The sequence below is a fragment of the Bradyrhizobium sp. MI1.10 genome (genome assembly GCF_055811035.1).
On sequence record NZ_JBVVPN010000006.1, the window covers coordinates 142,436 to 229,634 of the forward strand.

At 63.8% G+C, this 87,199-nt stretch carries 98 protein-coding genes (1 of these 98 only partly in view); 47 read left to right on the top strand and 51 right to left on the bottom strand.

What is annotated here, in order from left to right:
• Positions 1–674, bottom strand: partial view of a GlxA family transcriptional regulator gene (locus tag AC0L3K_RS08840; protein ID WP_473365772.1) — the 5' portion only. 268 nt of this gene lie to the left of the window's left edge; the window shows 674 of its 942 coding nt (coding positions 1–674); its start codon is at positions 672–674; its stop codon lies beyond the left edge, outside the window.
• A 91-nt stretch (positions 675–765) separates the two neighbouring features.
• On the opposite strand from AC0L3K_RS08840, the gene AC0L3K_RS08845 reads away from it, so the two are divergent.
• Positions 766–1,452, top strand: a complete 687-nt coding sequence (locus tag AC0L3K_RS08845; protein ID WP_219682589.1) for a DJ-1/PfpI family protein — start codon at positions 766–768, stop codon at positions 1,450–1,452.
• 493 nt (positions 1,453–1,945) lie between these two features.
• Here the strand turns inward: AC0L3K_RS08845 and AC0L3K_RS08850 are convergent, their stop codons facing one another.
• Positions 1,946–2,353, bottom strand: coding sequence for an NADH:ubiquinone oxidoreductase subunit NDUFA12 (locus AC0L3K_RS08850; protein ID WP_007591635.1), 408 nt, complete (start codon positions 2,351–2,353; stop codon positions 1,946–1,948).
• A gap of 247 nt (positions 2,354–2,600) precedes the next feature.
• On the opposite strand from AC0L3K_RS08850, the gene AC0L3K_RS08855 reads away from it, so the two are divergent.
• From AC0L3K_RS08855 to AC0L3K_RS08865, 3 genes are all read left to right on the top strand, one after another.
• On the top strand, positions 2,601–3,278 hold the full coding sequence (locus AC0L3K_RS08855) for a BA14K family protein (RefSeq protein ID WP_219682588.1): 678 nt from the start codon (positions 2,601–2,603) through the stop codon (positions 3,276–3,278).
• Positions 3,279–3,517: 239 nt separating this feature from the next.
• On the top strand, positions 3,518–3,940 hold the full coding sequence (locus tag AC0L3K_RS08860) for a response regulator (RefSeq protein ID WP_007591637.1): 423 nt from the start codon (positions 3,518–3,520) through the stop codon (positions 3,938–3,940).
• Positions 3,937–6,189, top strand: a complete 2,253-nt coding sequence (locus AC0L3K_RS08865; RefSeq protein ID WP_473365773.1) for a CHASE3 domain-containing protein — start codon at positions 3,937–3,939, stop codon at positions 6,187–6,189. The genes AC0L3K_RS08860 and AC0L3K_RS08865 overlap by 4 nt, the downstream gene beginning before the upstream one ends.
• Here AC0L3K_RS08865 and AC0L3K_RS08870 read toward each other — a convergent pair.
• Complete coding sequence (locus tag AC0L3K_RS08870; RefSeq protein ID WP_219683932.1) at positions 6,186–7,121, bottom strand: arginase family protein; 936 nt, start codon at positions 7,119–7,121, stop codon at positions 6,186–6,188. The genes AC0L3K_RS08865 and AC0L3K_RS08870 overlap by 4 nt on opposite strands.
• A gap of 337 nt (positions 7,122–7,458) precedes the next feature.
• Here AC0L3K_RS08870 and AC0L3K_RS08875 point away from each other — a divergent pair, with 337 nt between their 5' ends.
• Both AC0L3K_RS08875 and AC0L3K_RS08880 read left to right on the top strand, forming a co-directional pair.
• Positions 7,459–7,686 (top strand): hypothetical protein, encoded by a 228-nt coding sequence (locus tag AC0L3K_RS08875; RefSeq protein WP_007591641.1) that lies wholly within the window; start codon positions 7,459–7,461, stop codon positions 7,684–7,686.
• A 429-nt stretch (positions 7,687–8,115) separates the two neighbouring features.
• Positions 8,116–8,310 carry a hypothetical protein gene (locus tag AC0L3K_RS08880; RefSeq protein WP_219683931.1) on the top strand — a complete coding sequence of 65 codons (195 nt, stop codon included), beginning with the start codon at positions 8,116–8,118 and terminating at the stop codon, positions 8,308–8,310.
• Positions 8,311–8,724: 414 nt separating this feature from the next.
• Here the strand turns inward: AC0L3K_RS08880 and AC0L3K_RS08885 are convergent, their stop codons facing one another.
• The gene (locus AC0L3K_RS08885; RefSeq protein WP_219683930.1) at positions 8,725–9,663 is read right to left on the bottom strand and encodes a LysR family transcriptional regulator; all 939 of its coding nucleotides are present in this window, start codon (positions 9,661–9,663) and stop codon (positions 8,725–8,727) included.
• Between the two features lie 291 nt (positions 9,664–9,954).
• On the opposite strand from AC0L3K_RS08885, the gene AC0L3K_RS08890 reads away from it, so the two are divergent.
• Together AC0L3K_RS08890 and AC0L3K_RS08895 are read left to right on the top strand one after the other, a co-directional pair.
• Positions 9,955–10,926, top strand: a complete 972-nt coding sequence (locus AC0L3K_RS08890) for a Bug family tripartite tricarboxylate transporter substrate binding protein (protein ID WP_007591650.1) — start codon at positions 9,955–9,957, stop codon at positions 10,924–10,926.
• A gap of 220 nt (positions 10,927–11,146) precedes the next feature.
• On the top strand, positions 11,147–11,629 hold the full coding sequence (locus AC0L3K_RS08895; protein WP_007591652.1) for a DoxX family protein: 483 nt from the start codon (positions 11,147–11,149) through the stop codon (positions 11,627–11,629).
• Positions 11,630–11,672: 43 nt separating this feature from the next.
• Here the strand turns inward: AC0L3K_RS08895 and AC0L3K_RS08900 are convergent, their stop codons facing one another.
• The 5 genes from AC0L3K_RS08900 to AC0L3K_RS08920 form a co-directional block, all read right to left on the bottom strand.
• Positions 11,673–14,858, bottom strand: a complete 3,186-nt coding sequence (locus AC0L3K_RS08900; protein ID WP_473365774.1) for an efflux RND transporter permease subunit — start codon at positions 14,856–14,858, stop codon at positions 11,673–11,675.
• Complete coding sequence (locus tag AC0L3K_RS08905; protein WP_473365775.1) at positions 14,855–16,270, bottom strand: efflux RND transporter periplasmic adaptor subunit; 1,416 nt, start codon at positions 16,268–16,270, stop codon at positions 14,855–14,857. Before AC0L3K_RS08905 ends, AC0L3K_RS08900 begins: the two co-directional genes overlap by 4 nt.
• A complete protein-coding gene (locus AC0L3K_RS08910; RefSeq protein WP_219683927.1) occupies positions 16,267–16,674 on the bottom strand; it encodes a FixH family protein in 408 nt (135 codons plus the stop codon). Before AC0L3K_RS08910 ends, AC0L3K_RS08905 begins: the two co-directional genes overlap by 4 nt.
• A 92-nt stretch (positions 16,675–16,766) precedes the next feature.
• Positions 16,767–17,120 carry a hypothetical protein gene (locus tag AC0L3K_RS08915; RefSeq protein WP_219683926.1) on the bottom strand — a complete coding sequence of 118 codons (354 nt, stop codon included), beginning with the start codon at positions 17,118–17,120 and terminating at the stop codon, positions 16,767–16,769.
• Between the two features lie 117 nt (positions 17,121–17,237).
• Positions 17,238–18,134 carry a DMT family transporter gene (locus AC0L3K_RS08920; RefSeq protein WP_219683925.1) on the bottom strand — a complete coding sequence of 299 codons (897 nt, stop codon included), beginning with the start codon at positions 18,132–18,134 and terminating at the stop codon, positions 17,238–17,240.
• Positions 18,135–18,644: 510 nt separating this feature from the next.
• Here AC0L3K_RS08920 and AC0L3K_RS08925 point away from each other — a divergent pair.
• The 5 genes from AC0L3K_RS08925 to AC0L3K_RS08945 all read left to right on the top strand — a co-directional run bounded on the left by AC0L3K_RS08925 (position 18,645) and on the right by AC0L3K_RS08945 (position 23,973).
• Complete coding sequence (locus AC0L3K_RS08925) at positions 18,645–18,833, top strand: hypothetical protein (protein WP_473365776.1); 189 nt, start codon at positions 18,645–18,647, stop codon at positions 18,831–18,833.
• 61 nt (positions 18,834–18,894) lie between these two features.
• Positions 18,895–22,659, top strand: a complete 3,765-nt coding sequence (locus tag AC0L3K_RS08930) for a vitamin B12-dependent ribonucleotide reductase (RefSeq protein WP_473365777.1) — start codon at positions 18,895–18,897, stop codon at positions 22,657–22,659.
• 31 nt (positions 22,660–22,690) lie between these two features.
• Complete coding sequence (locus AC0L3K_RS08935; protein WP_007591667.1) at positions 22,691–22,936, top strand: DUF4160 domain-containing protein; 246 nt, start codon at positions 22,691–22,693, stop codon at positions 22,934–22,936.
• Complete coding sequence (locus tag AC0L3K_RS08940; protein WP_007591670.1) at positions 22,917–23,165, top strand: DUF2442 domain-containing protein; 249 nt, start codon at positions 22,917–22,919, stop codon at positions 23,163–23,165. The genes AC0L3K_RS08935 and AC0L3K_RS08940 overlap by 20 nt, the downstream gene beginning before the upstream one ends.
• A gap of 292 nt (positions 23,166–23,457) precedes the next feature.
• Positions 23,458–23,973, top strand: a complete 516-nt coding sequence (locus AC0L3K_RS08945; protein WP_219683922.1) for a ParB N-terminal domain-containing protein — start codon at positions 23,458–23,460, stop codon at positions 23,971–23,973.
• Between the two features lie 135 nt (positions 23,974–24,108).
• Here the strand turns inward: AC0L3K_RS08945 and AC0L3K_RS08950 are convergent, their stop codons facing one another.
• Both AC0L3K_RS08950 and AC0L3K_RS08955 read right to left on the bottom strand, forming a co-directional pair.
• A complete protein-coding gene (locus AC0L3K_RS08950; RefSeq protein WP_007591674.1) occupies positions 24,109–24,615 on the bottom strand; it encodes a hypothetical protein in 507 nt (168 codons plus the stop codon).
• A gap of 380 nt (positions 24,616–24,995) precedes the next feature.
• Positions 24,996–25,286: a hypothetical protein gene (locus AC0L3K_RS08955; protein ID WP_219683921.1), complete on the bottom strand. Its 291-nt coding sequence runs from the start codon at positions 25,284–25,286 to the stop codon at positions 24,996–24,998.
• A gap of 345 nt (positions 25,287–25,631) precedes the next feature.
• Between AC0L3K_RS08955 and AC0L3K_RS08960 the strand changes: the two genes are divergently transcribed.
• Positions 25,632–26,678 (top strand): hypothetical protein, encoded by a 1,047-nt coding sequence (locus tag AC0L3K_RS08960; RefSeq protein WP_473365778.1) that lies wholly within the window; start codon positions 25,632–25,634, stop codon positions 26,676–26,678.
• 102 nt (positions 26,679–26,780) lie between these two features.
• On the opposite strand, the gene AC0L3K_RS08965 is transcribed toward AC0L3K_RS08960, so the two are convergent.
• Together AC0L3K_RS08965 and AC0L3K_RS08970 are read right to left on the bottom strand one after the other, a co-directional pair.
• On the bottom strand, positions 26,781–27,251 hold the full coding sequence (locus AC0L3K_RS08965; RefSeq protein ID WP_007591679.1) for an SMI1/KNR4 family protein: 471 nt from the start codon (positions 27,249–27,251) through the stop codon (positions 26,781–26,783).
• A gap of 187 nt (positions 27,252–27,438) precedes the next feature.
• Positions 27,439–28,446 carry an acyl-CoA desaturase gene (locus AC0L3K_RS08970; protein WP_219683919.1) on the bottom strand — a complete coding sequence of 336 codons (1,008 nt, stop codon included), beginning with the start codon at positions 28,444–28,446 and terminating at the stop codon, positions 27,439–27,441.
• A gap of 267 nt (positions 28,447–28,713) precedes the next feature.
• Here AC0L3K_RS08970 and AC0L3K_RS08975 point away from each other — a divergent pair, with 267 nt between their 5' ends.
• Positions 28,714–29,445 (top strand): transglycosylase SLT domain-containing protein, encoded by a 732-nt coding sequence (locus AC0L3K_RS08975; protein ID WP_376707513.1) that lies wholly within the window; start codon positions 28,714–28,716, stop codon positions 29,443–29,445.
• A gap of 107 nt (positions 29,446–29,552) precedes the next feature.
• Here AC0L3K_RS08975 and AC0L3K_RS08980 read toward each other — a convergent pair whose 3' ends face one another.
• The 3 genes from AC0L3K_RS08980 to AC0L3K_RS08990 form a co-directional block, all read right to left on the bottom strand.
• Positions 29,553–29,828, bottom strand: a complete 276-nt coding sequence (locus AC0L3K_RS08980) for a hypothetical protein (protein WP_083869795.1) — start codon at positions 29,826–29,828, stop codon at positions 29,553–29,555.
• A 240-nt stretch (positions 29,829–30,068) separates the two neighbouring features.
• A complete protein-coding gene (locus tag AC0L3K_RS08985; protein WP_473365779.1) occupies positions 30,069–30,716 on the bottom strand; it encodes a cell envelope biogenesis protein TolA in 648 nt (215 codons plus the stop codon).
• A 300-nt stretch (positions 30,717–31,016) separates the two neighbouring features.
• Complete coding sequence (locus AC0L3K_RS08990) at positions 31,017–31,553, bottom strand: helix-turn-helix domain-containing protein (RefSeq protein WP_219683916.1); 537 nt, start codon at positions 31,551–31,553, stop codon at positions 31,017–31,019.
• A 214-nt stretch (positions 31,554–31,767) separates the two neighbouring features.
• On the opposite strand from AC0L3K_RS08990, the gene AC0L3K_RS08995 reads away from it, so the two are divergent.
• Positions 31,768–32,118, top strand: coding sequence for a zinc ribbon domain-containing protein YjdM (locus AC0L3K_RS08995; protein ID WP_007591698.1), 351 nt, complete (start codon positions 31,768–31,770; stop codon positions 32,116–32,118).
• 127 nt (positions 32,119–32,245) lie between these two features.
• Here the strand turns inward: AC0L3K_RS08995 and AC0L3K_RS09000 are convergent, their stop codons facing one another.
• Both AC0L3K_RS09000 and AC0L3K_RS09005 read right to left on the bottom strand, forming a co-directional pair.
• Positions 32,246–33,163, bottom strand: coding sequence for a DMT family transporter (locus AC0L3K_RS09000; protein ID WP_473365780.1), 918 nt, complete (start codon positions 33,161–33,163; stop codon positions 32,246–32,248).
• A gap of 80 nt (positions 33,164–33,243) precedes the next feature.
• Positions 33,244–33,663 (bottom strand): nuclear transport factor 2 family protein, encoded by a 420-nt coding sequence (locus tag AC0L3K_RS09005; RefSeq protein WP_311985914.1) that lies wholly within the window; start codon positions 33,661–33,663, stop codon positions 33,244–33,246.
• A gap of 124 nt (positions 33,664–33,787) precedes the next feature.
• Between AC0L3K_RS09005 and AC0L3K_RS09010 the strand changes: the two genes are divergently transcribed.
• Positions 33,788–34,369, top strand: coding sequence for a bifunctional transcriptional activator/DNA repair enzyme AdaA (locus tag AC0L3K_RS09010; RefSeq protein ID WP_246649236.1), 582 nt, complete (start codon positions 33,788–33,790; stop codon positions 34,367–34,369).
• Between the two features lie 4 nt (positions 34,370–34,373).
• On the opposite strand, the gene AC0L3K_RS09015 is transcribed toward AC0L3K_RS09010, so the two are convergent.
• The 3 genes from AC0L3K_RS09015 to AC0L3K_RS09025 all read right to left on the bottom strand — a co-directional run bounded on the left by AC0L3K_RS09015 (position 34,374) and on the right by AC0L3K_RS09025 (position 35,378).
• Positions 34,374–34,520: a hypothetical protein gene (locus AC0L3K_RS09015; protein ID WP_167552239.1), complete on the bottom strand. Its 147-nt coding sequence runs from the start codon at positions 34,518–34,520 to the stop codon at positions 34,374–34,376.
• 248 nt (positions 34,521–34,768) lie between these two features.
• On the bottom strand, positions 34,769–35,023 hold the full coding sequence (locus AC0L3K_RS09020; RefSeq protein WP_219683913.1) for a hypothetical protein: 255 nt from the start codon (positions 35,021–35,023) through the stop codon (positions 34,769–34,771).
• Positions 35,024–35,174: 151 nt separating this feature from the next.
• Entirely contained in the window at positions 35,175–35,378 is a 204-nt protein-coding gene (locus AC0L3K_RS09025; RefSeq protein WP_219683912.1) for a hypothetical protein, read from the bottom strand.
• Positions 35,379–35,708: 330 nt separating this feature from the next.
• Here AC0L3K_RS09025 and AC0L3K_RS09030 point away from each other — a divergent pair, with 330 nt between their 5' ends.
• Complete coding sequence (locus tag AC0L3K_RS09030; RefSeq protein ID WP_219683911.1) at positions 35,709–37,019, top strand: M15 family metallopeptidase domain-containing protein; 1,311 nt, start codon at positions 35,709–35,711, stop codon at positions 37,017–37,019.
• A 10-nt stretch (positions 37,020–37,029) separates the two neighbouring features.
• Here the strand turns inward: AC0L3K_RS09030 and pdxY are convergent, their stop codons facing one another.
• The 3 genes from pdxY to AC0L3K_RS09045 all read right to left on the bottom strand — a co-directional run bounded on the left by pdxY (position 37,030) and on the right by AC0L3K_RS09045 (position 39,270).
• Entirely contained in the window at positions 37,030–37,842 is an 813-nt protein-coding gene (pdxY, locus tag AC0L3K_RS09035; protein WP_473365781.1) for a pyridoxal kinase, read from the bottom strand.
• A gap of 49 nt (positions 37,843–37,891) precedes the next feature.
• Entirely contained in the window at positions 37,892–38,533 is a 642-nt protein-coding gene (locus tag AC0L3K_RS09040) for an FMN-binding negative transcriptional regulator (protein WP_219683909.1), read from the bottom strand.
• Between the two features lie 92 nt (positions 38,534–38,625).
• Positions 38,626–39,270 carry a TetR/AcrR family transcriptional regulator gene (locus AC0L3K_RS09045; protein WP_219683934.1) on the bottom strand — a complete coding sequence of 215 codons (645 nt, stop codon included), beginning with the start codon at positions 39,268–39,270 and terminating at the stop codon, positions 38,626–38,628.
• A gap of 97 nt (positions 39,271–39,367) precedes the next feature.
• On the opposite strand from AC0L3K_RS09045, the gene AC0L3K_RS09050 reads away from it, so the two are divergent.
• Entirely contained in the window at positions 39,368–40,033 is a 666-nt protein-coding gene (locus AC0L3K_RS09050) for an O-methyltransferase (protein WP_219683908.1), read from the top strand.
• Between the two features lie 183 nt (positions 40,034–40,216).
• Complete coding sequence (locus AC0L3K_RS09055; RefSeq protein WP_007591712.1) at positions 40,217–40,561, top strand: DMT family transporter; 345 nt, start codon at positions 40,217–40,219, stop codon at positions 40,559–40,561.
• A 66-nt stretch (positions 40,562–40,627) separates the two neighbouring features.
• On the opposite strand, the gene AC0L3K_RS09060 is transcribed toward AC0L3K_RS09055, so the two are convergent.
• A complete protein-coding gene (locus AC0L3K_RS09060; RefSeq protein ID WP_035992793.1) occupies positions 40,628–40,942 on the bottom strand; it encodes a hypothetical protein in 315 nt (104 codons plus the stop codon).
• A gap of 70 nt (positions 40,943–41,012) precedes the next feature.
• Positions 41,013–41,192 (bottom strand): hypothetical protein, encoded by a 180-nt coding sequence (locus AC0L3K_RS09065; RefSeq protein WP_035992796.1) that lies wholly within the window; start codon positions 41,190–41,192, stop codon positions 41,013–41,015.
• A 139-nt stretch (positions 41,193–41,331) separates the two neighbouring features.
• On the opposite strand from AC0L3K_RS09065, the gene AC0L3K_RS09070 reads away from it, so the two are divergent.
• The gene (locus AC0L3K_RS09070) at positions 41,332–41,610 is read left to right on the top strand and encodes a DUF3551 domain-containing protein (protein ID WP_007591714.1); all 279 of its coding nucleotides are present in this window, start codon (positions 41,332–41,334) and stop codon (positions 41,608–41,610) included.
• A 19-nt stretch (positions 41,611–41,629) separates the two neighbouring features.
• Here the strand turns inward: AC0L3K_RS09070 and AC0L3K_RS09075 are convergent, their stop codons facing one another.
• From AC0L3K_RS09075 to AC0L3K_RS09085, 3 genes are all read right to left on the bottom strand, one after another.
• Positions 41,630–41,908, bottom strand: coding sequence for a hypothetical protein (locus AC0L3K_RS09075; protein ID WP_007591715.1), 279 nt, complete (start codon positions 41,906–41,908; stop codon positions 41,630–41,632).
• Positions 41,909–42,082: 174 nt separating this feature from the next.
• The gene (locus AC0L3K_RS09080; RefSeq protein ID WP_473365782.1) at positions 42,083–43,093 is read right to left on the bottom strand and encodes an SH3 domain-containing protein; all 1,011 of its coding nucleotides are present in this window, start codon (positions 43,091–43,093) and stop codon (positions 42,083–42,085) included.
• A 162-nt stretch (positions 43,094–43,255) separates the two neighbouring features.
• Positions 43,256–45,178 (bottom strand): FAD-binding monooxygenase, encoded by a 1,923-nt coding sequence (locus tag AC0L3K_RS09085; protein ID WP_473365783.1) that lies wholly within the window; start codon positions 45,176–45,178, stop codon positions 43,256–43,258.
• Positions 45,179–45,281: 103 nt separating this feature from the next.
• Between AC0L3K_RS09085 and AC0L3K_RS09090 the strand changes: the two genes are divergently transcribed.
• Positions 45,282–45,746, top strand: coding sequence for a MarR family winged helix-turn-helix transcriptional regulator (locus tag AC0L3K_RS09090; protein ID WP_007591720.1), 465 nt, complete (start codon positions 45,282–45,284; stop codon positions 45,744–45,746).
• A gap of 121 nt (positions 45,747–45,867) precedes the next feature.
• The gene (locus AC0L3K_RS09095) at positions 45,868–46,296 is read left to right on the top strand and encodes a COG4315 family predicted lipoprotein (RefSeq protein ID WP_007591722.1); all 429 of its coding nucleotides are present in this window, start codon (positions 45,868–45,870) and stop codon (positions 46,294–46,296) included.
• Between the two features lie 6 nt (positions 46,297–46,302).
• Here the strand turns inward: AC0L3K_RS09095 and AC0L3K_RS09100 are convergent, their stop codons facing one another.
• Positions 46,303–46,920, bottom strand: a complete 618-nt coding sequence (locus AC0L3K_RS09100) for a L,D-transpeptidase (protein WP_198288227.1) — start codon at positions 46,918–46,920, stop codon at positions 46,303–46,305.
• A gap of 355 nt (positions 46,921–47,275) precedes the next feature.
• Between AC0L3K_RS09100 and AC0L3K_RS09105 the strand changes: the two genes are divergently transcribed.
• From AC0L3K_RS09105 to AC0L3K_RS09120, 4 genes are all read left to right on the top strand, one after another.
• Positions 47,276–48,301 (top strand): hypothetical protein, encoded by a 1,026-nt coding sequence (locus AC0L3K_RS09105; protein WP_007591726.1) that lies wholly within the window; start codon positions 47,276–47,278, stop codon positions 48,299–48,301.
• 373 nt (positions 48,302–48,674) lie between these two features.
• Complete coding sequence (locus AC0L3K_RS09110; RefSeq protein WP_007591727.1) at positions 48,675–48,905, top strand: DUF6894 family protein; 231 nt, start codon at positions 48,675–48,677, stop codon at positions 48,903–48,905.
• 92 nt (positions 48,906–48,997) lie between these two features.
• A complete protein-coding gene (locus AC0L3K_RS09115; RefSeq protein WP_007591729.1) occupies positions 48,998–49,387 on the top strand; it encodes a hypothetical protein in 390 nt (129 codons plus the stop codon).
• A 110-nt stretch (positions 49,388–49,497) separates the two neighbouring features.
• Positions 49,498–49,749, top strand: a complete 252-nt coding sequence (locus AC0L3K_RS09120) for a hypothetical protein (RefSeq protein ID WP_007591737.1) — start codon at positions 49,498–49,500, stop codon at positions 49,747–49,749.
• A 28-nt stretch (positions 49,750–49,777) separates the two neighbouring features.
• Here AC0L3K_RS09120 and AC0L3K_RS09125 read toward each other — a convergent pair whose 3' ends face one another.
• The 5 genes from AC0L3K_RS09125 to AC0L3K_RS09145 all read right to left on the bottom strand — a co-directional run bounded on the left by AC0L3K_RS09125 (position 49,778) and on the right by AC0L3K_RS09145 (position 53,201).
• A complete protein-coding gene (locus tag AC0L3K_RS09125; RefSeq protein ID WP_219683905.1) occupies positions 49,778–49,963 on the bottom strand; it encodes a hypothetical protein in 186 nt (61 codons plus the stop codon).
• A gap of 174 nt (positions 49,964–50,137) precedes the next feature.
• On the bottom strand, positions 50,138–50,419 hold the full coding sequence (gene minE / locus AC0L3K_RS09130) for a cell division topological specificity factor MinE (RefSeq protein WP_007591739.1): 282 nt from the start codon (positions 50,417–50,419) through the stop codon (positions 50,138–50,140).
• Positions 50,416–51,231, bottom strand: a complete 816-nt coding sequence (gene minD, locus AC0L3K_RS09135; RefSeq protein ID WP_007591740.1) for a septum site-determining protein MinD — start codon at positions 51,229–51,231, stop codon at positions 50,416–50,418. Before minD ends, minE begins: the two co-directional genes overlap by 4 nt.
• 19 nt (positions 51,232–51,250) lie before the next feature.
• Entirely contained in the window at positions 51,251–51,949 is a 699-nt protein-coding gene (gene minC / locus AC0L3K_RS09140) for a septum site-determining protein MinC (RefSeq protein WP_007591741.1), read from the bottom strand.
• Between the two features lie 235 nt (positions 51,950–52,184).
• Positions 52,185–53,201, bottom strand: a complete 1,017-nt coding sequence (locus AC0L3K_RS09145) for an ABC transporter substrate-binding protein (protein ID WP_007591742.1) — start codon at positions 53,199–53,201, stop codon at positions 52,185–52,187.
• Positions 53,202–53,302: 101 nt separating this feature from the next.
• Between AC0L3K_RS09145 and AC0L3K_RS09150 the strand changes: the two genes are divergently transcribed.
• The 6 genes from AC0L3K_RS09150 to AC0L3K_RS09175 all read left to right on the top strand — a co-directional run bounded on the left by AC0L3K_RS09150 (position 53,303) and on the right by AC0L3K_RS09175 (position 58,514).
• Positions 53,303–53,950 (top strand): TetR/AcrR family transcriptional regulator, encoded by a 648-nt coding sequence (locus tag AC0L3K_RS09150; protein WP_007591743.1) that lies wholly within the window; start codon positions 53,303–53,305, stop codon positions 53,948–53,950.
• Positions 53,951–54,034: 84 nt separating this feature from the next.
• A complete protein-coding gene (locus AC0L3K_RS09155; RefSeq protein WP_035994923.1) occupies positions 54,035–54,805 on the top strand; it encodes an ABC transporter permease in 771 nt (256 codons plus the stop codon).
• Positions 54,806–54,836: 31 nt separating this feature from the next.
• Positions 54,837–55,874, top strand: a complete 1,038-nt coding sequence (locus AC0L3K_RS09160; RefSeq protein ID WP_473365784.1) for an NAD-dependent epimerase/dehydratase family protein — start codon at positions 54,837–54,839, stop codon at positions 55,872–55,874.
• On the top strand, positions 55,861–56,682 hold the full coding sequence (locus AC0L3K_RS09165; protein ID WP_007591748.1) for a GNAT family N-acetyltransferase: 822 nt from the start codon (positions 55,861–55,863) through the stop codon (positions 56,680–56,682). The genes AC0L3K_RS09160 and AC0L3K_RS09165 overlap by 14 nt, the downstream gene beginning before the upstream one ends.
• A gap of 6 nt (positions 56,683–56,688) precedes the next feature.
• Entirely contained in the window at positions 56,689–57,744 is a 1,056-nt protein-coding gene (locus AC0L3K_RS09170; RefSeq protein ID WP_219683904.1) for a dihydrodipicolinate synthase family protein, read from the top strand.
• The gene (locus tag AC0L3K_RS09175) at positions 57,732–58,514 is read left to right on the top strand and encodes an ABC transporter ATP-binding protein (RefSeq protein WP_219683903.1); all 783 of its coding nucleotides are present in this window, start codon (positions 57,732–57,734) and stop codon (positions 58,512–58,514) included. The genes AC0L3K_RS09170 and AC0L3K_RS09175 overlap by 13 nt, the downstream gene beginning before the upstream one ends.
• A gap of 122 nt (positions 58,515–58,636) precedes the next feature.
• Here the strand turns inward: AC0L3K_RS09175 and AC0L3K_RS09180 are convergent, their stop codons facing one another.
• The 3 genes from AC0L3K_RS09180 to AC0L3K_RS09190 all read right to left on the bottom strand — a co-directional run bounded on the left by AC0L3K_RS09180 (position 58,637) and on the right by AC0L3K_RS09190 (position 61,186).
• On the bottom strand, positions 58,637–59,728 hold the full coding sequence (locus AC0L3K_RS09180; protein WP_219683902.1) for a TRAP transporter substrate-binding protein: 1,092 nt from the start codon (positions 59,726–59,728) through the stop codon (positions 58,637–58,639).
• Between the two features lie 154 nt (positions 59,729–59,882).
• Positions 59,883–60,140 (bottom strand): hypothetical protein, encoded by a 258-nt coding sequence (locus tag AC0L3K_RS09185; protein ID WP_007609546.1) that lies wholly within the window; start codon positions 60,138–60,140, stop codon positions 59,883–59,885.
• Positions 60,141–60,235: 95 nt separating this feature from the next.
• The gene (locus AC0L3K_RS09190) at positions 60,236–61,186 is read right to left on the bottom strand and encodes a DUF2778 domain-containing protein (protein ID WP_219683901.1); all 951 of its coding nucleotides are present in this window, start codon (positions 61,184–61,186) and stop codon (positions 60,236–60,238) included.
• Positions 61,187–61,408: 222 nt separating this feature from the next.
• Between AC0L3K_RS09190 and AC0L3K_RS09195 the strand changes: the two genes are divergently transcribed.
• Both AC0L3K_RS09195 and AC0L3K_RS09200 read left to right on the top strand, forming a co-directional pair.
• Positions 61,409–61,849 (top strand): DUF1810 domain-containing protein, encoded by a 441-nt coding sequence (locus AC0L3K_RS09195; protein ID WP_473365785.1) that lies wholly within the window; start codon positions 61,409–61,411, stop codon positions 61,847–61,849.
• Between the two features lie 87 nt (positions 61,850–61,936).
• The gene (locus AC0L3K_RS09200) at positions 61,937–64,018 is read left to right on the top strand and encodes a methyl-accepting chemotaxis protein (RefSeq protein ID WP_473365786.1); all 2,082 of its coding nucleotides are present in this window, start codon (positions 61,937–61,939) and stop codon (positions 64,016–64,018) included.
• A gap of 103 nt (positions 64,019–64,121) precedes the next feature.
• On the opposite strand, the gene AC0L3K_RS09205 is transcribed toward AC0L3K_RS09200, so the two are convergent.
• Entirely contained in the window at positions 64,122–64,712 is a 591-nt protein-coding gene (locus tag AC0L3K_RS09205) for an NADPH-dependent FMN reductase (RefSeq protein ID WP_007591764.1), read from the bottom strand.
• Positions 64,713–64,762: 50 nt separating this feature from the next.
• A complete protein-coding gene (locus AC0L3K_RS09210) occupies positions 64,763–65,710 on the bottom strand; it encodes an AraC family transcriptional regulator (protein WP_219683899.1) in 948 nt (315 codons plus the stop codon).
• A gap of 302 nt (positions 65,711–66,012) precedes the next feature.
• Here AC0L3K_RS09210 and AC0L3K_RS09215 point away from each other — a divergent pair, with 302 nt between their 5' ends.
• Genes AC0L3K_RS09215 through AC0L3K_RS09225 form a run of 3 tightly spaced genes read left to right on the top strand, consistent with a single transcriptional unit; the run spans position 66,013 to position 68,606 of the window.
• Positions 66,013–67,119: a DUF2336 domain-containing protein gene (locus AC0L3K_RS09215; protein WP_007591766.1), complete on the top strand. Its 1,107-nt coding sequence runs from the start codon at positions 66,013–66,015 to the stop codon at positions 67,117–67,119.
• The gene (locus AC0L3K_RS09220) at positions 67,116–67,436 is read left to right on the top strand and encodes a PilZ domain-containing protein (protein WP_007591767.1); all 321 of its coding nucleotides are present in this window, start codon (positions 67,116–67,118) and stop codon (positions 67,434–67,436) included. The genes AC0L3K_RS09215 and AC0L3K_RS09220 overlap by 4 nt, the downstream gene beginning before the upstream one ends.
• Before the next feature lie 48 nt (positions 67,437–67,484).
• Positions 67,485–68,606: an HD-GYP domain-containing protein gene (locus AC0L3K_RS09225; protein ID WP_219683898.1), complete on the top strand. Its 1,122-nt coding sequence runs from the start codon at positions 67,485–67,487 to the stop codon at positions 68,604–68,606.
• Between the two features lie 26 nt (positions 68,607–68,632).
• On the opposite strand, the gene AC0L3K_RS09230 is transcribed toward AC0L3K_RS09225, so the two are convergent.
• Together AC0L3K_RS09230 and AC0L3K_RS09235 are read right to left on the bottom strand one after the other, a co-directional pair.
• The gene (locus AC0L3K_RS09230; protein WP_007591770.1) at positions 68,633–68,836 is read right to left on the bottom strand and encodes a hypothetical protein; all 204 of its coding nucleotides are present in this window, start codon (positions 68,834–68,836) and stop codon (positions 68,633–68,635) included.
• Positions 68,837–68,969: 133 nt separating this feature from the next.
• Complete coding sequence (locus AC0L3K_RS09235) at positions 68,970–69,647, bottom strand: nitroreductase (RefSeq protein WP_219683897.1); 678 nt, start codon at positions 69,645–69,647, stop codon at positions 68,970–68,972.
• Between the two features lie 133 nt (positions 69,648–69,780).
• Here AC0L3K_RS09235 and AC0L3K_RS09240 point away from each other — a divergent pair, with 133 nt between their 5' ends.
• Positions 69,781–70,743, top strand: a complete 963-nt coding sequence (locus AC0L3K_RS09240; protein ID WP_219683896.1) for an alpha/beta hydrolase — start codon at positions 69,781–69,783, stop codon at positions 70,741–70,743.
• A 46-nt stretch (positions 70,744–70,789) separates the two neighbouring features.
• Here AC0L3K_RS09240 and AC0L3K_RS09245 read toward each other — a convergent pair whose 3' ends face one another.
• Complete coding sequence (locus AC0L3K_RS09245; RefSeq protein WP_219683895.1) at positions 70,790–71,161, bottom strand: nuclear transport factor 2 family protein; 372 nt, start codon at positions 71,159–71,161, stop codon at positions 70,790–70,792.
• A 102-nt stretch (positions 71,162–71,263) separates the two neighbouring features.
• Here AC0L3K_RS09245 and AC0L3K_RS09250 point away from each other — a divergent pair, with 102 nt between their 5' ends.
• Positions 71,264–71,827: a TetR/AcrR family transcriptional regulator gene (locus AC0L3K_RS09250; RefSeq protein WP_007591783.1), complete on the top strand. Its 564-nt coding sequence runs from the start codon at positions 71,264–71,266 to the stop codon at positions 71,825–71,827.
• Positions 71,828–71,842: 15 nt separating this feature from the next.
• Here AC0L3K_RS09250 and AC0L3K_RS09255 read toward each other — a convergent pair whose 3' ends face one another.
• Positions 71,843–72,313 (bottom strand): cupin domain-containing protein, encoded by a 471-nt coding sequence (locus AC0L3K_RS09255; RefSeq protein ID WP_473365787.1) that lies wholly within the window; start codon positions 72,311–72,313, stop codon positions 71,843–71,845.
• A gap of 203 nt (positions 72,314–72,516) precedes the next feature.
• Between AC0L3K_RS09255 and AC0L3K_RS09260 the strand changes: the two genes are divergently transcribed.
• Together AC0L3K_RS09260 and AC0L3K_RS09265 are read left to right on the top strand one after the other, a co-directional pair.
• Positions 72,517–72,765 carry a hypothetical protein gene (locus tag AC0L3K_RS09260; RefSeq protein ID WP_007591786.1) on the top strand — a complete coding sequence of 83 codons (249 nt, stop codon included), beginning with the start codon at positions 72,517–72,519 and terminating at the stop codon, positions 72,763–72,765.
• 219 nt (positions 72,766–72,984) lie between these two features.
• Complete coding sequence (locus AC0L3K_RS09265; RefSeq protein ID WP_219683894.1) at positions 72,985–74,076, top strand: type II asparaginase; 1,092 nt, start codon at positions 72,985–72,987, stop codon at positions 74,074–74,076.
• A gap of 21 nt (positions 74,077–74,097) precedes the next feature.
• On the opposite strand, the gene AC0L3K_RS09270 is transcribed toward AC0L3K_RS09265, so the two are convergent.
• Complete coding sequence (locus AC0L3K_RS09270) at positions 74,098–74,973, bottom strand: MBL fold metallo-hydrolase (RefSeq protein ID WP_219683893.1); 876 nt, start codon at positions 74,971–74,973, stop codon at positions 74,098–74,100.
• Between the two features lie 132 nt (positions 74,974–75,105).
• Between AC0L3K_RS09270 and AC0L3K_RS09275 the strand changes: the two genes are divergently transcribed.
• Positions 75,106–75,639 (top strand): REP-associated tyrosine transposase, encoded by a 534-nt coding sequence (locus tag AC0L3K_RS09275; protein WP_219683892.1) that lies wholly within the window; start codon positions 75,106–75,108, stop codon positions 75,637–75,639.
• Positions 75,640–75,802: 163 nt separating this feature from the next.
• Here the strand turns inward: AC0L3K_RS09275 and AC0L3K_RS09280 are convergent, their stop codons facing one another.
• Positions 75,803–77,425: an ABC-F family ATP-binding cassette domain-containing protein gene (locus tag AC0L3K_RS09280; RefSeq protein ID WP_007591795.1), complete on the bottom strand. Its 1,623-nt coding sequence runs from the start codon at positions 77,423–77,425 to the stop codon at positions 75,803–75,805.
• Positions 77,426–77,547: 122 nt separating this feature from the next.
• Positions 77,548–79,155 carry a multicopper oxidase family protein gene (locus AC0L3K_RS09285; RefSeq protein WP_219685715.1) on the bottom strand — a complete coding sequence of 536 codons (1,608 nt, stop codon included), beginning with the start codon at positions 79,153–79,155 and terminating at the stop codon, positions 77,548–77,550.
• A 235-nt stretch (positions 79,156–79,390) separates the two neighbouring features.
• Between AC0L3K_RS09285 and AC0L3K_RS09290 the strand changes: the two genes are divergently transcribed.
• From AC0L3K_RS09290 to AC0L3K_RS09300, 3 genes are read left to right on the top strand one after another with little or no spacing between them, the layout of a single operon-like run.
• Positions 79,391–82,162, top strand: coding sequence for a xanthine dehydrogenase family protein molybdopterin-binding subunit (locus AC0L3K_RS09290; RefSeq protein WP_473365788.1), 2,772 nt, complete (start codon positions 79,391–79,393; stop codon positions 82,160–82,162).
• Positions 82,159–82,683, top strand: a complete 525-nt coding sequence (locus AC0L3K_RS09295) for a (2Fe-2S)-binding protein (protein ID WP_007591800.1) — start codon at positions 82,159–82,161, stop codon at positions 82,681–82,683. Before AC0L3K_RS09290 ends, AC0L3K_RS09295 begins: the two co-directional genes overlap by 4 nt.
• A gap of 8 nt (positions 82,684–82,691) precedes the next feature.
• Positions 82,692–83,309: an Isoquinoline 1-oxidoreductase subunit gene (locus AC0L3K_RS09300; RefSeq protein WP_219685699.1), complete on the top strand. Its 618-nt coding sequence runs from the start codon at positions 82,692–82,694 to the stop codon at positions 83,307–83,309.
• Positions 83,310–83,379: 70 nt separating this feature from the next.
• On the opposite strand, the gene AC0L3K_RS09305 is transcribed toward AC0L3K_RS09300, so the two are convergent.
• The 4 genes from AC0L3K_RS09305 to AC0L3K_RS09320 all read right to left on the bottom strand — a co-directional run bounded on the left by AC0L3K_RS09305 (position 83,380) and on the right by AC0L3K_RS09320 (position 86,181).
• Entirely contained in the window at positions 83,380–83,856 is a 477-nt protein-coding gene (locus tag AC0L3K_RS09305) for a GNAT family N-acetyltransferase (protein WP_219685700.1), read from the bottom strand.
• Between the two features lie 55 nt (positions 83,857–83,911).
• Positions 83,912–84,388 carry an NUDIX hydrolase gene (locus AC0L3K_RS09310; protein ID WP_219685701.1) on the bottom strand — a complete coding sequence of 159 codons (477 nt, stop codon included), beginning with the start codon at positions 84,386–84,388 and terminating at the stop codon, positions 83,912–83,914.
• A gap of 210 nt (positions 84,389–84,598) precedes the next feature.
• Complete coding sequence (locus tag AC0L3K_RS09315; RefSeq protein WP_473365789.1) at positions 84,599–85,582, bottom strand: alpha/beta hydrolase family protein; 984 nt, start codon at positions 85,580–85,582, stop codon at positions 84,599–84,601.
• 347 nt (positions 85,583–85,929) lie between these two features.
• A complete protein-coding gene (locus AC0L3K_RS09320) occupies positions 85,930–86,181 on the bottom strand; it encodes a hypothetical protein (RefSeq protein ID WP_219685703.1) in 252 nt (83 codons plus the stop codon).
• Positions 86,182–86,474: 293 nt separating this feature from the next.
• Here AC0L3K_RS09320 and AC0L3K_RS09325 point away from each other — a divergent pair, with 293 nt between their 5' ends.
• Positions 86,475–86,687 (top strand): hypothetical protein, encoded by a 213-nt coding sequence (locus AC0L3K_RS09325; RefSeq protein WP_219685704.1) that lies wholly within the window; start codon positions 86,475–86,477, stop codon positions 86,685–86,687.
• Positions 86,688–87,199 lie beyond the last annotated feature (512 nt).

Genomic DNA, 87,199 nt, shown 5'->3' on the forward strand with positions numbered 1-87,199 from the left:
AAGCGGGCGTCGAGGTTCTCGCGCGCCCAGGACAGCAGCGCACCGAAGCGGCCGTTCGGCGTCTTCAGTTCCAGAAGTGACGAGAACTGCGACTGGCCGCCGCTGCGGCGGTGGTAGAGCACGAGCTGCCGCGCGACCTGTTGCGCGATCTCTTCGCCATCGTCCTCGGTCACCATCGCGAGTGCGAGGTCGATGCCGGCGGTGATGCCTGCCGACGTCCACACATTGCCATCGCGCGTGAAAATCTGGTCCGGCTCGAACTTCACCTTGGGATAGCGCGCGACGAAATCCCGCGTGCGTCCCCAATGCGTGGTGGCGCGACGGCCGTCGAGCAGACCCGCTTCGGCCAGCACATAGGCGCCCGAGCAGACGCTGGCGACCCGCACGCCGCGCCGCGCCAGCCGCTGCACGAAGGCACGCGTGACCTCGCAGCGCGCGGCATCCGTCACCCCCGCGCCTCCCGCCACGACCAGCGTCGTGATCGCATTCGCCGACTTGAAATCGCGCGCCATCATCTCCACGCCGGACGAGCTGCGCACGGGCCCCGCGTTCACCGCCAGCACCCGGATTCCGGTCGTCGTCTTGCCCGTGCAGCGCGCCGCGATCTCGAACACCGAGATCGGGCCGGCCGCATCGAGCAACTGGAAGTCCGGGAAGATCAGGATGCCGATCATGGTCATGTCCGAAAGCGAGGGAAATACGCCATTTTGGATGGAAGGGCATCATGAGAGGCTGCTTCCGTCAAGCTCATAATTGGAGGCTCGCATGTCGTCCCCGCTCCAGATCGGTCTCTTGGTGTTTCCGCGCGTCACCCAGCTCGACTTCACCGGCCCGTTGCAGGTGTTCTCGTCTCTGCCGGGCGCGAAGCTGCATCTGATCTGGAAACGGATCGAGCCGGTGCCGAGCGATACCGTGCTGACGCTGACACCGACCATGACGTTCGCCGGTTGCCCGCAGCTCGATGTGATCTGCGTGCCCGGCGGCCGCGGCACCGACGATCTGCTCAATGACGAGGAGGTGCTCAATTTCCTGCGCAGGCAGGCCGAAGGCGCCAAGTATGTCACCTCAGTCTGCACGGGATCGCTGGCGCTCGGCGCTGCCGGCCTCCTGAAGGGCTACCGCGCCGCCACGCATTGGAGCGCGATGGAGATGCTGGGCCAGTTCGGCGCGACGCCGACCAAGACGCGCGTCTGCATCGACCGCAATCGCGTTACGGGCGGCGGTGTCACCGCCGGAATCGATTTCGCGCTGACGCTGGTGTCGATCCTGGTCGACCGCACGACGGCGGAAGCGATCCAACTCGGGATCGAATACAATCCGGCGCCTCCGTTCAATTCCGGTTCGCCGGATACTGCGTCAGCCGACGTGCTGGAGCAGGTCAAGCAACGGATCGCGCCGAACCAGGTCCGCCGTCTCGAAGCCGTCCAACGGGCGGCGGAACGGGTGATGTAGTTGCTCGCGTGTCCCGGACGCGGCGCGGCACGCAGTGACGCTCCGCAGAGCCGGGACCCAGGAAGCCACGCGGGTGCTGATGCATGGGCCCCGGCTCTGCAGCGCATCGCTGGAGAAGCGCTGCGCTGCGTCCGGGGCACGAGACATCCACAAGCCCCAACAGAAAAAGGCCGCCCGGTTTCCCGAGCGGCCTTTCCTGTCTTACGGCGGCTGCACATTTCATCGGGCGATTTCGGAGCTTCCAGACCGGGGGCCTATCTCCCGATCGAGTCCTGGTCGGCGGCCGCTGCATTTCGGGACAGTCGCGAACTGTTGCCCGAACCGAACGCGATGGTCTCCCATCTCCGTAAGATGCGATCATTGAGCCGCATCGCTCGCGTGGCTGCAATCAGCGCGCGGGACTCATCCCCGCTGTTCCCGTTGTCCACAGCAAAGCGAGGCGGATGCGGGCGCATCCACTTCCACGACAAGAATTGAGACCGGGATCAGACGCCTAGCTGGGCGTCCAGGGCTGATAGTCGCCGGTCGCCTTCGGCCGCTTGCCGCTGGCGAGCGTCGAGCCCGAGGGACGATAGGCGTTCGCCGTGCCGGTGAGGTTGGGCTGGTGCGGCTTTTCCCACTCGCGCGGCTGGTAATTGTCCTGTGTCGGCGGCACGTCGACGGTGTGATGCATCCAGCCGTGCCAGGACGGCGGGATACGGCTGGCCTCGGCATAGCCGTTATAGACCACCCAGCGCCGCTCGAAGCCGAGCGTCGGGTCGATCACCCCGCCACGGGTGCGATAATAGAGGTTGCCCTGCTCGTCCTGGCCGACCAGCTCGCCGTAGCGCTTGGTCCAGAGTTGGGTGCCAAACGTCTGGCCATTCCACCAGGTGAAAAACTTGAGGAAGAACTGTTTCATGCGGCAAGGGCCCTGCTTCGTCGGGTCCTGATGCCATCCGGACGGCGAAATGTCCAGTTCGGCGCGGGCGGCGGTGCCCCGCTGTAGATGCGGTCTACCGGCACGGAACGCTGCCGCAAATCGGACGCGATCCGTTCATGCCGGATACAGCGTCGCCATGAAAACTTTTCGTCGCACGCAAACCCCCGTGATCCCAGGAACTCCGGCCCTTTCATGGGGTTTGCTTCCGGGAAAAGGAGTTTTGATCATGAAAAGTCTGAAAGTCTTGAGCGCGGCTGCGGCAGTGGCGCTGGTTCTCCCGTTGGCGACGCCGAGCTTTGCCCAAAGTCGGGCCGCAGCGGTTGGAGGCGGAGCACACTTTGGCGGCGGCGGCGGAGGTGGCGGTGCCCACTTCGGCGGCGGCGGCGCTCACTTCGGTGGTGGCGGGGCTCACTTTGGTGGTGGCGGCGCCCGCATGGGCGGCGGCAATTTCGGCGGCGCGCGGATCGGCGGCGGCGGTGGCAATTTCGCCGCCGGCGCAGCGGTACGTCCCGGCGGTGGCAGCTTCGTAGGCGGCATGGCTAGCCGACAGGCCTTCTCGCCGTCCTACAGCGGGACACGCAGCGTCGCGACTGCGGGCAACTGGCAGGGCGGTAGCGGCAATTGGAGTGGTCGTCACTGGCATCACCGTCACGGCGGCGGCTTCTGGCCCGGCTTCGCAACGGGTGCTGCGATCGGCGGACTCGGCTCCTACGCCTATTACGGCGGCGGGTATTATGACGATCCCTACTACTATGGCGACAGCTACTATGACGAACCGTCAGTGGCAGTCGTGCCCGATAGCGGTGGCGATTCCGCGGGCTACTGCGCGCAGCGCTACAAGTCCTACGATCCGGCGTCGGGCACCTATCTCGGCTATGACGGCCAGCGTCATCCCTGCCCGTAACACGACCTGCAGCACTTGAAGAAGAAGGCGTCGCAGCGATGCGGCGCTTTTTTCATTCAGGCACGTCACCTGTGTCGCTCGCCTCGTATTCGTCATCGGCGATGCCGCGCACAATCGATGCGAGTGGACCTCTATTCACCGCACCGTGCATATCCACCCTTATCCAATCCCAAATTGACCCGACGCGCGATTCACCTGTATCAACTTGGCTGTGGGGACTTCGATGACTGGGAAGTGTCATGCCGCGCATTCTCGTGGTTGATGACGATCCGATGGTCGGCGCGACCATCGAGGTCCTCCTCCAACGTCAGGGCTTCGACGTCACGTTGACTGACGGCGGAGAAACGGGTTTGGCTGCGCTCGAAACTCAGAATTTCGACGTGATGCTGGTCGACATCTTCATGCCGCACATGCGCGGCTTCGAGTCCATTCGCATCTTTCACGAGCGCGCGCCGGCGGTTCCGCTGATCGCGATGTCCGGCTACGCCTTCGCGTCGTCCGCCTCGCCCTCTCCCGACTTCCTCCGGATGGCGCTGGAGCTCGGCGCGACCCGCTGCCTGCGCAAGCCGTTCACGCCGGACGCGCTGCTGACCACGATCCGGGAATGCATCGCCGAGCCGGGCGATGGCTCACAGCCGAAGGACAAGAAAGAGGCCCCTTGATCCCAACGCAGCGCGTCATTCTCGGTGCTGGACTTGCCATCCTCCTGATCATCACCGCAGCCTCGATCGGCCTCGACGTCAAGTCACGGTCCGATGCGGCCTGGGTCAATCATACAGTCGAGGTGCTGAAGAAGATCTCCGACCTGCGCGTGCTGATGCGCAGTGCCGAGAGCGCCGCACGCGGCTACGAGATCTATCGCAACTCGAGCTTCAGCGAAGAATTCCAGGCGGTGCACGCCCGGATCGCACCGGCACTCGCCGATCTCAAGCGCAGCGTGCGCGACACTCCCGAACATGTCGCGCTGCTCGAGGGCACCGAGCCGCTGGCGCTGCGCCGGATTGAGATCGCCGCCGAAGTGATGCGCCTGCGCGCCGGAAACGATCAGGCCGGGATTGCCGCGGTCCAGGGCAAGGGCGAGGGCCGTGGCCTCATGGACACGGTGATGGGCAATTTCGATCATTTGAGCGCAGAGGAAGAACGACTGCTCGCGGCGCGCTCCCAGGATTCGCGCCGCACCGGCATCGTGCTGCTCGGCATCGACGTCGCCGGCGCGCTGGTGATCCTGCTGCTGGTCGTGATGATGATGCGTGAGAGCCGGCGCACCGAGGGCGCACTCAAGAGCACGCTATTGGAGACTACGGCCGCCAAGCAGCAGCTCGAGGCCGCAGTGGCCGAGCGCACCGAGCATCTGGTCACCGCGCATGACGAGCTGCGCTTGTCGGTCAACGTACTCCAGAGCACGTTTCACAGCATGGCGGAGGCGGTGCTGGTCATCGATGCCGAAGGCAATGTCCTTCTGTCCAATCCCGCCGCGGAGCGCATGCTGCTGCACCGGACCGGCATGAACCTGCGCAATCTGCGCGCGCTGTCCAGCGTGTTTCACGGCGACGGCGTCACCCCGCTCAAGCCCGACGAGCTGCCGTCGGCACGCGTGCTGCGCGGCGAGCCGTTCGAGAATATGGAGATGATCGTCCGCCCGCACAGCGGCAATCCTTCCCGCCATCTCATGATCAGCGGCCGGCCGATGCTGGACGGGCAAGGCAACGTCTCCGGCGCGGTGCTGGTTTATCACGACGCGACCACGTCGCGCGAGACCGAGCGGCAATTGTACCAGTCACAGAAGCTGGATGCGATCGGCAAGCTCACCGGCGGCGTCGCGCACGACTTCAACAACATGCTGACCGTGATCTCCGGCAATACCGAGACGCTGGTGGCAAGCCTGAAGCAGCAGCCCGAGCTCCAGCGCGTGGCGCGCCTGATCGACGAGGCCGCCGAACGCTGCGCCGAGCTGATCCAGCATCTGCTCGCCTTTGCGCGCAGGCAGCCGCTGCAGCCGCGCAACGTCGAGATCAACGGCGCGGTCGCGGATATCGCGAAACTGCTGCGCCCCACTCTCGGCGAGCAGATCGAGATCGAGACCGTGCTCGAACAGGGGCAGATGACCGCGCACATCGATCCGTCCCGCCTCACCAATGCTCTGCTCAACATGGCAATCAACGCCCGCGACGCCATGCCGAACGGCGGCAAGCTGCTACTCGAGGCCCACCGCGTCGTGCTCGACCAGGCCTATGCGCAAAACAATCCCGACGTGCGGCCCGGCCCTTACGTGATGCTCGCCGTCAGCGACACCGGCACCGGCATGCCGGCCGAGGTGCAGCAGCAGGCGTTCGAGCCGTTCTTCACCACCAAGGAGGTCGGCAAGGGAAGCGGCCTCGGCCTCTCCATGGTCTACGGCTTCGTCAAGCAGTCCGGCGGCCACATCAAGATCTACAGCGAGGAAGGCCACGGCACCACGATCAAGCTCTATCTGCCGCCGGGCGAAGGCATGGCCGAGGTTGCCCCCACCACGACTCCGCAGGCGGAAGGCGGCGCCGAGACCATTTTCGTGGTCGAGGATGATCCGCTGGTGCGCAACTTCGTCACCGTGCAGCTCCAGAGCCTCGGCTACCGGACCGTCGCCGCGCCCGACAGCAAGGCCGCGCTGGAATTGATCCAGGCCGGCCAGCCGTTCGACCTGCTGTTCACCGACGTCGTCATCCCCGGCGGCATGAGCGGGCGCGCGCTCGCGGACAAGGTGGCGACGATCCGCCCCGGCGTGAAGGTGCTCTACACCTCCGGCTACACCGACAACGCCATCGTCCACCATGGCAAGCTCGACGACGGCGTCATGCTCCTGACAAAACCCTACCGCCGCAACCAGCTCGCCGAGATGATCCGGAAGGCGCTCGGAAACATGCCGGTCGGCTAGCGCTTCTGCTTGGCGACACATCCAATGGCGTTGCAGATGATCCGCGCTGCGCAGATCGCCCCAATATTCTGCAGATCACGCTCCGGCACCAATTCGACCAGATCGAGACCGACAATTCTGGCCTTCGAGGCGACGCCCGCGATCAGGTCTATGACGTCGAAATAGGACAGGCCGCCAGGCTGCGGCAGAAGCACACCCGGAATGACGGACGGATCCAGGCCGTCGCAGTCGATCGTGATCAGGCAATTCGCGTTTTCCTCGATGGCACTCAGGACGACATGAACGCCCCGGCTTTTGACCTCTCGTGCTGTAAAAATCCTGGAGCCCCAATTCCGCGCGCAACTGAGCTCCTGCGAGCCCGAGCCGCCGATACCCCGTAAACCAACCTGCACAATGCGTTCGACCCAAGGCAACTCGCTGGCGCGCCGCATCGTACTGGAAAAAGTATGTGCTGAGCCGTCGCGCCGGTCCTTCCAATCCAGATGCGCGTCGATCTGCAGGATGGTCAGCTTGCCCATGTCTTCGAACGCCCCGAAGAACGGTATGGGCACTGAATCATCTCCGCCCAGCAGCATGGGTACCGCGCCGGACCTCAGGATCTTTTTGGTGGCCGTCCTGATTGCATTCCGGTTTTGCTCGGGGGCATCGGGTGACGTGGCAAGATCGCCGCCATCAACGACCCGGATTTGCTCCGGGTCGAGCAGGATTCCGTCCTGGTCGAAATCCCACCTGGCAAGGTCGGTCTGGTAAACGCGCAACGCATTGCGAATGGCCGCTGGGCCGTTCGCGGCATGGCTCGTCCTGCCCTTCAAATGCGGCGTGGCATCCGCAGCTCCGAAGATGACAATGTCGGCTTCGCCAAGAGTCAGCGGAACAGGCAGAGCAAGGTCGCACGCCGCGACGCCGAGGAATGTATTGCGCTCGCTCGCCATAACCGTCTCGATAGGGGCACTCAGTCCGGGCGACAGAGCTAATCCGCAACGCTTGGACCAGTTCCTGACTTGCTCTTGGCCTGACGCCGAGCCGAACGGTCGAAGCCGCTCTCGCCTAGGACGTGACCTCGTAAACGTCGGGCTTACCAAGGCAAAGCGGAAGCTCCCACCTTGGGCGTGATCCGCGGCTTGTGACCACAGCGGACTCTCGCGCGTCGAGCTGCCCCTGAAGGCGTGGACGAGTCGGCGGGCCGCTTTCTTCTGGAACCAAATTAAATTGATTTAATTTAGTTATTGTGATTTAATTTTTGGGCTTACCTCTGGACGGAGAAAACGCATGCCGGATCAGGACGACCGTCGCGAGTTCTTAAAAACCTGCGGAAGGTTCGCGGCGGTGACGCCTCCAGCCATCACCCTACTCCTGTCGACATCCCTCACATCGGATGCAATCGCGAAGTCGGGCGCAGGCGCGGTCCACCACGACCATCACCATCACGGTAACAACGGCTGGGGCAACGGCGGCGGAGACGGCAGCCCCAACGGCAAGGACGATAGAGGCCGCTGAGACGACGACACACGGCCTCCGGAAGGAGACACAATGCAGCCCAGGCGCCGCGACGTAGATTGGCATTTCGCCAGCTTCGTTGTTTCGATGATCTGGCTGGCGGTCGTTGCTGCCGCTCTTCTTGCAGTGCTCTTCCGAGGGCACCCTTGAGGAGTTATGAAGTACATTTTCATCGCGGTCGGCTGCTGGCTGCTGCTGAACGTGCTCTTCGTTGTGCTAGTCACTCCGCCGCTTAGGCGCCGGCCGCGACAACTTGCTCGCACGATTGATGCAGTCAAGAAGTTCATTTTCAGCAGACGGCAGCCCCCTACCTGACGAGGGCAGTGACGCGCTGCAAAAAACGACAGTAAGGCTGGCTGTTTATTTCCAGCGACGCCGCACCGCAGTTCGCTGTATCGTTCCGTTTTTCCAACAGCGGATTTGATTGCCATGCACCACATCCAGAGTACGCATATTGCCGCGATATTGAAACTGACCGCCCAGCAGCTTGAAGCACTCCGCACCCGCCCAGAGATCCAAAAGGAATATTCCGAAATCCTCGTTTTGAGAGAGAAAATAAAACTGGCGACCGATCTGAAGAAGGCTCGCCGGCAGCTCCTTACTCGGCGCCTGCCAAGCGCCTGAAGCGAGATAACTCCACCCGTTCCTTGCGCTGTGAGGCTCGAGCAAGGAGCTGCTCGTTGGCATTCTCGCTTGTGGACCCTTGCGGTCATTCCGCTGTACAGGTCTGCGTCGGAGCGGTGAATAAATGCCGGGAATGTTCTATGGCCTGTTCAGCTTCCTGGTGCAGACTGGATCGCCTTTGGGCAGGGTTGGCAATCCCGTCCGAGGCGAAGCCGGTCGGCCGGCCCGCTGCACGACCCGACTGACCGGAAGAAGGCGGAAAGTCCACTGCGCCCGCCGGCAACATAGGAGATCTCCCCGCGAGTGGCCTTCTGGTATGATGCTTCTCTCTGAGCAACGGCTTCGGACAGCAGGAGTTAGCTAGAACTGGCCGTCGATCGATGCCGATCGGGTTCAGCCCCAGAGTTCAGGTCCTTACCAACCGCGGCGATGCACGGGGTTTTGCCCCGTGTTGGCATGAAGCACCGTGAGCTCATGAGAATCGAACTCGGCAAACGCCTCGCGCATGACGCGCAAGAATGCCGCCACGCGCGGAATGCCGGCGCTGCCACGCCGGTATAAAAGATGAATGCCGAAGCTTGGCGGGCATGACCATTCCGGCAGCAGTCGCGTGAGCCGACCCGACGTCAGGAAAGTCGGATCGAAGCAGGCCATGTAGATGACGCCGACGCCTGCACAGGCCGCCACGATCAGGCCTTCGCGATCCGGTGTGACGAACGAAGGTCGGATTTGGATCGTTTCGAGCATCCCATTGCGTTCGAATTTCCAATGGTCGACGGAACCAATCGACCAAGCTGGACGAAACAGCAGACAGCGATGATTGACGAAGTCGGCAGGCTGCTCCGGTGCGCCAAAACGACGGACATAGTCCGGCGAGGCATACGCGGCCGGCTTACCCTGACCGAGCCGCTGCGCCACCAGCCGGGACGGCGGAGGTTCGCCGACATGCAGCAGAACGTCGAGGTTTTCAGACTGCATGTCGCGGGGATCCTGGGTCAGCCGCGTCTCGACGAGCAACTCGGGGTATCGATCGTTCAGATTGGCCAGCCTCGGCATCAGGACATAGCGAGCGAGAGGCGCCTGCACGCCTACCCGCACAATTCCGCTGATCCGCCCATGCCTCTTCGTGTAGCCTTCTGTTAGCTCGGTAATGCGGGCAACAATGTCCACGGCCCTGCGATAGACGTCGATCCCTTCCTGGGTGAGCTTGAGCTGACGCGTCGTCCGGTTGAACAAGGGGACCTTAAGCTCGCGCTCCAGCTCGGCGATACCGCGACTGACCGCCGACGGTGTCAGCTCCATGATCCGTGCCGCCGCAGCAAAGCTGCCGCTGTCGGCGGCGCAGATCAGCATTTCGAGGCGACGGCCGCGATTCAAGACGAAACCTCACAAGCTTGGCGGTACCCGTATTCGTGATATTAACTCACGACTGAAGTTCGTCAAAGCTTCTCGACGCGACCGGCCCTGGTGCCTACGCTGCATCCCAGAATTTGCATTGTCGAGGAAGCGTGATGAGGAAGCCAGCTTTAACGACATGTCGCCGGGCTCCCGACGGGCTAGGCGTTTCGAAGTCGTCAGTCGACGGCTGCCTCGTTTTGTAACCAAAGCGGTCCGGCTCATATCCTGTGTCTTGAGGAGAATGTCATGCGTCGTCAGCGCTGGACTTTGTTGATGTTGCTGCTTTGCAGCCTGACGCCTGTGCTGCCAAAGGCAGCCATGGCCGAATGGCCCGAGCGGGCTGTGAAGATCGTGGTGACGTTTCCTCCAGGCAGCGCCAACGACGCGGCAGCACGTATTTTCGCGGATGCGTTGTCCAAACGGTGGGGCAAACCGGTGATCGTCGAAGATCGAACGGGTGCCGAAGGGACAATCGGCGTCGGCGCGTTCGTTTCAGCGCAGGACGATCACACCCTGCTCTATACTGTAATCGGTTCGGTGACGGTCGCGCCGCTGCTGATCGACAAGCTTCCTTATGATGTGGATCGCGATCTGCTGCCGATCGCCTCCACTACATCGATCGTTCTCACTCTCACGGTTAGCAACGGCATTGGCGTCGGTACCATCCCGGAATTAATCGACGTCCTCAAGGCGCAGCCCGGCAACTATGCCTGGGCTTCGGCTCCCACGCTGCCGAGATACGTGTTTGCGGGCTTTCTCAAGCGTCACTCGCTCTCGATGAACTATGTGAGCTATCGCGACGGAGCTCAGCCGCAAGCCGATCTGGGAGAGGGAAGAATCCAGGTGCTTGTCACCTCGCTGACGGCATCCCAATCTCCCGTGCAAACCGGCAAGGCGCACTTCTTGGCGGTGATCAATCCAAGCAGAGCTGCGCTATTGCCTGAGGTGAAAACCGTGCGCGAGCTTGGCTACCCCGAACTCGAGATCGATGGTCTCGCCGGAATCTATGGCGGCCGCAACATGCCGGAGATCGTAAAGGCGCGGATTGCGGCCGACGTTGCCGCCATCTGTGCAGACAGCGAGGTTCGTCGCAAGCTCGAAGCCGGCGGGCACAACGTGCTTGCCGGAACCGCAAGCGAATTGAGGGCCGGAATCGAGCGGCAGCGGAGTTGGCTCGCCGGAATACGTCAGTTGGTCGATATCCGTGACGCAAGATAACAGGCAGGAGATCCCGACGATGTCGTCACCGGCAGCGCTCACACTTCTCGACTGATCCAGTCGCATCGGATCTTGCGCAGCTCGGCCAGGCTAATCGCGCAGCTTTCCTGGCCGGCGATTTCTTCGCGTCCGTCCCAGGCATTTGCGAAAGCCTCGACTTGAGTTGCATCAAGGACGTCTGCCGCTTCGACGTTTAGGCTTGTTCGAAAGGAGAGCAGCCATGTTCATAGCGCCCGACGATTTCCGGATCAAAGCAGACAACTTCGACCTCATGCGAATGGACAACGTCATTCGCATCGCGTGCGGCGCCTTCTATCTTCCTCACGTCGCCGGAAAGTTCGTCGGCTTCGGCGTTCTCAACCCGGCCATCGTCAAGTTCTTCGCGTCTGCTGGCTTGTCGCCGCCCGAGGCCTGGGTCTACGTCGCCGCCGCGGCCGAATTGTCGGTCGCCATTGCGCTGACGCTTGGCATCTGCACGCGCTTCGCCGCGCTCGGTTCGGTCGGGCTGATGGCCGTGGCGGTCTATTCGCTCCAGACTGTGAAGGGCTTTGGCTGGACCTGGAACACGGGCGGATACGAATATCCGGTGTTCTGGGGCATCTGCTCCCTCGCTTTGGCCGCGCAGGCCTGGCAGGTCTGGCTGGGCCGGCGGCAGGACGTCGCCCCGGCTGGCAAGCTGGTGCGGATTGTCGCCGCGGAGTAATGGCCCCACCGCCTCGCCAGCACCACCGCCGCCAGCGTGAAGATCAGTGCTGCAATCTGCCCCGCTCTCCTGTTCGTTTGTCGGTCACCTTGGCCAGCCCAAAACATCCCTGTTCGTCACCTGGCAAGCCAATACCCTTTACAAGCCCGAATATGGCCGGGATGACGATCAGCGTGAGCAGGGTCGACGAAATCATCCCGCCGATCATTGGCACCGCAATGCGCTGCATAATCTCCGAGCCCGTCCCGGTGCTCCACATGATCGGTAGCAGGCCCGCCATGATCGCGACGACTGTCATCATCTTGGGGCGTACGCGCTCCACCGCGCCATCCATGATGGCGTCATAGAGGTCGCGGCGGGTCAGGGCCCGCCCCTCGGCGGCACGCCTGGCCGCGGTCTCAGCCAGCGCCTGATTGAGATAGATCAGCATGACGACGCCGGTCTCTGCGGCGACGCCAGCGAGCGCAATGAAGCCAACGGCGACCGCCACTGAAAGGTTGAAGCTCAACCACCACATCAGCCAAAGCCCGCCGACCAGCGCGAACGGCAGCGAGAGCATCACGATCATCGTCTCCGCGATCGAACGAAAGTTCAGGTACAGCAGCAGGAAGATGATCAGCAACGTCACGGGCACGACGATCTTCAGCCGCGCGGTTGCGCGCTCCAGATATTCGTATTGACCACTCCACATCACGTAGTAGCCCGGCGGAAACTTGATGCTGGCCTGCACAGAGGCTTTAGCGTCCGCGACGTAGCCCCCGAGGTCGCGATCGCGGATGTCGACGTAGATGTAGGTCGCGAGCTGGCCGTTCTCGGTCCGGATCGAGGTCGGCCCGCGCGCCGGCGCGACCTTCGCGACCTCGCCGAGCGGTACCGCGCCGCCGGCGGGCATCGGCACCAACACATCGTTGGCGATGGCCTGCGGATTGTCGCGCAGATCGCGCGGATAGCGCATGTTCACGGTAAAGCGCTGCCGCCCTTCCACGGTCGTGGTCACGGTCTGGCCGCCGAGTGCAGTCGCGATCGTGTCCTGAACGTCCTGGACCATGATGCCGTAACGCGCCAGCGCGGCACGGTCCGGGGTGACTTCCAGATAGTAGCCGCCGATACCGCGCTCGGCGTAGGCCGATGAGGTGCCCGGCACGGCCTTGAGGACCTGCTCGATCTGCTTGGCGAGCTTATCGATCTCGACCAGGTCGGTCCCGATCACCTTGACGCCGATCGGCGTTCGTATGCCCGTGGACAGCATGTCGATGCGGGCCTTGATCGGCATGGTCCAGGCGTTGGAGACCCCAGGAAACTGCAGTGCCTTGTCCATTTCGGCGATCAGTCCATCGATGGTCACACCGGGCCGCCACTCCTGCTTGGGCTTGAGGTTGACCACCGTCTCAAACATCTCGGACGGTGCCGGATCGGTCGCCGTCGCGGCGCGCCCTGCCTTGCCGTAGACTGAGGCCACTTCCGGAAACGAGCGGATGATCCGGTCCTGGGTCTGCATCAGTTCGCCGGCCTTCGTGACCGAGATGCCCGGCAGCGTCGTCGGCATGTAGAGCAGCGTGCCTTCGTTGAGGTTCGGCATGAACTCGGTACCGAGTTGTCGCGCCGGCCAGATGCTCACGGCCAGAATGGCGAGCGCGAGCACCACCACCAGCGTCTTGGCGCGCATGACGCCCTTGATCACCGGGCGGTAGATCCAGATCAGGACGCGGTTGATCGGATTCCTGTGCTCCGGAACGATCCGCCCGCGCACGAAGATCACCATCAGAGCCGGCACCAGCGTCACCGACAGGAGCGCAGCGGCCGCCATCGAGAACGTCTTCGTGAACGCCAGCGGGCTGAACAACCGCCCCTCCTGCGATTCCAGCGTGAAGATCGGCATGAAGGACACAGTGATGATCAGCAGGCTGAAGAAAAGTGCAGGCCCCACCTCCGAGGCGGCGGCGATCAGGACGTCGATCCTGGGCTTTCCCGGCTCGGCGCGTTCGAGGTGCTTGTGGGCGTTCTCGATCATGACGATGGCCGCGTCGACCATGGCGCCGATCGCGATCGCGATCCCGCCGAGGCTCATGATGTTGGAGCCTAAGCCCAGCAGCTTCATGGCGCCGAACGCCATCAAGACCCCGATGGGCAGCATCAGGATCGCGACAAGGGCGCTACGGACGTGCAGCAGGAACACGATGCAGACCAGCGCGACCACGACGCTTTCCTCGAACAGCGTGTGCTTGAGCGTGTCGATGGCCGCGTAGATCAGGTTGGAGCGATCGTAGACCGGCACGATCTCGACCGACTTCGGAAGGCTGGAGGCGATCTCCCGGAAGCGCTTCTTGACGTTCTCAATCACCTCCAGCGCATTGACGCCGAAGCGCTGTAGTACGATGCCGCTGGCGACCTCGCCCTCGCCGTTCAGCTCCGTGATGCCGCGCCGCTCGTCGGGGCCCAGTTCGACACGCGCGACGTCGCGCAGCAGCACCGGCGTCCCATTGTTCGTCTTCAGCACGATGTCGCCGAGGTCGTTGATCGACTTGATGTAGCCCTTGCCGCGGATGACGTACTCGAACTCGGACAGTTCGACGGTCCGGCCGCCGACGTCGGCATTGCTGGCGCGGATGGCATCGCGCATCTTCTGCATGGTGATGCCGCGGTCGCGCATGCGTTGCGGATCGAGGATCACGTTGTACTGCTTGACGAAGCCGCCGACGCTCGCAACCTCGGCGACACCCTCGGCCTTCGCCAGGGCGAACTTCAGATTCCAGTCCTGGATGGTGCGGGTGTCGGCGAGATTCAGCTCCTTCGACATCACGGCATACTGGTAGACCCAGCCGACGCCGGTCGCGTCGGGGCCGATCGTGGGGCTCACGCCGGCAGGCAGGCGCGCGCTGGCGCCGTTGAGGAATTCCAGCACGCGCGAGCGCGCCCAGTAGATGTCGGTGCCGTCCTCGAAGATGACGTAGACGAAGGAGACGCCGAAGAAAGAGAAGCCGCGCACGACCTTCGATTTCGGCACGGTCAGCATCGCCGTCGTCAACGGATAGGTGACCTGGTCCTCGATCACCTGCGGGGCTTGGCCCGGGTACTCCGTGTAGACGATGACCTGGGTGTCCGAGAGATCCGGGATGGCATCGAGCGGCAGATGCAGAAGCGCGTACAGCCCCGCCGCGGCGGCGAAGCCGGTCCCGAACAGGACCAGCAGCAGGTTGCGGGCGGACCAGGCGATGAGACGCGCGATCATTGCTGCGCCCCCTCGGTAAAGCCCTTCAGCGTGGCCTTCAGGTTGCTTTCGGCATCGATCAGAAAATTCGCCGAGACCACCACGGCCTCGCCCTCCGCGAGACCCTGACGGACCTCCACGAAGCCGCCGCCCCGGTGGCCGAGCCTGACCTCACGAGGCTCCAGCCGACCCTGGCCCTTATCGACGAAAACGGCTTGCCGGCTGCCGGTGTCCATCACCGCGCTCTCCGGCACTGCGAGGACGGCATCGCCGCTGCCGGTGTCGATGTCGGCGTCGACGTACATGTCGTGCAGCAGGATCAGGTCCGGATTCTGCAGTTCGATCCGCACGCGCGCCGTCCGGGTCTCCTTGTTGATCTCGGGGTAGATGACCTGGACCTTTCCCGTGAACTCCCGTCCCGGAAAGCTCCGCGCCTTGACCGTGACGGGCTGGCCCGTGGCGATCATGCCGACGTCGCGTTCGGCGACGTCGATCAGGGCCCACACCATCGAGTGGTCAGCGATCCGGAACAGGACGCCGCCCGGCTCGACGCGCATGCCCTCGATGGCGTTGCGCTCCAGCACGATGCCGTCGCGCGGCGAAGTCCATCCGATCGACGTCGGCACGGTCCGGCTCTTCTCGATCGCCGATATCGCAGCATCGGGCACGTCCAGATTCATCAGGCGCTGGCGCGATCCACGGCCATACTGAACGTCGCCGCTGGTCGTCTTCGAGGTGATGGTGGTGAGGTACTCGGCGGCAGCAGAGGAGACGGATGGGCTGTAGACCTCCATCAGCGGCTGCCCCTTGATCACGTGAGATCCGGTCGTGACGTCGGCGACCTTCAGGATGAAGCTTTCCGCCCGCATGGCGACGACGGAGATCCGCCGCTCGTCCAGCGCGATCGTGCCCGGCGCCCTGATGACGGTCCGGATCACGCGCATCGCTGCGGGCTCCGACTTGACGCCGGTCCGCTGGATCTTGCCGGGCGAGAGTTTGATCGACCCGTCGTCGCTGTCGTCGCCCTCGTAGACGGGGATGTAGTCCATTCCCATCGGATCCTTCTTCGGCGTCGGCGATGTGTCCGGCAGGCCCATGGGATTGCGGTAGTATTTGATCTTGCGCTCTCCGGAGGCGCCGGCCGGTGTCGCCGGCGGCGGGGCTGCCACCTGCTCGTCGTCGAAGCTGACGTCGGCGCCTGCGGGCACCGCGCGGAAATCCCGGCCATCCCGGGTCTTTCTCGGCACCAGCGAGTACGACGGTTTGCCGTCCGGATCCTGGTAGTAGATCGCGGCGCCGCTCTCCTCGGCCGCAGCGGGGCCGATCACGGCGGCGATTCGCGCCGTCGGCCGCGGCGGGCCGGCGACGACGAACGCGATGCCCGCCGCCGCGATCAACGCGGCGGCCAGGCTTGCTGAGATGGGGCGGGTCACTTCTGCGCCGTGATGACGAGCTTGTTCTCGACGGTGCCGGTCTCGCCCTGGACCTTGGCTCCGAGCGAAAGCTGCCACCGCCCCGCCATGCCGAAGGTCGCCTTGAAGCGGTACGTGCCCGGCTCCGTCCCCGGCATGGGCGCGACCTTGGTCGCCATCTCCTGCATGCCGTCCGGAGCCATGTCCAAACGGCTGGCGAAGATCACCGCATCCGGCACCGGTTTGCCGGTCTTGGTGTTCACGAGCCGGACGGTGACGACCTTGTCTGGCCCGGCCTGCACCGATTGGTCGACGAGCTCGAACTTATAGTCCTTCATGTCGGCCAATGCGGCCGAGCTTGCGCCGCCGATGGCCGCAGCGATCAACGCGGCCTGGACGGCGCGCGCGAAGGTAGACGTCTTCATGTTGTATCCTCGATGTCCTGAATTCGCCGCCGAGGCGGCGCGCGTCATCCGCGCGCGCGAGGCGCACGGACGCGATCGGCGTCAAGCGCCGCTCAGGCCAGGGTTCGAGGGGGTTGGTCGGGAGGTGGACGGACCAAACCGTCGCCGACCAAATCGTCCGCCACCGAGTGGGTGGTCCGGATCGCGTGTCGCAGCGGCAAAGCGACGGCCTCGGAGGGTCCCGCCTGGGTCGTCTTCAGAACGCACATCGCAACCAGCGGGCAGTCCAGGCAGTCATTGCTCTTCTGGTCGTTGGGGCAACAGGGCATGTCGGCCGACATCGACATGTCGCTCATGCCGTCAAGACGAGCTTGCGCAGCGGCCGACGGCGCCGCCAAGGGCGCCAACGTCAAACCGACGGTCACCAAGACCGCGAACGCAACTCTGAGCAATCGCCGCAGATTCATGGCCCGAACATCCCACGGGCGGCGGAACTTTGGAAGCTCGCCGCCTTCACATGTTCGAAATCGTCAGCCGCAGCAAGGCGGACATCGGGCGGCCAAACTTCATGAGTCCGCGCCCTATTACCGCGTCGCCAGCACCACCGCCGCCAGCGTGAAGATCAGCGCGGCGATCTGCCCTGCTCCCAACGGCTCGTGGAGCGCGATCGCGGACGCCACCACGCCGATGACAGGCACTGCCATGGTCCCGATCGCGGCGACCGAGGCCGGCAGGCGCGCAAGGGCAGCGAACCAGCTGACATAGGCGATGCAGAACTGCACCACGGTCGAATAGACCAGCAGCCACCATCCGACCGGCGTCACCAGCTCCAGATGCGTGGTCTCGACGGCGAGGCCGATGATCGTGATCGGCAGGCAGCCGATCCCGATCTGCCAGGCCGCGGCCGTGATCGGCGGCAGACGGATCGGGTACTTCTTCGAAAACACCGTGCCGAGTGCGAAGCCGAGTGCGCCGCACAGCGCCATGATGATGCCCGGCAGCTTGTCCGCGGTGGCGGCAAAGCCGTTGCCGCCCATGATCGAGGCGAGGCCGGCAAAAGCCATCACCAGCGCGATGGTGCGCAACAAGGTCGGCCGCTCGCCCAGCACCGGCCAGGCGATCAGCGAGGCCCAGACCGGCATGGTGTAGGCGATCAGCGCCGCTTCGCTCGCCGGCAGCCACAGCAGCGCCAGGCCCATCAGCACCATCCAGCCGGTGACGTTGAGGACCGCGGCGGTCACAAGGCGCGGCCAGATCTCGCGCGGGACCCTGAGGCTGTCAGCGCGCATCAGCGCCAGCGCCGCCAGCAGCACCGCGCCCAACACGCCGGTCACCCCGCGCAAGGTCAGCGGCGGCAGCTCGGACAACAGGAATTTCGTCACCGGCCAGTTGAAGCCCCAGCCCACCGAGGTGATGGCGAGGAACATCAGGCCGGCCGGGGCGATGCGCGCTCGCAGCACCGGCCGAGTCGAATCAAGCATGTGGGTAGTCCGGCAAAATCTGATCGAGCTTGGCGCGGATTCGCCCCTCCCACCACCACCCCGGCGGGAATGCCTGCCCTCACCTTCCGTAGCCCTACGTGAGTCCCCCGGAGGCAAGCCCGCCATTCAAAAATATACCTGCCCTGTGAACAGCGGGGTGAAGCCTCAGCGGCGCCCCAAGATGGAAATTTTTTTGGTTGGGAATCCCTGAGGACTCACTGATACTTGGCTCAACAACAGGCGCGGGCCTGCCCCCTGTTATCCCCCACAATCCACCATATTTAGTATTTGATTCAGGAACTCGCACTAGTTCTTGACGGGCGTAACGGAGAGTCCTAGTTTTCGATCCGTTCGGCGCGAGTGTGTTTGCGTCCCGCCGGCACTCCCCCAAAGGGTCTGCAAAACAGCACTCCGCCAAGCCAGACAAAGGCAGCGGGATACGGGCTTGTCTGCCCGGCGAGAGCGGACTTTTCGGGCGCCTGAACGGGCTGGAAACAGGCCCGGATGGCAATGGTTGAAGACGTGACGTTGTGGGGCGTTGAACGCATGTCGGGCTCATCCCTTTGGGGCGGATGGGTCTGGACGTGCCGGCGGATGATCGGTGCGCGCATCGAGGAATCGCGTCGGGAGAAAATGGGCCGGGTCTACCGGCTGAACTGCGATGCCAAGGGCCAGGCGGCCTCGAGCACCGCGAAATGAAATGATGACCCGGTACGCCTGAACGGAGGCGGTCCGGTCAAAGATAGGACGGGGCAAGACCATGCGGATTGAGCGGCGCCACACCACTTCGGGACAGTCACCTTACGCCGGCATCGAGTTCCGGCTCACCACGTCGGAGATCAGGAATCCCGACGGCTCGGTCGTGTTCAAGCTCGACAATGTCGAGGTCCCGACCGCGTGGTCGCAGGTCGCCTCCGACGTCCTCGCCCAGAAGTACTTCCGCAAGGCCGGCGTTGCCGCGCGCCTGAAGAAGGTCGAGGAAGAATCCGTTCCCTCCTTCCTGTGGCGCTCCGTGCCCGACACCGAGGCGCTCGCCCTCCTGCCCGAGAAAGAGCGCTTCGTCAGCGAGCTCTCGGCCAAGCAGGTGTTCGACCGTCTCGCCGGCTGCTGGACCTATTGGGGCTGGAAGGGCAACTACTTCTCCTCCGACGAGGACGCCCAGACCTTCTACGACGAGCTCCGCTACATGCTGACCATGCAGATGGTCGCGCCGAACTCGCCGCAATGGTTCAACACCGGGCTTCATTGGGCCTATGGCATCGACGGCCCCGGCCAGGGCCATTATTACGTCGACCCCTTCACCGGCAAGCTGACCCGGTCGAAATCCTCCTACGAGCATCCGCAGCCGCACGCCTGCTTCATCCAGGGCGTCGGTGACGACCTCGTCAACGAGGGCGGCATCATGGACCTCTGGGTCCGCGAAGCCCGCCTGTTCAAATACGGCTCCGGCACCGGCTCCAACTTCTCGCGCCTGCGCGGCGAAGGCGAACGCCTCTCTGGCGGCGGCCGCTCGTCCGGCCTGATGAGCTTCCTCAAGATCGGCGACCGCGCCGCGGGCGCGATCAAGTCCGGCGGCACCACGCGCCGCGCCGCCAAGATGGTCGTCGTCGACGTCGATCACCCCGACATCGAGACCTATATCGACTGGAAGGTGAAGGAGGAGCAGAAGGTCGCGGCTCTCGTCACCGGCTCCAAGATCAACCAGAAGCACCTCAAGGCGGTGCTCAAGGCCTGCGTCAATTGCGAAGGCTCGGGCGACGATTGCTTCGATCCCGAGAAGAACCCGGCGCTCCGCCGCGAGATCAAGCTCGCGCGCCGCAGCCTCGTGCCTGACAATTACATCAAGCGCGTCATCCAGTTCGCGAAGCAAGGCTACAAGGACATCCAGTTCGACGTCTACGACACCGACTGGGATTCGGAAGCCTACCTCACGGTATCAGGCCAGAACTCCAACAATTCGGTGTCGCTGAAGGACGACTTCCTGCGCGCGGTCGAGACCGACGGCGACTGGAATCTCGTCGGGCGCACCACCAAGAAGATCACCAAGACGCTGAAGGCGCGCGACCTCTGGGAAAAGATCGGCTACGCCGCCTGGGCGTCGGCCGACCCGGGCCTGCACTTCAACACCACCATGAACGACTGGCACACCTGCAAGGCGTCCGGCGACATCCGCGCCTCCAATCCGTGCTCGGAATACATGTTCCTGGACGACACGGCGTGCAACCTCGCCTCTGCCAATCTGCTGACGTTCTACGACGTCCCCTCCAAGCGCTTCGACGTCGAAGGCTACGAGCACCTCTGCCGGCTCTGGACCATCGTGCTCGAAATCTCGGTGATGATGGCGCAGTTCCCGTCGAAGTCGATCGCCGAGCTCTCCTACGAGTTCCGCACGCTCGGCCTCGGCTACGCCAATATCGGCGGCCTCCTGATGACCATGGGTCTGTCTTATGACAGCAAAGAAGGCCGCGCGATCGCCGGCGCGCTGACCGCGATCATGACCGGCATCACCTACAAGACTTCGGCCGAGATGGCGGCCGAGCTCGGCACCTTCCCCGGCTACAAAAAGAACGCCGCGCACATGCTGCGCGTGATCCGCAATCACCGCCGCGCCGCCCATGGCCAGTCCAACGGCTACGAGGCGCTGAGCGTCAACCCCGTGCCGATGGACCTGGTGTCCTGCCCGCAAGGAGACCTCGTCACGCATGCGCAAGCCGCCTGGGATGCGGCGCTCGAGCTCGGCGAGAAGCACGGCTATCGCAACGCCCAGACCACGGTGATCGCGCCGACCGGCACGATCGGCCTCGTGATGGATTGCGACACCACCGGCATCGAGCCTGATTTTGCGCTGGTGAAATTCAAGAAGCTCGCCGGCGGCGGCTACTTCAAAATCATCAACCGCGCGGTCCCGGCAGCGCTTCGCGCGCTCGGCTATCGCGAGAGCGAGATCGCGGAGATCGAGGCCTACGCCGTCGGCCACGGCTCGCTCTCCAACGCGCCGGGCATCAACGCCTCGACGCTGAAGGCCAAGGGCTTCACCGACGAAGCCATCGCCAAGGTCGAAAAGGCGCTGCCGACCGCGTTCGACATCAAGTTCGCCTTCAACAAATGGACTTTTGGCGAGGACTTCATCCGCGACCAGCTCGGCATCGGCGCAGAGGCGATCGCGGCCCCCGGCTTCGACCTGCTCCAAGCCGTCGGCTTCACCAAGCGCGAGATCGAGGCGGCCAACGTCCACATCTGCGGCGCGATGACGGTGGAAGGTGCCCCGCACCTCAAGGCCGAACATTATCCGGTGTTCGACTGCGCCAACCCCTGCGGCAAGGTCGGCAAGCGCTATCTCTCGGTCGAGAGCCACATCCGCATGATGTCGGCGGCGCAGCCCTTCATCTCGGGTGCGATCTCCAAGACCATCAACATGCCGAACGACGCAACTGTAGAGGACTGCAAGTCCGCCTACATGCTGTCGTGGAAGCTGGCGCTGAAGGCCAACGCGCTCTATCGCGACGGCTCCAAGCTCAGCCAGCCGCTCAACTCGCAGCTCATCAGCGATGATGAGGACGAGGACGATGCGGTCGATCATCTCTACGACAAGCCGATGGCGGCCCGCACCGCCCAGGTCTCGGAAAAGATCGTCGAGAAGCTGGTCGAGCGCATCATCGTGATGCGCGAGCGCGAGAAGATGCCGGATCGCCGCAAGGGCTACACCCAGAAGGCGGTCGTCGGCGGCCACAAGGTGTATCTGCGTACCGGCGAGTATGACGACGGCCGTATCGGCGAGATCTTCATCGACATGCACAAGGAAGGCGCCGCACTGCGCTCCTTCATCAACAACTTCGCCATCGCGGTGTCGCTGGGTCTCCAGTACGGCGTGCCGCTCGACGAATATGTCGACGCCTTCACCTTCACCCGCTTCGAGCCGGCGGGCCCGGTGCAGGGCAACGACAGCATCAAATATGCGACCTCGATCCTCGACTACGTCTTCCGCGAGCTGGCGGTGAGCTATCTCAGCCGCTTCGACCTCGCCCATGTCGATCCCAGTGAGACCGGGTTCGACGTGCTCGGCAAGGGCGTCGAGGAAGGCAAGGAGCCTGATGATCACGGCCAGCGCGCCTCCAAGCTGGTGTCGCGCGGCCTCACCCGCTCCCGCACCGACAACCTCGTGGTGATGCGCGGCGGCTCGACCGCGGTCGCGCAAGGCAACGACAGCGCACCGGCGGGCGGCAGCAAGGTCACCTCGCTCGCCTCCCACGGCGCGGGCCGTGCCGGCGACGTCCTGGAAGGCGCGGTCGCGCTGAAGCAGGAAGTGGCCCACGACCTCTCGCCCACCGAGAAGTTGGAAGCCCTGCAATGGAGCAAGGCCGGCAGCGCGCAAGTCGCAGTGCCCAGCAAGGCCGAGCGCCGCGCGGAAGCCAAAGCCAAGGGCTATGAGGGCGAGATGTGCAGCGAGTGCGGCAACTTCACGCTGGTGCGGAATGGCACGTGCATGAAGTGCGATACGTGCGGCAGCACGACGGGGTGCAGCTGATACCAATAGCGCAAGCCGCCCGGAGGCATTGATGCCAGTTGCATTACGCCAGGGCGGCTTGCGTTACTACTTCTTCTCAAATGAGGGGCAGCCACCCGAGCTGCCCCATATTCATGTCAAAGGCGGCGGCCGGGACGCCAAGATTTGGCTTGAGCCTGGCATATCAATAGCCGACAGTTATGGGTTCAATCCGCGGGAACTTTCGAATATCCTGCGCGTCGTGGAAGACAATCGCGATCTTCTCCTGAAGGCCTGGCATGACCATTTCGGCAACTAGCGTTCGCTTCGACGAACACACGATGTGGGTCGAACTGTCCGATGGAAGGACACTCGGGATCCCGCTTGCGTGGTTTCCGCGCCTGCTCCATGCAACGCCAGACGAACGCAACCAGGTCGAGCTCAGCCGCGTCGGCCTGCACTGGGAAGCGCTTGACGAAGATATCTCCGTTGCCGGCCTTCTCGCGGGACGCGGCGATGTCACGCGCTCCCCGGAACACGCCGCCTAAGTGGCCGATCCGCCCTGCGGATGCGTCGCCCGGAAGCTGCAGGCAAGCCCGAGGTCTACGACAGCGACATGTGCTCGGTATTGCGGCGACAGCACGTAGGATGGGTGGAGCGAAGCGATACCCATCGCCGCCAAATCCACAGAAGGGATGGGTTTCGCAAGGGCTCAACCCATCCTGCGAGCTCATCAACACCCTGCCGCCGAAATTACCTTTGCGGTCGAGCCCTTCCCTCCTAAACTCCGACCACCGCCGGCATCGGTTCCGACGGGCCCGGTAGAAGCGGAGTCAAGTAATGCCCAAACCGGAAAGCTTCCCGATCGAGAAGATCTTCGTTCCCACGAAGCAGAAGAAAGCCATCAAGCCCGAGACCGTCGGAGAGATCGCTGAAAGTATGCTGGACATCGGACAACAGGAACCCATTTCCGTCCGGCTCGACGGAGACCGCCTCGTTCTGGTCGAGGGACTGCATCGGCTCGAAGCCTGCAAGGCGCTCGGCGAGACGACGATACTCGGTGTCATCGTCCCGGCGGAGGTCGCTCAACACAGGCCGCTGCTCTCCGAAGGACCCGCAGTCGAGGCAGAGCGCATCAAGATGGCGCGATTGAAACAGCTGCGCCTCGAGAAGGAAGCTGCGGAAGCATCTATGGCTGGCTCGAAGAGCGTCAACGGAACGGAACCGCCGCGCACCCGTCCGACGAAAGGCGTTCGCGACAATCCGAAGGCATCACCGGGCCGGACCGTGGGATCGACACCGACAACATTGTCGGACTGGATCACGCAGCAAAAGGGCCACGGCGGCCGCTATTGATTGTTGGCTCCAGCTCGGGTGGAGCGAAGCGATACCCATCACCGCTCGATCGGCGAGAGATGATGGGTCTCGTAAGGGCTCAACCCATCCTACGACCTTGAGCTCAACCCACCCTACGCGCTATCTACGCCCGCCTCACCGTATCTCGCTCATCGACACCTTGGCGGCGATCCCGTTCAACTCGGGCTGTTGCGATGCGAACTCCTCGTTGGACGATGAGCCTAGCGAGACGTCGACCATTCTGCGCTTGACCTGTTCGCATGTCTTGCGGACGTCTTCGGTGAACAGCGCACATTCTTCGATGCGCCTGAAGATCTTCCGACCCTCTTCACGATACTCCGCCGCCGTTTCTCGCATGAAGGCGATCGCATCATGGACCTGGGCTGTCAGCGCCTCGCATTTTTGCGCGGCGTCGATCAACTCGGTGCCCATGGCCTCGATCTCTTTTGCAGCGGACTCATAGTCCCGAACGACCGCCTCTGCACTGAGCGCGCCGACGCGCGTCACGCCCGCGGTGTGCTCGACGTAATCAGGCAGCGCAATGGAAGCAAGAGAGCTTCCCGAGCGTATCGATGCAATGTCCTCCTCGAGCTGGACCAGGTTTACTCCGTCCCGCCTGCGCAATTGTTCGACGTTTGCCATTATTGATCCTCCCATACGCACCCAGAACCCCTAACGGCATTGGGTTTATTACGGGGATAAGCTCCGTTCTACCCTGATGTATCCTTGACAGCCGCAGCTTTGCCGCTTTTTCCTGGTCGCCGCGAATGCACGCAGCGATTGACTTTTCGGCGTTCAACCTCTCATGGTGGCGGCCGGCGAAGATGGCACGCACGCCTCGCTAGAAGTCGACCTGTCGAGCAACAGACGCGCCAATACGCACGGTGAAGCGAGCACAGCTCGGATCGCGTGTGTGCGGGCCCGGAACTCGGATCACCTCTCCCCGCTCGGAGAGAGGTGCTCCGCGCACAGCCGACCCATCGGTGCTCTGGCCGCTGCGCCAAGACCGGCTACAAGACCGGCTAGTAGCAAGGCGGGTAAGGTTCGTAGCCGCAGCGGCGATAGCCGCCGTAGGCTCCGTAGGCACCGTAAGCTGCCGCACCAACCGCAGCAGCTCCGACGCCCACGGCAACTCCGCGGCGCACGACTGCACCACGATAGACGCCACCGCGATAGACACCGCCGTGATGAACACCAACTCGACCAACCCCGACGCCTCTTCGATACGCGAAGGCGTCGGTCGAAACAGTCGCGATGCAGGCGATGCCAATGATTGCGGATGCGGTAAGTGAAACGATGGTTCGGCGCGACATGTCCACTCTCCTTCCTGGATTGGAACGGTGCGTCAGCGTAATTCTCCAATCAGCGGGTTTTGTTGATTTAGAACAATGCGGGCCGTTGCGATCTGGCGGCCGAGTTCATAACGAGACAGCGAAACTGTCACGCTGACCTACATAGGGCATCAGCGGGAGCCACACCGATTTCGCTCATGTACCTGACGCTCCCGACGCATGCCGGTTCGGCAATGCCCACGCCCGCCCCCGAGCCCGCCATAATTTCTCCTTCGCACGCGCGTTGTGTTGGACGGCGGCGAGTCCTATCGTTCCGATCGGACTGCCGCACTCCCATTGACGCCCGACTGGATCGAGAGCGCATCGGTGCCCGAGACGAACGACCCCAAACCTGACGACCACAAGCCTGATGCCCCTAAGCCGGACGCTCCCAAGCCGGACGAGGTGCGCGCCGATGGCGGGCTGGCGCGGGCTTACGACCGGATCAAGAGCGCAGAGCAAGACCTTGCGCGGCTGGACCGGCTGGTTTCCGGAATGGAACGCGGCAGCGAAGGCCCGCGGGTCTCGGGAGCAAGCGCCGGTGCGGAGACTATCCAGGCTCCCAAGGACAAGATTCCCGAGGACAAGACTCCCAAGGCCGCGGCGCCGGCGCCAGATAGCGAGGTTCGCAACCAAGGCCTGAAGGGAGATCGGCCCATGCTGCGTGCTCTGGTCGGTCTCGTGCTGGCGATCGGCATTCTCGGTGCAGCCTTCGCTTCGCAATATAGCGATCAGGCCAGGTCGATGACCAAATCGATCATGGCGCGATGGGCTCCACCGGCCGCCACTCGGCCTCCGCAAGCGTCCGCGGTTGAAAGTCCGGCGCAACCGGCGGCCGTGCAGCTGGCTGCCGCGGATGAGCCCGGCACGGTGCCCGCGCCGCCGGTCGGCAAGGACACTGAGAGCAATGCAGGGTTTGACGCTCCAAGGCCCGACGCTTCAAGAACTGGCGCCACAGCACCTGCCCCCTCGTCGTCCGATCTCGCGCAATCGCTCAAGACCATCACCAGCGAGCTTGCGAGCATGAACGGAAAGCTCGAGCAACTGAAGAGCCGCAACGAGCAGACGCTGCGCGAGCAGGCCGACACCATTCAACAGCTCAAGGCGGCGCAGGAGAAGGATGCGGCGGCTAACGCACGCCTCGCCGCACAGGTCCAGGCGCTGCAAAAGGAGCCGACGACGTCATCCGCATCTTCATCCGCACCCGCACCCGCGAAACCCGCCGTGCGGAGCGCAATCAACAACGATACCGCTGCGCCTGCCCGGCCGCACGCGCAGGCGGCCGCACCCCGGCGGCCCAGGCCGCCGTCGCGCGGGCCCTGGATGCCCCCGCCTTATATGGTCGATCCCTACTACGGCGATCCGGATTGGTGAGCCCGCGGGATGGGTGGAGCGAAGGGATACCCATCGCTAGCTAATCGACAGAAGCGATGGGTTTCGCAAGGGCTCAACCCATCCTACTAGCTGCATATCCATTCACCCCTCTCCCAAGCCGAGGATGAAGGTTTCAAGATCGGGCGCGAGTTCGTTTGTGTTCGGGAAATCGGCGAACATGTCGCCACCGTCCACCGGTTCATGCTCGTGATCCCAGTAGAAGACCTGCCCATAACTGTCCTCCTCCAGACTCAGCAGGAACAGATCGCCGCCGGGATCGGGTGCGAAGGGGCAGCTCAGCCGGGGGATTCGATTCATGCTCCGATACACATCGTAATTGTCGATGACGCCGTAGCTGTCGGTCGGATGCGTCGTGAATAGCACGTCCAAAACGGTGCGGTCGTTGCGCCAAGGCAGCTCGACGCCGCAGCGGTCGAAGCCGCCGCCGTCCGATTGCGCCAGCAGCTCCTTGTAGGGCGCGGGCAACGGCGCACCGATGTGTTGCTCCAACGCGCGGATGGCGTTGGAGGGCGCCGGTGTCCGTCGGTCGTCCATGAGATCCAGATAGTTCATCGGCCTAAACTTCGTGCCCCGTGGGCCATCAAAGCGCCCGCGCTAGTGAGCACACCACTAGATCGGTGTGGCCAAATCCATGGCGTAGTCGAGCACCGAGCCCGAAGGATGGGTAGAGCACTTGCGAAACCCATCGTGCGATGACGGCGATTGGTGGGTCGCTTCCGCTCTACCCATCCTACAGCCTTTAGACGATCGCTTCGGTATCTGCCACTGAACGTTCTCCGCCGTCTGAACCGCCAGAAGGACGCGTTCTGCTCCCAGCCGCGAAAATGTCGTGCACGAGGCCAAGCTTCCCGAGCCCGAGAATGATCAGGCCGTTGATGTCGATCTCGTACCAGGCGTGCGAAATGTAGGCGTCGCGCGGAAACCGGTGATGGTTGTTGTGCAGGCCTTCACCGAAGGTGAGGATCGTGGTCACGAACTCGTTGGTGGTGCCGTCGTCGAGATCGAAGCGGCGGTAGCCGTAGCGGCCGTCGCTGTGGCAGACCGAGTTGACCAGCGATGTCGCCATGGTCATGAGGTAGCTGCGGAACAGGCCGGAGAACAGGATGCAGCCGGTCATCGTGTGCACGCCGCCAAAGGCGTAGCCGATCGCGCCCGGAATGATCACCGCCGAGAGCGCGTACCAGTACCAGCGCGTCCTGGTGAAGAACATGGCGATCGGATCGGCCAGGATATCCTTGGCGTAGTATCCGGCATCGGTGGTGGCCTGATCCCACACCCAGCCGCCTTGCGCATGCATCATCCCCTTGGCGAAGGTGACATAGGGATTGCCGTCGCCGTCATAGTAAGGGCTGTGGACGTCGCCCGGCTTGTCGGAGTGAAGATGGTGCCGGCGATGATTGCTCACCCATTTCAGGATCGAGCCCTGCACCGCCATGGTGGCGATGGCCGCGAACAACGTCCGCATCACCGGACCGCAGCGGAAGCTGCGGTGGACGAAGTAGCGATGCATGAAGCCGATCCCGACCGTGGACAGCGCGAACGTGCCGGCGAAGACCGAAACCTCCACCCAGCCGATGCCTTGCCAGAACGCCCAGACCAGCGCCGCGATCGAACCGCCGATCATGATGACGAAGGAGATGTAGGAATCGCGAAACTTGGCGTCGACCACCGGCCCTTCGACCAGCACGCCCGGCGGCATCTTCCGCTCCGCAGCTTCCGCCGACACCACGCTTTCAATGACGGTCATTCCAACGATCCATTCACACAAAATTAACCCTATTGCGGCGCACAGTACAACCTCGGGTTATTTCCATCAAGGATACGAGCTGCCGTGGGAGTACGGAGCGGCGACTTGAAAAGACGCGACCAGAGAGAAAAGAAGCCGGATTTCAAGAGCTGGTGACCGCGTTAACCAGCTACAAAGCCTCCGCAATGCACTCCCAAAAGACCGATGCCAGCACGAAGCAAGCCCCTCCTCTCTCGCCTTCGCAAGCTCCGGCGTAGCGCGCGATGGATGCGAAAGACTTTCGCGCGCGCACCGCGGATGGTTCAGATCGGGGGCGCCGTGGCGATGCTGCTTGCGGCCGTCGCGCTCGTGAACATCGCCTATCAAACGATGCGCAAGCCGACCGAGCTGTTCGTCCTTGTCGGCCACGCGCTCGACAAGGAGCCATCGGAGACCTGGCGGCAATACGGGCCGCTGTTCCGCAAGCATGCCACCGCGACGATCACGCCCGAATTGCTGGCCGCACTGGCGCAGGTCGAGAGTTCAGGCAATCCGCTCGCGCGCACCTACTGGCGTTGGCAATGGAGCCTCAATCCGCTCGCGATCTACCGGCCCGCCTCCAGCGCCGTCGGCCTCTTCCAGATGCTGGACGCAGCCTATGCCGACGCCGCGCGGTTCTGTATTCGCAGTAACGCGGTCACGGAAGCCGGCTGCGGCTCTCCCTTCCTCTATGTCCGCGCGATTCCGAGCCACGCCATCGAGCTCGCATCGGTGTATCTCGATCGCAATGTCGCCGATGTTCTCGCCCGTGCGGGTGATGTGAAGGCGAGCGCGCGCGAGCGGCAGGATCTGGCCGCCTTCATCCATCTCTGCGGCGCCGGCCCCGCCACGGCCTACGCACGCCGCAAGTTTGCGATGATCGCCGACGAGCGTTGCGGCGATCACCTCGTCACGAGCTATATCGCCAGGGTCAACGCGATGAAGCGGCAGTTTCAGCGGCTTGCGGCCGACGACGATTAAGGACGTAGCCCGGATGAGCGCAAGCGAAATCCGGGATTCGTGCCATGCGGGCGATCGTGCGATGCGGATGGTCCGGATTACGCTTTCGCTCCATCCGGGCTACGGGATCACCACCAATACGGCCACCGCCAACCCTCATACCGCACCCACGACGACACCAAAGGCGGTCCGTACGGATCGACCCGGTCATCTTCCGGGCGATAACGATAACGCGGAACAATATTGTAATCCCACGGCGTCGGCCTGAGCACGGGGACATCCACCCTCAGCCGTTGTTCATCCACCACGCGAGCCTTCCGCGTCCGGGCGTCGGCATCCGATATTCCGAGATTGCACAGCACCAGGGCGGTTCCGAGTGCACACGCGACAGTCATGATCTTCATGCGTTGGTCTCCTTGCCCCAAGAGTGCAAAAGGACGCCAAGCAAGGCAAGCCCAATTCGCTGTCGGGTTGCTTGGCGCGCGAAGAGCGACGGAGCGAGCGTAGCCTGGATGGAGCGCAGCGAAATCCAGGGTGTCTTGCCACAAGCTGCCCGATTCCCGGATTGCGCTTCGCTCCATCCGGGCTACAGTTCCCCGCTGCAGCACCACTTAATCTGTGCGCCCCGCCCGGCCCCCGCGCCCCTACTCCCGCGCACGTCGCACCGCCTCCTGAAGCTTCATCCGCTGCTTGTCCCACCGGCTCTGCTCTGCCTCGGCACGCTGATCGAGCGCAGCGCGCTCCGCGTCGATCGCCTCCGCCCGCTCCTCGTGCTCCCGCCTCGCCTCGTCCAGCGCCGCCTGTGCACTCGCGACCGCTTTCTCGCGGCGCGCGCGCTCCTTGGCGCGAGCGATCTCCTCCTTGCGGCGCTCGGCTTCCCGCCGGCGCTCTTCCTTCGCGAACGCCGCGGCGGCCTTGCGCGCCTGTTGATCGTCGATCTTGCGGGATGGTTGCTTTGCAGCCTTTGAAGGACTCTTTTTCGGCTTGGATTTCGGCCTGCGCTTCGGCTTGGCCGCGTCGTCAGCGAGATCGGTCGGCAACTCGGAATGCTCGGTGAACGCCCCATCCGATCCGACCGGACGCCTGAGCACCACGCCCGGCTTCTCCATGGTCGCCGCGACGATGTCGGGGTCGTCAGTCTCCTTCGCGGCGCCCTGATGAAACAGATTGGACCTGGCGCCCCAGGCGTCCAGCGCTGCCTTCATCGAGGGCGCGGCGATCGCCTGGTCGTAGAAGCCGAGCGAGGTCTGGAAGGTCTTCAGTTTTCTTTTTGGTTTTGCTTTTTTCGGCATGTCGCTCCGCAGCTGGCGAGCCACCAGCTTCCAGCGGCGCCATCATGCCATACTGCTCCTGTTTTGCCCGACGAGTCAAATTCGATTCGGTATCGCCGAAGTGGATTTGAGGCCGTAGCCCGGATGGAGCGCAGCGTAATCCGGGACCGGTGCCCCCGCAGGATTCCCGGATTGCGCTTCGTTCCATCCGGGCTACGGCCCATCGTCAATGATTTTTCGGATTTGCAACATTCTGAAATCCCTCGGGATTTCTACTGTGCATGGGGTTGTTTTCGACGTTTTGTTTTGACAGGTCGTCACCTACGCCGCGTTGACATCCTCAGGCGCCGGTCCCGCGACGAGCCCGTCGAGGCCGACCATCAGCAGATCAGCGATGTGCATCAGCTGATAGAGCGGAATGTCCGCCTGGCCCTGCTCGGCCAGCGACACGAAGGCGGGCGTGGCGCCGATGAGCTCGGCGAGCTGGCCTTGCGTGTAGCCGCGCTTTTCGCGCGCAGCCTTGAGGCGCGCACCGATCCCGAGCCGGTGCCGGGACTGCTCGTCCGCGGTCATCATCACGGCCTGCTCATCCGCGCTTGCATAGCCGTCCACGAACGCGCTGCCGATCAGCCTGCCCTTGCGCCAGGCGACCCGGCAGTCCTTGCGCAGTCCGCTGCTGAAGACCAGCGTGAACTGCTCGGCCACCCAGAGCGAGGCGTTGAGGCCGAGGCGCGCGCCGGTGCCGGAGACATCGCGAATCGTGCAGGGTGCGCTGATGGTCTTGCCGGTGCCGTTGTCGAACTCGACAATGCCGGTCCGCAAAATGTGATGTCTGACTGCGGCGCGGTGCTCGCTCATGACGGGACGTGGCTCCTGGACGCTCCTTGCGCAGCGACGTCGAACCGACGCAGCCGCAAAAATCCCGGACCTCGATACCGCAGATTTTTTCCTGAACTCCTAAATTTCCAAGGGTTCCCCAAGGACTGAAAGCCATGGTAAAGGATTTGCTCCCAATCCATCTTTTTCCGGCGGAAAGCGTGCGGCGCGCCCGTGACGGGCGACGAGGCGAACGATGACCGACGCGATGAAATGCCCGACCTGCAACTCCGAGCACGCCTATCAGGATCGCGGCCTCTGGGTCTGCCCGGAATGCGGCCATGAATGGAGCGGCACGGCGGAGGCCGCCGCGGATGCCGCGCAGGAGGCCGGCGTGCGCGATGCCAACGGCAATGCGCTCGCCGATGGAGACAGCGTCATCGTGATGAAAGATCTCAAGGTCAAGGGCTCGTCCTCCGTCGTCAAGGGCGGCACCAAGGTCCGCAACATCCGCCTGCAGGACGCCACCGACGGCCACAACATCGCCTGCAAGATCGACGGCATCGGCGCGATGAATCTGAAATCGGAGTTCGTGAGGAAGGCGTAAGCCGAGCCCCCGGACTCGCCAGGGCAAATCCGCTAGCGAACGCGCCGAGCGGCTCGGGCGGGAGCTGACCTGTCGCGGCGTCAAGTTTACCGCCATCGAATGGTAAGCGCCGTGCGGAGGCCGCAATCTATCGCTGCCGCTGCGCCAGATAGAATCCGCACAGCACCGTCACCAATGCCGCCGTCTGCAATAGTGTCGGTGGCTCGCCGAGCAGGAGCCAGCCGGTGAGCACCGTCAGCGCCGGCACGCAGGCGGGGACAACGGCGGCGCGGGCCACGCCGAGGCGTTGGACCGAGACGGCGAACAGATAAAGCGCAGCGGGACCTGCAAGCACGCCCTGCGCCAGCGCCTGAATGGCGTTCTCACCGATACCGATCGCCGCGATCCGCGCGAGCCCGCCGGTCATGAGGTAGATCGGCAACAGCAGCAGCGACAGCACGTTGATGACGAGCGCAGCCGACACGGCGGAGACACGCCAGTGGCGCAGCAGCGCGCCGAAACCTGCGAACATCAATCCGGTCAGCACGAAGGTCAGATCGCCGAGCACGCCGTCGACGCCGATATGGCCGATCGATTCCGCGCCGATCACACCAAGCCCGCCGACGATGACGACAGCGCCGGCGATGCGCGACGCGGAAACATGCTCCTTCAGGAACAGGGCCGCGAGCAGCAGGCCGCCGAGCGTCGCACAGGAGGGCTGGATCACGCTGCCATGGCCGAGCGGCACGAACAGAAAACCAGTGTAGGAGATCAGCGACATCACCGGGCCGCCGAGCACCATCAGCACAAGGCCCCTGCCCCAACCGATGCCGCAGAGATCGGAGATTCCGCCGCGTACCACCAACGGCAGGAATGCGATGCCGGACCAGACATAGCGATGCACGAGCAGATCGACCGGCGTGAAGCCGACCTTGAGGCCGTGCCGCGTGCCGGCGAAGCCAAGCGCCCAGAACACCGCCGCGGCGAGGCCGCAGAGCACGCCGACAAGGGCCGGCGCCTGATCGTTCCTCCGAATGAGAGCGTCGGCGCTCGTTCGCTGATCCATGGAGCATGCCTTATGTCAGCAAGCGACGAGGCTCAACCCATGCGGTTGCAGGGCTGGCACGCGGCGGAAAATATGCCTGCTCATCGAGCCTCCTCGCCGAACACCATCCGCCATCTCTTGCGCGTGTCCACGTATTCCCGCACCTCGCGGATCTTGTCGCCGGCCACCGTGAACACGAAGCTATAGTCATTCTCGTAACGCGCTCCCCCGGCAAGTGTAGCGCGCATCCGCTCCTCCACGATCACGACATCGTCGTCGGCATAGACGCCGCGAAAGCCGATATCGATCCCGGAGAACATCCTGTGCATCTCCTGCGCGATGAAGCGCGCGATCGCTTGCGCGCCGATCATGTGGTCGGTGTAATCGAGCGCGACCGCGGTGGCGTTGCCCTTCGGCGCGATCCACTCAGCGTCGTCGGTGAACAGCGCGGCGATGCGCATCGAGTCGCATACTGAAACAATCTTCCAGGCGTTGAGGACGATGTCTTTCGGGCTGGTCACGGCGGGCTCCAAGACTGGCATCGCAGGGGGGCTTGCGTCGAGGGCGGCTTTCTAAGCCGCCCTGCCCATCGCGGCTCGCCGCAATCGGACTCGGTCATCCCGCGGCCCTTTCGCCAGCGCGGCCATGCGCTATCATCAGGCCATGCTGAGCTTTGATGTCTGCAATGCAGCGCGCCTGCGCCGCGATCCCCGCTATGACGGCCGCTTCTTCACGGCGGTGAAGACCACGGGCATCTATTGCCGCCCGGTCTGTCCGGCCAAGCAGCCGCTGACGCGCAACGTCTCCTACTATCCGTCAGCCGCCGCGGCCGAAGCCGCAGGCTTCCGCCCTTGCCTGCGATGCCGTCCCGAGACCGCACCGTTCTGCCCGGCCTGGAACGGCACGCGCTCGACGGTCGCACGCGCGGTGAAGCTCATCAATGAGGGCGCGCTCGACGAGGATTCGGTGGTGTCTTTCGCGATGCGGCTCGGCATCTCCTCGCGTCATCTGGCGCGATTGTTCGAGCGTCACGTCGGCACCACGCCGCAGCAGCTTGCGAAGACGCTGCGCGTTCAGCGCGCAAAACGCCTGCTCGATGCCGGCGATCACACGATGACTGACATCGCATTCCAGGCCGGCTTCGGCAGCCTACGCCGTTTCAACGCCGCCTTCGCAGAGCTCTACGGCCGCTCGCCGTCGAGCCTGCGCTTATCGAAGCATGCGTAGCCCGTCAGAAAAACCCGGGGCTGAGATCGAGCCCGTATGTCAGGCTGAGCACGAACACGAACAGCGCGGCGGCTGCGAACAAGGCGAGATGCCTGAGAATGAACGCGCGCGGCGAGACGCTTGCAACAACGGCCTTCTGTGCAACGGGCATGACTACTCCATTATGAAAATGATTCTTGGCTGCTCAATAAGCGGCGCCCGCATCAAGCGCCGCGATCTGCAAAGCAACTATTAAAGAGATCACACTCGCTTTGAACGGCCATACACAAGTGGCAGGTGATCACGACTCGCTGCACCAAAAAAAAGACCGCGCTCCCGAGAGGGAACGCGGTCCGGGCAGGCTCGGAGAAAACGAGCCTGCATCACGTTGACTTGATGTTGGCTAGTGGCGCCCCCGGGTTAGCGGGCGCTGCCCGCCGTGACATCAGCGGTCTTCATCTTGCGCGGCGACAGAACGCGGGTCTGGTGGACCGAAGCGATCGTGGTGGGCGCCGAGGCCTGCTGCTCGACATGCGCGGCACCGAGCACGCGCACCTGCATCGGGGACACCGGAAAACCGTTGGCCTCGTAAGTCGGCAGCTCGGCGGCGAAAGCCACGGTGCTGCCAGCGATCGTCAGGATGGCGGCGGCGATCGACAGAGTCTTCTTGTTCATGGGTGATGCTCCTGAATGAAACGTTCGGAGCACATCTAAGCGCATTTTGCTGCATTGCGACATGCACTGCTGCAACGCAACAACGCGCCGAGTGCATGGCAATATGTTTAATGCGCGCCCCGGCGCGACATGACGCTGTTATGAGCGGCGGTCAGCCGCCGAGCACATGGCCCCAGCCGTCGAAAACGTAGTCCTTCCAGATCACGGTTCCGTCACCGCCTGGCCGGCTGGCCCGCCTGAAATCATCGGCCTGCTCAGCGGTCCAGGTGATGATCGTATCGGAGAGCTGGTCGTGCAGGATGGCGGGCTCGGTGGGGTCGAAGGCGTCCATCGGACGAAGCGAGGAGTGCGTCATGGGCGCCTAACGCGCCGACCGTGACAAGGTTGCGCAACGTGTGGGCGAAACACCTTACGCCGGCCGGTGCCAAAATATTCGCCTTTATCGAATTTTCTACACCGCCCGCGCGCAAGCGCCGGTGGAACTGCGATGGGAACCCGCGTTGCCGCCGCGCAACACCTGGTCGAAAAGCCCGCTTTCGCCGAATTGCGCCATTGCGCTGCCACACCGTCCTCCGAACAATCGGCGCGCGGCGTGCCTTTTCGTGCAAGACTGTTTGGCCAAGACTGTCTGGTCAGACTGTTCGGAGAAGACGAGGTTCAATAGAACCGTTTGGAGGCAGGGATCATGAATGATCGGCGGTCTCTTCTGGTGGCGGTCTCCTGCCCCTCGGCGGTTCTCGCCGGCTGGCTGGCGCTCTCTTTGTCCGCCTACGCCCCTGCCCTGATCGAAAACAGCGGCGCCAATGCTTCTGCCGTCTCGCGCGCAAAAGATCTTGGTCGGCTCGACCTCGCCGACATCCCGCACGCTGCGGCCATCGAGGACGGCGTCGCCCTGACCGCGGATATCGCCGCCGCGGTCGCTGCGACACCAAGCGCGGTCACCGCTGAAGCGGCAGCGCCCGAGGCGCCAGTTCCGGCCATCAAGCTCGCCTCGGCCGACCCAGTGCTGATCTTGCCGACCGAAGCGCCACTCGCGCCGCAGATTTCACCTGATCCGACACCAATCGCCAGCGAGGTTGCTCCGGCTCCGGCGCCGGAGCCCGTGGTAAAGCTCGCATCCGCCGATCCCACCGAGATCGTGACGACCGAGGCGCTGTCGCCCGCGACGATCGCGACCGGCCCCGCGCCCGCGGCGAGCAAGGCCTCGCCGTCTGCGGACACGACCGCGGTGCTCGACGAATGCTACGTCATGGAAGCCTGCATCGACCGCTATCTCTGGGCGCTCTACCAGCGCACGCCCAAGGAAGACTCGATCAAGGTCGAGGATCGCCGCGCCGTCACCGTCAAGCGCAAGGGCAAGATGGTGACCGTGATGCGCAGCTTCACGAAACTGGTCGACGAGGACTTTGGCTGGAAGGATCCGAAGGCGGCCGACCGCGCCGGCATGTCGATGATGGAATACGTCATCGGCGGCATGGACAAGAGTTTCAAGAAAAAGCTGTTTCGCACGTTGCTCGCGGCTGAGGCTGCCGGGCTTTCGCCGGGTATCACCAGCGCGTTCCGCGACGACTATCGCCAGTCGATCGCGAGCGGCTTGAAGGCCGCCTCCGACCGCTCCTATCACGGCGGCAGCACGCGCGGCGGCTACGGGCACGGCATGGCGGCCGACATCGTCAGCACCAAGGGCGACAACCGCGCGCAGCGCTGGGTCTCGACCGAGGTGCTGTGGAAGTGGGTCGATGCCAATGGCAAGGCGCTCGGCATCGGCCGACCCTATCTCGGCCGCGATCCCCCGCATGTCGGCCCGGTCGACGGTACGGAATATGTCTCGCGCCGAGGCACGTCGGACCGCAAGGAAGCCAACGTCAAGCCGAGGAAAGCGCGGGCCGTGGCAAGCGCAAAGCTGCCAAAGGCGAAGGCACAGGCGACGCGCGAGCAGAAGGTCCCCGCGAAGCCGCAGAAATCAGCGCAATCGGCCGCGAAGCGCGCGACCTGAGTATGACGGCTTACCGTCCCGGCGTCGGCAGCGGCACGAGCCGCATCTCGGCGGCGCCGGCCTCCTGCGTGCGCACCAGCACTGCAAAGATGGTTTCGACTGCGAGCCGCACCGCCGCCTCGGTCGCAGTGCCCTTGGCCAGATGCGCCGCGATCAGGCCGGTGAGGAGATCGCCGGTGCCTGAGGGGCGGATCGGCAGGCGCGGCGTCGCAAAGCGCGACAACTGACCGTCGGCGCACAGAATCGTTTCCACCTGCCCTTCCGCCGTATCAGTGAGCGTGCAACCGGTGGCGACCACGTCAATGCGGCCGGTCCCGGCCAGCGTCGCGCACGCAGCGCGCAGGCCCTGCGCATCTGCGATGTCGAGGCCTGCGAGCAGCCCGAGCTCGAACTGGTTCGGCGTGGTCAGATTGGCGGCCGGCAGCAGCCGGTGCCGGACCACATCCAGGATGCCGTCCGCGACATAGACCCGGCCATCATCGCCGATCACGGGGTCGCAGAGATAAACCAACTTTGAATTGCGGGTCAGCGCCCGCTCGACGAAATCGGCAACGACAGCGGCATTGCCGGACGAACCGAGATAGCCGGTGACGAGGACCGCGGCCTCGTCGACGAGACCGCGCTCCTCGACACCTCTCAGCAGATCTGCAACGAGCTCGGTCTCCAGCACCCGCCCGCGCAGGGTCGGATAGCGCGGATGGTTCGACAGCAGCGTTGTCGGCACCGCCGCGACATTCACGCCCTCCGCCTGCATGGCATAGGCGGCGGCGCTGTTGCCGACATGGCCGTGGACCACCTGGCTTTGAATGGAGATAACGAGCATGAAAGAGGTCCGTAGGGTCAAATGCCGAAGGGCGCAAGAGTAGCCCGGATCACGAACCGTGATACCCAAGCCCGGGCCGCAAAGCCTGCATCTTCCGCGCCAGCCGCCGATGCCCGTTCTCCTCCGACCGCGCCAGCCGGTCCACGACCGCGACATGATCCACATCACTTTTGTGCTGGTTGAGCTTGGCCTGCCCCTCGACGGTATCCACCACGAGATCGATGACGCGGATCGCAGCCAGCATGCTCTCGCGCTTGCCGGGCTCCATCTGTGCGAGGTCCCAAGGTGCTTTTGGCAAGCGCGCTTCCGAGACCGCGAGTAGTGCATCGCCGTGCCTGCGGTTCACGTCGAGCCCGCGCAGATGCGCCACGCCCGACAAATGCACGGCCTCGTAAAGCCAGGTCGAGACGTTGTCGCGCGAAGAATACCAGTCGTTGGAGATATAGGCGTCGTCGCCGGCAACGATCAGCAGAAAGCGCCGTGCGCTATCCGCGAGCGGGACGAGCGGATTCCTGGCGGTGAGATGGATCTGGACGATCGCACGCCCCTCGCGCTGCTCCAGCACGAACGGCACATGCGAGGCGCGAGGGCCGCGCTCATCCGCCGCGACGATCATGCCGAAGCCGCGCTGGCTTGCGAATTCCAGCGCTTGCTGCTCCTCGATGCGGAATTGGGGGCGGAGGACATGCATGGCGGGGCGCTCGTCGACTGGCTGGAGGACAAACCGAGGCTAACTCATGATCCAGTCAAGTCGGAAACGATATTGGCCCGCAAACGCGGATGTCAGGAATGACTTCGCCGCCGCGCAAGCTCATCGATATAGGCGCAAAACATGTCGGCCATTGCGTTCGCATGACGCGCGATCTCCGCCTCGTTGCGCGGTGTCTCCGAGAACTGCTTGCCAACCTCGCTCAGCGTCGTCTTGATCAGCTCGCCGGCAAGCTCCCGCGTCGCATCCGGCGCCTCGGGCAAGGCCTCCCGCATGAAGGCCGCGACGATGCCCTTACCGGCGGCCCGCGCGTCGTGTGCTTCGGGCGCATCGCGATAGAGCGGCGCGGCGTCGCTGAGCGCCGTGCGGATCGCAGCCTCCTCGCACTCGGAGCGGATGAAGGCGCGGACCAGCGCGCGCAGTCGCACCAGTGGCGGTTTCGCCTGGTCCGCCAGGATGCCGCGCAAGAGTTCGCTCGTGCGCCGCCACTCCTCGCTCTGGAGGCGGAACAGGATCGCCGCCTTGTTCGGAAAATATTGATAGAGCGACCCGACGCTCACCCCGGCCCGCTCGGCCACCCGCGCCGTCGTGAAACGCTGCGCCCCCTCCTTGGCCAGGACCTGAACAGCCGCGTCCAGAATGGCCGCCACCAGGTCGTTCGAGCGGGCCTGCTGCGGCTGTTTTCGTGTGGAAACTGAACGGCTTCGGCGATCGGCCATGGCGCCCTCGAGCAATGCGAATAGCGAATGCGACGAATTAGTCGTATTTCCATTGTCACGCAAGCACTCGCCTCGCGGCGACATCTGGAGACGACACATGAGCATCCCGACCATCACATCACTTGCGCCACTGCTCGATCGTCTTTTCGACCAGGACGAAGCGGCGCGCGGCGCGATGCGAGCCGCCTTCGCCGATGTGACCGACGCCGACCGCGCACGGATGATGCGGAGCAAGACCGCTTACCGCGACCTCTACGGGCGGCTGAAGGACGCACCGCTCGCGGTCTCCCGCGAGACCGGTCACCTGCTTTACATGCTCGCACGCAGCTCCCGCGCCAAAGCGATCGTCGAGTTCGGCACCTCGTTCGGCATCTCGACCCTGCACCTTGCCGCGGGCTTGCGCGACAATGGCGGCGGCCGCCTCATCACCACCGAATTCGAACCGTCCAAGGCGGCCCGGGCGCGCGAGAACCTCGCGGCCGGCGGGCTGCTGGACCTCGTCGAAATCCGCGAAGGCGACGCGCTGGAGATGCTTCAAGTCGATCTGCCTGATACGATCGATCTCGTGCTGCTCGACGGCGCCAAGGCGCTCTACCCCGATATCCTGGATCTGGTCAAAGGCCATCTCCGGCCGGGCGCGATCATCGTCGCCGACAACGCCGACGACAGCCCCGACTATCTGGCGCGCATGCGCATGCCCGGAAACGGCTACATGTCCACGGCCTTGGCCGAGGACGTCGAACTCTCGGTGCGGATCAACTGACGCCCCGCCACATCGAGCAAGCGCGACCCCAATGGGCCGCCGCGCAACCATCGCGCGGCGGTGTCGTGCCGCGCTCCGCCGTGTCGCAGGCTCGTCACTGACACGTGATAGCTGGACCCGGGCAAACGTCATATTCCCCGCACCGCGCGGTATCTTTCTTTGCACAACACGCCCGAGCCCGTGATGACTTCCGCCTTCAATGCCTACGCAGCGCTTGCCCTCGCTATCGTCCTCGAGGTCACGGCGTCCGCCTTCCTCCAGCAATCCGTGCAATTCACGCGGCTGTGGCCGACACTGGCGATGGTGCTGTTCTATGTCGCGTCGTTCTACGCGCTGTCGGTCGCGATCCGGGTCATCCCCCTGAGCATCGCCTATGCGATCTGGGGCGGGGTCGGCATCATCCTGACTGCAACGGTCTCCTTCGTGCTGTTTCGCCAGATGCTCGACGCTGCGGCCTTCGTCGGCATCGCGCTGATCGTGTCCGGAGTCGTGGTCATCAACCTGTTCTCGGCGAGCACGGTGCATTGATGCCGGCAAGCACGGTGTTCACCGGCAGGCCTTGCTTCGCGACGCCCTGCAGCAGCCGGCTCCCGCCTACTGGCTTTGCGACGGCTTGGGAGCACGCGGCCCGGATCGCTTTGTGCCAGGCTTGGCCGCAGCTCGCGGGGACGCCGTATCGACGGATTCCAGATAGGCGGCAAGCGCCCTGGCTGTGTCCGAACTGGTTGCGTAATGGTCCTTCAGGAACCAGGACAGCGTCAGGTTGAAGCGCCCCTTGGCAAGGCCGCGGGGGCTGCGATGGCAGGTCGCGCAACCATCGGCGAAAAGCTTTTGCGGCGACTTGCCGGCATCGAGATTTTGCGCGGCGGAAAATGTCGTCGTCAGGACGGCCGCGGCTGCAAGAGTCACTAGGGGCGTGATCAGGTCGCGCCCCGGTCGAAAGTGCGAAATCAATGTCGTCCCCTGCCCCGTCTTGCGGTCAGGCCGCCAATAGCTGATCGAATTCGGGCGGCGCGTAGGCCTTGCCGTCCTGGTCGGTGATGACGACCTTCCACCCCTCGCTTGCCCAAACCTTCGCCTTCGCCACGATGAGCAAACGGCTCTCGCGGGCAAAACTGCACTTCTCGTTGTCGCGTTCTGCGACCATCTTGTAGGCCAATGCGCATCCCCTTGCGTTGCCCCTGCACCCGCTCTCGTCGTGGCAGCGGGCTTTGGCGGCAATTCGCCGGGAGCGTGGCAATTTGATGCCATCCAAGGCAGCATTGTGCCTGGTTCCGGCCGAACGATGGAGATGGATCGTGCGCCGCATCATGAATGCGATTCTGCTTGTAGCGGGCTGGCCTGGTGCGGGCTTGCTCGGCGTGACGCCGACAGCCGCGCAGACCTATGATCCGCGCCATCCCGTCTGCATCGAGATCTACACGATCGACGGCCGCAGCATCGATTGCAGTTTTGCGACAATCGCGCAGTGCGCCGCGACCGCCTCCGGGCAGTCCGCCCAGTGCTATGCCAATCCTTATGCCACGCCGAGCCGGCAGCTGAGCCCGGTTCCGTCGCCGCCGCGACGAAGCCGATAGCATCAGGTCTGCGCTCCGATCAGTGGACGCGAATGATATGGGGACGGCCGAGATCAATCAGCCCCTGCACCGCCGAGAGGCGGTCATCGAGGGCTGCGATGGTCAGCAACAAATTGTTGCGGCGTTCGTCGAGAAGGCCCATCTCGGCGCCGGAGAGTTTGGTGCTCGATCGCTCCTTGTGAATCACCTCGAGAGATTGGCGCAATCCGGCAATCAGGCCGGACAGCTGCTTGGCTTCCTTGGTCATCGACCGCTTCGCGACATTATGGCGGCGCGCCTCCGCTTGGTTCTGTCTCATCGTCGTCATCCTCCCGTGCCCCGCTGCCCCGAGTGGAATGCTTACAGCTTTGAGTAGACATATTACGATCGATGAAATCTGCCCGCGAAGAAGCTTCTTAAATTGTACGCGCACGGAACCCGGTCCGCCCCGAGCAGAAAGCCCGGCGCGAGGGCCGGGCTTTCTTTGGCAACTCTAGTGCTTTTGGTGCCCGCCACCGGGACCGCCGGCCGGCGCACCGCCGCCGTGCGGCGCGGCGTTGATGTGAGGAGCGCCGCCGCCACCGCCATGAGGCATCGCAGGCGCAGCCGCGCGCGGCGCCGGCATCTGGGCATGAGCATTCATCGGCGAGCCGTGGCTCACATTGGGCTGGGCCACATGCGGCATCGCAGGCCGGCTTGCGGGAGCGGCTGAGACACGCGGCGCCTCGTGTGCGCGTGCCATCGGTTGCGCAGGAACAGCCGCGCGGTGTGCGGCCTGCTCGTGCATGATGCGGGCTTGTGCATCGCGCGGATTGCGGCTCTGAAGATTGGTCCGCTCATGCGCGATGCGGTCGCTTCGTCCCGCGCGGGCCCGGTCCGTCGTCACCGCAGTCTCGCGCCTGGCGATCGCGGCGTCGTGCCGTGAAGTCGCGGCATCACGGCCCGAGACCGCGGCCGCGCCTCTAAGGCTTTCCTTCGCATTTTCCCTTGCACTTTGCTTGGCATTCGCACCGTTGTGCCCGAGTGCGACTGCCGCATCGCGCGTTGCCGCGCGGCCGATGCGAGCCGCGCGCGGATCGATCGTCATCCGCATCGCGTCGCGCTGATGCGAAGTCCAGTAGCTATTCCAGTGGGCATGCCGCCGATACCAGGGCCGCCCCTGATAATAGCTCGACCAGTACGAGGTCAGCACGAAGGGGACGATCGGCACGTCGATCTCGTCGACATAGTCTGGGAGATAGACGTAGTGATTGCGGTAGAGATATTCGAGATATTGCGACGACACCCAGCCGCGGTCATCCGAGAAGCTCACGTCGCACCAAGCGTTGCCGCGCAGGCAACCATGGATGTAGACGCGGGCGCCCTCGGGGATGCGATCGACCAGCGGAAAGCCCGGACCCGGCCCGGCGCGCAGGCCGGTCGAGACGGTGACCATGCCCGGTGCGGCCAGCGCGGCCGTCGGGGCAAGCAGCAATGCGGCTAACAACACGCTTCGGAATTTCATGGCGTAGTCCTCCTCTTTCGAGTCGGAACGCGCCAGCGGAACGGGCGTTCCGCGTACGAAGGTCTCATTCGTCGAAAGATCGAGACCGATGCCGCGCGCGGTTCAATATTCATTGGCTGTTCATCGACACCGCGCGCAGAGAGGGTGTGCGCTGCCGTCCCGTCAGTTCACTTGCTGCATAAAACCGTCGAAGTACGCAGCAAGCGCAGCAAAATCATCGAGCGGCAGCACGGTCGCGACATACTGATCCGGCCGCACCACGACCATGCAGCCGGCCTTGCGATCGATACCGCGCATGGTGAAAACGTCTTGACCATTCTTGAGGTCCGGACAGAACATCTTCTCGTAGTCGATCAGGCCGTACCGGCCCTTGCGCGGAAGCAGCAGCGCGGGCATCGCCTCCATGGCGAGCTCGCGATGATCCTGCTGGAAGACCGCCCGCAGGTCGATCACGCTGTCGATGTCGGCGGCCGCTGGCGTGTAACGCCGGACCGGCGACTCCCGGGCGTCGGAGAGAAAACTGCACAAGGCGCGAATGGCCGAGCCGGCTGCTGCCGGATCCTCAGCGCCGGAGAAAGCGTAGATGCGGAAGCGGCCATCCGCCGGCGCGGCGTGACCGAGATGCACCGGCTTGGCATCCGCAAGCCGGATCACCGGTGCGGAATGAAAGCGCGTGCCGATGACGAAGCCTTGCGCGAGATGCTGGTGGGACGTCGCTCCGGTCAGAACCGACGGGCGGTAATGCGTCGCCGTGCCCGCGGTGTAGCGACCGTGCCTCACGAAATAGTCCTGCGTCCTGGCGGCATCGGCGCCGCCGGCCTTGGCGGCGGACGCGAGAATTCCCGCCCATTCGCGATCGAAATCGATCAGCTCTTTCGCAACCGCCTGGCGCTCGGCGGAATAGGAATGCAGCAGGCTCGGCGCCGACTGCTTCCGCAAAACGGCAGCGAGCTTCCAGCCGAGATTGAAGGCGTCCTGCATCGAGACGTTCATGCCCTGCCCCGCCTTCGGGCTGTGGGTGTGGCAGGCATCTCCGGCGATGAAGATCCGCGGCAGACGCGCTGCGATCTCGGTCTCCGGCACGTCGTCGAACTTGTCGGTCAGGCGCTGGCCGATCTCGTAGACCGACCACCACGCGATCTCCTTCACATCGAGCATATGCGGCTTCAGGATCCGCTGCGCCTTCGCGATCACGTCATCGGCGGTGATGTTGCGATTGGCGACGCGCTCGCCGACGTCGAGCTTGGCGAGCTCGACATAGAGGCGGACCATATAGCCGCCCTCGCGCGGAATGATCAGCAGGCTGCCGTCCTTCGCCGACTGGATCAGGGCCTTGAAGCGGATGTCGGGAAAATCGGTCACCGCCAGCACGTCCATGACGCCCCAGGCATGATTGGCGGAATCGCCGAGCAACTCGCGACCGATCGATTTGCGCACCATGCTGCGGGCGCCGTCGCAGCCGACGACGTAGCGCGCCTTGATCGTCTCTATCTTGCCCTCGTTCTCGGGGTCGACCCGTTCGAGCCGCGCCGTCACGGCATGGTCGGTGGGCCCCGCGGAGGGATGGACCTGAAGGTCCAGCAGGCGCCGGCTGTAATGGGGCTCGAGCCTGGCCGGCGCTTTGCGCATGACGTCGAGAAAACCGTCATGGATGCGCGCCTGGTTGAGAATGACGTGCGGGAATTCCGACAAACCGTCCTCGACGTCCTGCACCCGGCCGCTGCGGACGATGTTTTCCGGCATCCGCTCGTCCGGCTTCCAGAACGTGGTCTCGTTCACCCAACAAGCTTCCTTCAGGACGCGCTCGCTGAATCCGAAGGCGTGGAACATCTCCATGGTGCGGCATGCGATGCCATCGGCCTGCCCGACCAGCAAGCGATCCGGCTTCTGCTCGACGATGCAGGTCTTGATGTCAGCAAACTGCGCAAGCTGGGCAGCGAGCGTCAGGCCCGCAGGGCCACAGCCGACGATGAGGACATCGACCTCGTCAGGAACGCCCCCCGTTGCGCCCGAAGCCTGAATGCGCGCGGCGGGATCGGCGATTTCAGGGTCGCCCGGCTGAAATCCATTGAGATGGAATTGCATGAGCACCTCTCCCGGAAACGTTCTGTTTGGATATTGTTCAGTATGCTGACTATCAGTATACTTGTCAACGATCCCGGCCGTCCTGCCCCAACGGAGAAATTCGGTGAAAGACAACAACGACATGCCCGGACATCTGGCGCGCCGGTTCCAGCAGATCGCGGTGGCGGTGTTTTTGGCCGAGGTCGGCGATGCCGGATTCGACCTCACGCCGGTGCAATACGCCGCGCTCGCGACCATCAAGGCCAACCCGGGCCTCGACCAGGTGACGCTCGCAGGATTGATCGCCTACGACCGCACCACCATCACCGGCGTGATCGACCGCCTCGTGCAGAAGGGGCTCGCGGAGCGCCGCGCCTCGCGCCGCGACCGTCGTGCCCGCGAGCTCGAGATCACCGACGAAGGCCGCCGCACGCTGCGCAAGATCACGCCGGCCGTCGAATCCGCGCAACGCATCATGCTGCGCGGCCTCAGCGCGAAAGAAAGTGAGGATCTGATGCGGCTGTTGCACAAGGCCATCGCCGCCGGCAACGAGCTCAGCCGCGCCCCGCTGCGCGAAGCGCAGGCCTAACCCCCGTAATTGTACCGGTCGTTGTCGCAATGTCGCGAAACCTGGAACTAACCTTCGGCTGTTAGGGTCCGCCGCATTCGGCGTTTAACGCGCGATTAACTTTGCCGGTCTGGAGTTTCGGATGTTCAGGTTCCTCATTGCGGCGGCGGCCATCGCGCTCTCGACCGCTCCGGCGCTCGCGAATGGCCATGGCGGCGGCGATGCCCCTCCTCCGCCGAAGCCCGCGACCTCACCGGCGAAAGTCATCCTGACCAAGCAGGGCCCCACGCTCGTCGACCTCAACGGCATGACGCTCTACTATTACGAGCGCGATACCACCGGCAAGACGTCGAACTGCAACGGCAAATGTGTCGAGAGCTGGGTGCCGCTGCCCGCAACGGCCGATGCCAAGGCGGTCGGCGACTTCACCGTGATCAACCGTAACGACGGCAGCAAGATGTGGGCATATCGCTATCGCCCGCTCTACACCTCGCCGGCCGACAAGGCGCCGGGCGAGGCCAATGGCAATGCCACGACGCTGCAATGGCGCATTGCCCGTCCCGAGAATTAGGGCGACCTACCCGCGCCAGCTGGGCTGCGCTTCGACTTGCGCGTTCTGTCCGGGCGGCAGCACCACGACCGTTGAATTGAGCTTCACCCGGTCATAGAGATCGATCACGTCCTCGTTGCGCATCCGGATGCATCCGGACGAGATCGCCTGCCCGATATATTCCGGCTGGTTGGTGCCGTGGATGCGGTAGAGCGTGTCCTTGTTGCCGGCATAGAGATAGATGCCGCGCGCACCCAGGGGATTGGCGGGACCGCCGGGCACGCGCGCCGGATAGGGTCCGAGCCGCGCCTGGATGTCCGCCGTCGGAACCCAGTCCGGCCACTCCGCTAGACGACCGACCCGCGCGACACCGGAGAACGCCATGGCTTCCTCGCCGACCGCAACGCCGTAGCGAATCGCCTTGCCGTCGGGCAGCACGAAATAGAGATAGCGCGCATCGGTATCGACCAGAATCGTGCCCGGCTGCTCCTTGCGCGGATAATCGACGATATGACGAAGATATTGCTCGGGCACGTTCGCTTGCGCGTACGGCGTATGCGCGAGTAACTGCCGGTCGCGCGGCGTCATGCTCGCGTCCGTCGATGGCGAAAGCGTTGTCTGCATGCAGCCGCCCAATGGAAGCATGGCAACAACGAATAGAACGAATAAGGATCTTGGCACCGCCGGCCCCGATAGCGATAGCAGCACCCCCAGCAACACCAGATGCTGCCAAAATCGTGCTGAAAACAAGGCATTGTGGAACACGTACGCGTGTTTTCTGAGGCGGGTTCCATCACCACAAAGGGCGCAAGAGCGTCGCACAGTCTCCATCCCCTCGCCTTGCTTTGGTCAAACCCGGCTGGACTCGTGCGTCATGGCTTGGGCCTCGGGGAATTGGACGGGCTCACCTCAACGGATCTGCTCGCGCGAATGCGGACGGCCAACACTTCAACTACTCAACGCCCGGGCTTCAAAACACCCGGGCTTCAAAGGAGCTGCGATGCTCGCGACGCTGAACTCTCGGCAAATCGTCGATGAGATCGTGAAGGACACGGTCACGAACAACGACCCGCACGACGCGGTGCAGATTTCGCCTGACATTGTGCTGGCCTCGCGCCCTCTCAGCGTCGCGCCCGCGCTCGCGCCTGAGATCACGGCCCGCCCGGAACCCAAAATAGATCCGGCGTTCACGCTGAAGTCCAGAATGAATCCGGAGCCGAAGTTCAGTCCCGTCGCGGAGCCGCAGGCGGCAGCGCCCTCGGTCGACACTGCCGTGCGCGTCGCGGCCGGTGATGGTCTCAGCCGGCAGAAGCGCTCCTCGGCTGGCAAATGGCTGCGCGGCGCGTTCGTCACGATGCTGTTTGCGGGCGGAAGTGCGGCCGCCACTATCGCTTGGGAGAAACACGGCGACACCGCAAGACAGATGCTCGCCGAATGGACGCCGGTATTGGCGTCGCTGCTGCCTTCGACCTCGCAGACGGCACCGGTCGCCGCCGCGCAGGCCGCGCCACCTGCGGACCAGGCCGCAACGGATCAGGCCGCAACGGATCAACCGACAGATCAATCTGCGGCTCCGCCCGCAACCCAGGTTGCAGCAGCGGTGCCCACGGCAACACAATCCGATCCTGCACAATCGGTGCAGTCGATGACGCGCGATCTCGCCGCGATGGCGCAACAGATCGAGCAGCTCAAGGCTAACATCGCCGAGTTGAAGGCCGGGCAGGAGCAGATGGCACGCGAGATGACGAAGCCGCCCGCGCCGAAGCCGGTGGCCGATGCGAAGCCGCGCGTCGATCCGCGCGCGCAAATGTCCGTGCTGCCGCCGCGGCCTGCGACGGCGCCGGTTCGCAAACCGAAGCCGGTCGTGTCGCACACCTACATGCCGGCTTATTCGCCCGCGCCGCTCGCTCCGCCGCCGCCGTCGCAGGCTGCCGCGGTCCCACCGCCAGCTGCACCTGTGACGACGACGCAAGCCGTTGCCGACGACGATGGACCTGTCGTGCGCCCGCCAATGCCGCTGCGCTGAACCATCGTCACGCGACGACGCGAAAGCGTCGCGCCAGGGACGCTGTCCGAGTCGATGTGATGCGTTGAGTCCGGGTGACTACGGGAAGCGATGCTTCCATAGTTTTCCATCAAGAGAAAAGGCCGTCGGGATCTATGCCGGCGGCCTTCTCTTGCAGCTGCCGGTTCCCGGAGCCCGGTTCTGCTGCAATTCCATGCCTGATGATCACGCCGACATATTTAATAAAATCTTAACACGCTTGAATGCTGCACATCATTTCTGCGCCATAAGCACAGAGATTGCGCGCGCCTTTCATTCGATAAACATCGACTCAGTGGTACCATCAGTCATGTGTTGAAAGCCGAAGCTCAATTCGTCACACCGGGGAATTCGGATGCCTTACTATTCCTTCGATCTCGTGGTTGGTGAAGAGTTCAAGAACCAGGGCGGTATCATCCTCGAAGACATCGAGGTCGCCTCCGATCGCGCCGTCCAACTGGCCACCGAGCTGTCGCAGGTGAAGCCCGAGTTGCAAAGCAAGGGTTGCGCTGTGCGCGTCACCGACCGCGATCACAAAGAGGTCTATCGCACGCCGCTTGATCCGGTGCCGGCCTGGCGGCGCTAGCTCGCCGGCCGTCTTCGCGGCCGCACGCTATCCCCATTGCGGAGCGGCGCGGCAGCCGCTAGCCTTCCCGAAAATTCGGGGAGGTACCAAGGATGCGGACTGGTTTTCTGATGACGGCCCTGTTGCTGCTGGCGGCGCCGGCCCAGGCGGCCGACCATCCACGTTCGACCTATGTCACCTTGGTCTTGCAGGCCTTCGCCGCCAAGGTCGAATGTCCGGGCACCGATATCGTCTACCAGGATCTGGTGCAGAAGGCGGAGCAGATGCAGCTGCCCGAAGGCACCACCGAGAAGGTCCGCAAGGCGATCGCCTGGATGCACACCGGCGGCAAGTTGGGCGAGAAGCAGGACGACGATCTGATGGCCGAGGTCGCGGTGGCCACCCAGGCGACCGACCTCAACCAACGCCGCCTCGGCATGCCCAGCTGGTGCGAGGCCCAGAAGACCAACCTCGCCGGCCTGATCCGCAGCAAGGGCGGTTAGCGCTCATCGCGCGGCGTTAAGCACGCTGTGCCGGAACTTTTGCTTCGGCCAATAATCGTCACAATCCTCGCCAGCATGCGGCTCTCTTCGAATTCGAACAGGGGAGCCCCATGCGGATCAACCATGTCCTCCTTACCGTCGCGTTTGCCCTCGCAACGGTGACGACCGCGCCCGTGCTGGCGAAGAATTCCGACGCCCAGAAGGGCGAGGACAAATCGACCTCGTCCTCATCGTGTAGCGCCTATCAGCAGGCGCCGGACGGCTCGTGGGAGCCGCTCCCCTGCAAGGAGACCGGCGAGCGCTCACAGCCGCAGACGCAGCATCGCACGTCGCCGCAGGGCGCCGACCGCGGGGAGCGTTGAAGGCGGGGAACCTTGACGCGCGAGGGTGTCAGCTCTGGTGCGGACCGCGGATGATCTTCATCGCGTCGGCGATGTGACGCCACTCTTTGGCCTCATCGCCCTCGCCGCGGCCCTCACAAGCCCTGGCCTGTTCGGCGGCCTTCGCGATCGCAGCAAAACCATGCTGTTCCAGCATCTGGCGCGCGACGGTGTGGACCTGGACCTCGGTCATCATGGGCGTTCTCCCGTTTGACGAAACCGCGGTGCATCGCGCCGCCGCGGGTTTTCACAACGATTGAGCCCTGACCTCGTTCCGCAGCGTTCCCGTCGGCGCGCAAAAGGCGGCCCGCTATGCCCAGCGGACCGCCTTTTCACCCACCCCAAATTTGAAGCGTCGCGGCCGAGGTCCCTAGCCGGCCGCCGCGCGCTTGCGCTCGAAATCGTTGGGCACCTCGATATCGACCTCGAGGGTCGAGACCTCGTCGCCGCGATCGAGCCGGACGATGACCTTGGTCGGGTCCAGCGTGACGTGCCTGGAAACGACCGCGAGGATTTCCTCACGCAGCACACCGAGCAGGTCGGGCTGGCCGCGCAGTCCGCGTTCATGGGCAAGCAGGATCTGCAACCGTTCGCGTGCGACGGGTGCAGAGGCCTTGTTGCCGCGGAGAAGCCGAAGCAGACCCATGCTCATGCGGCCCTCCGTCGCAGCAGGCGGTCCATGAAGCCCTTGCGCTCGGTCGGCACCTGCATCGGCACGGTGTCGCCGCACAGCCGGCGGGCGGCGTCGATATAGGCCCGCGCCGGTGCGCCTTCCGCGTTCGACAGCGTCACGGGCGTGCCGACGTTGGAGGCGCGCAGCACGTCCTGGCTCTCCGGGATGATGCCGAGCAACGGTGTTGCAAGAATTTCGAGAATGTCCTCGATGGTCAGCATCTCGCCGCGCGCCGCGCGCGAGGGATCATAGCGGGTAATGAGAATGTGCTTCTCGACCCGCTCGCCCTTCTCGGCCCGCACCGTCTTCGAATCGAGCATGCCGATGATGCGATCGGAATCGCGCACCGAGGAGACTTCGGGATTGGTGACGATCACGGCTTCGTCGGCAAAGCGCATCGCCATGGAGGCGCCGCGTTCGATGCCGGCCGGGCTGTCGCAGATCACCCAGTCGAAACGGCTGCGCAGATCATCGATGACCTTGCCCACGCCCTCTTCGGTCAGCGCGTCCTTGTCGCGGGTTTGCGAGGCCGGCAGCAGCCAGAGGTTCTCCAACCGCTTGTCCTTGATCAGGGCCTGCGGCAGCTTTGCGACGCCCTGCACCACGTTGATGAGATCGAACACGACGCGGCGTTCGGCTCCCATCACGAGGTCAAGGTTGCGCAAGCCGACGTCGAAATCGACGACCACGACCTTTTCGCCGCGTTGCGCGAGCGCAGCCCCCAGTGCGGCGGTCGTCGTGGTCTTGCCGACGCCCCCCTTGCCTGACGTCACGACCAGTACCTTGGCCATCTCTGAAATCTCCTTCTGGTCAGTTCAGCGCAGTAATTCGCATGGTGTTGCCCTGGAGCCAGGCCTGAGCCGGCTTGCCGCGCAGGGCCGCGTCGATATCGTCGGCGGTCTGGTAAAAGCCATCGATTGCAAGCAGTTCGGCCTCGATCTTCTGACAATAGATGCGTGCGCTCGTGTGACCGTTCACGCCCGCCATGGCGCGGCCGCGTAGCGCGCCGTAGATGTGGATGGAGCCGCCGGCGACGACTTCGGCGCCGGAGCCGACCGAGCCGAGAATGGTGACGTCGCCTTCGGGGAAGATCACAGTCTGGCCCGACCGAACGGGGCTTTCGAGCAGCAAGGAGGTCGGCTTGGTCTCGACCTTCGCCTCAACCTTCTTGGGAGCGCTCGGTTCGATGACGCAGCTCCGCCCGCCCGAAAGCAGCGGCGGCATCATGGGGGTCAACCGGCCCTCCTCCACGCCCTCGATCCCGAGCACGCGAATGTTGCGGTCCTGAAGGCTGGTGAGCAGATGCCCGATGCCGGACTGGCTGAGATCGACCGAGGACAGGTCGATCACCACGGGGCGACCGGCAAAGAAGCCCGGCGAGCGCGCGATGGTGGTGTCGATCTCCTGCAGCCAGTCCTGGATGGGAACCGTCGGCACGAACACGAAGGCCACATAGGAGCGCCCGCGCAGGCGAACCATTTGGCGTTGAGGTTTTACTGCAGCCTCCATAGCGGCCGACTCGTTCCCTGTTATTGAATGGTTAACGATGCCGCCGATATGGTTAATGGCCGGTTAATTTCTCCGTGGGGTTACGTGCCCGTCCCAACTGTCATCTCCCGCGAAAGCGGGCGATCCAGTACTCCGAGACGGTTGTGGGTCAATCGACAGGGCGCGGCGTACTGGATGCCCCGCTTTCGCGGGGCATGACACCGGTGTGTGGGGCGGCGCGACGGCTCTTCGCCCCCTACTTCTTCACCTTGCTCGCATCCATCTTGACGGCGGGATCGAGCATCTTGGTCGTGAACGCCGTCGTGACGTCGAACGGCTTTTCCATGCCGAGATAGGTCTGGACCAGTTCGTAGTCCTTCTTCATCCGCTCGCCGTCGATCCAGCCGAGCGCCTTCGTCGTGGTGAACTCATCCGTCATCAAAAACTTGATGCGCTCCCACTGGCGCTCCTGGTTCTCCTTGTCGAGACCGGAGACCTGGTCGAGCAACGCCTTCAGGCAGGGTGCGGCGTCGGCGACGCAGGTCGCAAAGGCCTTTTGCGTGACGCGCACGAACTCCTCGACCAGCTTGGGATTCTTCTGCAGATAGCCGCCGTTGACGATCAGCGAATTGCCGTAAGGGTTGAGCCCGATGTCCTTCCAGTTGACGTAGCCGAGATCGCTTCCGAACTCGATCACCTTCAAATCGTGCTCGTTGTAGAAGTCGCTGATGATGTCGACGGTATGGCTCTTCAGCGCGGCGATCTTCGCGGTCGGCCCGACATTGACGAAGCCGACAGAGTCGGGTGCAAGCCCTGCAGCCTTGGCGAAAGCCGGCCACATCACGCGCGAGGCGTCCCCGGGCGGATTGCCGATCTTGTGGCCGGCAAAATCCTTCACCCCGTTCACGCCGTAGCTCTTCAGCCAGTAGAAGGTCTGGCCGGTGTTGGCGTAGACGCTCATTACGGCAACAGCGTCAGCGCCCTTGCTCTTCGCCACCAGCATGGTGGCGAGATCGGCGACGCCGAAGGGCGAGCCACCGGAGCCGACCTTTGCGGCGGAGACGCCGGAGCCCTTGCCGACCTCGATGGTCAGATCGATGCCCGCCTTCTCGTACCAGCCTTGCGCCTTGGCGTAATAATAGGGCGAGTGATCGGCCGTCGGCGCCCAGTTCAGGATCAGATTGACCGCTTCGCCCGCGGTCGCGGGCACGACTGGTGATCCGAGCATCAGGGCCACAGCCAGGGCCGAGCCCGCCGCCTGCAAACGCTTCATCGCATCTCTCCTCGTTGCCCGCGACCCGGCTTGTCGCTCTCCCCCTGTGAGGATACCAATGCAACAAGGCCGCCCTCAACTTGTCAACTGTTTGGTTGGAAATGCCCGCAAAACGTTCAGGCGACACCGTGCCGCAGCGGCGCGACCCGGTCGCCACACGCAAGAAGCTGCTCACCGCGGCGCGCGAGGAGTTCGCCCGGCACGGCTTTGCCGGCGCCCGCGTCGACGAGATCGCGGAGCGCGCCGGCGTCAACAAGCAGCTCGTCTACCATTATTTCGGCGACAAGGACGCGCTCTATCTCGCCGTGCTCGAATGGGTTTACGCCGATATCCGCGAGCAGGAACGCCAGCTCAATCTCGAAGGCCTGCCGCCGGAAAAGGCGATCCGGAAACTGATCGAAGCCTCGTTCGATTATCTGGCGACGAACCCCGATTTCATCGTGCTTCTGAACGACGAGAACCGTGGCGGTGCCCGCCACGTCCGCGGCTCGACGCGGCTGGAGGCGATGCATTCGCCGCTGGTGAAGAGCGTGTCCCACATCCTTCACGAGGGCGTCCGCGCCGGAATGTTCCGCAAGGGAATCGACCCGATCCAGCTCTATATCTCCATCGCGGGCCTCAGCTATTTTTATCTCTCCAACACACCGACGCTCTCGGCGATCTTCGGCAAGGACCTGTCGAGCCGGGCCGCGCGCCGCGCCCGCCGTCGGCACGTCGCCGATCTCGTGCTGCATTCGCTCCGGCCATAATCAACCAACTGGTTGAAACTTCCCTCAGGGACGGTTAGGCTCGCGACCAGCGGCAAGGTGGCCGCTGGCAACAGGGAGCAACTGGTGGCAGGAGACGGCGCCCGCAATACGCGCAGCTTTGCGATCGTCCTGATCGTGCACCTTGCCGTGCTCGTGCTCTGGCAGGTCCTGGTCGATGCCTTCCACGTGCCGAAGTTCATCCTGCCCTCGCCGCTCGCGACAATCCAGACGCTGGGAACCGCGAGCTACGCCTGGGGCGCCAATACGCTGGTGACGGCAATCGAGATCCTCGGCGGCTTTGCGCTCGGCGCATTCGTCGGCGTGGCGCTGGCCGTCATCTTCAGCTGGGCGCCGCTGATCAGCCTCGTGCTGCTGCCGCTGTTCGTGACGCTGAACATGATCCCGAAGGTCGCGCTCGGCCCGCTCCTCATCGTCTGGTTCTCCTACGGCATCGTGCCGAACATCCTGATCGCCTTCAGCATCTGCTTCTTCCCGATCCTGCTCACCACCGCGCGGGGCTTGCGCGAGGTCGAGCCGGATCTGCTCGACCTGGTCAAATCGCTGCGCGGCTCGCGCTGGACGCTGTTCCGCAAGATCCAGCTGCCGGGATCGCTGCCTTACATCTTCTCCGGCATGAAAGTCGGCGCCATCCTCGCGGTCGCCGGCGCCATCGTCGGCGAGTTCATCGCCTCCGAGCGCGGGCTCGGCTACCTCATGATCCAGGTGCAGTCATCGCTCGACACGCCCGCGATGGTGATGGCCGTCGTGCTGCTGACGCTGCTCGGCGTCGCGCTTTACGGCTTCGTGCTCGCCCTCGAACGCATATTCGTGGTCGGTGACGCAACACCGACCTGAAACGTCAAAGCCAAGACCAGGGACCACAACCATGCTCCTGACCCGCCGGACACTGCCGAAGACCATCCCTGATATCGCTGCGCTCGACGATCTCCTGTGCCGGCCGACCCAGGCATTGATCGACGACCTCGCCAGGGTCGAGGGCGACATCATGATCCTTGGCGTCGCCGGCAAGATGGGGCCGACGCTGGCGGGGCTTGCCAAAGCCGCAGCGCCCGATCGCCGCGTCATTGGCGTCGCCCGCTTCAGCGACGCCGGCGTCAAGGACTGGCTGCACGGGCGTGGCGTCGAGACCATCAATTGCGACCTGATGGACGAGACCGCGATTCAGACGCTGCCGAAGGCGCCCAATATCGTCTTCATGGCCGGCCGCAAATTCGGCGCGGAGGGCGATCTGTCGCTGACCTGGGCGATGAATGCGCACGTGCCGGCGCTGGTCGCGCAGGCCTTCCCCTCGTCGCGGATCGTGGCGTTCTCGACCGGCTGCATCTATCCCTTCGTCCCCGTCGACGGCAAAGGCTCGCGCGAGGACATGGCGCCGAACCCGCCCGGCGAATACGCCCAATCCTGCGTCGGCCGCGAGCGCATGTTCGAGTTTTTTTCGCGCAAATTCGGAACGCCCGGGCGGCTGTTCCGCCTCAATTACGCGATCGACATGCGCTATGGCGTGCTCCACGACATCGCATCGAAGGTGCTCACGGGCACGCCGATCGACGTCAGCATCGGTCATGTCAATTTCATCTGGCAGGGCGATGCCTCGTCCCAGGCGCTGCGCTGTCTCGCGCATTGCACGACGCCGACCTCGCCGATCAATGTCAGCGGCCACGAGATCTTGGCGGTACGCGACCTCGCAGCACGATTCGGCGCCAGGTTCGGCCGCGCGCCGGTGCTGACAGGAAACGAACAGCCGACGGCGTGGCTGACGGACACGTCCAAGGCCGTCGAGCTGTTCGGCCTGCCGGTCGTCGACACCGAGCAGCTGATCGCCTGGACCGCGGATTGGGTGTCCCGCGCCATGCCGAGCCTCGGCAAGCCCACCAAATACGAGGTGCGCGATGGACGCTACTGACGAGCCGGCCATCATCAAGCTCGGCGTCGACGATGCGATCGCCGGGCTCGTGCTGTCGACGGAAGCACGCTGGAACCAGACCGAGGAGGACTGGCGCATCTTCCTGCACGATGGAATCGTGTTCGGCATCCGTGACGGCAGACGGCTGGTGGCAACCGCGGCCCTGCTGCCCTACTCCAGCAAAAATGCCTGGATCAGCATGGTGCTGGTATCAGGCACCCATCGCCGCCGCGGCCTTGCAACGCGCCTCGTCGATGCCTGCCTGGAAACCGCCCGCAGGAACGGCCTGACGAGCTGGCTCGACGCAACGCCGGATGGTGCTGCCGTCTATGGGCCGCTCGGGTTCACGCCGACCCTGCAATTGCGCCGCCTCAAACTGGTGAAACCCGCGTCAACGTCCGGGCAGGCACCTTCATCCGCGACGCTCGACGCGCTCCGCATGCGTGACCGGCGCGCCACTGGTTTCGATCGAACCGCCCTGCTCTCCAACTTCGCTCGGCGTCCCGGCTCACGCATCGTCTCCGCGAACGGAGCCATCGCGCTGGTTCGCGACGGACGCACCGCGCGCCATATCGGCCCGCTATTTGCCGACAACACGGCAGCAGCGCTGACCCTGGTGGATGCCATCGCACGATCGGAAACCGGGCCGCTGCTGCTCGACGCCGTCGCGTCGCAAGCCGCGTTCCCTGACGGATTGACCGCGTCGGGCTGGAGCATCGAACGGCCGTTCCAGCGCATGCGGTTCGGCCCCGCCACAGCCGCGGGTGAGGACATGCCATTCGCCGTCGCCGGCCCTGAATTCGGATAGGACATCATGCACCACAGTCAGATCAACAGCGATATCCGCAAGCTGATCGCCGACGGCACCGTGCTGCCAGCGCATCCCCTCGCGCTCACCGCCGAACGCCAGCTCGACAAAACGCATCAGCGCGCGCTGACGCGCTATTACATCGACGCCGGCTCCGGCGGCCTTGCTGTCGGCGTGCACACCACGCAGTTCGCGATCCGCAATGTCGGCCTCTATCGTCCCGTGCTCGAGCTCGCCGCCGAGACCGCGGCGAACTGGACCAAGCGTCCGCTGGCGCTGGTCGCGGGCCTTGCCGGCCCGACCCAGCAGGCCACCGCTGAAGCCCGCACCGCGCGCGACATCGGCTACCACGCAGGGCTCCTCAGTCTCGCTGCGATGAAGAGCGCGTCCGAAGACGAGATCATCGCGCATTGCACAGCGGTCGCGGCCGAGATTCCGCTGGTCGGCTTCTATCTCCAGCCGGCCGTCGGCGGCGTGGTCCTGTCGAGCCGGTTCTGGCAGCGCTTTGCCGCGATCGACAATGTCATCGCGATCAAGATCGCGCCGTTCAACCGCTACAGGACCCTTGATGTTCTGCGCGGCGTCGCGGCGGCTGGCGCGCTCGACCGCGTTGCGCTCTATACCGGCAATGACGACCACATCCTGCTCGATTTGATGCTGCCGTTCGACCTCCGCGACAACGGCATCACCACGCGGACCTACTTCAAGGGGGGTCTGCTCGGCCATTGGTCGGTCTGGACGGCGAGCGCGATCAAGCAATTCGAGCGCTGCAAAGCGGCACGGCACAAGGACAGCGTCCCGGCCGAACTGCTCGCGCTCGATGCCCGCGTCACCGATTGCAACAGCGCCTTCTTCGACGTCGCCAACGATTTTCACGGCTGCATCGCCGGCTGCCATGAGGTGCTGCGACGGCAGGGCCTGATGCAGGGCCTGTGGTGCCTCGATCCTAACGAGGGCCTGAGCCCCGGCCAGAAGGACGAGATCGACCGCGTCGCTCGCGAGCATTCAGATCTCAGCGACGACGCCTTCGTGGCCGCAAACTTGAATAAATGGCTGGCATGAGCTCAAACCCCTTCATCAGCCTGCAAGGCGTCCGCAAGGTCTATCGTAGCGGCGGCGCCGAATTCCTGGCGGTGTCCGACGTCACCATGGACGTGCAGGAGGGTGAGCTTGTCTCGCTGGTCGGCCCGTCCGGCTGCGGCAAGACCACAGTGATGAAGATCTTGGCCGGCCTGCACGGCGCCGACGGCGGCACGGTGAAGATCGGCAATGCCAAAAGCCCGTTCGATCCGACCCGCGACATCGGCATGGTATTCCAGCAGGCGCTGCTGCTGAAATGGCGGACGATCCTGGACAATGTGTTGCTGCCGGCGGAGATCGTCGGCCTTCCCATGAGGGCCGCGCGCGAGCGGGCGCGCGATCTGCTCAATCTGGTGGGTCTTGCCGGCTACGAGCAGAAATATCCGCGAGAGCTGTCCGGCGGCATGCAGCAGCGTACCGCGATCGCGCGCGCCTTCATTCACGACCCGAAACTGATCCTGATGGACGAGCCGTTCGGCGCGCTCGACGCCTTGACGCGCGAGCAGATGAACCTGGAGATGCTGCGGATCTGGCGCGAGAGCGGCAAGACCATCATCTTCATCACGCACTCGATTCAGGAAGCCGTGTTCCTGTCCTCGCACTGCGCCGTGCTGACCGCCGGCCCGGCGAAGATGGCCGATTATTTTCCGATCGACCTGCCCTTCCCGCGTGATCTTCCGCTCAAGACCACGGACGCGTTCGGCGCCTATGCACGGCGCATTTACGAGAAGCTGGGTTTGGGCGCGGCTTAATTCACCGCACGATAGATGCTGTAGGGTGGGCAAAGCGAAGCGTGCCCACCATGGCGAGTCATGCAAGCAGTGGTGGGCACGGCGCAAGTGCGCCTTTGCCCACCCTACGGGAGTTTGCGCGATCAGGTCTTGTTGCGCATCTTGCCGAGCAGATAATTATCGTAAAAATTCTCCGCGATCTGCGTGTAGAACAGCAGCTCCTTCATATAGGCGTCGTGGCTTTCCTTGGTGCGCTTGAACAGGTCGCTCTTGGTGGCGAGCTCGTTCAGATGCTCCTGGGTCGCGGCGTAGCAGGCCTCCAGCACCGGCTGCGGAAACGCCTTCAGCTCCGCGCCATTGGCGATCAGCCGCTTCAGCGCCGCCGGATTCACGCTGTCGTATTTCTCGAGCATCCAGGCGCCCGCGGCCGACGCGGCCTGGTTGACGATCGCCTGGTACTGCTTCGGCAGCGACGCCCACTTTTCGTCGTTGACGATCATGTGCAACATGGCGCCGCCCTCCCACCAGCCCGGGAAGTAGTAGTATTTTGCGACCTTCTGGAAGCCGAGCTTTTCGTCGTCATAGGGGCCGACGAATTCGACCGCATCGATCGTGCCCTTCTCCAGCGCCGGATAGATGTCGCCGCCCGCGATCTGTTGCGGGACCACGCCGAGCCGCGCCAGCACATGGCCGCCCATGCCGGCGATGCGGAATTTCAGGCCCTTGAGATCGTCGACGGTCTTGATCTCCTTGCGGAACCAGCCGCCCATCTGGGTGCCGGAATTGCCGCAGAGGATCGCATGCGCCTTGAACGGCTTCAGCGCCTCGTTGGTGAGGTCGGCGCCGCCGCCGAAGTGCCACCAGGATTCCTGATGGCGATGGTTCATGCCGAACGGCGCGCCGGTCGCATAGGCCAGCGCCGGCTCCTTGCCGATGTAGAAATAGAGCGGGGTCTGCGCCATGTCGACAGAGGCTGTGCTGACGGCATCGAGCGCCTGCAGGCCCGGGACGAGCTCGCCGGCCGCAAAGGTCTGGATCTGGAATTTGTTGTCGGTGGCCTCGGCAACATATTTCGCAAAGGTCTGCGCAGTGCCGTAGATGGTGTCCAGCGACTTCGGGAAGCTGGAGGTCAGGCGCCATTTGATCTCGGGCGCGCCTTGCGCGATCGCAGGTGCGGCAACCAGCGTCGTCGCGCCGGCCATGGCGCCGCCCTTGAGGAACGTACGGCGTTTCATGATGGTCTCTCCCTGAACTATGTTTCAACGTCTCGGCTTGAGCGCGATCTTCGCGAGCTATTGCCGTTCCTATAGCGGAGTTCAAGTTGTGAGCGGTAGCCCGGATGGAGCGCAGCGCAATCCCGGGATCCCCCAAATATCTACCGCGTCACTCTCAGAGCAGCTTGGCGCTCACGAACAGCGCGCGCACGGCGTTGGTCGCCTGCACCACGAGCATGGCGTTCTCGGCGGCGCCTTCGAGCGCTGCGACCGCATCTTCATGCAAGGAGCGGAATTCCATCCACTCGACCGATTTGAAATTGGTGAGGAATTGATAGGCCTGGCCGACGGTCGCAATCGCCAGCGTGTCGCCGTTCAGCTTGATCTTGAACGTCGTGCGCAGCGGGGTCTCGGAACTTTGCGGATCACTCACTTTGCGGATCACTCATGGGCTGCTTCTGCACGATGACGGCTTAACGAAGGGAAAACGGCAGCCCCGCCGTGGCAGGCAAATATCAGGAGCAGATATCAGGACTCGGTGCTCGCGCGCTGCGAGGCGGTCGCCGATGGGCTCAACTTCGGCACCACGACCAGACGGTTGAACTCACCGTTGTCATAGGCCTTCATAAAACGATCGTAGTCCTTGATCGACACGCAGCCGTTGGAGTCGCCACGGGGCCCGAGCATGTAATTGTGGGTGAGCAGGCCGACGCGGCCGAGCGCGCTGGTGCCCTCGGTGGGGGTCAAGCGCAGCGCGCGGACGCCGTGAAACAGTTTTTCGCGGGGCTTCAGGTCGTAGGTCGCGGGCGGGGTCGCGCCAACCATGCGCTGGTCGACGTGCTCCGGGTCGTCCATCAGCGCGCCCATGCCTGAATGCGCTTCCAGCGCGAGGCCGCTCGGCAGGTAAAGCGCCTTGGCCGAGATGTCGTAGACCGCGGTGCGCGAATCGTAACCGAGCGCGGCGAGATCCGGCGCCTTGCCGAACAGGCCGCTGTCGGGCGTCAGCGAGGCCAGCCTGATCTTGTCGGTGAATTTTTCGAAGAAGTTGCGGTTGTCGACCCGGGGGTTGGTCTCCGCATAAGCCTGGCTCGAGGCGATCTGGGCGGAGATGTCGGCCTGGGGCGGGCGCGAGCGCGGCATCGGGATGGCGTCAGCACGCTGCGATTGTCTCGTCTCCTCGGACATATGCCGGTCGTCGTCGGTCAGAGTGGAGCGCCAGTCATCGCCCTGGAGCTTCTGGGCGAGCATCGCCTTGGCGTCGCGCAATTTGAGCTGGACTGCACTCACCGCGGAGCGCTCCAGCGTCCGCAGCCCAAGCTCGCGGGCGGGCGGATTGCCGGACGCCGAAGCGAAACGATCATCGAACGAAGGCGCATTGGCCGGCGGCAGTGCGGCGGTGACCAGCGAGGCCGGAGCGCCGATATCCGCGACCCAGGCGGCAGCGCCTAGTGCCAGCGCGACGGCGGCCAGAGACAGCAATATCGTCTCGGCTCGCCCAATACGGCGGCGCGACAATAGCCTCTCGGCTTGTGCCCGGTCGGAAACCATCAGCTCCCCAAAATCGACCCCCGGGGGGACCCACCCCCACCCGGAGACTCTATACCAGCTACCACATTGGGAGCCAAAAGTTAGGCATAATCGGGGCCGGCAGGCGTCTGGCAAGGCTCCGGCAAGCCATTCCGGGGTATCCCAAGGTATCTTATGACCGATCCGTTCGATCTAGAACGCTTTGTCCGGGCCCAGGACCCGGTCTATGGCGACGTTCAGGGGGAGCTGACCCGGGGCCGAAAGCAGAGCCACTGGATGTGGTTCGTCTTCCCGCAGGTCGCCGGCCTCGGCTTCAGCGCCATGTCGCAGCGCTACGCCATCGCCTCCCGCGCGGAGGCCAAGGCCTATCTCGCCCACCCCATCCTCGGTCCGCGCCTGATCGAATGCACCCGCCTCGTGCTTGCCGTCGAAGGCCGGACCATCAACGCGATCCTCGGCGCGCCCGATGATGCCAAATTCCGCTCGTCGATGACGCTGTTCGAGGCGGTGTCCGACGAACCCGTTTTCGACCAGGCGCTCGCCCGGTATTTTTCGGGCAAGCGCGATCAGGCAACGCTCGATATCCTCGCGGTCCTCGACCGACAGCCCAAGTGACCGCGGCCACCAGCGTAAACCCGGGATTAACATCGCCTGCCTATTGTCCGTGCAAATTATTTCCCGCGCCAGTTGCCGGACAGACTCATGAAAATCGGTACGCTCCTGACCACCGCGATCGTCTCGCTCTCGACCGTGGGCGGCGGCCTCGCCGTCTACGTCGCCGTAACGAAATACCAGACGATGGAGCGAATCACCGAAGCCCAGGGGCGGCTGGCGACCGTCCGCGCCGTTAGCGACATCCCGCGCTACCTCAATCCCGAGCGCGGCTTTTCCACCAACATCCTCTATGGCCCTCCCGCCGTCGACCCGGCGCTGCTGGCCGAACAGGACAAGCTGCGCAAGCAGACCGATGCCGCCCGCGACAGGATGAACGCGCTGCGCAAGGACCTGCCGGGCCCGTTCGACGACGGCAACACCACCGGCGGCAACATCGACGCCATCAATTCGAAATTCACGTCGCTGCGCGAGGCCATCGACAAGGCGATGTCGGGCCCGCCTGAGGCGCGCAAGGACGCCGCCAAGAAGATCGTCGCCGACAACGCCGTGCTCAACGCCAGCGTGACTGCGCTGCTCAACGAGCAGGTCCGCCGCATGGCGATCCTCAACGGCGACGCCTACCGGCAGGCCAGCTACGCCAACATCGCGATGACGTTGCGCGACGTCGGCGGCTTCAACTCCAGCCTGCACAAGAACCTCGTCGGGGGCAAGAAACCAGCGACCGATACCGAGAAGGCCGAGATCAGCCGCTCGCAGGGCCGCAACGATCAGATCGTGATGTCGCTGCTGGAGCTGCGCGGCAATCCCGCAACGCCGGCGAACATCGCCGCCGCACTGGAGAAATTCAACGCGATCTACATCGAAGAGTTCGGCCGCGAGCTCAAGCTGGTGAAGGAGGGTGCGGTCAGCGGCAAGTACGAACACGACATGGACACCTATTACACCGCCACGCAGCGCGGCCTCGGCACCATCATCGAGGTCCGCGACGCCTTCTACGACAACGCCGAGCACATTCTCGCCGGTGCCTCCACTGCGGCCCACACCAGCTTCACCATCGCTCTCGCGGGCCTTCTCGCCGTGCTGATCGCCAGCGCCGGCCTCATCGTCACGGTCCGCCGCCGCGTCTGCGCCCCGATCGTCAATCTGACAACGCGGATGTCGCGGCTTGCCGATGGCGAGGTCGCGGAAGAGATTCCCGGCGCCGAACGTTCCGATGAAATCGGCGCGATGGCTGCGGCCGTCCGGGTCTTCAAGGACAACATGATCCGGGCTGACAGCCTTGCGGCGGAGAAGCAGGCCGAAAACGACGGCAAGATGCGCCGCGCACAGGCGCTCGACGGGATCACCCGCGCGTTCGAAGCCAAGGTCACCGAGCTCGTCGGCGGCCTGTCGCGCGCGTCCTCCACCATGGAAAGCACGGCGCAGTCGATGACCTCGACGGCGGCCCAGACCAACAGCCAGGCCGCGGTCGTCGCCGCCGCCTCACAGCAGACATCGAGCAACGTGCAGACCGTCGCGAGCGCCACCGAAGAGCTGACCTCTTCGATCTCGGAGATCGGCCGTCAAGTGGCCCAATCCACCGAGATCGCCGCCCGCGCCGTCGACAACGCCCGCCGCACCGGCGACACCGCCCGTGCGCTGGCCGAGGGCGCGCAGAAGATCGGCGACGTCGTCACGCTGATCCAGAGCATCGCCGAGCAGACCAACTTGCTGGCGCTCAACGCGACCATCGAGGCTGCCCGCGCCGGCGACGCCGGCCGCGGCTTTGCGGTGGTTGCTGCCGAGGTGAAATCGCCCGCGGGCCAGACCGCCAAGGCCACCACCGAAATCTCCGAGCAGATTTCGGCGATCCAGGCCGCGAGCGACGAGACCGTCACCGCGATCCGCAACGTCGCTGACGTCATCGGCGAAATCGACCAGATCGGCACCGCGATTGCGGCCGCGATCGAGGAACAGGGCTCGGCGACCAAGGAGATCGCCCGCAGCGTCCAGGAGGCCGCGCGCGGCACCCAGGAGGTCAACACCAACATTTCAGGCGTGCAGCGCGCCGCCGACGATACCGGCACGGCCGCAAGAGAGGTGCTGGGCGCAGCCGAGCAGCTCTCGACCCAGTCGCGCGATCTCGCCGGACAGTTCGACCGCTTCCTCGGCGAGGTCAGGTCGGCGTAGCAACCAAATTCGTAGCCCGGATGGAGCGAAGCGTAATCCGGGAATCGTGCCGCAAACACCGACGGCACCGGATTGCGCTGCGCTCCATCAGGGCTACGGGACATCAATAAGGCGGCGCCTTGCGCGCCCGCTGCGCCTTGGCGGCCTCGATCCACCACGCGAGATCGTCGGCGAAGCGCGGGAACGAGCGTTCCAACGCCTTGCCGCCTTCGCCGATCGGTTCGCCCGCCTCCGACAGCGTCTGTGCGATCGGGCCGACGCCGATGGTGCTCGACACCACCACCATACCCATCTCCGACAGCGTGCCGTGCCAGGCGGTCGAGGCACGCGCGCCGGACAGGCGGCCGGCCGAGTAGCTCACGATCGCGGCCGGACGCCAGAACCACTCCTCGAGAAAGTGGTCGGTGAGATTTTTCAGGCCCGGCTGGATGCCCCAATTGTACTCGCCGGTGACGAAGACAAAGCCATCGGCGCCGCGGATCTCTCCGGCCAGCTTCTCCAGCGCCTCAGGTGCGGAGCCCTTGGGATATTCCTTGTACATACGATCGAGCATCGGCAGGCCGATCGCCTTGGCGTCGATGAACACGACGTCGTCGCCGCGACCGCGCAGGCGATCGATGACGAAATTCGCAAGGCGTATGCCCATGCGGTCGGAACGGTAGGAACCGTAGAGGACGAGGATGCGATTGCTCATGGCCGGTAGTATAGCACGGATCAGCAGGCCGGCCTCAACGTTTTGACGCGCTAGGTTCGCCGTCCGTGCTCGAGAGTTTGCGACGGTGTCTCGCCGAACCTGTCACGATAGCTTCTGGAGAAGTCGCCGAGATGCCAGAAGCCGAACGCCAGCGCGACGGCCTTGACGCTGTCGGCACCGGCGAGCAACCGCTGACGCACCAGCCACAGCCGCCGCAGACGTAGATAGCGGTGCAGGCTCATGCCGCGATAGCGGCGGACGACGTCGTGCATGGTGCGAACGGACAAGCCGAGCTTGCGCGCGATCTCGTCGCTGTAGATGGGCTGGGAGAGGTCGTCGGAAAGCAGCGCGCGGATGTCCTGAAAGACCTTGAAGTTGCGCTCGTCATTGGGGCGCAGGGTCCATCGCGCGGGACCCATACTTTGGAAAATTGCGTCCACAGTCCCCAGCAGGGTCTCCTTCATGGCGGCCGCCTTCAGCGGCACGTCGGGCGCATCGACCGGCTCCGAAGCGGCTGCCAGCACCTCCCGAACCACACCGCGGAGCCGGTTCAAGCCCGCGGCGGTCGTTTCGAAGATGTTGAAGCAGAGGGCTGCTTGTGGCCAGCCGCGATCCGTCACCTCCGGCCTGAACACCACCGAGCCGATTTGCCGCGGCACTTCCTCGATGGTGGTGTAGGTTGCGCCGCCGCTGCCGATGACGATGACGGGTCGTGTGCGCTGCGTGCCGTTGAATCGAACCGGCACGTCCAAATCGTCCATCGTGAATCCGATCGCGGTACAATTCTCGACGAGCTGTGCGTCGACGACCCGCGGAAATGCCCGCGTCAAATTCACGTCGCAGCCGGGCAGCGACAGAATGGTCTGCTCGGCCGAAATCCTCCGTACGAAAGGCGTGAACTCGAAGTTCAGGCCTCGTATGGCACTTCGAAATTCATCGACGTCGGTGAAACGAAACACCTTCGGCGCTAGCGTCGGCGCATCATCAGTTCTGTTCATGGCAAATGTGAAACTTCGCGTCGCAACACACGCGCGTCCGGCGACGATGCCGGCCCAACTTCCCCGTTCCGGTGTCCCTTAAGTCTGAAAGAATCACTTCGAACTATGTTGACCAGTTGGCGAGCGTCGAAGTCCAAGGACAAGCCGGCGCATCAAATCTCGCCAATTTTCGATAGCGTTTCCCGTGTGGCCAGCGGTGCACATATACCTAGACGAGCAAAATCAAAATTTCAAATTAACGTTTGTCGAGCGGAATAGAAGCAGTTCGATAGTCCAAATTAATTTTAGGTCAGGCCCCTGCCATGATGGCAAATTCGCCTGCTGATATTCTCGCTGAATTGGAAGAGACGGTCGCAACGTGCCCGGCGGAGCGTTGCGCACGCATTCTCTCCGGCATGGTGCAGTTGCTCACTGGTAGCCGCGGCCAGTGCCGGGAATTGCTCGTCAACGTGGTCGACGGTGTTCTGCTGCGATTGACGGAACGGGTCGAGACCAGCGCACTGGTTCAGCTCAGCATGGCGCTCGCCGAGCTTGACATCGCGCCTCCCGAAACATTGTGGCGTCTCGCCTCGCACGATAATCCGGACGTGGCATGTCCTGTGTTGCTCAAGTCGCGCGCACTTTCCGCGGCAGATCTCGAGGCTGTCATTGACTCCCGTGGCGAGTGGCATCGACGCGCGATCGCCGCCCGCAGCGACATCGCGCCGACCGTGACCGAAGCGTTGATCAAGCACGGCGGCCCGATCTGCCTTGCCCTGATCAAGAACCCGGGAACGAAATTCTCCGACGCAGCCTATGCAGCGCTGATTGCCATGGCCGACCAGGACGGCGAGATCGCGAAGGCGCTGGTGCTCCGGCCCGGCACGCCCGACCTGGTCGTGCGCAAGCTGCTCTCCGCCCCACCAGCCCGGAAGGCGCCGGCCACGCCCAACCCGCTCGCCGCGTCGCCGGTGCCGGAAACGGAGCCGGCTCCGCCAAAGCGGCCTTGCAGGGCCGACTACGCCAGCGCGAGGCCGGAGATTGTCGTCCTCAACCGCATCGGCAAGCTCAACGATTCCACGGTGAACCGTTTTGCGATCCGCGGCGAGACGGCCAACCTATTCACGGCGCTGTCGGTGCTTTCAGGGGCGCCGCTCGAAATCATCGAGCGTGTCGTGAGCGACGACGATTGCGAGGGGCTGGTCATGGCGTGCCGGGCCTCGCGGCTGAACTGGCAGACCACCCTTACCATCCTGAGCAACCGCAGCGGGAAAAGGCTCTCCTATGCCGGGCGCGAGCGCGCGCAACGGATCTTCGAGACGCTGCTTCTGTCCACCAGCCAATGGACAGTGCGATGGGGGGAAATAGCGGCAAGCGCCAACACGAGCGATCCGGCAAATCGCGGCGCGAAGATGGGGGTTAGCCGATGAAGTTCGACGGTCGCAAAGCGCAGCGCGTGAAAATGGATCACAAGCAGCCGGTCAATCTGATGGGCTCGGACGGCACGTGGCGGCGCAGCTGCGTTCTGCTCGACATATCGCAAAGCGGTGCGAAGATCGAAGTCGAGGGCACGCTCGACGTTCTGCGGGCCAAGGAATTCTTCCTGCTGCTGTCGTCGACGGGGCTCGCCTACCGGCGCTGCGAATTGGTCTGGATCGACGGCACCACCGCCGGCGTGCACTTCGTCACCGCAGACGGCAAGAGGAAACCGGCAGCCGCCGCGCAGACTGCCGCTCAGAGCAAATAGGCCCCAAGGATTCATCAGCCCATCCACTCAGCATAATTCAGGTCAACCGTGCAGAACGCGCGAATTATATCCCGCCGCGTCAAGGGCGACGGCGGCATCCGAGAGAAGGAAGCGGCACGCCCGTTCGTGCATGTGCTGGCTGATTCTTCAGACAAATTGTCGAGCGTCTGTTCGATGCTCGAGCAGCAGTTTGCCGTCGCAGGCGAACGGCTCGACGCGGAAGCCAAGCTGTCCCAGGTGCCGTTCGCGATCGTCATCCGTGCGGAATTGCATGATGTCCACACCATTGCGGCCATCAAGAAACGAGGCGTAAAGCTCGCGAAGGCAACCAAGCGCATCTTCCTGGTCGAGCACTCCTCTCACATGAGTATCTCGCAGGCCTACGCGCTCGGAGCCACGCTCGTCCTTCCCGGGACGATCGACAAGATCAAGCTGCTGGCAGCGCTGGTTGATCCCGCCGAAGAGGCGCCTGCTTCCTCAGGTCACGCGCCGCAGCCGGACAACGCCGTCGAGACCGCGGCGATTGCCATCGCGTCGATGTTTGCCTCGGTGACATCGGGGCAGCCGATTGACGTCAGCGGCGCCAGGGAAGCCGGCCGCCAGATCGCCGATCGCATCACCCAGCATGGCCTGTCGGAATGGCTCACGACGGTGCGGCGCCATCACGAGGGGACCTATCAGCATTGCCTCCTCGTCACCGGCGTCGCCATCGATTTCGGCCTGAGCCTTGGCGTCGGCAGGTCAGATCTGGAGCGGCTATACACGGCGGCCATGTTCCACGACATCGGCAAGGCCCGGATCCCGCTTGCCATCCTCGACAAGCCCGGCCGTCTCGATCCGGAGGAACGTGCCATGATCGAGACGCACCCGGTGGCGGGCTACGATTTTCTGAAAGACCACGACAATATCTCGCCGGAGATCCTCGATGCCGTGCGGCATCATCACGAATTTCTCGACGGCAGCGGCTACCCGGATGCGCTCTGCGCCGGGAACATCGGCGATATCGTGCGCATCCTGACGATCTCGGACATCTACGCTGCCCTGATCGAGCACCGGCACTACAAGCCAACGATGCCGCGGGCAGAGGCTTATAACATTCTCTGCGGAATGAGTGGAAAGCTGGAAAAGGCACTGCTGACCGCGTTCAGACAGGTCGCACTCACGAGATGAGCGCAGCAACCCGTCTCGACTCCAGCCTAGTGCGCGGCGCGGTGTCTGGTGCGGCGCGGAACGGTCCGGCAGGCCAGCCCTTCGGCCAGCAGCTTCATGTCCTCGTGCCGGCCGCTGCGGATCATCCGGCCGAACTCTTCGGGGGTGAAAGGAAGACTTGGATCATCATCGATCGGACGCCGCACTCGCGGGCCGAAGAACCGTCGAACCAGGCTAGCGAGCCGCCGCATGTCAATTCCCTCGCGCCAGCATCAAACCTTTCAGTCCGCACATTGTTCCTCCCGCACGATCGAGAATGCAAGAGGCCGCCAAGCGGTCCGCACCAAAAAAAATTCGGCGAGAGAATAATCTCCTCTGCCTGCGCTACTCGGCGAATCCGACGTAACGCACGAAATCGTCGTTGCCCTCGCGATCGGAGCGAACGGCGTTCGCGGCAAAGTTGTCGTCGGGATAGCCCATCGCGACGCAGGTCATGATCACCTCGTCCTCCGGAATGTTCGCGACCTCGCGCACGATGTCGGAACGCATGATGCCCTGCCCGTTAATCACCGAACCGAGACCGCGGTCCCAGGCCGCGAGCACGATGCCGTAGCAGAGCGCGCCCAGATCGAAATGGCAGACCGCGCCGGGATCGAGCACGCGGTCATAGGTCAAGACCAGCGAGACCGGCGCGTCGAACTGGCGGAAGCCGCGCAGCACCCAGTCCTGCCGCATCGGCTTGTCGTCGCGCGCGATCCCCATCGCGCCGAACAGTTTCTTGGCGACGTCGACTTGCCGCGTCCGGTGCACGCCCTGGTATTCGCCATGGCTGACGATGTCGCGCTTGACTTTGGCGCCGCCAACCATTTCCTCCATGTTGCGTCGGCGCAGCTGTTCCAGCGGCCCGCCTGTGAGCACGTGGACATGCCAAGGCTGGGTGTTCATCGACGACGGCGCACGTTTGGCACTGTCGATGATCGCCTCGATCACCGCGCGCGGCACCGGCTCGTTCCTGAAGCCGCGCACGCTGCGGCGCGACTGGACCAGCGTTTCGAATTCCACCTCAAGACCTCCCTGCCCGTTCATCCCATGGCATCGCAAACCCTGGCATGGCAACTGCGAGCCGTTGCCGATGCGGCGCGCCATATCTATGCTAACCCGCAAGCAAGACCAAGAACCCTGTGAGGATCCCAACATGGCCGCACCGCTCGATCCCGTCATCGCCCAGATCATTCCGCTGCTGCCGATGCGCGATGCCAAGACGATGACGCCACAGAGCGCACGCGATTCCTTGCGCGCACTGGCTGCCTCACGCGCGGCCATAGCGCCGCCGCCGGTGGACATCGTCGCGGATATCAAGGTGAAAGGCGGCGCCGGACCGCTCGATGCACGTATCTACCGGGTCGGCACCACGCCGGCGCCGACCGTGGTGTTTTTCCATGGCGGCGGCTGGGTCGCGGGCGACCTCGAGACTCACGACCGGCAGGCACGCAACCTTACGATCGAGACCGGCGCGGTCGTCGTCTCCGTCGACTACCGTCGCCCGCCCGAAACGCGCTTTCCCGGCGCGTTCGAGGACGCCTTTGCCGCGGTCAGCGACGTGTTTGGCCGCGTCGCGGAATTTGGCGCCGATGCAAAACGCCTCGGCGTTGCCGGCGACAGCGCCGGCGGCAATCTCGCCGCCACCACCGCGATCGCCTGCCGCGACGCCGGCATCAAGCTCGCCGCACAACTCCTGGTCTACCCAGTAACCGACGTCCTCGGGAGTTATGCGGACGCGCGCGAGAACGCACACTTCCCTTCGCGCGCCGAGAATGCCGAAGGCTACTTCCTCTCACGCGCCGTGATGGAGTGGTTCTGCGGCCATTATCTCGCCGATCCCTTGCATGCGACCGACTGGCGCGTATCACCGCTGCGCGCGGCTTCGCTCGCCGGCGTCGCGCCCGCGATCGTGACCACCGCCTGGTTCGATCCCCTCCGCGACGAGGGCACAGCCTATGCACGCGCGCTGGAAGCCGCCGGTGTGCCGGTGAAGCATCATGAAGGCCCCGGCCTGATCCACGGCTATTTCGGCCTCGGCGACGCCTCCGCAGTGGCGCGAGCCGAAGCACAGCGCGCACGCGCGGACTTCAAGGCGCTTCTCGCGCGCGGCGCCTGAGGGCGACGCCCGGAGCGGCAGGATCGGCTGCCGCGCCGGCCAGCGCTCAGGCTTTGGCTGCGGGCACCTCGAAGAAGCCCGTCGCCTGAACGAGGCGGCCATCGTCGCCGAAGCGGCCAAAACTCTCGCCCGTGACGAACACGCGACCGGCGCCGTCGTACATCGTCCAGCGAAAAAGCCCCTGATCATGGTGCTCGAGGAAGCTGTCATTCCTGAAATGCGCGCCGGGAAACTTGAGCTGGGTTTGACCGATGCGCGCCATCAAGGCGTCGCGTCCCTCAATCTGCGAGCCCGGATCGGTATACACGCAGTCCGCGGCCACGCTTTGCTCAAGCAGCCGACGCCGCTCGTCGTCATCGATGGGTCCCCACGCCGCCTGATAGGTGTTCCAGATCTTCAGTCGCGCTTCATCGCTCATCTCGCAGAACCTCTCGTGGCCTCATGCCGCTTCCGTCAAATTGACAATTATTGATATCTTGTCAATATGACCCGACGTTCAATTCCAACGCTTGTGAGGCTCATGGCTCGTTCCAGCATTTCGAAAGAGGCGCTTGCCGTCGAGGCTGCAACGGAGGTGTTCTCCCGCTACGGCCATGCCCGCACGACGATGGGCGACGTCGCCGCCAAGGCGGGAATGTCGCGGCCGGCGCTCTATTTGCTCTTCCCCGACAAGGATGCCGTGTTCGCGGCGGTGATCCAGCGAATGGACGAGCAGAAGCATCGGGAGATCAGGGCCGCAATCGCGCGCCTCGACGGCCTTCACGCCAAGCTGCTCCACGCCTGCAAATCCTGGGGATCGCATGGCTTCGACCTGATCGAGGCGCATCCCGATTCGGCAGATCTGTTCGACCTCCGTTTCCCCGCAGTTCGGAAGGTCTACGACAACTTCCAGTGTCTGGTCGCCGACCTCATCCGCGATCAGGTGAAGGCCGCCGGGATAGCGATCGAGCCGGAGGTGCTGGCGCGATGCCTGGTGTTCGGCATGCGGGGACTGCGCGAAACCGCCAGGAACGGCAAGGAGATGCGGCGGCTGATCGCCGTTCAGGTCACCATGCTCGTCAGAAGCATCGATGACGGCAGTTGAGCTGCGAAGAGCCGCCTATCGCGGCCTCCCCGCCCGTTGCGCGTTGGTGTGCCCCCACGTTTGGTCCCAATCTTGACCGGCGGCATCGACGACGCGGCCGTCGGCTTCGAAGAACTTGTTCGGCACCTGGAAGATCGCCAGGATCAGGGCGCCCTCCGGGCACCAGGCCGCATGCCGGCTGCCCGCCTCGCGCCAGATGAATTCGCCGGCCTTGCAGGCAATCCCCTTGGCCGGTCCCTGGTTGTCGACGAGAGCGCCCTCTATGACATAACTCTGCTCGACGCCGACATGCTCGTGATCGGGCAGCACCGATCCCGGCGCAAAGCGCATCCAGGCCGTCATCAGACCGCTGCTGCGATCGAACAGCAGCGTCTTGGCCTCGCAGCCGGGAAAGCGCGTCTTCTGCCATTCCATGTCTTGTGGCCGAACCAGGTGAGAATGCCGGTCAGAAGCGGCATCCGGCATGTTCGCAATCAGGGTCTCCATCACGATCTCCCTTCGGCTAAACTCGCCCGAAGCTAGCAGGATCGCCCGTCCCGGTCAGCGAGCAGTGCAGCAGACCGTGGGCCCCGTCGAACCCGCGTTCGAAAAATCGCCAGGAAGACCGGACGGCAGGCGCTCATCCAGCTTGATTGCGCCACGATTCCCGGCTCCAATCCGCGTGCCATTTCTGGTTTAGGGAGACAATCATGATGAAGCGGATTTTCCTGGCTGCGATCGTTGCCACGTTTGCAGCGGGTTCGGCCTTCGCGGAGGACACCTGCGAAAGCAAGGCCGTCGGCAAGGACGGCAAGGCCCTGGCTGGCGCCGCCAAGACCTCGTTCATGAAGAAGTGCAAAGCCGAAGCCTGCGCGCCCAAGGCCGTCAGCGCCGAGGGCAAGCCGCTCGCCGGCGCCGCCAAGAACAGCTTTATGAAGAAGTGCGAGATGGGCGCGTAAGGCGCCGCGAATTCGCTGCTGCTTTAGCGAGCAATCGCCAGACGAACTGCCACATGGCCGGGCTTGTCCCGGCCATTCGCGTGTGTGTTTGCGTGTGCCGGCTTCCAGACCAAATCATCCGAAAGCGTCGCCCTAGACAGGAGCTCTCGACTGACCGATCATGTGGTGCTGAGCGAAGCGGGGCGCATCGACAAGGCTTTCTAGGAAAGGGACGTCAAGATGTGGCAACCTCGAGTGCGTCATCACTTCATCGCGGCAATGAGCATGCTCTTCGCGCTGCTCATCGGACTTGAAGCCGCGAACGCGCGGGGCCCGGGACTGCCCAACGTCATGGTGCTCGCAACCGGCGGCACGATCGCCGGCAGCGGGGCGAGCAGCACCACCGTGGTCGGTTACACCGCAGCCACGGTGGGCATAGAGACCCTCCTGAATGCCGTCCCCGAACTGAAAACGGTGGCCAACGTCAAGGGCGAGCAGGTTTTCCAGATCGCCAGCGAGAACATGAACAATGACTACTGGCTGAAGCTTGCCAAGCGCGTCAACACGCTGCTCGCGCAGGACGACGTCGACGGCATCGTGATCACGCACGGGACCGACACGATCGAGGAAACCAGCTATTTTCTGGACCTCGTCGTCAAGAGCAAGAAGCCCGTCGTCGTCGTCGGCGCAATGCGACCGTCGACGGCGATCAGCGCGGATGGGCCGATCAACCTCTTTAATGCGGTGATCCTCGCGGGCAGTGACGAGGCCGTCGGCAAGGGCGTGCTGGTTGCTCTTAACGATCAGATCAACGCGGCTCGCGATGTCACCAAGAACAACACCTCGACGGCAGACACCTTCCGTACACCGGAACTCGGCTTTCTCGGCTACATGCAGGGCAACAAGCCGTACTTCTATCGTCAATCGACGCGCCGCCACACGGCGGACTCCGAATTTGACGTCTCCAGCCTCGATGTCCTGCCGCAAGTCGATATCGTCTACGGCTATGCCAACATGAACCGGGTCGCGATCGACGCTTTTGTCGGCGCCGGAGCCAAGGGGATCGTGCATGCCGGCGTCGGCGACGGCAGCCTGGCCAGGCCCGCGGTCGAGCCAGCTCTCGACGAGGCCCGCAAGAAGGGTGTCGTGATCGTTCGCAGCAGCCGTGTCGGGAACGGCATCGTCGCACGCAATGGCGAGGCCAAGGACGACGAACACGACTTCGTCGTTTCGGATACGCTCAACCCTCAAAAGGCGCGCATTCTGCTGATGCTGGCGCTGACAAAGACGACCGACACGAAGGAAATCCAGCGGATGTTCTACACTTATTAGGGCGTCCGACCTGCGGTCGCTCTACTCCCGCTTGAACCGGTAGTCAAAGGCGGCGCCGCGCGGCTTGATCAGGCCGACGGTCGGCGCCGGAAAATGGACAGGCAGGATCAGCGTGTCGGTGTCCGCGACGGAAGCAAAGAACTTTCGCCGCGACACCGCCGACTGCTTCGGATCCCAATCCGGTCTGGCCGACCAGTCCGGCTCGCGGCACTGGATCTGATGATGCATGAGGTCGCCGGCGACCACCGCGCGGCGCCCCTTCGAGAAGATGTTCACGCAGCAATGGCAGGGCGAATGCCCCGGCGTCGGCGTCAGCGTGACGGTGTCGTCGAGCGCGTAATCGTCATCCACCAGGAGCGCCTGGCCTGCCTCGACGATCGGCAGGCAATTGTCGCGAAACACGGTGCCGGGCGGGTTGCAGCCCTTGGCATGCTCGGCCTCCCAGGCCGCATATTCACCCTTGTGGAAGACGTATTTCGCATTCGGGAACGTCGGCACCCAACGACCGTCGCGCAAGCTCGTATTCCAGCCGGTGTGGTCGATGTGAAGGTGCGTGCAGAACACGTAGTCGATCTGCTCAAAGCCGATGCCGAGCGCGAACAGCTCGTTGCGCCAGCGCGCCTTGCCCGGAAAATCGAACGGCGGCGGATGGCCCTTGTCCTCGCCGGTGCAGGTATCGACCAGGATGGTATAGCGCGGCGTGCGCACCACGAAGGTCTGATAGGTGATCACCATCATGCCGCGCGCGGCGTCGAACACCTCCGGCTCCATCGTCGGCAAATGCCGCTTGAATACGCCCTCGTCATAGGCCGGGAAAAAATCCTGCGGCCGCCGCCACGGGCCCTCCCGCTCGATCACCGCGTCGATGGTGATGTCGCCGAACCTGACCTGCTTCACGCGCGTTTCGCTCCCTTTTTTGAAAGAGCGTAGCGAGAGCCCCTGAAACGCGCAAGCAAGCGAATGGATTGCAAATCTCTCGATCTGGTTGTAGCCCGGATGGAGCGAAGCGTAATCCGGGAAGGTGCCCGCGTGGTTCGCTACCGGCGCAACTTCGTCCCTGGCGGGACCTTCTTCTTCACGGTGGCGCGGGATGATCGAAGATCATCCGCGTTGGTCGATCATGTTGACAAACTGCGCGACGCATTTCGTATGACGCGCGCCGACAGGCCGTTCACGATCGATGCAATCGTGGTCTTGCCGGACCACCTGCATGTCATCATGACGATGCCCGACGCAGACTCCGACTTCTCCGGCCGGTGGCGGCGCATCAAGAGTGTCTTCACGCATCAACTCGCCACTTCAGGTGCCGCCATCTCCCGCAATCGTCGTGGCGAGTTCTCTCTGTGGCAACGGCGGTTTTGGGAGCACACCATTCGCGATGACGCGGATTTTGAACGATGCACGAATTACATTCACTACAATCCAGTCAAGCACGGGTACGTCTCTTCGCCGGCAGACTGGCCGCATTCATCGCTCCACCGCTACGTCCGCGAAGGCCTGCTTCCGCTCGATTGGGGAGGATCTGGAGGGGTTGTTGGTACCTTCGGCGAACGCGAAGACTGACCCGGATTGCGCTTCGCTCCATCCGGGCTACAAGATTTCAATGGGCCCCTGTAGCCCGGATCGAGCGAAGCGTAATCCGGGGCCGGACCAACCGCATCGCGCGACTGCCCACGCGGCACGAAACCCGGATTGCGCTTCGCTCCATCCGGGCTACCGCCGATCACTACGACCGCAACCCCGGCGCTTCCTGCCCCGTGCGCGCGACATATTCCGTGTAGCCGCCGCCGAACTGGTGGATGCCTTCGGGCGTCAGCTCCAGCACGCGGTTCGACAGGACGCTGAGAAAATGCCGGTCATGCGAGACGAACAGCATGGTGCCCTCGAAATCCGACAGCGCCGTGATCAGCATTTCCTTGGTGGCGAGGTCGAGATGGTTGGTCGGCTCGTCCAGCACCAGAAAGTTCGGGGGATCGAACAGCATCTTCGCCATCACGAGGCGCGCCTTCTCGCCGCCCGACAGCACGCGGCAGCGCTTCTCGACGTCGTCGCCGGAGAAGCCGAAGCAGCCGGCGAGCGCGCGCAGAGAGCCCTGCCCCGCGGTCGGAAACGCATATTCGAGTGACTCGAACACCGTCTGCTCGCCGTCGAGCAAATCCATCGCATGCTGCGCGAAATAGCCCATCTTGACGCTGCCGCCGACCGCCACGGTGCCATCGTCCGGCTCGCTCGCGCCCGCGACGAGCTTGAGCAGCGTCGATTTGCCGGCGCCGTTGACGCCCATCACGCACCAGCGCTCCCTGCGGCGGATCATGAAATCGAGCCCGTCATAGATCCGCTTGCTGCCGTAGCCCTTGAACACCTTCTTGAGCGCAACGACATCCTCGCCGGATCGCGGCGCCGGCGGAAAGTCGAACGCAACCGTCTGGCGGCGGCGCGGCGGCTCCACCCGCTCGATCTTGTCGAGCTTCTTCACCCGGCTCTGCACCTGAGCTGCGTGAGAGGCGCGCGCCTTGAACCGCTCGATGAACTTGATCTCCTTGGCGAGCATGGCCTGCTGGCGCTCGAACTGCGCCTGCTGCTGCTTCTCGCTTAGCGCCCGCTGCTGCTCGTAGAACTCGTAATTGCCGGCGTAGGTGGTGAGCGAGCCGGAATCGATCTCGACCACTTTCGAGATCACGCGGTTGATGAACTCGCGATCGTGCGAGGTCATCAGCAGCGTGCCTTCGTAATCGTGCAAGAACTTCTCCAGCCAGATCAGGCTTTCGAGATCGAGATGGTTGCTCGGCTCGTCGAGCAGCATGACATCGGGCCGCATCAGGAGAATGCGGGCCAGCGCCACGCGCATCTTCCAGCCGCCGGACAGCTTGCCGACGTCGCCGTCCATCATCTCCTGGCTGAAGCCGAGGCCGGACAGCGCCTCGCGCGCGCGGCCGTCGAGCGCGTAGCCGTCGAGCTCCTCGAACGCGTGCTGCACCTCGCCGTAACGCGCGATGATCTCGTCCATCTGGTCGGCCTTATCAGGGTCGGCCATCGCGGTCTCGAGTTCGTGCAGCTCGGCCGCCACCGCACTCACCGGTCCCGCCCCGTCCATGACCTCGGCCACGGCGCTGCGGCCGGCCATCTCGCCGACGTCTTGGTTGAAATAGCCGATGGTGATGCCGCGATCGGTCGAGACCTGCCCCTCATCGGGCGGTTCCTCGCCGGCGATCATCCGGAAGAGCGTGGTCTTACCGGCGCCGTTCGGCCCGACGAGCCCGATCTTCTCGCCCTTGTTGAGGGCGGCGGACGCTTCGATGAACAGGATCTGGTGGCCGGCTTGCTTGCTGACGTTGTCGAGGCGGATCATGGGGTCTTTTTGGGGGATTGTTGCGTTGCAGCGTCAATAGGCCATGCGGGCCGCCAGGGGAAGCCCGGCCAGGCCCGGATCAGCCCCGTCTGCCGCCAAATTCGCGCAATTCGACCCGCAGCTTAGGCCTTATAGACCTCGACCGTCTGCATCATGCCCATCTCCTCATGGTTCATCATGTGACAGTGGAGCATGTAGACGCCGGTGAAATCGATGAAGCGCGAGCGGAACACGACCTGGCCGCCCTTGCGCTCCACGATCACGGAATCCCGCCATTCCGGCACCGCCAGCGCCTTGCCATTGGCCGAGATCACCTGGAACGGGTTGGTATGGATGTGGAAGACGTGGTCGTCATGCTCATGCGTGTTGACGATGGTCCACTCCTCGACCGCGCCCAGCTTGACCCGCTGATCGATGCGGCCGGGGTCGAACTTCTTGCCGTCGACGAAGAACTCGAATTCCTGCCAATGGCCGGCGGCGTCGGCCTCCGGCGCGGTCGCCGACAGCACCACCTTGCGGCGGTTGGTGATCTCGGAGTCCTTGATGGTCGCGAGCGGAGCCGGCGGCAAGGCGCGCGGCAGCTTCATGTCCATCGGCGCGCCCGAGACCACGACCCGCGCCAAGGGCCCGACCGGCGAAGGGTGGCCCTGATCGTAGGGCGTGGCGTTGAAGGCGTAGGTGCCGGGGCTGCCTGCCTTCACCAGAATGTCGGCGCGCTGACCGGGCGCAATCAGGACCTGCTTGAGCGGCTGCATGGCGCCGAGCTGGATGCCGTCATAGGCGATCGCTTGCAGATCGTGCTTCTCCAGGTCGAGCAGCATGTCGTCCTGATAGGCGGCATTGAGGATGCGCCAGCGCTGCACCTCGCCGGGCCGCATCTCGATCATTGGCCGGCGTTGGCCGTTGATGGCGAGAAAGCGCGTCGCGGTCTCGGGAAACAGCGTCTCGAAATTCTCGACCATGCCGTTGGAATCGTAGACCACCTGGGTGAGCACCATGAGCCGTTCGCGGGCTGTGGCGATCTCGGGAATTTCGGCGAAATCACCCTCGATGACGACGGCGCCGACCATGCCAGAGGACATCTGGATGTCGGCGCTGCCGTGGTGATGCGGGTGATACCAGTAGGTGCCCATGGTGTGATCGGCCGGCAGGGTGATTTCGATGTTGTAGCTGCGGCCTGGCGCCATCGAGCGCATGACGTTGTCGGAAATCCCGCTCGGGCTGGTATGCGCGCCGTGGAAATGGAAATTGGTGTTGTTGAACTGGTGCGGATGGCTGATGTCGGCCGGCAATCCATCGCGGTTCGGCGGCAAATCGTTGATCATCTTGATGCGCAGGGTATCGCCGGGTTTCATGCGCAAGGTCGGGCCGGGGCTGCCGCCCTCATAGGACCTGACATAGAGCCTGACGCCGCCGATCTGGCGATAGGCATAGCCGACGCGCATGGTCGTGCTCAGCACGCCATTGACGGACCGCCGCACCTCGGGCTCGACCAGCGCTTGGTCCATGGCGGGAACGGGCGTTTCAGCGACCATCCCCATGCTCGGCGACATGTCCGCGGTGTGGGACATGCCCGCATGGTCGTGCACGGCGTGCTGGGCATTTGCGGCACCTGCGAACAGCGACAACGCGCCCGCCTTGAGACCGCAATCCAGCAATTGACGGCGCGACAATGTCGTCGTGCCCATGGCGCTGGTGACTGAAGACGCACCGTTCGGATCCTGCTGCATTTGAATTGCGCCCCCTGTTGCCGGACCGTCTTCCGTTCGATTCGACTCTAAAGCAAGCACCAAACCACAATTCGAGGCGCAAGCGCACCACATTCATTGGTTGTAAACCTCCTCAGCCGTTCTATCGTCGCAGGATGCATCGTGACGGATTCGCGCTGGCGCTGACCTATGCCCTCCGGACATCGCATGCTGGCCGCATCCCGATGTTCTCGAAACTCTGTACAAGGATATGATCATGAGGCCTTCGCGACGTGAGTTCGTGAAGTGGTTGTCGGCGGGAGGCATCTCGGTCAGCCTGTCACATCTGGCGTCCGCAGCCGGCGTGCCCTTCGCAGCGCACGAGACGCTGCCTGGACGCGGCAAGTTCAATCCCGCGACGGCGGGCGCCGGCCGGATCGACGGCGTCGCCAAGGTCACCGGTGCGAAGCTTTACGCTTCCGACTTCCGCGCCAATGATCTGCAGGGCTGGCCGCAGGCCACCTCGCACGCCATCCTGGTCCGCGCCAACGACGCCACGCATGTCTATACCGGGCTGGACCTCGCCCGCCTCGGCGGCGCGCTCAAGCCGTCGGTCGTGGTGACTGCCGCCGATCTCGACCGGATCGGGACCCAGGTGCCGGAGTTCTACGCGGGCGACCTGTTCTGTCCGATCGGCAAGACGCCGCTCTATCTGGGACAGCCGGTCGCGCTTTTGATCTTCGAGAAGTTCGACGCCTTCGATCAGGCACGTCTGGCGCTACGCGACGGCACGTTCGTCCAATTCGGCGAGGAGACCGGGCCAGTCGTCGTCCCCGATTACGGGGCCTTCCGCTTCACCCGCGTGGCAGGCCCCTCGCCTGACAAGCCGGATGTCTATTCGCCGCTCCAGGCCGGCTGGGTCTCGCCCAAGAAGGTCCAGAGCGCGGCGCTGCCAGTGTGGTCGCCGCTCGCGAAGGACATGCCCGCGGATTACGCCAAGGCGGCGAAATATGGCGAGCAGATCCGTGCCGAGCTTGCAGCGGATGACGCCTCCATGCTTGTGCTCGACCGCGAGTTCGAGACGCAATCGGTCGACCCGATGTTCCTGGAGCCGGAATGCGGGCTCGCCTGGTACGACGGCAAGGGCGGCAATCTCGAACTGCTGTTGGGCGTCCAGTCGCCCTACGAGGCGGCGGAATCGATCGCGCATCTCTTGGGCAAGGCCCGCGCGCCCTACAAGCCGGCGCACATCAACGCGCAGTTCGCCCATGTCGGTGGCGGCTTTGGTGGCCGCGATCACACGCCTTTCATTCTCTATGTTGCGCTCGCGGCGGTCTGCTTTCCCGGCAAGCCCGTGCGGCTGGCGCATGACCGCTACCAGCAGTTTCAGGCCGGCATCAAGCGCCATTCGATCAAGATGCGCTCGCGCATCGGCATCGATCGCGTGACCGGCAAGATCAAGGCGTTCGCCGCCGATCACGTGCTCGACGGCGGCGGGCTCGCCCATTTCTCGGCCAGCGTCGCCGTCGTCGCGGCCACCGGCGCGATCGGCATCTACGACATTCCGAAGGTCGACGTCAGGACCGTCGCGGTGCACTCGCGCGGCGTGAGCGCGGGCTCGATGCGCGGCTACGGCATCCTGCAAGCCATGACGGCCCTGGAGGTCCTGATCGACGAAGCGGCATCCGAGCTCAAGCACGATCCGATCGAATTCCGGCGGCGCAACGCGCTGCCGCAGAACGGTCGGACCATGACGGGCAATCCCTACATCGTCTCGGTGCGCACGCCCGAAATCCTCGACAAGCTCGAGAAGCATCCGATCTGGCAGCAGCGGGCGCAGTTCAAGCAGACCTCGTCGGATCGGCTGGTCGGCACCGGCGTCGCCTGCGTGACGAAAGATTATGGCTCCGGCGCAGACGGCTCGCTCGGCCGTGTCGAGCTCGCCCCTGACGGCAAGATCGTCATCTATTGCGATCATGTCGAGATGGGCAACGGCATCGGGACGGCGCTGGCCAACCGCGTCGCCGGCCATCTCGGCGCCATCGCCGACGAGGTCTCGGTCGCTCGCGTCGACAGCTATGACGTGCTCGGGCTGGTCACGTCGGGCGATCCCTCCACCATGGACCAGAAGACCCAGGATGCCGCGGAGAAAAACCCGCGCTGGGTGCCTGCGATCAGCTCGCCGACGAGCTCCTCGATCGGCGCCCATGTCGGCACCCATTCCGCCGCGGAAGCCGCCCGCGTCATTTTCCGGTTCGGCCTGTGGCCCGCGGCGCTCGAGCTGTGGCGCATCGCAAAGACTGATCCGCGCGCGGGACAATGGGCCAGCGCAAGCTGGAAGAACGGCCAGCTCACCATGCCCGGCCTCGAACCGCTCGCCCTCTCCGTGCTCTCGGCAACAGCTCATTCGCGCGGCTTCGTCACCGGTGCGGTTGCGCACAGCTTCTCGCGCTGGGCGTGGTCGCGGGCACGCTTCCCGCTGCTAGGGGAGCAATACCGCGCCGACATCGACGCGCTGGCGATCCGCAAAGGCAACGGCAAGTTCGAGCGGATCAACCGCACCAGCGTCAAGTTTCCGCCGACCGACAACAACCGGATCGGCACCGCCTACACCTCGATGTGCGGCACGGTCGTTCGCGTCGAGATCGAGCGCGCAACCGGGAGCTTGCGCATCGCCAAGGCCTATAGCGTGCTCGAATGCGGCACCGCGCTCGTGCCCGAGGTGGTGATGGGCCAGGCCCAGGGCGGCTTCGCCATGGGCGTCGGCTACGCGTTGCTCGAAACCCTGCCCCCGTTCGAAGGCGGGCCGGGCAACGGCGAATGGAATCTCGGGCGCTATCTGGTCGCACGCGGCTCCGACCTGCCGCTCCGCGATCTCGAGATCGAGATGCTGAAGCCGCAGACGGCAGACGAAGCACCGAAGGGCATGGCGGAGGTCGTGATGATCCCGATCGTGCCGGCGCTGATCAACGCCATCCACGACGCCACCGGCCATCGCTTCCGTGCGCTGCCGGTCACCGCAAGCCTATTGAAGGGAGTGCTCGCGTGACGACCCTCAGCCTCACCATCAACGGCCAGAAGCACGGTCCGATGGACGTCCGCGACGATCTCTCGATGAATGATTTTCTGCGCGAGATGCTGGGCATGACCGGCACCAAGTTCGGCTGCGGCGCCGCGCAATGCCTGAGCTGCGCCGTCATCGTCGACGCGCCCGACGGCACCAGCACCACCAGCCCGACCTGCGTCGCGCCCGCCGTGAATTTCGACGGCAAGTCGATCCGCACCGTCGAGGGGCACGCGAAGGACGGCGAGCTCTCGACCCTGCAAAAGGCCTTCATCGCGCATTTCGCCTTTCAGTGCGGCTATTGCACCGCCGGCTTCCTCAATGAGGGCCAGGTCTTGCTGGAGCGCCTGTCGCGGACACCGGTGGCGCGCGAGGCACTGGAGCAGACCATCGCGGATGCGCTCGACGGTCATCTCTGTCGCTGCACCGGCTACGTCAAATATCACGAGGCGGTGCGCGACGTGATCCTCGCCGACTCCAAGCGCTACCTCATGGCCACCAAGTGACGCGCATCATGATCTCCGACCTGCGGTTCAAGATGATTGCTGTGGTCGCCGCCCTCGCCGGCAGTCTCAGTGCGGGCTTTGCGGCGTCGGGGACGGCAAGCCACGCCCTCGCCTCACCCGAGAGCTTTGCTTCGATCGGCGACACAGAGAAGCGTTCGGCCGCAATCTTCACCGAACTCGGCAAGGTACTGACGCATCCGCGCTGCACCAATTGTCATCCGGCCGGCGACAGGCCGCACCAGGGCGACAATGCCCGCCTGCATCAGCCACCCGTCACGCGCGGCGCCGACGGCCACGGCCTCGAGGCGATGCGCTGCAACACCTGCCACCAGAAGGCCAATTTCGAGCCCGGCCGCATGCCCGGCCATCCCGACTGGCATCTGGCCCCGCGCGAGATGGCCTGGGAGGGCAAGACTGTCGCCGAGATCTGCGAGCAGATCAGGGATCCTGCGCGCAATGGCGGCCGCAAGGTGGAAGACCTGATCGACCATATCGGCAAGGACACCCTCGTCGGCTGGGCTTGGAAGCCCGGCTTCGGCCGCTCGCCCGTGCCGGGCACGCAACAGCAGGCCGGCACGCTGGTGGAAGCCTGGGCGAAGACCGGAGCGGCGTGTCCGGCGCCGTGAGCGGGTGCTCACAAATTCGATTTGGATGAATAGCCGCTCTAAACTTGCGAGTAGATATCGTCAGCCCACGTTAAAGGAGTCGGCTGAGGACCAATTCCCGAGACCGCCGCACTTCGAAGTAAGTTTTGCCGCCTCGTTCGAATCCTGCCCGCTCGTAGAAGCGCAGAGTCGTCTCACGCTTGGACCCCGTTGCCAAGTGGACCTTATAGCAATCGGCCTGCGATGCGATCTCAAGCGCATAGGTGAGGACCCGTCGCCCGAGCCCTAATTTGCGATGGTCGGCGTGGGTGACTACATTCTCAATGACGCCATATGATCGGCCCCCCCGAGACAGATTGGGCACAATTGCGAGCGTGCACGACGATAGAAGCCGTTCACCTGCTTGCGCCACGATCACAGTCACAAAGCTCGATGAAAGCAGATTGGACCAGACGCGCTCAGCCGTAGCTGGCTCCAGTTGAGCTTCGTGAGGATGGAGATGCCTGTAAAGGTTCAAAACCTGATGCAGGTCGTGTTCTGTTGCGTGACGGACAATAGCATCTTTCATCTAGTGATCTCTTGCAAAGCAAGTCGCAGTTGCGGAGCATATTGCAACCACAATCTCATATCCGAGGCCGCACTGTCTCCAGAACGTTCAGAGCCTCCACCACCGAATTGTAGATCAATTGGTCATCCGGCTTGCGGTTTTCTTTGAGCTTCTCCACGTTCGCACGATCAACCCAGAGAGTTTCTGACAACTTGCCGGTTTCGAGAGCTGGTTTTGTGAGGTCCCCGTCGACGGTCACGATGAACTGTCGTTCTTCGTAGGGTGTCGGCCCATAGCTCCAATACTTAGGTGTTAGCTCAAGAACGATGTTCTTGAGCTGCCAACCTGTCTCCTCATGTATTTCGCGGCGCAGAGCAGAAAGAACATCCTCGTTGTCTTCGACGTGCCCGCCGATCAGGTCCCAACACCCGGGAAACAACCCGCGCGTCAATGAGCGCCTTTGCACAAAGACTCGTCCTCGACCATCAACCACCATCGCGTCCGCGATAAGCTGCTTTCTTACTGACATTTCGTCGGTCTCGGAGTGCGGCAAAGATTACTCCTAGAGGCGCCCACTTGAGGCCGACGCCGCGGTCTCAAGGTCCAATCTTGATCCCGACGTCCGAGGTCCGCAACGGTTCAAAAGCGGCGGATGCCGGGTTGCCGTCGGATTTGTCTCCAAGAGCCGACATGACGCGTTCAGGCGCCCCCTCGGCTAAGGGAAAAAGCGCTCCCTACTGTCGCGTTCCATGGATCGGCTGCTTTAGCGGCTCTCACCCTGGCGAACGAGAGTTTCTCGAAAGAAATCGATGATGCTGGCATTGAACTCGCGATGGAATGCCCTCCTGTCGAAACCTGGCGGATCAGCACAGAAGCGAGGAAGCTTCTCCGCGAACTCTGCCGAGCACGGCGACAGGAAAGCAAAATGACCGGCAGGCACCACACGCACTTCCTTCTTGCCGGGCAGCGACTCAGCAACGAGCGCTGAGTTTTTCGGGTCTACGCCTGCACCCCCAAACTCTGATCGCCAGATCAGCAGCGGGATTTTTATGTCTGCCAAGCGGTCGGCGGGAAAGGCAAAGTTAACTGCCGTATCGGCGAGCACTGCGGCTCGGATACGAGGTTCGTGAGGCAAGCTGTTTGGTATGTCGCCGCTACGGAGTTGCTCGCATGCCCGCGTTCGGTTCGCATCCGAGCAGTAAAGCGCAAATCTCCGGAGATCGGGATTGCCGCCCGCCAAAACCAATCCGGTATAGGCGCCGAGCGAAAACCCAAAGAAGCCGATCCTGGAGGAATCAATCGCAGCCCGGTCTTTCCAGTCATTCAAGATGAAATAAAGCAATCGGATAATGCTGGCGGGCCGGGATGCCAGAATGGAAAGGCTGTCTCGCTGCGAGGAATCGTTTCCATTGTCACCCGGAAGGCTGATCGAGGCGACGACAAATCCGGCGTTTGCCAGAGCCTGCACCGTGTCATCGTGTTGTCCGAACCAACCGCCGCGTCCGTGTGAGACAATCACGAGTGGCAATTTCGTTCCTGTGACAGGACAGTCCTTCGCACCTTCAATCGCTTCAATAAATTGGACGGTGAGTTTGCCGAGCGGCACTCGTTGCGCCGCTGCCGCGCAAGGGTACCATATAGCGCCGGCCAGACTTGGATCGGTATCCAGAAGCTGAACACCGGCAGCCTGTGCAGACGAGGTCAAGCAGCCGAGTACGGCAGCATAGATCCAATACAATCTGACCATCAGCGTCCCCATTCGCCAGCGAGCTATCGGATTAGCCCATGGCCGAAGTGTGTTGCGTGGCCGCATTGAACGCCGCTATCGGTCAAAAGCAGCCATCGCGCAGATTGCACGTCGGCTCACCTCCCGAAAGCGGCCGCCGCGGTGTTCTGAGCTAAGGTCCGTCACGGGCCACAAGCGGACGTCTACTGCGTTCTAAAAATGCTGCGTAAACAAAGACAGACCGACGCCAATCACAATCAAAATCATCATAACGCACGTGGGACGTACAGGCGTCGGCGCGCCAGGCCGGAACGTTCGCAATGTGATTGCAACATACAGCATCGGGATCAGCGCGACGGCTGAGACGGTCAAGATCGCCCACGGCGCCAGCGTTCGCCCGTGTAAAGCGCAAAACACAACCAAAGGAGCGTAATGCCTAATGTGGCAAAACCACTGCCAATGATTTTCAGCATGCCGAGAATGATTGCTTGAACACCCGAATCGAGTTCGTTGAAGGGCTTTCCAACTACGATAGCGTGATACGGCAGGTAAGCTTCGCGACGCATATATCTCACACCGAACAAGACTCCTCCGAGAGCCACAACAATCACCATGGCCAACGCCAAATCCTGCATCCTTTAGACCCCGCCTATTCGATGCCTTCGCCGATTTCGGCAACGAAGCTAGTACTCTTTATGGTTGTTTCAATAAAGGGTATCAACCCTGCTCGCGCACTTTATATCGCTTCGGCCCCGGTTTATCGGCGACGGCGGACGTCGCGGCGGCTGAGACGCTCGTCGGCATGGGGCCATTAACGGAAACAGTCGCGCTCTAGCCATTTGGAAGACTCCCTCGTCCCAAAGGCAGGTATGCTGCCGTTTGCAAGGCAGGCCCTGTTCCACGAGAAGGTTCTATGGACGCGAAATCAGCCGCACGATTTAAGCAGCACGCAGAGCGGGTCGTTGAGGAGTTATCCTTGGCGCTTACGCTCGCCAAAGAAGCCTCTCCAGCAGATGAGTTTCTAAGATTGAGGGCATCGATGGGCGATATCATCGCCCAGATAGACACCGTGCTTCAAGACAACATTTACAAGGATCATCCCGATCTGAACGGTATGAAATACTGACCGTTAACGTCAGCTTTGAGTCCAAGCGGTCCTCACCCGCATGCGCACGAAGGGTCGGCTAAGGGGCCAACAGGCGGCTCTCGCGGATAATCAGCACGATTTGAATTAAGCGTTTAAGTAACGCGAAAGAGCGCCTCCCTTACAGGTTGCAATCGTAACGTCGCAGATTGCATGCGGAAAAAGAGCGGGACGAGGCTGAGACGCTGTGATGAAATGGCCTCTGCCGTATCCAAGGTGCGGGGATGTGATGGGTATTCTATTCATCGTCGTTCTGCTGTGCCTTATAGCTATGAGCTTCTATTGGCTTCCACCTTCTAAGCTGAATAACGGCTTCGGTCCGAATTGGGATTGCACCCCTGTCCCTAATGGCCAACCGATCTGCATCAGAAAACTAGGTCAGTGAACAGGGTTCGCAGACGGAATTAGAGATGGCCACCCGTTGGAGCGGCCTCAACTTGTTCTGTCGCGCCAACTTCGCCATCAGCGAACGGTGCCGCTCACTCTGTCGTACG

Excerpts from the sequence above, each read along its gene's own strand:
- AC0L3K_RS09230 (WP_007591770.1), bottom strand. The coding sequence starts at position 68,836 with ATGCGGCGGCTCGCTAGCCTGGTTCGACGGTTCTTCGGCCCGCGAGTG.
- AC0L3K_RS09150 (WP_007591743.1), top strand. The coding sequence starts at position 53,303 with ATGCCCGCAAAACGTTCAGGCGACACCGTGCCGCAGCGGCGCGACCCG.
- AC0L3K_RS09240 (WP_219683896.1), top strand. The coding sequence starts at position 69,781 with ATGGCCGCACCGCTCGATCCCGTCATCGCCCAGATCATTCCGCTGCTG.
- AC0L3K_RS09080 (WP_473365782.1), bottom strand. The coding sequence starts at position 43,093 with ATGAAATTCCGAAGCGTGTTGTTAGCCGCATTGCTGCTTGCCCCGACG.
- AC0L3K_RS08940 (WP_007591670.1), top strand. The coding sequence starts at position 22,917 with ATGACCATTTCGGCAACTAGCGTTCGCTTCGACGAACACACGATGTGG.
- AC0L3K_RS09220 (WP_007591767.1), top strand. The coding sequence starts at position 67,116 with ATGAAGTTCGACGGTCGCAAAGCGCAGCGCGTGAAAATGGATCACAAG.
- AC0L3K_RS08855 (WP_219682588.1), top strand. The coding sequence starts at position 2,601 with ATGAAAAGTCTGAAAGTCTTGAGCGCGGCTGCGGCAGTGGCGCTGGTT.
- AC0L3K_RS09245 (WP_219683895.1), bottom strand. The coding sequence starts at position 71,161 with ATGAGCGATGAAGCGCGACTGAAGATCTGGAACACCTATCAGGCGGCG.
- AC0L3K_RS08920 (WP_219683925.1), bottom strand. The coding sequence starts at position 18,134 with ATGCTTGATTCGACTCGGCCGGTGCTGCGAGCGCGCATCGCCCCGGCC.
- AC0L3K_RS08950 (WP_007591674.1), bottom strand. The coding sequence starts at position 24,615 with ATGGCAAACGTCGAACAATTGCGCAGGCGGGACGGAGTAAACCTGGTC.
- AC0L3K_RS08985 (WP_473365779.1), bottom strand. The coding sequence starts at position 30,716 with ATGCCGAAAAAAGCAAAACCAAAAAGAAAACTGAAGACCTTCCAGACC.
- AC0L3K_RS08925 (WP_473365776.1), top strand. The coding sequence starts at position 18,645 with ATGGTTGAAGACGTGACGTTGTGGGGCGTTGAACGCATGTCGGGCTCA.
- AC0L3K_RS09025 (WP_219683912.1), bottom strand. The coding sequence starts at position 35,378 with ATGACGCACTCCTCGCTTCGTCCGATGGACGCCTTCGACCCCACCGAG.
- AC0L3K_RS09195 (WP_473365785.1), top strand. The coding sequence starts at position 61,409 with ATGACCGATCCGTTCGATCTAGAACGCTTTGTCCGGGCCCAGGACCCG.
- AC0L3K_RS08860 (WP_007591637.1), top strand. The coding sequence starts at position 3,518 with ATGCCGCGCATTCTCGTGGTTGATGACGATCCGATGGTCGGCGCGACC.
- AC0L3K_RS09215 (WP_007591766.1), top strand. The coding sequence starts at position 66,013 with ATGATGGCAAATTCGCCTGCTGATATTCTCGCTGAATTGGAAGAGACG.
- AC0L3K_RS08945 (WP_219683922.1), top strand. The coding sequence starts at position 23,458 with ATGCCCAAACCGGAAAGCTTCCCGATCGAGAAGATCTTCGTTCCCACG.
- AC0L3K_RS08965 (WP_007591679.1), bottom strand. The coding sequence starts at position 27,251 with ATGAACTATCTGGATCTCATGGACGACCGACGGACACCGGCGCCCTCC.
- AC0L3K_RS09290 (WP_473365788.1), top strand. The coding sequence starts at position 79,391 with ATGAGGCCTTCGCGACGTGAGTTCGTGAAGTGGTTGTCGGCGGGAGGC.
- AC0L3K_RS08870 (WP_219683932.1), bottom strand. The coding sequence starts at position 7,121 with ATGGCGAGCGAGCGCAATACATTCCTCGGCGTCGCGGCGTGCGACCTT.
- AC0L3K_RS09300 (WP_219685699.1), top strand. The coding sequence starts at position 82,692 with ATGATCTCCGACCTGCGGTTCAAGATGATTGCTGTGGTCGCCGCCCTC.
- AC0L3K_RS08930 (WP_473365777.1), top strand. The coding sequence starts at position 18,895 with ATGCGGATTGAGCGGCGCCACACCACTTCGGGACAGTCACCTTACGCC.
- AC0L3K_RS09325 (WP_219685704.1), top strand. The coding sequence starts at position 86,475 with ATGGACGCGAAATCAGCCGCACGATTTAAGCAGCACGCAGAGCGGGTC.
- AC0L3K_RS09180 (WP_219683902.1), bottom strand. The coding sequence starts at position 59,728 with ATGAAACGCCGTACGTTCCTCAAGGGCGGCGCCATGGCCGGCGCGACG.
- AC0L3K_RS09145 (WP_007591742.1), bottom strand. The coding sequence starts at position 53,201 with ATGAAGCGTTTGCAGGCGGCGGGCTCGGCCCTGGCTGTGGCCCTGATG.
- AC0L3K_RS08970 (WP_219683919.1), bottom strand. The coding sequence starts at position 28,446 with ATGACCGTCATTGAAAGCGTGGTGTCGGCGGAAGCTGCGGAGCGGAAG.
- AC0L3K_RS09280 (WP_007591795.1), bottom strand. The coding sequence starts at position 77,425 with ATGATCCGCCTCGACAACGTCAGCAAGCAAGCCGGCCACCAGATCCTG.
- AC0L3K_RS09095 (WP_007591722.1), top strand. The coding sequence starts at position 45,868 with ATGTTCAGGTTCCTCATTGCGGCGGCGGCCATCGCGCTCTCGACCGCT.
- AC0L3K_RS09045 (WP_219683934.1), bottom strand. The coding sequence starts at position 39,270 with ATGGCCGATCGCCGAAGCCGTTCAGTTTCCACACGAAAACAGCCGCAG.
- AC0L3K_RS09125 (WP_219683905.1), bottom strand. The coding sequence starts at position 49,963 with ATGATGACCGAGGTCCAGGTCCACACCGTCGCGCGCCAGATGCTGGAA.
- AC0L3K_RS09040 (WP_219683909.1), bottom strand. The coding sequence starts at position 38,533 with ATGCATGTCCTCCGCCCCCAATTCCGCATCGAGGAGCAGCAAGCGCTG.
- AC0L3K_RS09250 (WP_007591783.1), top strand. The coding sequence starts at position 71,264 with ATGGCTCGTTCCAGCATTTCGAAAGAGGCGCTTGCCGTCGAGGCTGCA.
- AC0L3K_RS09055 (WP_007591712.1), top strand. The coding sequence starts at position 40,217 with ATGACTTCCGCCTTCAATGCCTACGCAGCGCTTGCCCTCGCTATCGTC.
- AC0L3K_RS09315 (WP_473365789.1), bottom strand. The coding sequence starts at position 85,582 with ATGGTCAGATTGTATTGGATCTATGCTGCCGTACTCGGCTGCTTGACC.
- pdxY (WP_473365781.1), bottom strand. The coding sequence starts at position 37,842 with ATGCTCGTTATCTCCATTCAAAGCCAGGTGGTCCACGGCCATGTCGGC.
- AC0L3K_RS08990 (WP_219683916.1), bottom strand. The coding sequence starts at position 31,553 with ATGAGCGAGCACCGCGCCGCAGTCAGACATCACATTTTGCGGACCGGC.
- AC0L3K_RS08995 (WP_007591698.1), top strand. The coding sequence starts at position 31,768 with ATGACCGACGCGATGAAATGCCCGACCTGCAACTCCGAGCACGCCTAT.
- AC0L3K_RS09000 (WP_473365780.1), bottom strand. The coding sequence starts at position 33,163 with ATGGATCAGCGAACGAGCGCCGACGCTCTCATTCGGAGGAACGATCAG.
- AC0L3K_RS08910 (WP_219683927.1), bottom strand. The coding sequence starts at position 16,674 with ATGAAGACGTCTACCTTCGCGCGCGCCGTCCAGGCCGCGTTGATCGCT.
- AC0L3K_RS08975 (WP_376707513.1), top strand. The coding sequence starts at position 28,714 with ATGCGAAAGACTTTCGCGCGCGCACCGCGGATGGTTCAGATCGGGGGC.
- AC0L3K_RS08900 (WP_473365774.1), bottom strand. The coding sequence starts at position 14,858 with ATGATCGCGCGTCTCATCGCCTGGTCCGCCCGCAACCTGCTGCTGGTC.
- AC0L3K_RS09030 (WP_219683911.1), top strand. The coding sequence starts at position 35,709 with ATGAATGATCGGCGGTCTCTTCTGGTGGCGGTCTCCTGCCCCTCGGCG.
- AC0L3K_RS09100 (WP_198288227.1), bottom strand. The coding sequence starts at position 46,920 with ATGCTTCCATTGGGCGGCTGCATGCAGACAACGCTTTCGCCATCGACG.
- AC0L3K_RS08980 (WP_083869795.1), bottom strand. The coding sequence starts at position 29,828 with ATGAAGATCATGACTGTCGCGTGTGCACTCGGAACCGCCCTGGTGCTG.
- AC0L3K_RS08895 (WP_007591652.1), top strand. The coding sequence starts at position 11,147 with ATGTTCATAGCGCCCGACGATTTCCGGATCAAAGCAGACAACTTCGAC.
- AC0L3K_RS09210 (WP_219683899.1), bottom strand. The coding sequence starts at position 65,710 with ATGAACAGAACTGATGATGCGCCGACGCTAGCGCCGAAGGTGTTTCGT.
- AC0L3K_RS09120 (WP_007591737.1), top strand. The coding sequence starts at position 49,498 with ATGCGGATCAACCATGTCCTCCTTACCGTCGCGTTTGCCCTCGCAACG.
- AC0L3K_RS08890 (WP_007591650.1), top strand. The coding sequence starts at position 9,955 with ATGCGTCGTCAGCGCTGGACTTTGTTGATGTTGCTGCTTTGCAGCCTG.
- AC0L3K_RS09010 (WP_246649236.1), top strand. The coding sequence starts at position 33,788 with ATGCGCTATCATCAGGCCATGCTGAGCTTTGATGTCTGCAATGCAGCG.
- AC0L3K_RS09260 (WP_007591786.1), top strand. The coding sequence starts at position 72,517 with ATGATGAAGCGGATTTTCCTGGCTGCGATCGTTGCCACGTTTGCAGCG.
- AC0L3K_RS09205 (WP_007591764.1), bottom strand. The coding sequence starts at position 64,712 with ATGAGCAATCGCATCCTCGTCCTCTACGGTTCCTACCGTTCCGACCGC.
- AC0L3K_RS08850 (WP_007591635.1), bottom strand. The coding sequence starts at position 2,353 with ATGAAACAGTTCTTCCTCAAGTTTTTCACCTGGTGGAATGGCCAGACG.
- AC0L3K_RS09265 (WP_219683894.1), top strand. The coding sequence starts at position 72,985 with ATGTGGCAACCTCGAGTGCGTCATCACTTCATCGCGGCAATGAGCATG.
- AC0L3K_RS09050 (WP_219683908.1), top strand. The coding sequence starts at position 39,368 with ATGAGCATCCCGACCATCACATCACTTGCGCCACTGCTCGATCGTCTT.
- AC0L3K_RS09165 (WP_007591748.1), top strand. The coding sequence starts at position 55,861 with ATGGACGCTACTGACGAGCCGGCCATCATCAAGCTCGGCGTCGACGAT.
- AC0L3K_RS09115 (WP_007591729.1), top strand. The coding sequence starts at position 48,998 with ATGCGGACTGGTTTTCTGATGACGGCCCTGTTGCTGCTGGCGGCGCCG.
- AC0L3K_RS09020 (WP_219683913.1), bottom strand. The coding sequence starts at position 35,023 with ATGAACAAGAAGACTCTGTCGATCGCCGCCGCCATCCTGACGATCGCT.
- AC0L3K_RS08845 (WP_219682589.1), top strand. The coding sequence starts at position 766 with ATGTCGTCCCCGCTCCAGATCGGTCTCTTGGTGTTTCCGCGCGTCACC.
- AC0L3K_RS09170 (WP_219683904.1), top strand. The coding sequence starts at position 56,689 with ATGCACCACAGTCAGATCAACAGCGATATCCGCAAGCTGATCGCCGAC.
- AC0L3K_RS09285 (WP_219685715.1), bottom strand. The coding sequence starts at position 79,155 with ATGCAGCAGGATCCGAACGGTGCGTCTTCAGTCACCAGCGCCATGGGC.
- AC0L3K_RS08915 (WP_219683926.1), bottom strand. The coding sequence starts at position 17,120 with ATGAATCTGCGGCGATTGCTCAGAGTTGCGTTCGCGGTCTTGGTGACC.
- AC0L3K_RS09015 (WP_167552239.1), bottom strand. The coding sequence starts at position 34,520 with ATGCCCGTTGCACAGAAGGCCGTTGTTGCAAGCGTCTCGCCGCGCGCG.
- AC0L3K_RS09105 (WP_007591726.1), top strand. The coding sequence starts at position 47,276 with ATGCTCGCGACGCTGAACTCTCGGCAAATCGTCGATGAGATCGTGAAG.
- AC0L3K_RS08875 (WP_007591641.1), top strand. The coding sequence starts at position 7,459 with ATGCCGGATCAGGACGACCGTCGCGAGTTCTTAAAAACCTGCGGAAGG.
- AC0L3K_RS09075 (WP_007591715.1), bottom strand. The coding sequence starts at position 41,908 with ATGAGACAGAACCAAGCGGAGGCGCGCCGCCATAATGTCGCGAAGCGG.
- minD (WP_007591740.1), bottom strand. The coding sequence starts at position 51,231 with ATGGCCAAGGTACTGGTCGTGACGTCAGGCAAGGGGGGCGTCGGCAAG.
- minE (WP_007591739.1), bottom strand. The coding sequence starts at position 50,419 with ATGAGCATGGGTCTGCTTCGGCTTCTCCGCGGCAACAAGGCCTCTGCA.
- AC0L3K_RS08880 (WP_219683931.1), top strand. The coding sequence starts at position 8,116 with ATGCACCACATCCAGAGTACGCATATTGCCGCGATATTGAAACTGACC.
- minC (WP_007591741.1), bottom strand. The coding sequence starts at position 51,949 with ATGGAGGCTGCAGTAAAACCTCAACGCCAAATGGTTCGCCTGCGCGGG.
- AC0L3K_RS09255 (WP_473365787.1), bottom strand. The coding sequence starts at position 72,313 with ATGGAGACCCTGATTGCGAACATGCCGGATGCCGCTTCTGACCGGCAT.
- AC0L3K_RS09175 (WP_219683903.1), top strand. The coding sequence starts at position 57,732 with ATGGCTGGCATGAGCTCAAACCCCTTCATCAGCCTGCAAGGCGTCCGC.
- AC0L3K_RS09085 (WP_473365783.1), bottom strand. The coding sequence starts at position 45,178 with ATGCAATTCCATCTCAATGGATTTCAGCCGGGCGACCCTGAAATCGCC.
- AC0L3K_RS09200 (WP_473365786.1), top strand. The coding sequence starts at position 61,937 with ATGAAAATCGGTACGCTCCTGACCACCGCGATCGTCTCGCTCTCGACC.
- AC0L3K_RS09110 (WP_007591727.1), top strand. The coding sequence starts at position 48,675 with ATGCCTTACTATTCCTTCGATCTCGTGGTTGGTGAAGAGTTCAAGAAC.
- AC0L3K_RS09160 (WP_473365784.1), top strand. The coding sequence starts at position 54,837 with ATGCTCCTGACCCGCCGGACACTGCCGAAGACCATCCCTGATATCGCT.
- AC0L3K_RS08885 (WP_219683930.1), bottom strand. The coding sequence starts at position 9,663 with ATGCTGATCTGCGCCGCCGACAGCGGCAGCTTTGCTGCGGCGGCACGG.
- AC0L3K_RS09305 (WP_219685700.1), bottom strand. The coding sequence starts at position 83,856 with ATGAAAGATGCTATTGTCCGTCACGCAACAGAACACGACCTGCATCAG.
- AC0L3K_RS08935 (WP_007591667.1), top strand. The coding sequence starts at position 22,691 with ATGCCAGTTGCATTACGCCAGGGCGGCTTGCGTTACTACTTCTTCTCA.
- AC0L3K_RS08955 (WP_219683921.1), bottom strand. The coding sequence starts at position 25,286 with ATGTCGCGCCGAACCATCGTTTCACTTACCGCATCCGCAATCATTGGC.